Here is a 115,343-nt window from a genome sequence, read left to right on the forward strand (position 1 = left end):
CATGCTCGTTGCCCTCCCCACCGACGCCAGCGTGCGTGCGGGTATGATGGTCATCCTCCCCGGCGTGGCCCTGCGACTCTGGGCGCTGGGGCATATCCGCAAGAACCAGGGCGTCTGCAATACCGGCCCGTACGCGCTGGTGCGCCACCCCCTGTATCTGTCCAGCATCCTGTGTGCCACCGGGGCGGCGGTGATGGCCAACTGGTTCCCCCTCACGGTTGTGGTGGTCGGCTCTGCGCTGGCGATCCACATCTGGCTGATCCGGAAAGAGGAAGCGTGGCTGACCAAGCAGTTCGGCCCGGCCTACACCGAATACGCGCGCACAGTGCCGGCCTTGCTGCCCAACCCTCTGCGCATCTCCGACGGGATACTGACGGGGGAGTTCAACTGGAAGCTTGCGGCGGCGAACCGCGCGGCCAGCGTGGTCCCGCTCGCCCTCTTGACCTACCTTATCATGCAGGGGAAGCAGGAGTTGTTCGAGGGCCTCGCGCAGACCACGATCCTCACGACGTACGGACTGCCGTGGTGGTAAGCCCCGGCCCGGATAGACCAGTCGTCCCTGTCTTCCAGGCGCGGGTTGTGCCGGCTGACCGCTGGCGGTCTCTGTCTTGCGGCCTCCTCCCCTCGCCGTCTAGCGCCGCGAGGACAACGACCGGCAGCAGGCGGACGGTACGCTCGCTTCACGCCACCGCAGGGCCTCTTTGTCTCACATCGCCTTGTCCAGCAGCGCCACCACGTCCTCCTCGCGCACGATCCGCGGGTTCGCCTTGCTGGAGCCGGAAGCCATTGTTGCCTCGACAATCGCCGGGTAGTCCTCGTGCTTCAGGCCAAACTCCGCGAAGTGGCGTCGGCACCCCAGTTCCGCGCAGAGCTGCTCCGTCCACTGGATCAGATCCACGGTGGCGTCGTCGTCGTTGAGTTTCGCGCTGATTCCCATAGCTCGCGCGGCCCTGGCCATCTTCGGCGCTCGAACCGGCGCATTGAACTCCAACACGTATGGCAGCAGAAGCGCGCAGGCCTCGCCATGAGCCAGCCCGTAGAGCGCCCCCAGCGGGTGGGCGATCCCGTGCACCAGCCCGAGCCGTGCGCTCGCCAGTGCAAGACCTGCGAACATGCTGCCAAGAGCCATGTTCTCTCGCGCCTCGCGGTTGTCACCCTCCGCATACGCCACCGGGAGCCACGCACTGATGCGCACGGCGGCCTCCAGCGCGAGATGATCGCTGAAGGGGTTGTCTCCCCGCGACAGGTAGGACTCCAGCGCCTGGGTCAGCGCGTCCAGCCCCGTGAAGGCGGTCTGCTCCGGCGGGACGGAGAGCGTGAGCGCCGGGTCCACGATGGCCACCGAAGGCATCATCCCCTCGGTCCGGATGCTGGCCTTGAGCCGGCGCTCGGGGTCCGTGAGCACCGATACATGGGTGACTTCCGACCCGGTGCCCGACGTGGTAGTGCAGCAGATGTTGGGAACGCAATCAGGACTGATCTCGCGACCCGCCACGAATTCTGCTGTGGGCGCGTCCTCATTTGCCAGACCTGCGATGGCCTTGGCGGCGTCCATCACGCTCCCGCCACCCAGCCCGATTACAAGATCGCAGGCATCGCGCGCAAATGCCTCCCGGCCGCGATCGATGATTTCCACCGATGGATCGTGCCCGACTCCCTCAAACAGAGCGGGCTTGAGGCCGGCATCGCGGAGGCCCTCCAGGATTCCGTCCAGCAGTCCTCCACGGCGAATGGATCCACCGCCGATGACCACCAGCGGCTTGTTGCCCAGCTTCTTCGCGGCTCCGGGCAATTCGCGGACTGCGTTCCAGCCGAAGAGAACTTCCCGGGGTGAGCGGATCACGAAGGAAGGCACGAGGGGCATCGCAGACGCCTCCTGACTGACGAGTCGGCCGATGCGTTATGGGCTATGAAAAGGGGCCCGCGAAATGCGAGCCCCTGATGCGCTTGGCGTGTTGTGACGGTCTCTACTGCGGCCCCATACCCATTGAGCCACCGCCGGGACCGCCGGGCATTGCCGGTCCCATCCCCGGCATCTCCCCGGCCATTCCGGGCATTCCGGCGCCACCGGGGCCCATGTCTGCCCCGCCCGCGCCACCTGCAGCGCCACCAGGAACCGGACCGATGAACTTCATCTGTTCGGGCGGGCCACCGTCTACCACAAGCCGGGCCGCCGCGTTGTCCAGGGCTTTGAGCTGGTCCTTGGTGAGAGTGAACTCGAACTCGAAATACCAGCCCTCCTTGCCGTCCAGGTTCAGGCGGCCGCCGTTGAACTTCTGGTCATCAGGCGGGAGAAGCAACCGATAGCGCGGGGTGTAGTAGATTGTGGGTGGATGGAGCATCTGGGTGAACAGGCCCGGCGTCAGACCAGACGGCTGTGCCGCCCGGACAATCTCCTTGCCCTCTGGATCAAACAGGCGAAGCTGCACCTGCACCCGGCCCCACAGATCGTTCCAGACCTGAATCGCCTCGTCCGCCAGATGGAAAGTAACCTTGCGGTACGCGCCGCTGTCCCAGGTGACGAACTCGAAGGGTGACCGGCCGTGACCGGGGTTGTCGAACTTCTTCAGCGCATTGTAGAACTTGCGCCCATAGTTCTTCTGGCAGCCATCCTTCACGTGCATGACCACGGGTACCGTAATGGTGAAGGAATCCGGCAGGGTGGCTTCCCAGCGTCCCCAGCGCACGGTGCCGTCGGGATTGTGCATGGCCTTGCGCTCCCAGTCGTAGCGGAGCAGTTGCGGGCCGATGCGCGGGTGGCCGACCTCGAACCAGAAATTGGTGAGCGCGTCCTTCCAACGCTCCCAGATGGCATTGACTTCGTTGTGTTTGACTGCGGCCTCAAGATACACCTGGCTCCACAACTTGCCGCCGGGTTGCCCACGCAGAGGCTGGGCAACATCCACCGGTTCGTCGGCATAGACACGCGCCAGGGAATACCACATATTCCGCGTATAGCGCTTGGGCGTGCCGTCCTCCTCCATGAGGTAGACTTCCGGCAACGGCACGGGAGCCTGCCCCTCCTGCGCGAGGAACTCACCGTAGGTCATGAGCAGTTCCTCGGGCATTGCGTTCTCGGTCCACTGGTAGCTGTGGCCACCGGCGCCGCCGCCACCGCCGCCAGGGCCACCCGCCATACCCATATCCATCCCGGGACCCATCATTTCCTGGGCGAATGGCTGGGTGACGAAAACGCCGACGCATGCGGCAAGCGCCAGTGTAATCGCCCCGAGGATCATAAGCACGCGTCTTGCACGCATAGAATCACACCTCGAGAGCGGCCGGCTGTCGAGGAATAACGGCTTTCTCGCACGGCTGGAGTATATCCGTTTCGTCCGCAAACCGTCAAGCGGCCCTCATAGGTAGCCACGAGCATCGGTTTTCCGGGATGCGTGCCGGCCAATGCCGAATCCGCGTCCAGCGTGCCCTTCGCCCTGAGCCCTTGCCTCACAGCCCGCCAGCGTGATTCCAGCACGTTTCAGGGCAGCCGAACTCACACCACACAGAAAGGGAGCATGACCTCGGCAGGTCGGCAAGCCCTCGGGCCAGGGGAGCTCGCACCAGACAGGAAGAGTGGATGATTTCGGCTCGTCCAGAAGCACCGGGGGCCAGCGATCGGATGACGCCCGGATAACTGAGAGACCGAAACGGCCCCTGGCAGCCCGCGGTGTGCCGTCTGCGAATGCCGGCTGCATACAATCGTCCGCCCTCGCCTACCGCTCGCGCTGCGGCCTCTTGCGAGACCGTGGCGGGGGGGTCGTGCTCTGCAGGTAGTGCAACAGGCAGCGGGTGAACACCGTGCCGCCGACGAACACGAAACCCGACCAGAGTATGGCGTGGTAGTAGAACCCGTCCTGCAGCATCTCCCGGGCCAGATACCAGATGGTCAGCACGATGATGACCATCATCGCCAGCGTCGCACTGCAGGAGCCGGCTGCGGGCGCATCCACCGGATGACCGCCGTAGTCGCCGGTGGGAGGGTGTCCCAACACCATCACCGGGCTGTCACTCTCCGGGGGACGCAGTGCCCAGTGCCGCATGCCGCGGAACAGGCTAATCGTTCGGTCGTGGATTTCCCGTAGTGACGAGGCCTCACGGGACTCCAGGGTGAAGCTGCGGTTTGGCTCGCGCGGAGCATGCCAGTGAACCACAATGCGCGGCGGCCCCAAAGGCGCCGGAGTCAGTTCGATGCGGTCGATGCGCGACTTGCTCAGCGACCAGGTAAATCGGTCGCCCACGAACACCAGGGCTCCATCATGGATGCACAGGAAGCCCACGTCCAGGTCAGTCTCGCCGTCCCACGTCCGCACCTGATCTCCCGGCGCGAAACCGATGAAGCGCACATCGCTGGCACAGTCGCGCACCAGCTCGCAGCTGTTGAGATGGTCCTCCAAACGCTTGCGCAGCCAGCCATTACCCAGCAGCGCGAAGCGATTCTGCACCACCCACGTCAGCCCGCTGGAGGCCAGGAACGCGAAACCTGTGATCAGCCCGGCAACCCATCCTGTGGGGTCGGGGAGGAGGTAGGTGATGGTGATCAGAGCCAGCGCAAAAGGTGCCGCCGAGGCGAGCACGATCGCCACGCTGGCGATGATGCGGTTGCGGGCCTTGAAGGCACCGGTAAAGAAGCGTGGACCGTCCCCGCCGGGCACGGCCACGACTTTCTGTCCTGGCATACTGTTCATATTGGCTACTCGGCCCAAAGGTCCTGCAAGAGTGTGTTAGTCACTGCAGCCATCCGCGGCCCGGTATCCTCAACGAACCGAGCGCTCTGGCCCTCATAGGCTCCCTGTCGGAAGCCCTCTACGGTAGGAACATAACCCACGCAGTCGTTTGCAAGTTCCACGAGAAACGTCCAGCGCGCGGGAGACTGGGCCTTGATCTGCAGCCCGTACTCCACGAAATACTCCGCGGGGATGCCCACGATCGCCAGGTCTCCGACGCGGAAGGCCTGCAGTTCGGTGGACTGGCTCGTGACGCCCTGCTCCACCCGGCCCAATCGCCCCCGAGCGTTGATCTTGCGAAAGTCGGTTTCCGCAATCTCCGGGTCCGCGACAATCCGACGCAGCCCGGCGATCTCCTTTTCCGTGAAGGGGCGGTATTCCAGCTCGAGGATTTCACGCCGGGCACCGACGACAGGTTCCCCGCTGGTGATGGAGTCCGGCGCGACCATGCACTTGAGCACCTCTCCCGCCAGGATCTGCCCCATCTTCCGGCAATGCTCGAACCCGCCCTGCCGGGTTTGCGCGAAAACGTTGATATGGTTGATGTTCCCGCAGCAACCATTGGCGAAAAGGACGGTCGCGCCCGGAAATCCCGCCTTCGCCAGAGTCTCCCGCATGAAGTACGGGTAGTCGGCGGAGATCAGGTGGTTACCGTTGCCCAGCACATCCAGGTGACAGGCGAAGTTGACCAGGATCGCCGACGGGGCGGTGGCCGGGCCTGCGAACAAACAGCCGACATCCGGGTCGGTGGGGCCATCACTGCGCACCACGTCAGGGTTGCCCACGCCGGGGTTCGTGCGGGTCGTGCCGTCGCGCATGAGATACCGGCGGTTGAAGGCGATGGTCGTTTCGCGCCCCACCGCCACACGCAGGTCGCCCTCAGCCAGCCGCGAATGGGCCTCGGCCACCGCTCCCGCGAGGCGCTCGGGGAGCGTGCAGATCCAGCCCTCGTCCCGCCTGTCCTTGCCGCCGGGCATCATGATCGGGCCGGCGTGGGTGTGGGTGGCCCAAACCATCACGTTGTCCGCGGGAATCCCCGTGTTCGCTGTGACAAGCTCCCGAGTGCGCGCGCAGACCACCGGGTCCATGGCAATGAGGTCGCAGCCAATCATGGCCACCTTCTCTCTGCCGTTGGAGATCACCATCGCGGCTGCGAGAAGCGGGTCGTGGATACCCACCGACGCGCGGCTCACGAAATGCCCCGCCAGATACCCGCCCAGAGGCGGGGTGATGTCGACGATCGCGGCTCCCGTTGAGTACATATTGGGGGCTCCTCTCAGAAAACGCACCCAGGCAAAGGCCCCGCAGGTGCCCGCTCTGGTGGACAGTCAGGATTGCCAGTCCCACTGACGGCGAACGGCCGGCGGGACACAGGTCCCCGCCATGTATACGGCGTTGGCGTCGATGGACGGTCGGCAAGAGCCGGCTCCGCCTCCAGGCCGCGGAGAAGTCGTTCGCCTCTAGCCGCGGGTGCAAGCCCCTGGAACCCTGGCGCAGTGGCGCCTTTGCGGCTCTCTAACGCAGGAACGCGACCTCGCCCGGTTCGAGGCTGAGCGTCCGTCGGGCGCCGTGCCAGGTGAGCACACCTTCCACCCGCTCATGCTTGATATTCACCGCCACCAGCGCTTCGGTTCCGTCCGCTGCGCGAAAAGCATTGTGCAGGATCGCGGGAAGCTGCCGACCACTCACCTCCACCGTGCCCACTTCCAGCGGCGGCTTGTGCAGCATCCGCCCGTGGAGCAGATATGCGCTTGCCTCGTCGCAGTACAGGTCCACCCAGCGGCGCATGAACCCATGGTCCAGCGGCACCTCGGGGCGCATGACCTGCGCCCACGTTCCGTCCGGTAGTGCGCGCTCGAGCACCATGTCATCTACCCAGACCTTCCCCGGCCCGTCGATGTGAATCATGATCCGCAGCATCTCAGACTGGGCCGGGACAGTAAACTCCGCACTGCCCTCGACCCATTCCCCGCCTGTGTCCTGGGGAATCTGGATGCGCGCGCCACCGGTGCTGCGCAGTCCCGGGGCGAAAGTGCCCAGCCCGATACCATTCGGCTTCTGCATGGCTTCCGACCGCAGCCACGCGCGGAGCCGGTACTGACCGCCGATAGCGAACTGGCCGCCGACGCTTACATTCTGCGACACCTGCACCACATCCGTGGGCTCAGTGTTCTCCAGTCGCAGGCTGTGGTTGCCACCATGGGCGACCTCGGCATCGTGGAAACACTTGCCTGACCACGTCCGCCCCTGGTAGCCGCCGACCTTGTCCCAGCCCGCCGGCGCGCCGCCCACCCATTCCTCGAAGTCCCCGCCAAGGAGCGACGGCCCGGGCCCGGTGAGCATGGAGGGCACGAAATGGGGCATCTGCCCGGTGACAAGGCAGTACCCCGCGCCGGGCAGGTCATTGGCGCGCGGGTTGCTCTGGAAGGTGGGCAGGTACTCGTGGTACACATAGTTGAAGACCGATTCTGGAATCGTGTCATCCTCGGCGCGCCGCGTCGGCTCCCAGTCGCGGTAGTCCTGGATCGCCACCTGCTGGATGAAATGCTCGTTGGGCTCCTCGAAGCAAACCAGGGCGTCGGGGTCGATCTTCCGACATTCCGCCAGCATGGTCTCCAGTTGCCGGCGAAACACTTCGGTCATCCACACCCCCGGCCCCGGCGGGTGGTTGTGGTCGGTCTTGTAGCAGAACGGGTACGCGCCGCCCACTACCTGGTCCACCTGTACCAAATCAGAGCCACGCTCCACCAGTTTCACGGCCAGGTCGTTGAACCAGTCGATGGTCCACGGGTCCCCGGGGCACATGGTCGCCGTTGCTCCGCCGCGCAGCCAGCTGGGCTCGCGCACATACAGGCTGCCGTCCCGATTGTGTATGGCGTGGGGGCGGGCGCTCTCGTCGAATCGCTCCCGGTCGTCCCACCGGAATGTGCCGTCAGCCAGCTTCTCGAAGGTCAGCGTATAATGGTACCCGCTGGGCCAGGGGAAAGTATGTACCCCGTGCGCTCTTGCGAAAGCGGCAAGGCTGGTGAACTCCTCATCGTTGGGGAACACCGGGAAGTAGTCCGGCGTGACCCAGCTCTCCACTTTCTCCCAGCCCCAGTAGGCCGCGATCAGATGGTTTCCCGCCGGGAAGTGCTTGCCCCAGTAGCCAGTGAGCCAACTACGGATGCGTTCGGGCTTCGCAAGCCATGCGCGGTTGAAGCGCACCATGGCCGGACCGTCCTTGAACCACTGAGGGACATCGTCGCGGTCGGCGAACTTCCGCGCGCACCAGTGCTGCTTCTCGGCCCATGCCTTGTAGATGTCGGCCCCGTCGCGCCAGGTCGTCGCGGCCCCGTTTTCACCCCGGAAGGTGCCGATCGCGGCTTCGAAACCCAGGCTGAAGTCCCCCGTATCAAAGCAGTGGCGGTCCCAGTCGGTCTCCAGGCCCTCTTCAATGCGCCGGCATTCCACGGTCTTCGGGTACCCCGCCGAATCCAGGGCGGCGAAGACTACGCCCACGCCGTCGTCATGGTAGCAGCCGAACTGTGCCGCCAGGCTCCCCGGCTGCCGGGCGTATATTCGCCGATTCACGGCCCAGTTCGAGGGCCGAGGCGACATGCCCCCCTTCGTGCGGCCAAGCACCAGCGCGTCTTCGCCCTGCCCGCTCAACGGCGCACGGAGCGCGATGAAAGGATACTGCACTTCCTCGCAGACGAGATCCTCGGGGATACGCGCCTGCAGCCCGAACCGCGCCAGCTGATCGGGCTGGTCCACGGTGACGTTGCAGACGACCTCGACGCTCTGCCCCGGAAAACCACTGTATGTGACCTGCACGCCGCCGGGCAGCGTCTCGAAGGTCACCGATTCCGCCTGCGCGCTGGACAAGTACTGCGGCGTGCCGGATTTGTCTCCGCGCTTGGTGAGGGTCAGCTGGAACAGGCGCGGTGACTTCTGAAGCGCTGCAAGTTCCCGGTCCAGGGACCTGTCGCGCAGGGAAATGATGGCGCCTTTCTCAGCCTTCCCCAGGGCCAGCGACAACCGGTCATTCTGTAGGATGAGCCGCCCGGGAGTGTCGCTTACCTGCACCCCGTGAGCTGGGCCACAGGTGGCACACAGGACGATCGCTCCCAGGGTCATGAGCATTGGGGATGTCATCGCGCGTACTCCTCCTGGGCCACCGTGCCCATGCGGTCCGGCGGCCAGTATCGGTACACCAGTCTGCCCCGCAGGGCGCTCATGGGCAGGAAGGGCATCTCTTCAACGTCCCGGCCGTCCGCGGTGATACGCCGCCAAAGGTGGGCGTCGAAGGAATCATTGCGGTTGTCTCCCAGCACCACAACTTGCCCCTTCGGAACCTCTACCTGTTCCCCGGCCTCCGGCCACTCATACGCCGGAGGTTCGGAGATGTACGGCTCATCCACAGGCTGGTCATTGCGGACCAGCCTCCCCTGGCGCACTTCCAGACGGTCGCCGGGCAGGCCCACCACACGCTTGACGAAGATCTTGCCTTCTTCATCCACCCAGTCGGGGGCGCGGAACATCACGATCTCCCCATGCCTCGGGGCGCGCAGGCGCAGGACCAGCTTGTTCGCGAGAATCCGGTCGCCGATCTGGATCGTGGGCTCCATGGAACCGCTGGGCACCACGTAGGCTTCCACCAGGAAGGGGCGCACGACGATGAAAGGCACTGCCAGCCACAGGACCGTTGCCCCAGCGGCCAGACGGGTCAGACGATCCACAGGCACCGGGTCCTCGCGCAGCACGAACGTCCTTGCCGCGAGGTCGTGGATCGCCTGCCTGCGGCGGGTGGTGAGGATGTAGAAGGGGTCCACCAGGCCAATGATCGACCCAAGACCTGCCCCCGACAGGGCGCAGGCGACCTTGTCCGCGCCGGAAATCGAAGCGAAGAGCCAGCCCACGGCCATGAACGCGACACCGGTCATGTCGAAGGCTGCCTCAACCAGGACCCGCCTCAGGACCACAGACTTCGGAGGAACCTGCCCGTCCGCGTCGACCACGCGGATTTGAGCGGCCATCTTGCCGATAGTCTGACCACGCAGCGCAGTGAGGCGGTAGACGTAGAGATACCACAGGATTCCCGAGGCCACGAAACCCAGCGCGATCGTCAGCGGCGGCAGGCCCAATGCATTGAGCAGTGCGCCAAGCGCCACCAGCAGCGTCTCCACCACCACCCACAGGCCGTGGTCTATGAGCTTGGCTCCCACGCGCAACCACAGCCCGGCGTCAGGGAACTGCGCGGTCAGATTCGATGAGACAGAATCAGTCGGCGGCATTTGAACGCCGCGGCGCTCAGACGGGCCCCAGGCGGCGTACTCTCCCTTCTGAATCAGGTCCTTCTAGTTCAGCGGTAAGCGTACCACATTCCACGACGCGAACTTACGCCGGCGCGACGGGCATACCTGCTGCCGCCGACCGGTATGCGGCGTCGATAATGCGCTGAATGTTGTAGGCCTCGGTGGCCCCCTCGGAGGGTTCGGCGCCGGAATCGATCAGCCCCAGGAACCGCTCGAACTGGGGCGCGAGACCTCCGCCGTCCCCTGCGAAAGTGATCACTTCAGCGTTCTCGGTCTCCCCTGCGTGGATCGCCACGCGGGTCGCGGTCACATCCAGCGTGGCCTTCGTGCCATGCAGGACCACCTGGCGGTTGGACGGCTGGCAGATGAAGCAGCAGACCACGTTCCCAATCCCGCCGTCGGGGTAGTCGAGCACCAGACAGGCGCGGTCGTCCACATCATAGTCACCCGGCAGGGCATTGCCTCGACCAAGCGAGCAGTAGACCCGCTCGGGCATCCCGCGCAACCAGTGCAGGATGTCCAGGATATGCCAGCCCGAATCGATCACTGCCACACCACCGGACTTCTCGCGCACCGCGCGCCAGCGCCAGTTGTTCGCGAAAGCCCCGCCCCAGCGGTATGTGATGATCCCCCGGGACAGGAAGACGTCTCCCAGCATCCCGCTGCCCACCAGTTCCCCGGCCCTCTGGAACCCAGGCGAGTACTTGCCCTGCCCGGCCACCATGAGGGTCCGGCCAGCGCTTTTCGCGCACTCCATCATAGTCCGCGCATCCGCAAGATCTTTCGCGAAAGGCTTCTCCTTGAGCACGTGTATCCCGTTCTCCAGGGCCATGCACACGGCTGCGGGGTACAGGTCGTGTGGCAGGACGATGATCGCTGCGTCGATATCATCCCGGGACAGCGCCTCCCGGAAATCCGCCGTCGTCGCGATGCCCTGACCTGCGAGGGGCGCCAGGACTTCGGGCGCCGCGTCGCAGACCACCTTCAGCTCGACCCGCGGGTGATTGCGCAGCACAGCGAGATGCCCGCCGCCGAAACCTCCAGCACCGACGAGAGCGAAGCGCAGGCGATCCATGGGAGAGCCTCCAACAGAGCAGATAAAGCCGCTGGTCGCAGCCCGCCCTCATTTCGGCGCGCGGAGAACGGGACCTTCCGAAAGAGCCGTGGGGGCGAGGCCGTTGCCCTCGTCGTTTGTGGGGCGCGGGCTTGTACCGCGCCGGACGGATACATGAGCGCGTGGGGCGGGCGTCTCGCCCGCCGCCGTTCGCCGTCCGGAGGGCGGCATTCACGCAGGCCATTCCTGCTCCGGTGTGGAAACATCTCTCACGCGACTTGATCCGCCGCGCCAGGAGTGTTCCCATGGAAGTCCCCGCCTCACACCGTGGCGTCTGGTATGCCTGCGGAATCCCCAATGCTCTGCCGGGCCACGGCCACGTGTACTCCGGCCCCATGGCGACGTACTGTGCCTGGCACAGGCCGATGGCGATCTATTGCCCGGAGCCGGACAGGACCTTCTGGGTCTACGGGAATGCCGACAATGCCCCCACCATCACCTTCTTCGACCACGCGACGGCGAGGTTCGCCCAGCCGGTAGTGCTGGGGTCAAACCCCGACGGCGATGCCCATCGCAACCCGACTCTGCTCATCGATGAGGCCGGCTTCCTCAATGTTTTCTACGGGGCTCACAGCGACCCGTCTCACGTGGTCCGCAGCGTGAAACCGTACGACATCACCGCGTGGCGCCAGATGCCCGACCTGGCCGACCCGCTTGGCAGTTACCCGCAGGCCTGGCAGGCGATGCCTGGCGAGATGAACGTCTTGTTCCGGCACAGTCCGGGCTGGCGTTGTAGGATATCCCGGGACGGCGGAGAGTCCTGGGAGGAACCCATCGACGTGGTCTCCCTCGCAGAGGATGAGGGCTGGAGCATCAGCGTCTATGGCCTGAGCGTCGCGGCCGAGGGCCCCCATCCGCGGCGCCTGCATTTCGCCTGGTCGAAACTGGGCGGCGGCACCCCGGAGGAGGTGGCCGCCAAGCATCTGTGGGCCCGGCGCTACAATGTCTACTACGCCTGCAGCGACGACGGCGGGCGTACCTGGCAGCGCTCGGACGGCGCCCCCTGCGCCCTGCCCATCACCGAAGACAATGCGGAGATGCTCTACGACTGCGGAACCCGCGGTGTCTGGCTCAAGGACATCCAGGTGGATTCCCGGGGATACCCGTACATATTGTTTCTGGATGCCGAAGTCGAGACATTCCGCGCGCGCTGGATGGTCCTGCGCTTCGACGGCGCAGATTGGAAGCTGTCACAGGTTACCGAGAGTGACCACATGTACGATGACGGGGCACTGGTGATCATCGCCGATGATGACATCCGTATCTGGGGGCCGACTGCGCCCGTGCAGCCCTCGGAAGACGGCGGCGAAATCGAGGAGTGGCAGTCAACCGATGGCGGGGACAACTGGACCCGGACCAGGGCGCTGACATCGGGGTCCCGCTACTCGCACAACAATGTCAAGCAGGTGTGGAACCACCGCGCGGGAAAGGGCGACTTGCGGGTCTTCTGGAGTTACGGCGACTCCAATTCCCCGCCCGAGGATCGCGAGGTGCGCCTGTTCTGCTACGGTGAGAACATGCCCGCGCCCCGGGAAGTGCAATTCCCGGTGGAGTGATAGACCTGCGACCTCAACACACGGAGATGATCCCTATGCCAGAAGCAATCCAGACCGCCCTGCCCCGCTGGCGAGGTTTCAACCTGCTGGAAATGTTTACCACGAAGAGCGACTGCAACTTCCGGGAGGACGATCTGCGCTGGATGTCCGACTGGGGCTTCGACTTCGTGCGCCTGCCCATGTGCTACACCCTCTGGACCCAGGGCGATGACCCGTACGCCATCCACGAACCGGCCCTGGAGAGCATTGACCGCGTGGTCTCGTGGGGCGAGAAGTATGGCATCCACATCTGCATGGACTTCCACAGGGCGCCGGGGTATTCCGTGAACCGCGAGCGCGAGGAGCCTTTCAACCTGTGGAAGGACCAGGATGCGCTGGACGCCTTCTGCTTCCACTGGCAGCTCTTCGCAAAACGCTACAAGGGCATTTCCAACGAGCGCGTGAGTTTCGACCTGGTGAACGAGCCGTGCGCGCCCAATAATCCTGACTTCATGACCCGCGAGGACCACGAGCGCGTGGTGCGTGCCACGGTCAAGGCGATTCGTGACGTGGACCCCGGACGGCTCATCATCGCCGACGGGCTGTCGTGGGGCAATGACCCGCTGCCCGAACTGGCGGACCTCGGCATCGGTCAGAGCTGCCGGGCGTACGTGCCCATGGGGATCAGCCACTACAAGGCGTCCTGGGTCAGCTCCGAGGGCTGGATGGAGCCTGCCTGGCCGGGGACTATCCAGCATGGCGAGTACTGGGACCGAGCGAAGCTCGAGGCCCACTACCAGAAATGGATCGATCTCGCAGCACAGGGCGTCGGGGTGCATTGCGGCGAAGGCGGAGCCTTCAACCAGACGCCCCATGACGTGTTCCTGGCATGGTTCCGGGACGTGCTGGAGATTCTCACCGCAGGCAACATCGGCTGGGCACTGTGGAACTTCCGGGGAAGTTTCGGGATCCTGGACTCGGGTCGCTCCGACGTAGCCTATGAAGACTGGCGCGGCCACGCGTTGGATCGAAAGCTGCTGGACCTGCTGCAGGAGTTCTGATGCAGCGGGCCGGGAATTGGGACGGCGGATTGGGTGCAGACACCGAGCTCGTAAGGGTGTGAACTCGGATGCCGGCGACCCGCCGTCAGTGGCGCCAAGCCGGGAGAAGCCGAAGCATGGCCCTTCCGGCCAGCTTCCACGATACACCGCCACAAGTAGGGAGAATAGTAATATGAAACGCGGCCCTCTCGGCATCGCGCTCCTTGCTGCGCTCGCACTCCCGGCCCTGGCCCAACAGCCCGGGGAGTTCGAGTGGGACCACATCTACACCCCCACCGACCTGCCCACGAAGTTCGGGTGGAGCGGGGGCGGCAACCCCAACTCGCAGACTTCGGCGGAGATCACCGACGACGGCGCTCTGCGTATCATCGACGCCAGCAGCGCACCAACCCACCTGCATGCCTACAGCTATTCGTGGCGGGCGCGACCGGACTGTGGCGGGATTGCCCAGGCTACCGTGAAGGTCATCAGCAACACGGACCGCGCCGGAGTTGCGCTCATGGTGGCCGACGGGGTTCGTGAGATCGGCCTTACGCTCTACCCCGACCGCGCGGTTCTCGGCGATAACCAGTTCGTCCACCCCATGGATACCACCGACGACTACCACACCTACCAGCTTCGCATCAGCGGCATGAACTTTGAACTATGGGTGGACGGGGAGCTGTCCATCGACGGCTGGGGCAAGCTCGATAACCGCGCACACAATGGACGGCGCGTGGTGACCTTCGGGTCCATCTCCAGCGCCGCGAAGAGCGAAGCTCTTTGGAAGGACGTGCGCATCTTGTCTTTCACCCAGCCAGTGGAACGCTTGGCCGGGGCCCGCGACGTGGTCATCTATCGCAAGCCGGACGTCTACGCCTGTTTCCCATCCCTGACCCGACTGGAAGACGGCAGGCTGTACACCAGTTTCGGGACCCGGGTCCGGCGTTCTCACATTGACAGCACCGGGGGCAGCGCGGCCATGGTCTCCTCGGACTTTGGCGAGACCTGGGAGCCCGCCGACCGGTCCTATTACGACCCGCGTTACCGCCGGGAGGATGGAACCACTTTCGTGCCCCGCGCTGAAGGCTGGGTGTATGTGGATGAGTCGGAACTGCCGAAGATCAAGGAGCGCGGGCGGACCTGGATGAACGTGCGCCCCGGCACTGTGGCGTATCTCGGTGATTGCCTCGTGGACATCACTCGGCCGGACGGAAAGAAAGAGCAGATCCGCATGGACAGCCCGGTGGCCGGCGGTGTGATGAGCTTCCACCCGAACTCCGCGTTCCTGCGCAAAGGGAACCTGTGGATCGTCGCGATCTACGGCGGCGCCAGCAATGAGGCCGAAACGGGAGTCTGGGCGATCCGGTCCGAGGACAACGGGGAGAACTGGGAAGTAGTGCATATCGCCGGGCCCATCGGCGACAAGATCGGCCTGGGCGAATCAGCCCTGTGCGACAATGGCATGGGCGAACTGATCTGCGTCATGCGTTCCGGTGACGGCGGCACCTACAATACCTACCAGTGCTTCTCCAGCGACGGCGGAAAGACCTGGGGGCCGCCCCAGGACACGGGTATCTGGGGCTATCCGTGCAATGTCATCCGCCTGCGGGATGGTCGCCTGCTGTGCACGTACGGCTACCGCCGGGACCCCATGGGCGTACGCGCGGTCCTCAGCAACACCGGCGGGCACACCTGGGACCTGGACAACGAGATCATCCTGAGGGCCGACGGTTACGGCAATGGCGGGGACAACGGCTACCCGATCTCGCTGGAGCATGACACTGAGGATGGCCGGATTTTCACAATCTATTACCTGAACGACAAGGAGAATGTGACTCACGTGGCCGGAACCCACTGGCAGGTCCCGCCAGCCCGGTAGGGACAGACGCCGTGGGAGGGCGACCGCATCAGCCCCCAAGCAATTGGATTGCCTTCTCCAGCATCTCCTGGGCTCCAGAATGGCCTTCCTGCGGCGATACGAACCCGCCGCGGCCCAGCACCAGCGCCCGGACATCCGGGTGGCAGTTGCCCGGCGCCAGCGGTATCCCTACGGTGCGCAGCATGGGGATGTCATTGCTGTTGTCGCCCATGCCCAGAGTGACATCCACCGGGACCCCGAGGTCCTCGCACAGCCGCACGACCGCTTTGTCCTTCCCCGCAAGGGCCGGGAAGACCTCGATATACCGACCCGAGGTATTGCGGCTGAAATCAAGCTGCAAACCCTCGGGGAGATTGCACCGCACCCACTCCACGTCCCGGTCGGTCTTGCCGCTCTTTTCGATACACGAGCTAAAGGAGTGCAGCTTGCGGTGGATGCGCCAACCCATGCGTTCGAGCATGTCCCGGAACTCATACACGGCGGGCTGGAAGGCGCTCATCTCTCGGTGCCAGTCCTCGTCGAGATGATCCTCCCCATTGCGGCGGAACCAGATATCCGCACCATTTTCCGCGATCAACCCGTCATTGGGTATCGGCGGCAGCGGTTCGCATTCCCGGCGGCTCCGGGCGGTCACCAGGATGAATCGGGCGCGTCGGCGGACCTCCTCGATGAGCACTGCCGTGCCCGCGTCCAGTTTGCTGTCGAAGACGATGGTGAAGTCAATGTCGGAAAAGACAATGGGCTGGTGGGCCATTCTTGAGGCCTCGTGAGACGCCCCTTCGGGGCGAAGAAGGTTCCAGGGCATGGCGCTGCGAACATTGCAGACGGTCGCTTCCCCGGTGCAATCATAGGGGCGCCTGGTTGAGCGCCGGCGGGCATCATAGCACATGTGGGCGGCCGAAGGCATCCCGCAGGACCGTGTCCGAAACCGGACCCGTATCGTGTCCCGAGGTGAGAGTCAGTTGATCGATCAATACCGCGTGAAGCCGGACAAGCTGCGCTGGGTGTGCGATCCGGCCAAGCTGGGTTTCGAAACCACCGACCAGCTCAAGGAACTCACAGGCCCCATCGGTCAGAGCCGGGCCGTGGCGGCCCTTGAATTCGGGGTGAATATCCGTAGCGATGGCTATAACGTGTTCGTCATGGGCCCGGTGGGCACTGGCCGCACGACCACGGTTCGGGAGACCCTCGCCCGCGTGGCCGAGAAGCTCCCGCCCGCACCGGACCTGTGTTTCGTCCACAACTTCCAGAACCCTGACGCGCCCATCGCAATCACCCTCCCCGCGGGAGAGGCCTGCCGGCTGCGCGAAGACATGGAAGAGCTGGTGGAGGATGTTCGTCGAAACCTCGCCAGCGCTTTCGAGAGCCAGGAGTATCTGGACCGGCGCGAGGACGCAGTGCGCGAATTCCGGGAGAGCCGCCAGGAGGAGCTGGCGGAGTTCGAAAAGGAAGCACAGGCGGCTGGGATGGTTGTGGGGCGCGGACCGGCGGGGATTATCGTCGCTCCCGCGAAAGACGGCGAAGTGATGAGCCCCCAGGAGTACGCCGACCTACCCAATGATGAGCGCAAGGCACTGGACGAGAAGCGGGTCGAGCTTCAGGAGAAGCTCAACGACATCCTGCGCAGGCACCGCCGCGAGGAGAAGAAAACCCGGGCCGAAGTGAAGAAGCTGGACCAGGAACAGGCCCAGTTCGCCATCGGCCACGTCTTCGAGGAACTCCGCCAGTCCTACGCCGACTATCCCAAAGTGCTCGAATATCTGCAGCACGTTCAACACGACATTGTGCAGCACGTGGACGCCTTGCGCGAACATGAGGACGAGCAAGCACCAGAAATGCCCCTGGGATTCCAGGCGCCCTCGGGCGCCTCTCGCTTTGACCTCTACCAAGTCAATGTACTTCTCAGCTGCGACCCGGGGCAGGGCGCGCCGGTCATCTATGAGCCGAACCCCACCATCGACAATCTCACGGGCAAGGTCGAGCACCGCAGCCAGATGGGAACCTTGATCACGGACTTCACCATGATACGGCCCGGCGCATTGCACCGCGCCAATGGCGGATACCTTATCCTGGACGCTGACACACTTCTGCGCAAGCCGTATGCCTGGGAAGCCCTGAAACGCGCGCTCAAGAACCATGAAATCCGCATTGAAAGCCTGGCGGATCAGTTGCGGTTCATGGCCACCGTCACCCTGGAGCCCGAGCCCGTGCCTGTGGATCTCAAGGTGGTGCTCGTAGGCACACCATACCTTTACTATCTCTTGTATGCGTACGATGACGACTTCCCGAAATTATTCAAGGTGAAAGCAGATTTCGACACCAGCACGCCCCGCTCAAACCGCGTTGTGAAGCAGTACGCGCGTTTCATCGCGACCCTGTGCAATAAGGAGAACCTGCGACATTTTACCGCTCCTGCGGCGGCGCTGGTCATCGAACACGCGGCGCGCCTGACCGCCGACCAGATGCGATTGTCCACCCGGTTCATGGAAGTCGCTGACCTCGTGCGTCAGGCCGCATACTGGTGCAGTCACAACGGACATGACTACGTGCGCGCCGAAGACGTGCGCCGGGCGCTGCGCGAGCAGATCCACCGCTCCAACCGCATCGAGGAACGCCTGCAGGAAATGGTGGACCGGGGCTTCATCTTCCTGGACACCACCGGCGAGAAGGTCGGTCACGTCAACGGCCTGTCCGTCATCCCCTTGGGCGACTACTGGTTCGGCCGTCCGGGCCGTATCACGGCGCGCACCTATCCGGGCAAGAGCGGGGTCATTCAGATCGACCGTGAAGCCAAGCTTACCGGGCACATCCATGACAAAGGCGTCCTGATCCTCAGCGGGTTCCTCAATGCCCGCTATGGAGACCAGGAGCCCCTGGCGCTGTCAGCGAGCATCACTTTCGAGCAAACCTACGACACCGTGGAGGGTGACAGCGCGTCCTCAACCGAGCTCTACGCGGTCCTCTCGAGCCTGGCGAATGTGCCCATCAAGCAATCCATCGCGGTGACCGGATCGGTGAATCAACTTGGCGAAATCCAGCCCATCGGCGGCGTCAACGAGAAGATCGAGGGGTTCTTCCGGGCCTGCAAGTCGAGGGGACTTACTGGTGAGCAGGGAGTTCTCATCCCCAAGGCCAACCTGCCCCATCTCGCGCTGGACTATGAAGTTGTTGAGGCCGTGGAAGCCGGCCAGTTCCACCTCTACGCGGTCTCCAACGTGGACGAGGGCATGGAGGTCCTCACCGGCCTGAAGATGGGGCGCAAGGACAAGAGGGGCAAGTACCCCAACGGGACCATCAACCGTAAGGTCGCCGATACCCTCGCCAGGTACTCGTCTGCGGTGGACGGGGGCAATGGCGGTGACAGTAATGAGGATGAAGACGAAGAGTAGACTCTTCTTTGTGGCGGCCGTCGCGCTCTACCTGTGCTGCGCGCCGGGCTGCGGCTGCGGCAGGAGAACAGAGAAGTCGGATGTCTCCGACCTGCGCATAAGCCGTTACCGCTTGAACGTGGATGATGCCCACCGGGTGGCGCGGGTCATGGCCGAGGTCGAGAACACCGGCAAACGCGAGGTTCCCGAAGCCGTCATTCTCGCCACTCTCCGCGGACCTGGCGAAGACCCGTACAAGGCCGGGCGCGCCGTAGTCAAGGACATCCCGGCGGGGCAGTGCCGATCATTCAGCCTATCCATTGAGGCCCGCGGAGCCGAACGCGATGTGGACTTCGCGATCCTTGCCCCCGATGATCCCCGCGCTGCCGAGCCAGTGGCGCCGGAAGCTGGAAAGCTCAGCGGAGAGCGCAAGCCCGCGACCAACCCGAAGCGATGAAAGCATTGCTCGAGAAAGGAGCATCCCCATGCCTGACAAGCTGCGCGCCGCTGTGATTGGAGCGTCCGGGATCGGAAAGCACCACGCCAAGTGGTTGCAGGTGCTGGGGTGCGACGTGAGCTTCGCCGGCACCTCGCAAGAGAAGGTTGACGCCACCACAAAGGTCCTCCAGGACCTCTTCGGCTTCACGGGTAGGGGATACGTGGGGGTGGAAGCTCTTCTCGACGGCGCCCATCCTGATCTGGTCGTAGTCGCATCCCCCGCGCCCGTGCATTTCCCCCACTTCATGGCCGCGCTTGATCGAGGCTGCCACATTCTCTGCGAAAAGCCCCTGGTCTGGGATGAGACGCGAGCGATTCCCGACCTGCTGGCGGAGGCCTCCCGGATGGTTCAGGCCGCGGATGAACGCGGGATAACTGCCGCCGTGAACACCCAGTACGTCACCGCGGTGGACCCGTACTTCGACCTTTGCGAGCAAGCCGGGCACTCCGTGGATCGCGCCCGGTTCTCCCGCTTTTATATGCGGATGGACTCCCGAGGCGGGAAGTCCGGCGCCAGCGGGGAGAAGATCTGGATCGACCTCGCACCCCACCCACTTAGCGTGCTGGTCGCCTTCGCCGGGCCGGGTCGCGTGAAGCCCGGCACCGAACGCTGCCGGGTACAGGAGAGTCGGGTGGATGCCGGCTTTACCTACGTACGGGATTCGGGCGGCGAAGTCGAAGCGTCTATCGAGACGGTCAATGTCCCGGATGGACCACTTTCCCGTTGCTTCGGAATCGACGACATTGTCGCACACTACGAAGGTCGCAACGATGAGTCCGGGGTCTATGCGGCATACCTCAAGCTGGGCGATGCTGAGCTGAAAGCGACCGATTTCATGCAGGCCTCCATCAGCCGCTTCGTGGAGGCAGTGCGCGGGAACGCGGGTCCCGCCGCCGACCTCAGATCCGGACTGACCAACCTCGAGCTTCAGCTGGGCCTGCTGGAAGTATCCAGGAAGTAAGCCGCAGGCCGCATTGTCCGGTGCGGGTCGGACAACCGCCGTTCATATCAGGCGCCGGCGCATGACCAGTCTGCAAACCACACGGGGGGTCCGGTGTGGCCAAACGCGGGGGGCTCACACTCGTCGAGATGCTGATCGTGGTCGCGATCATCGTCCTGCTCGCAGCCATTATGCTGCCGGTTCTCGAGCAGGCCACGAAGCACGCCGAAGGCGCGGTCTGCATCTCCAACATCCGTAATATCTGCACGGCGGCGGCCGTCTATGCAGACGACTGGGATGGCCGGTGCGTGCCCGCCAGAGTGAGTGGTCCTGCGGGCACCTTCGGCACCTGCTGGGAAGTCCTCCTCATGCCGTACACGAAATCCAGTCTGCTCCTCCTGTGCCCCACTGACCCCATGCCCTCGGCGACGCGAAGCTCGGTGAGCCTCAAGCACAGCTACGGCATCAATCTCGACGTGGCCATGGTCGGCGGCTACAACGGAAACTCTCTCTGCTACAACATGGTCGAGCGCCCGGCAGAGACCATCCTCTTCTTCGACCTGCGCGGCGGTTCGGGTTCCATGGGCGCTAGCCGCCGGCTCGACGGCCTCTCGAGGGTCGATGCCCGGCACAACGATGGCGCCAACTTCGCCTTCGTGGCGGGCAATGCGCGGTGGTGCAGGGTGGAACAGACAGAGCGCATTGTTTCGGGCGACTGCACCATGTGGGAGCCGTGGTGATCAAGACTTCCAGCGTTCCGGGAGGCAGACTGACTTCTGGTTCCCCAGGCTACCCTCGCGAAGGTCCCCGATCGCCCCGCGACGAATAGAACCTCGTCGTTGCGGCCAGTCTCGCCCCAGGAGGGCTTTCCTGTGAAGAAGATCATCAACGACCCCGAAGCCTTTGTGGATGAAGTGATCGAGGGCATCCTGCTCGCGCACCCGAACCATCTCAAGCGCTGCGACAACACCGAGCGTGGCCTCATGCGCGCCGACGGCCCCATCGAGGGCAAGGTGGCTATCGCCACCGGCGGCGGTTCCGGGCACATCCCCGTCTTCCTGGGCTATGTTGGCCCCGGCCTCCTGGATGGCGTCTCCATCGGCAACGTCTTCTCTTCTCCCTCGGTGGACGCCATGGTGGAGGTAACCAGATCCATCAACGCGGGCAAGGGCGTGCTCTACCTGTACGGCAACTACTCGGGCGACACCATGAACTTCGACATGGCCGCCGAGATGTGCGAGATGGAGGACATCGAGGTCCGCAGCGTCCGGGTGCGCGATGACGTGGTCTCCGCCCCGAAAGAGGCTGCAGAGACCCGGCGCGCCGTAGCGGGGATATTCTTTAGCTACAAGATCGCGGGAGCCAAAGCGGACACCGGAGCCAGCCTGGATGAAGTCACCGCAGTTGCCCAGAAAGTAGTGGAGAACACCTGCAGCATGGGCGTCGCCCTGTCGCCCTGCACCATCCCCGCAGTGGGCAAGCCCACCTTCGAACTGGGCGAGAATGAAATGGAACTGGGCATGGGCATCCACGGCGAGCGAGGTATCGAACGCGAGCCCATCAAGACCGCCGACGAGATCGCAGACATCATGACCAACCGTGTCCTGGATGATCTGCCCTTCGTCTCCGGCGATCGCGTCGCGGTTCTCGTCAACGGCTTGGGCGCGACCCCGCCCGAGGAGCTCTACCTGCTCTTCCGCAAGGCCAGCCAGGTCATCGCCTCACGGGGCGTGTCCATCGAACGCGTGTTCATCGGCGAGTACGCCACCAGCATGGAAATGGCCGGGGCGTCCATCTCGCTGCTCAAGCTGGACGACGAACTGCTGACGCTTCTCGACGCTCCCGCCTATTCGCCCTTCCTGATGCAGTGGAGGCAGTCCCGATGAAGACCGTCCTTACTCGCGCCGATGCCGGGCCGCTCGCGGAGAAGATCGCCGCCGACCTGAACGCCGCTGCGGACGAGATCACCGCCCTGGACCAGCAGATGGGCGACGGTGACCTGGGAGTCACCTGCCGCCTGGGCATGAAAGCGGTGCTCGACGGCCTGCCCGCTCTGGAGGACGCGTCTCTCGACCAGATCCTCCTGAAGTCCGGCATGAGCTTCAACTCCGCCGGAGCGTCGACTTACGGCGCTCTCGTCGCCACTGCCGCCATGCGCGGGGCGAAAGTCGCGAAAGACCGTGGCCTGGACGAGTGGGACCTTCAATCCATCGCCGCCGCCGCTCGCGCTGCCGCCGAGGGCATCGAGCAGCGCGGCAAGGCCCAGCGCGGCGAGAAGACAATGCTGGACGCCTTGTGGCCGGGGGTTGAGGCCCTCGAATCGGCTTCAGCAGCCGGGAAGAACCTCGCCGAAGCTTTCGCCGACGCAGTATTGGCAGTGGAGGCCGGCGTGGAATCCACGAAGCCACTCAAGGCCAAGTACGGTCGCGCCGCCTGGCTTCAGGATCAGACCGTGGGAGTGCAGGATCCGGGCTCAACCGTGGTCCTCGTGGTCTTCCGGGCGATCGCGGAATACGTGGCGGGGTGAGGGGCTGGAGCCGCCGTTCGGGTGGCGCAAAGTGAAAGCCCTTCGCTCTGGCCTTCCGGATGGGCCCCGCAGAGGTGACCAAGGCCGCGTAACGGACACGGTGGACCCTGTTCAGCCCAGCTCTTCAGCCTTCGCAGTTTCGGATGAGGGGGCGGTTCCATGCGCGCGATGGCTCTTCGGATAGTCCGGATGCTGGCGCTTCTCACCCTTGTCGTCACGCCCTGCGCCGCGCTCAGCATCTCCCAGGTCGTCGATGAGATCAGCCTGACCAGCTATACAGCCTACCTCGCTGGCGACGACTTCCTCTACACTCACCTGGGCGACAGCCGCGGCCTGGGCAAACCACAGCACGATCTCGCCCGCGACAACATCTACAACGAGTTCGCGAGCTTCGGCCTGACCACCGAACTGGACAGCTTCCACTGGTACAATTCGGGCAATACATACTACGACGGCGTGAACGTCGTCGGCGTCCTGCCCGGACTGAAGCGCCCCAATGACCTGTATATCATCGGGGCGCACTATGATTCCGTGAGCGTCGCGCCCGGTGCGGATGACAACGGCAGCGGGGTCGCGGCCGTTCTCGAGTGCGCCCGAGTCCTGTCGCAGTACAGTTTTGACGCAACCCTGGTCTTCATCGCCTTCGACTGCGAGGAGGTCGGGCTGGTGGGCAGCCGCTGGTGGGTCCATGACAACCCCGGCGCCAATGTGCTGGGCATGCTTTCGCTGGACATGATCGCCTTCAACTACACGGACGATCCGAATACGAAGGACCGGGTGTTCGTGCTGGGTCCGAGCACTGGCGGCTATGCCGCGCTGAAGCAAGCCTTCGCCGACGCGGTCAACCAGTACGGGAACGGAGTCATTCCCGTGCAGTACACGGCCGTCTCGAACAGCGACCACTACCCCTTCCAGCAGGCGGGCTACGCTTCGGCGCTGGTCATCGAACGCGGCTACTCATACAACACGAACTACCACAAGTCCACGGACGCGGTCGAGTCGGAACTCTACGGGCGGCCCTATATCGACACGTGGTTCGCCCACGGGATCACCCGCGCCACGGCAGGCTGGCTGGCGACGGAGGCGAACCTGAATGTGCCGGAGCCGGGAACGGTGGCGTTGGTCCTGCTGGGTTTGGGTCTACTCGGGGTGAAAGTGCTACGCCGGCGGGGGTGATTCAGTGAAGGGAGACCGGTGCTCTTCGCCTTTGCATGTCCCTTTCAACCGCAGGGAAGCGGCCGTCTGCGGTCGCCGAGAGGGACAGGACCAACCGCCTCGGTCAGGACCCGCCGGACTCAAGGCAACCATTCAGCCGTCGTCGCCCGCTCAATGCACCGACCGTTCATATTCCACGATCAGGTCCACGAAGCCGGGGTAGTCCACTGTCTCGAGGTTAGTCCTGACCGCTCGCGCGTCCAGGTCCGGCTGCAGCGCGCAGATGCGAACACCTCGCGCAGCGGCCGCCTCTATGGCCTTCGAGGCTTCTGTGGTTACTGGCGCTGCGGCGTAGACACCGTCCTCGATCAGCAGCACGCAGTCGCCTTGCACCGCGAAGGCGACTTTCTTCGCCTCAGTCGGGTCCTGGTGTGGGGCGTGGCTGAGGATGAACAAAGTGGGCATGTTCTTGGCCCCCGTGTCAGGTTCGCAGGGCCCCCCCTCGAAAATGAGGGAGGGCCGTGTCTTTTGCTCAATAGGTCATGACCATATCGGCCTGGGCGATAAGCTCTGCGATTTCCTCATGGGACACGGGCCTGATTGCCGGATCGAGCCCATCCACCGATAGCCCGCGCTCATTCAGGGCGTGCTCCTCAACCAACAGTTCAACGTCAAGGTCGGCCAGGCTCTGGATCAGTTGCAGGGCGTCATTCCCGTGGATCCCTTCCGGCCGCTGCCCGGGAAGCACGGCCCACGCACCATCGTCCATGAGAAGATAGCTGATCTGGAAAGGCATGGTGCCGAAGCCCATACAGGAACGCACACTTTCGGGGATTGCGGCGGACCCGTAGGGTGCAGTTCGGACCAGGAAAAGCACTCGCTTCATGATAGTGAGGCTCTACCCCTTCTCGCTGAGGCGCAGGGCAGGGACGCCCCAGCATCTGTTTTCTCACGTAATCAGACCGCGCGGTCAGTACCCAAAGCAGAGCACTCTGTCGGCGCTCGCAACCATCTTCCCGAGGGTCGCGATACCCGCCATTTTCAGTCCCTCCGCAAGGTCGGACCGCTTCTGACCGCGGAACTGGCAGCATGCGCCACACCCCTGGATGTTCACGCCGCGCTCCAGCAGGGCGATAAGCTCCTCCGTCAAATTGCGCTCACCGCCCGTCCTGCAATCAGCATTCATCGCAACCACAGCGTCTTCGGCCAGGAATATTCCCACCGTGTGCCCCTTGTCCAGGGCGCTGTTTGCAACGTCGATCACAGTCTGCAAATGCTGGAAAGCATAGGGCCCGGTGCGCACCACGAGAACAATGTCCATGATCCCCTCCATCAGGAGATAAAGAGGTTGATCTGAGCGTCACTTGCCTCGCCTACATAGGTCGCGGCGCCGGCCACTTCCACACTGTCCAGCAGTTCCTCGCGGCAGATGCCCATGGCGTCCATGGACATCTGGCAGGCGATCATCCGCACGTCCAGGTCCTGTGCTGTCTGTATCAGTTCAGGCAGGCTCGCAATCTTCTTTTGGGCCATGATCTGCTTCATCATCCCCGCGCCCAGCCCGCCCATGTTCAGCTGGGACAGGGGCAGACTTGCCGCGCTCTTGGGCAGCATCCACGCCAGCATCTTCTGCATCCAGTTGCGCTTGCAGGCTACGGCCGGACCGCCCTTCTTGAGCGCTGACAGGCCCCAGAAGGTGAAGAACATGGTGGTCTTCATCCCCATGGCCGCGGCGGTGGTGGCGATGATGAAGGCACCCATCACCTTGTCCATGGAGCCGGAAAACACCACAATAGTCGCTTTCTTCTCTGCTGACGCGTCAGGCATCCGCGCGCTCCTTCCCTAGGCAATCTGGATGACGGCGGTGTAGACGCCGCCCTCTTCATTGAGCGAGACAAGGGTGTGACCCTGTGCCTCCGCCCAGGCCTGAACGTCGGGCTCGAACCCGGGATCGTCGGCCAGTACGGTGATGGTGTCGCCCGCGGAAAGCTCCTTGACTGCCTTGGTCATCTTCACGATGGGCATGGGGCAGGCAAGTCCCTTCGCGTCCAAGGTAATGTCAGCCATGATCCCACTTCCCTTTCAGGTAATATGCGAATACTCTAATAATATTCCGCGGTTATGTCAATGCACTTCTCTACAAATCTTGGCGTGGACAGTGACAGCCGCTCTTGTCAACAGGAGCACCTGTTTTCCGGGATGCGCGCCGGCTAACGCCGAATAGGCATTCATCGTGCCCCCGGCCCGAAGCCCTTGCCTCACAGCCCGCGAAGCGGGCGACGGCCTGCCGCTGGGGGCGGAAGCCCCCGGATTGCCGCCCCGCAATGCGCCTTGGGCCCACGAGGGGGGCGACAGGCCGTTCTTCACGCACCGGACGCCGGCCACACACGATCCGGTACGCATCTCGCAGAACCGATGGTATTGCTATTGTCAACTGTTTTGTTGCGCAGCGGCGCCTGGTGTGATAGCTTTCTTGCCTGATAGCCCGATGCGTCTACTCCCTGGAGGGTGCACTATGAAGATCCTTGTCACCGGCGGCGCAGGTTTCATCGGCTCCAATGTGGTTGATCGGTATATCGCCGAGGGGCATGAGGTCGTGATCGTGGACAATCTGTCCACCGGAAGGAGGGAGAACATCAACCCGGCCGCGACCTTCTACCCGGTGGACATCACCGACCGCCAGAGCCTGGTCGGCGTCTTCGAGCGTGAACGCCCACAGATTGTCAACCACCACGCCGCCCAGATGGATGTGCGCAAGTCTGTGGAGGATCCGGGGTTCGATGCGGGCATCAACATCATCGGCAGCCTGAACCTCATCGAAGCCGCGGTACATAGTGGCGTGGAGAAGATGATCTACATCTCCAGCGGTGGCGCGATCTATGGCGACCCCGAGGAGATCCCCGCTACCGAGGAGTGCGCAGTCCACCCCATCTCACATTACGGCGTCTCCAAGTATACCGTCGAGAAATACCTGTGGCTGTACAACCACAATGAAGGCCTGCGGTACACCACCCTGCGCTACGCCAATGTCTACGGCCCGCGCCAGCGACCCGACGGCGAGGCCGGCGTAACCGCCATTTTTTCGGGTCTCATGCTCAGCGGGCGCCGGCCCACGATTTTCGGCACAGGCGACAAGACTCGGGACTACGTGTTCGTCGAGGACGTTGTGGAAGCGAATGTGCTGGCCCTGGACCGGGGCGACCAGGAAGCCTTCAACATCGGCACCGGAGTGCGGACATCGGACCAGCAGGTATACGACACCATCGCCCAGGCAACAGGCTACCAGGAACCGCCGATCTACGGTGATGAGCGCAAAGGCGACGTGAAGCACTCGGCGCTGGACTGGTCCAAAGCAAAGCGCGTCCTGGGTTGGGAACCGAAGTACACTTTCGCCCAGGGCGTAGCCAAGACCGTGGAGTATAACCGCCGGCAGTTGGGGCTCTAGCCGGTCGTTTGCCCCTGCCTTTGTTCGTCCATTCCTGTCCCGCGCGGCGGTGGCAGGACAGCGGGCATTGCGGGTGATGCAGCGGTCAGCCCTTCGGTGACGCCGTGGCTCCCCAATCCACTTCATGGAATGCCGCAAGCAACTTCGCGCCCTGGTCCGGATTTGCCATCTTGACCAGGGCGATCTTTCCCCTGAGCCGTTCCTTGAACAACTCGTCTCCCTCACGGTTCTGACTCTCAACCCCGTGCACCTTGCAGTTGTGCAGGATGGCTCGGAGCCGCCGCACCTCGTCCCTGCCGATGCCCGTGCGTTCGTTGACCACAAGCCCGGTCACGCTCTGCCTGCGGTTGTGGCGCATGATGCGGGTCTTGTGGCGAGCCACTTCGAACCCCTCTTCGGAGATAATCGCCCGGGCGATGCCGATGAGCCGGCCGGGCCGATCCGGTCGCTGGAAATGCCCCGAGAACGTGAGGTCGTCGCCATATCGCGTGTAGGTTGCGCCGAACTTCCGCGCGAGCCCCGCCAGCCTTCGGTCCATCTTCCAGCAGATGAGATTGGATATCGCCGGGCTTGTCGGTGACCCCTGGGGCAGCGCGCGTCGTCTGCCGTATGCGCAAGTGCACAGCATCGACAGATGCCAGGCCACCTCCTTGGAGTAACCCAGCCACTCGAACAGCCCCACCACCGTAGCCATGGAGACCGAGGGGAAAAAGTCCTCCAGGTCCATGCTCACAACGACGCGCTTCCCCACGTGAGCGGAGGCATTGGACACAATTGAGCGTCCGCGGATAAACCCGTGCGCGGCGGAACTCACCGGAACGCGGGCCAGAATCTCGTGGAATATCCAGTCCTGCGCCCTTCGGGTTTCGGCTTTCGGGGCACACAGGAGACGCTCCCCGCCGCTCTTCTTCGGCACGCGCCGGCGCACGTAGTGGTCGCAGGTCCTGTCCCGGCACGGCCAGGTTAGCCACCTCAGTTTCCCGGTAGTGACGCCCAGCGCGGCAGCGAGGTCTTCTACCGTCGCGAGAGCCGGCAGGTCAAATCGCGCCAGTTCCGCGGGCCGGAAGGTGGCTTCCGGCCGACCGTACCGGTGACGGCGTGGCCGGCGGCGCCGGGGCCTGGGCAGGAAGTCCGGCTGGCGTCGCCTGCGGGCCTCGGCGCGGGTCATGCCCGGGGGAAGCGGCGTTGCGGGGGGGAACAACATGCCTCGGAGCCACGAGAAGAAGCCCATGAATGTGATCTCCGCAGCCTGTGCACATTCGAACCGATCATGACGTCCGCGAGCAGGGCGGTCCTGCGAGACCATTGCAATGGTCCGCTTGCCATGCACATCCCGGCTGCCCGCGAAGCGGAGCTGCCGGGATTGCCGGTGGATACGGCGCGAAACCCGCACCGCGGCGTAACGCCGCGGCGATCCACTTCTTCCAGTGGATTGTCGAACGCCAGGACCGCCCCTGCTCGCGATGTAAAGCAGCCGACACCAACATTGTTCGCGGTGCGTGGAACCGACACCTTCTTCTCCGAAGGAAAAAGTGCTCCGTGGGTCCTGCTTCCCGTCAGCTGCCGTTCTGTCGGGGCAGTCGCGGGCGAGACGCCCGCGCCACGCGGGGGAAGCAGGACGCGTGGGCTCGGCGGTTGACGCGCATCCCCCGACGGCCTATCCTTGGCGCAATCACCCTGCGCGGAGTCACTTGAGACGATGATCAGCCCGTGTACGAGCGCGTTTTCCTGGTCACTGCTGGCCTCCCTGGTGCTGACGGTCATGTCCGTGCTCCTTGGTCGCCGCGTACTGGACCGCATCGCTCCCGAGTCTCGGTATGACCTCACCGGCCTCGTGATCATTGGCTCCGTCGCCCTTGCCGCCAAGAGCGCAGGAGTGGTAGACCTTCCCGCCATCGACTGGGTACTCATTTTCTCCGCGGCAGTCCTGGCGCTGGGCATCTTCTTCGATGAGCAGCCCTCCCCGTGGTACTGGCGCGCGGTTGCATTGCTGGTAATCGGGGTTGCCCAGGCCTTCGCCGGGGTGCGCATCGAAGCCCTCAAGATGCCCTTCTCGATCCACACCGCGCCGGTGGGCATCGCCGGAATCGTCATTACCGCCTTGTGGCTGGCGCTACTCGCGGGTCTCTTTGGACGGTCAGGAACTATCGGCGCGGTACCCTCGGGAGTTGGCCTGCTGGCAGGGCTCACCTTCTGCGCGGTCGGGGCCATCCGCCCCGACCTCGCCAACCCGTCGGGTACCTTGCTCGGGGCGGTCATTGCCGGGGCCTGTCTGCCGGTTCTGCTCTTCTCGCGTTTCCTGCAGCGCAACGGAGCCACTTCGGGCGGCTATGTAATAGGCTATCTGTTGGCGATTGCCAGCATCCTGGGGGCACTGAAGAACACGGCCTTCCTGGTGGCCGCAGTTCCTCTCCTCGTGGTTGGGGCGCCCCTGTTCGCCGCCTTCTGCCTGGACATCGGCCAGCTGCGCCCAGGCCGTGGTGCGATCACCCTCGAGCGCCGCCTGCGACACCTGCACGAAGTCCTCCTCGCCCAGGGGTACACGCCCAACCAGGTGCTGGAGATCATTCTTGCAGGAACCGCCTATCTGTGCGCGGTAGCGCTGCTTCTGGTCTACCTCGTGGAACTGCATTTCCTGCTGAAAATCCTGCTCCTGCTGATTCTCGCGCCCGGCGGGCTGGTGGTTTTCTACGTAGTGCTACGGATGATGGGGCGACCAGGCATCTTCCAGGCGGCGGATGAGCCCGCGCCCGTACATATTCTCGGCGTCAAGCTTCACCCGGTCACCATGGACAAAGCGCTGGCCACAGCCGAGCGCTTCATCCGCGAAGACCGGCCGCACATGGTGGTCACTGCGGATGCTTCCGGCGTCATCCGCGCCGTGGACGACCCTCAATTCCGCGAGATCGTGAACGCCGCCGACCTCGTCACCCCCGACGGCGCGGGTGTGGTCCTCTCCGCGCGCCTGCTCAATATCCCGCTCATCGCCCGCTGCGCCGGTTGCGACATGGTCCAGGGCCTTTGCCAGGTTGCCGCGAAACTTGGCCGCCCCGTATTTCTGCTCGGCGCCGCGCCCGGGGTCGCCGAACTCGCCGCGCAGAAGCTCCAGGAGCATGTTCCGGGGCTGGAGATCGCGGGAGTGCAGGACGGGTACTTCAAGCCTGAGGACGAACCGGACATCATTGCACGCATACAATCGACGCGTCCGGCGGTGCTCTTCGTGGCCCTGGGCATCCCGCGCCAGGAGATATGGATCCGCACCCACCTCGAAGAGCTTGGGGTACCGGTCTGCGTGGGCGTCGGCGGCAGCTTCGACGTGATCTCCGGCCTGAAACAGCGTGCCCCCGTGTGGATGCAGCGGGCCGGCATCGAATGGCTTTATCGCGTGGCGAAGGAACCGTGGCGCCTGCCACGCCTCGCCGCATTGCCGCGAATCGTCTGGCTCACGTTCCTGGAACTCCTGCGCGCACCCGGGCCCACCGAAGAGACGTGAGCGCGCACTGACCCCTGCGCCGACTGTTTCCGGCGCGTACACCAGAACCGCAGAGGACATCGCACCATGGACAACTCGATCCTCGTCGTCGGCTCCATTGCACTTGATTCCGTGGAGACGCCTTTCGGCAAGCAGGACCGGGCAATCGGCGGTGCAGGCACTTATAGCGCCTTTGCCGCGAGCCTCCTGTCGCCGGTGCGTCTCGTGGGCGTGATCGGCGACGACTTCCCCCAGGACGCCCTGGACAAACTGGCCGCCCGCGGGGTAGATCTAGAAGGTGTGGAACGCATCCCAGGCGGCCGATCCTTCCACTGGGCCGGGCGCTACGAGTATGATATGAGTTCCGCCACTACTCTCGACACTCAGCTCAACGTCTTCGCGGACTTTGACCCCGTGGTGCCCGAGAGCTACCGTGATTCCGCTTACGTGTTCCTCGCCAACATCCAGCCCAGCCTGCAGCTTTCGGTGCTGGACCAGATCGACAAGCCGAAAATGGTCATGTGCGACACCATGAACTTCTGGATCGAGAACGCCCGGGATGACCTTCTCCAGGTGCTCAACCGCGTGGACGTCGCATTGATGAACGACGCGGAAATCCGTCAACTCACAGGCACGCCGAACCTCGCCGCAGCGGCCGCGCAGGTGCTGGAACTGGGCCCGCGCCATGTGGTTATCAAGAAGGGCGAGTATGGGGCTTCGCTGGTCTCCGCGGACGGTCACTTCGCTTTGCCGTCGATCCCGCTGCACACGGTGAAAGACCCCACCGGCGCCGGGGATTCCTTCGCGGGCGGAATGATCGGTTTCATGGCCTGGCTGGGTGCGCATGACGGAGACGCCTTGCGCCAGGCACTGGCTTGCGGCACAGTTTGCGCCTCGGCGTGCGTGGAGGATTTCTCGCTGGACGGCCTGAGCGCGCTGACCGTCGAGGACCTCTATCGCCGTTATGAGGCCCTCCGCGGGATGGTGTATTTCGAGGAACTCCCGGCGAGGTAGAGGGGCGGCCCCCCGGGACTCCGCCGTCGGCCCTCAGGCCCCGGAGTGGCCGTCCGCCGATAGCCTCAGGGGCTCCTGGAAGATCGAAGGGGAATGCCTGATTCCACCAGCTTGCGCTGGTGGCAAAAGGCCTGCGACCCTGCGGGGCTGGACGGCCAACGGCAAACGGCGCCGACCGGGACGGTCGGCCTACGCGATCGACGGGACGCCCGCCCCCAGCGGCTGAAGGCAAAGGGCGGATACCTGGGCCGCGTCTCCGCCGTCCCCGGTTCCCCGTACCGCTCACGCTCAATCGTGCCGCCACATGCGGAAAGCCGCGCGCACCCATCGCTGTCACAGGCACGCGCGGCTTTGTCATCTCCCGATGCCTCTCGACGCCCTACGGCATCACGGACTTCAGCGCCTTGCAAGCATACGCCGCGGTCTCCGCAAGCGGCTTGGCCCACCAGGCTTCGCTGAACACTTCCACAGACACCGCCCCCGCGAACCCGTTCTCCGCCAGCCGTCGCAGGCTCTCGGTCAGCGGCAAGACCCCGTCACCGGGCATCACGCGGTGCGAATCGTTCATCTGCATGATGTCCCCCGCGGGCACGTCATTGATGTGCACGAGCCCGACCTCATCGCCCCTGGGCAGGCTGAAATCCTCCACACAGGTGCCTCCCCGGTAGCTGTGGAAGGTGTCGATCAGCAGCTTGCCGTTGGGGTGTCCCGCACGGCGCACGATGTCCAGGCCCGTCGCCAGGTCCTTCACCTGCTCGAACATCCCGATGTACTCCAGCGCGAAACTGATGCCTGCCGCGGCCCCGATGTCGCAAAGGTTCCGGAAATCTTCAGCCGCCGCATCCAGGTCGCCCACTCCTCCGGAGGCGCAGGCGATCACGATCGGGCAGGTGGCCGCCGCCGCAATCTCGGCCCGGCGCTTGCATTGGTCCAGCACATCCCGCAGGCCGTCCCCCGAGTTCCACATCCACCCGCCGACGAAGCACATCTCGGACACCGATATGCCCTCCTGCACACACGCGGAAGCCACATCCGCAGCGGCCTTCATCGGGTCCGGCTCGCTCTCCAGCACGTCGGCCCAGATACCCACGCTCTCGAACCCCGCGGCAGCCGCGAGCTTGATGCCCTCAACAGTGTTCAGGCCTTTCTGCAGCGTGATCAGGTTGAGGCAGGTCTTCATGAATGATCCCTCTCGTCCGCCGCAGTGGGCGGTGTGATTGCCTGACGCGCGTCAGGGGGTAAGGCAGATGATCTTGGGCTCGAGGCCGCCGAACCGGACATGCAGGCGGTTCCCGTCGACGTCGACCGTATCCAGACCCAGCGGCACGGTGATTTCCTCGAAGGCCCGCGGGAACACGAAGTCCGCTTCCAGCGCCTCGTCGCTGCTGTTCACCGTGCACAGGTAAGTCTTGCCATCCTTCGCGTACAGCCGCCAGGCGACCTCCTCCGGCGCGTCGACCTCCACCGGCCGAACCGGCTCATCCACGGACAGGAGCACCGGAATGAACTCGGCAATCTCCCCAGCGAGCCGTTGAACCACAGGCCACTTGCTGTCGAAGGGTTCGCCGAGTCGCTCCATGCGCCAAAGGTCCATCCATGAGTAGAAGATCAGCCCGTTGGCCCCGGCGCAGATGCACTGCCAGGCCATGCTGCGCATCTCCGTGAGAGACGGCCCGCGCACCACCTTTGACGTGTCCTCCTTCGCCCGGTAGGTGCTCCAATTGAAGATCTGCGGTACCATCCAGACCGGTTTGAAGCCCAGCGTGCCTTCCACGGTCTTGCGCGCAAAGACCAGGGCTCTTCCGGCATGGCTGCCGGGGATCGGGTACGGATCGGTGCCGATGACGTCGAAGGTTCCCAGATACCTGCCCACGTCGTCCACCTGATACAACACAATCCAGGTGGGTCGGCCCGGGTCAAGCTCCTCCATCCACTCCTGGTGCTTGCGCAGGCTGGGGTACATGCTGGCGGGCAATTCGTCGTTGGTGTACCAGGCGATGATCGCCGGGTGATCCTTGAGGCGGTTCACGTACTCCGCGATCTTCCGCCGCTCGTCCTCCTCGGTCTTCAGGCCGTGCTTGCCCACGAAAAAGTCCTTCACGCTGTAGATGACCTTCAGCCCGCGCTCCTGCGCAAGGTCCAGCTGCTCCCTGCCCACATTGGGCGAGTCGTAGGGCATCAGGCAGTTGAAAGCAGACTTCGCGTAGATGTCCAGCTTCTCAGGGGTCATGCTGGTCTTGTCGCCGGAGATCACATTCCAGTAAGTGCCCAGGGGGAAGAAAGGCTCGCCGTCCACGATCAGCCGGTGGTGCTCGTCGATGTATGCCTTGGCCGGCGGCGTCTGTGCGGTGCGGGTGATCTGCACCGACGCCTCACCCGACAGGCCGCGGTCGGGCACACTCGCCCGGCCCACCAGTTCATAGGTGCCCTCCGGGAGCGTCTCGGCCGCGAATTCGAAAGTGGCCGAAGTACGGTCGCAGGACACGGGAGCGATCTCCGCCAGTGTATCGCCCTGCGCATCGAGGATCGCAAGGTCAACATTCGCCGCGCCGGCCGGCAGGTTATAATCCTCGAAGTTCAGCCCCATGCGCACCTTGACCGTGCCCTTCACCGCCCGGCCCCGGTACAGGTTGGTGGCGATGCCTTCCACCAGCGGGCCCTGATACAGGCGCACGGAGACATCATCAAACCACGCCGTGCCCACCCCGCCCTGGCGCACATAGCATAGAAGATTGGTGGATGTCGCTTTCTCCGGAATACGCCCGGTGATGCCGTGAACGCGGGTCCATTCCCGCGTGTCCCCCCGGATTCCGCCGGGGTACGTGCCTCCCAGGAAAGTGTTGCCCTCCCCCCACGACTCCAGGCAGATCGTGGCCCCGCCGCCGGACCCGCCCAGACCTTTGGTGCGCACCCAGGCCTCGATCTCATAGCGCTTGCCGGGCTCGGGCTTCACGCGGATCGAGCACAGGTCGTAGCGACCCGGGTCGTCGTTCTGCCATTTGAGGCAATACTTGCCGCTGCGAGGGTTCTCGGTGGACAGGGAGACGGACTTCAGGCCCTTCTTCCAGCCCTCGGGCCAGCCGTCGGCGTCGAGCGTTTCGAAGCCGGGGTTGGCCACGAGATTCGGCGCATCCTGCGCCGGCGCGGGGAGAGGGGTAAGAAGCAGCATCGCGGCCGCAAGTGCCGTGAAAGCGCGCATCGGATCACCTCATCGGCGACAAGTCGGGTCTGCACTTCGAGTCCGCCAGCTCAGGCTGGTGGCAAAGGGCTCTCGCTGCTGCGGAGCCGAAAGGCGAAAACCGCCGTGTGTCACCCCGGGCCCCGCCTGGTCTGCCTGGCCGATTGAACACTGCTTCGGCGTCGCCGAACGCGCTGGCGCACGCACTCACTCGTTTCGGCGGAAGGATTCCCGTTCGTGCGGGGTGAATCCTGCTTCCGTGAGGGCGCGGGGGACGCGCACTATTCCGGGCTCCATCTTCGGAGTCCACGAGCCGGGAGATTACGCCCATGCCTGACATCATCTGCCTGGGGGAAGCCCTCATCGACATGGTCTCCACCCAACCGGGTCTCGGGCTGGTGCCGTCCACTTCCTTCGAGAAGGCCGCCGGAGGCGCCACCACCAACGTCGCCGCCGGGGTCGCCATTCTCGGCGCCGATGCAGGCATCATCTCCAAGGTCGGGCAGGACCATTTCGGCGAGTTCCTCCGCCAGACTCTCTGGGATGCCGGCGTGAACATGGACCACTTCCTGCTCACCCCGGAATACGCTACCCAGCTTGCCTTCGTGGCCATCGACGAGCGCGGCGTGCCCGATTTCAGCTTTCATGTGAAGCAGAGCGCCGACCAGATGCTCATGTTCGAGGAGTTGAACGAGGACTATATCCGCTCCGCTCAGATCTTCCATTTCGGCTCCATCACTCTTATCAATGAGCCGGTACGCAGCGCAACTCTTGCGGCCATCGACATCGCTGCGGACGAGGGCGCGCTCATCAGCTTCGACCCCAACCTGCGCCCACCACTCTGGCCGGACCTGGATGTTGCCCACGAGTGGATCTGCAAGGGCATGGAACTCTGCGACGTGGTGAAGGTGAGCGAGCAGGAGATGACATTCATCACCGGCCTCGAGGGCCCGCTGCAGGGGATGCAGGCATTGTGGGAGATGGGCCCGGAACTGGTGGCGGTCACCCGCGGCGGCGACGGCTGCTTCTACTACAATGGCGAGATCGACGGCGAGAGCCCGGGCTTCACCGTTCCCGTGGACGAGACCACCGGCTGCGGCGACGCTTTCCTGGCGGCGATGCTGGTGAAGCTGCTGGAGAGCGAAAACGACGTATCCGACATGAGTGCGGAGGAACTTGAGGAGCTGTTCCGGTTTGCGAACGCCGCAGGTGCCCTCACCGCCACGGGCAAGGGCGCGATCCCATCACTCCCCACGCGCGAGGAAGTCCACGAGCTGCTGGGGATTGCGTCCGAGGAGGAGTGAGAGAAGCGGCCCATAGCGTCCGCGCCGTTGTGCTGCCGTTCGCCGTCAGCATGGGCCACCCTCCAAACACGGGTGCCACTGTTTCTGGCGAAGCCAAAGCAGTGCTGGACCAGCAGAGCACAACAGGCGGGGCCTGGTGTGGCACGCGGTACTGCCGTGCGCCGGGCGCCTTCAGCCCCGGAGGGGCCGTCCGCCCGTAGCCAGGGGCGGGAGCTCCTGGTACCGGACCTTCCCTTGATCCCACAGGAGCTCCGAAGGGGCGGCCGAATTCTTGGCCTGCGGGCGCATGGCGCGCCAGACTCCCCTCACCCCCTCCACCAATACTCCTCCAGCGCCTCCGCGCCCGGGTCAATCGGGTCTGCCTGCAGGCCCGGAATGTACCGGCACGCCTCCTGCAGGATCGCCGAAACCTTGCCATGCACCACCGCCACATGGTGGATGTATGGCCCGCGAATGAACGCCCGCTCCCATTGCAGCCAGTCGTTCATCTCCACCCACAGGTAGGTCCCCACCGTTGACGGACCGCTCGTCCCTCTCGCCTGGCCGAACCCCAGCAGGAACCTGTCGCCGTCCGATGCAAACCGCGCGATGGTCACATCGCCGCCGCGCACCCGCCAGTGGCCCACACCCGCTTCGGCGCCGGGCATGATGAAATGCTCGCCCACTTTCGGCTTCACTCCCTCATCCGCCAGGGAGATCGGGAAGGACCCGCAGTGCCAGAGCAGTTCCGCGTTATCATTCTCCGGGTGGCGGTTGGTGAGATCGGCGAAGAACGGCGGGTTCTCATGGAGTGTGGCCGCCTGCAACAGGGTCGCGGCGATGGCCCCGTACACGTCGCTCTCGCAGATGACCGGCACACCTTCCACCGTGAGCAGGCTGTGGGCGTAACACGGGTAGATGCCGAACTCCTTCTGCATTACCGGGAAACACTGCAGCGCGATAGCCGACAGTCCATGGCGCTCGGCCACTTCGCCCAAAGCGATTTTCAGCGCGGCGATGGCGTTGATCTGATCCGCGCCCAGGGACTCGAAGGCCACCTGCTGGTGCATGAACTGGACCACGAAAAGCAGCTCGTCGGTGGGGTCCGCCAGCAACTGTCGCATGCGCTCCACGACATCGCTGATGTACACCTGATACACCTCGATGCCCAGCTTCTCCAGCAGCCCGGTCTCGTTCACCATGACCGTCCAGAAGAAATCATTGCGCTGGCCCACCTGACCGATCCGCAGCTTCCGGGCGGCCTTCACCACGGAAGCGACCTGCAGGAAGGAGAGAATGCCGCGATCCAGCACAGGGTCATCCATGCGGCAGTTGGGGATGTACGTGAAAGGCACGTTCATCTGCCGCAGGATCTTGCTCGTCGCAAACAGCCCGCACTGGGTATCGCGCAGGCGTGTTCCGTCAGACAGGGGCATCTCATCTCGCGGCCCCCACAGGAGATAAGGCAGGCCCATCTCGCGACCGAGTTTCGCCGCCACGTCTTCCGTTCCGAAATTGCAGTGGGGACAGAAGATGGCGTCCACGTCGTGGGCCCGGAGATGGGCGACTACCCCGGGCAGGTCCTTCTCCAGGTACAGCATCCCGTCACTCGTGAGCCCATCGATGGATACGAAATCCACGCCAAGGGCACCCAGGCGCTCCTGCACCAGCGCCTTGTACCGCGCGGCGTCCTCCTGGCTGAAAACGAACTTGCTTATAGGCACATACCCCAGGCGTACGGATGCGAGTCCCCGGACCATGGCGAGCTCCTTTGTGCTGAGGGTGGCAGATGAATTGGCCAAGATAACGCCGGAGACCTTCCCCCTCCGGCAGGTGGCGGGCAGCCCGGCAAGGAATTGGGCACTGCCGTCCCGGGCGAGTATCATCCCACTGTGCGCCCTCATGCGCGATGGGAGACCGTACCCGGTTCGTGGAGCAGGGACGGCCAAGTCGTATTGGGCGCGGGCACTGCCTCGGGCCTGAGGCCCGGAGCCGGATGCCAATCCCCAATGCGGTGGCAAAGGCGCAAGCCGTGCCTCCTGTCAGGAACACACGCGAAAGGTGATCACCATGCCCGGCAATGAAATCATGTCTATCGGTGAACTGATCGTGGAGGTCATGCGCAAGGAGGTGGATGTGCCCCTCAGCATCGCCGGTGACTTCGTGGGACCCTTCCCCAGCGGCGCCCCGGCCATTTTCGCCGACCAGGCCGCGCGCCTGGGCCATTCCGTGGGCTTTATCGGCTCATGCGGCGCGGATGACTTCGGCGACTGTCTGGTCTCCCGCTTCGAAGCCGACGGTCTCGATGCCTCCACCGTGCGACGCGTGGAGGGCGTCGCAACCGGCGTCGCCTTCGTCACCTACTTCTCCAATGGCGACCGCCGGTTCCTTTTCCACATCGCCAATAGCGCGGCCGGGCATCTGCCCGAACCCACTGCCGAAATGTTCGAGGGCACGAAGTGGCTGCATATCTGCGGCTCAACGCTCTCTGCAGGGGAGGATATGCGCCAGAAGTGCTATCACGCCTGCGAGCTTGCGGTGGCCGCAGGCGCGAAGGTGTCCTTCGACCCTAACCTGCGCCCCGAACTGCTGGGTGGCGAGGAGCCCCTGCGCCGGGTCTGCAAGCCGGTCATGGATGTGGCCGCCCTGGTCCTGCCCAGCTCAAGCGAGGCCGAAATCCTCTCGGGCGTGGCGGGTGCGGATGAAGCCTGCCGGGCACTGCTGGCGGGGGCTGCGGAAGTCGTCGCGCTCAAGCAGGGATCGGCGGGGTGCAAGGTCTACTGCGCGGATGGGGAGTACCAGGTGCCCGCGTTCCCGGTGGAAGCAGTCGACCCCACGGGCGCCGGGGACTGCTTCGACGCCGGGTTCGTTGTCGGCCTGCTGGAGGGCAAGCACCCCGCGGAAGCGGGAAAGCTCGCCAATGCCTGCGGTGCTCTTGGCGCAACACGCAAGGGCCCGATGGAGGGTGCATTCCCATTGGCTGACGTGCTCGAGTTCATCCAGAAGCACAGCTGAACCGCAGACACCGAAATCCTGAAAATTCCAGAAGAAAAAACCAAGAGAGATGGAACCCTTCTCTGGATGAAGCGTTTGTAGTGGGACATATAGCTCGATCAGGGTTATGCTTCGTCCAGGGGGGTCTTCTCAGAGTTCGCAACCTTGGACACGAGGCGCCCGCCAGGATCCACAGGTGGTCGGGAACAGCATCTGTGTGGTTCGGGCGGGTATTTTTTTGCCCGGAGATCTGCGTGCCGGCAGCGTCAGTCCCCGCGACGCCTCACCTTCGGGGCCTGGAAGGCCACCACCTGGCCGTCCTGGGTCCCCGCTATCACATACTCTCCAACGGCGACGATACTGCCTCGTACAGGCGTCGGGCACTTCCAGCGGTGTACAATGCGCCCGGTCTTTGCATCCAGGGCCAGCAGCATCCGACTTCCGTTTCCACAGTAAATGAGCCCCCCACTGAGGATAGGGCCCGCAGAAAGCTCACGCCCGATGTCCCGCATCCACCGTGGTTCGAAGGGGCCGTCAGCCGGGTCGTCGGACAGGTCACTGGCTACCAGCCAGCCGTCAGTGCTCGCCACGTACAGCAAGTCACCGTCTGTCAAAGGATCTACCCGGATAACCCCAAGTCCCGGCATCTCCACATGGCGCGTGACCATCCCCGAAGCGGTGTCCAGGAAATAGGCGCGTCCGCCGTCGGTTCCGAATACAAGTTCATTCCCCACGGGCACCGGGCCGGCGTTGATCGGCAGTCCCAGCCGCCTGCTGCGCCATCGGGCAGGCTTGCCGGTCTTCGCGTTCACACACACGATCCGTCCGTCCGAGGTGCCGAACACCAGGGCGCCGCGCAGGTAGGCAAACCCGCTGTTTACGGGCGCTCTTGCGTGTGAGCGCCAAATCTCGACCCCTGTTTTCGCATCAACGGCATAGACATTGCCGTCATCACATCCCAGGTACAGGAGGCCATCGTGCAAGAGCGGCTTGCAGCGTATCGGGTCGCCGGTGCCCATCTGCCACCCCGGCTCTCCGGTTCGGCGGTCCAAAGAGGTGAGCCGGCCTTCGTCGCTGAAAACCAGGATGCGATCGCGCAGGACCACGGGCGGTCCCCCAGCCCCCATGTAGGGCCGGAAAGGATCGGGCCAGACGACCGACCCATCCTCGAGCCGCAACGCCTGGGCAAGGCGCCCGGGGGAAGAGCAGTACAGTACGCCGCGATCGTAAGTCAGGAAAACAGGGGCGCGAACGAACAGATCTGTCACCCAGATGTGGCTGTCGGCGCCCAGCCGGTTGACAAAGATGACGCCCAGCACAGTGCACACCAGCACTGCCAGGCCGATGACCAGGCGTTTCTGGGCCTCCTTGCGTCTGCGTTCCTGCCATCTGCTGCGGTAGTTCATAGTGTAGGCGCCGCGGCGCGCCACCGATTATAGCACCTGCGGCGCGAGGCGAGAAACCTTTGGGCAGAGCCCCCCAAACGGGCCCTAACTTGACAGGGGCAGACCGCCCGCACAAAATTGTCACACGACAAGGCAGCAGCAACTCACACGCGGCCGTCTGTTCCATCCGCGCTGACCCTCTGCTCCGGGCGCCCGTTCCCGGGCCTTGCCAACCTACAGTCGCACAGGGAGACTCACCGTGAGAGCCTACCAGACATACAAGATCGTCCCCCGAATCCCCGAACGTCTTCGCATGATCCGTCCCATCGCCCATAACCTGTGGTGGTCATGGACCCCAGACGCTATCGAGCTTCTGCGCCGCGTGGACCTGGACCTGTGGGAGCAGTACGGCCACAATCCCGTGGCGATGTTCGGCGCGGTCAGCCAGGACCGGTGGCAAGAACTGGCCGATTCCGACAGTTTCTGCCAGCATCTCGATCGCGTCTGGGATGCTTTTACTGACTATCTGCAAGCCGAGACCTGGTTCGACCGCACCTACCCGGAATCCAAGGGCCGCCACATCGCCTATTTCAGCCTGGAATACGGCATCCATGAATCCTTGCCCATGTACGCCGGCGGGCTGGGGGTGCTTGCGGGGGACCATCTGAAGAGCGCCAGCGATATGGGCCTGCCCCTGTTTGGAATCGGGCTCCTGTACCAGGTTGGATACTTCCACCAGTACCTGAACCCCGATGGCTGGCAGCAGGAAGCCTATACCGAGAACGATTTCCACTCATTGCCGGTGGAGCCCGTGATCGGTGCCGATGACCGGCAGGTCCGCGTCCGCATCCCCACCGACGACCACGAAGTCGTGGCTCTCGTGTGGCGGGCCAATGTGGGCAGAATCGCCCTGTATCTCCTGGACACCAACACCGAGGAGAACCGACCCGAGGACCGGCGCATCACCCACCAGCTTTACGAGGCCAATAGCGAGGTGCGCATCCGGCAGGAGATCGTCCTGGGAGTAGGGGGCATCGAAGCTCTGAGGGTATTGGGCATCCACGCCGACGCATTCCACATGAACGAGGGGCACGCGGCCTTCCTGGCGCTGGAGCGAGTGCGTCGCGTCATGCTCGAAAACGGCCTGAACTTCGACGAGGCGGTGGAAGCTACCCGGGTGAGTAATGTTTTCACCACCCATACCCCGGTTCCTGCAGGGCATGACCGTTTCCCACCCGCGCTCATCGACAAGTACTTCCGTCACTATTACGCGCAGCTTGGGCTGACCCTGGACCAGTTCCTCGCTCTCGGCCGCGAGGACCCGCTGAACCCTCAAGAGGAGTTCTGCATGACCGTCCTGGCCCTCAAGCTCTCCACCTGGCGAAATGGCGTGAGCAAGCTCCACGGTCGCGTCTCGCGGGGCATGTTCCAGCGCCTGTGGCCTCAGCTGTCCATCGACGAAAGACCCATCGGCTCTGTCACCAACGGCATCCACACAGGCTCGTTCATCTCCAACGACATGGCAGCGCTGTTCGACAGGTATCTGGGCGCGGGCTGGCGTTCCGAGCCGGGCGACCAGTCAATCTGGGCTCGGGTGAAGAACATCCCCGAAGCCGAACTGTGGCGAACCCACGAGCGGCGACGCGAGCGCCTCGTGGCAGTCGCCCGGAAGCTCCACCGCGACCAGGTCCAGCGCCGAGGCGCCGGAGCTAGTGACATCGCGCGAGCCGAAGAGGTGTTGGATCCCGAGGCCCTCACCATCGGTTTCGGACGCAGGTTCGCCACCTACAAGCGCGCAACCCTCATTTTCCGTAACCCGGAACGCCTCAAGGCCATCCTCACGAGCCGAGACCGGCCAGTGCAGATCATCTTCGCGGGCAAGGCCCACCCCAATGACGGGCCGGGCAAGGAATTCATCCGCAGCGTGGTCCACTTCGAGCGCGACCCCGAACTGCGCCAACGTGTCCTATTCCTGGAGAACTACGACGTCGGCCTGGCGCGGTACATTGTGCAGGGCGTGGACGTGTGGCTCAATAACCCGCGCCGGCCCCTCGAGGCGAGCGGGACCAGCGGAATGAAGGTCGCGGCCAACGGGGGCATCAACCTGAGCATCCTCGACGGCTGGTGGGATGAGGCCTACACGCCCGAGGTCGGCTGGGCTATCGGCAGTGGAGAGGAATACCAGGACGAGAACTACCAGGACGATGTGGAATCCGAGGCCATCTATACCCTCCTGGAGCAGGAGATCGTGCCGCTTTTCTACGCGCGCGGCGCAGATGGCATCCCTCACGGCTGGGTGGCGAAGATGAAGCAGTCCATGGCGGCCATCTGCCCGGTGTTCAACTCCAACCGCATGGTTAGCGAGTATGTGGACCGGTTCTACCTGCCCGGCGTGCGCCGGGGCCGGGAGCTATCGGACACGAAATACGCCCGGGCGCGGGAACTCACCACATGGCTGCAGCGGGTGAAAGCCGGTTGGTCCCAGTTGCGGTTCGTGAAGATCTCCGACGACGCGGGAGAGGTCACGCGGTACGCCGACAGGATCGTGGTGAGCGCCGAGATCGCCCTGGGCAACCTCTCACCCGACGACATTCTCGTGCAACTGCAGTACGGGAACGTGGATTCATCGCAGGAGATCATAGAGCCGCGCAGTGGGCGCATGGAGTACGTGGGGCCCGGAGCAGGCGGGACTCACCGATTCATGGGCACCGTGGAGTGCGACGGGACAGGCCGCTGGGGTTACACTCTGAGGATCCTGCCCTCCCACCGGGACCTGGCGAATCCTTTCGACACGGGCTGCATTCTGTGGGCATAGGGCTGCATACGGCGCGGCCAACCGTTTTGCTGCTTGCGGTCACGGGCGAATCACACTGCGGGCTGGAGAGCCTGCTTGAGTGCATCCGCCGGACCATCATTTCACGATCCACCCCATCCACCGGTCTGTGCAAACCTGGGCGCCCGCGGGATTGATCCCGCGGGCGCCCGCTGTGTTCCGGCCGGTCACGGCCTGGGTTACTGGATATCCAGCCCCGCGAGATAGTCCTGCAGGGCCTTCTGCTTGGCGTCGATGTTCTCGCGCAAAGCCCGGGCTTCCTCGCGCAGCTTGTCGAACTCCGCCTCCTGGTTGGTGAACTTCTCCACGTACTGCCTGTACAGGGCGCTATTGCGATCGAGCTGCGCCATGTTCTGGCGGATGCGGTTCTGTTCCTGCTCGATCTCCTTGATGCGCGTGTTCTTCTCCTCGAGCTGGTTCTTGAGCCCGGCGATCTCGCTTTGCATCTCCATGACCTTGGCCAGCGTCGCCTTCATCTCATCGGACAGGTTCTCGGTGCGCAGGATGTATTCAATGCGATCCGGGCCCTGGTCGGCGATGACGATGATGTCAGGCCGCGGGCGCTCCTGCACGACAACGAGCTTCTCCGTTTTCCCGGGTTCGACCTCAACGCGGAACCGGTACGTCGCGCGGGTGGTCTCCTCGGGCTTCTCGGGCTGGACCAGCTTCCACTCGTCATCCTGCGGGTGCTCCACGAGCACGGTTCGGGCTTCTTTCGCCCGGTTGCGGATCGTGTAGGTCATTTCGCTGCGGCTCTTGCGGGTGATGGTCAGGACGCCACGCACCAGCTTGGCTGCGAGGAACTCCTCGGGCAGCGCCTTGGCCTCGGTGTCCACTTCCACCGACAGGTCCATGGCGTAGGTGAGCAGGCGCTTGTCGCCGGGGGCTATATCGTCGATCAGCGCGTCGCCGCCGTAGACGTTATCGGCGAACACCGTAATCGGCCCTGCCATGAGGTGCAGGTCCGAGGTGTTCTTTAGCTGGATTCCGTTCATCGGGTGCTTCTCATCATCGGCGCGGTTGAACACGGAGACCTTCTCGCCTTCAACCTTTGTGTTGATGATCGGGATCATCGCCGACCGCTGCCGGGGAATGGTCACCGGCTGCTGGATGGCGTACTGGAAGAGGGTGCCCACCTTCTCCCCCGCCGCCATGGAGGTTCCGCCGAACTGCCCCAGCGCCATGGACCTGTCGGCCATCATCCCGCCGGCCATACCCCCGCCGCCCATTCCCATCGCCATCGAGGGGGCAGCCATTGGGGCCGCGCCGGCTCTGCGGGCGAGCGGTGGCACTTCGGCCGGCGCCGCCGGGGCCATCTCGGCCATCATCTTTGCTTCCTCCTCCATCGCGCCCTCATACGTGCGCGGGCGGGCGGCGCGCTGGATGGACGGCTGCACTTCCGGCCGCTCGACATAGAGCGGTTCGTACAGGTCCTGGACGAAACTCACAGGCCGGCCGGAGACCATGGCGAGCCGCACATTGTTCCAGTCGTCGTCCGTGGTGTTCTCCACGATCGCCCAGCCCTGCAGGAACATGCCCTCAGCGTCGGACACAAGGCGGTAGCTGGTCTTCCAGACCGGTGTCTCCAGCAGGTAGCCGATGCGCACGTCGCGTCGGCCCTCGCCCTTGAAGTTGATGACCACTGGCCGCTTGTTCACATCGCGAGCCTGATCCATGGCCTCGAGAGCCCGGCGCAGGTCGCTGTCGATGTCCTTATCCAGAATCTCGATGCTGTCCACATGCCACAGCGGGATCTGCACCAGCCCGGTGGTGGTCATGAGGTTGAGCACATCGAACTCCAGGATCTTGTCGTCCACCGACTTCTGCTGCTTCTCGGACCCAAACACAATGCCTTCCTGGGTCCGGTCGGTGACGACCCTCGCCTTCGCGCCCCGCAGGCGGTCCCACAGTTCGGGCACGTTCGGATTGTCGGAGATGTCCACAGCGAAAGAGCTCAGGATCCGGTCCAGCGGGTCCTGGGGAGCGTAAGTGACGGGAGCGATGCTCCCTCCCCCGAAGTCCAGCAGGACCATGGACTTGAGGATGTCGTTGATCTGCGCGGTGCGGAACTGCAACTCGACAGTCTGGTCTCCTTCGATGGTCGCCTCACGTTCAAAGTAGCCCACGCCGCTTGAGAAGAGCACAACGCGGCTGATGGGCAAGTCCGCCGCAAACGTGACTGTGGCCAAAGCAAGGAGCAATACGACGGTCCATCTCGGCGCCATCATGGTAGTCAATCGCCTCCTGAATATGGTGCGGGTCCGAAAGACCGGCAAGACGCGTTGCGGAACGAACCGTGGCTTGAGTCAGACCGACTCTATTCTGTTCGCCCCGGACAGAGACCCTTCCTGCCAGGCACGTCAGTAGGACGGGCGCAGACACATAAGGGTTCCACCGGCGGCAACTCACCGCGCACCGCCTTTGCACTCTGATCCATCGCGGGCCGGAACCGCGGGGCCCATCAGTCTGTAGAAAGGCTTGGGTCTCCGTCTTTCGGCGGATTCAGTTACGTCAATAATCACCCGCGCGGTGTCCGCTATCCGTCCCTCGGGAGCCCCGACCAGGGCATGGGTCGGGGCTCCTCGCGCGACTCAATCGCTGGAGTCTGTCGAGGGTGGCCGGGCCTCTGAAGGGGCGTTATCGTCTGAATTGCCCCACTCCAGCACCATGACCTCCCATGGCCCCCTGGTATCGCGGACGACGCCCACCGTGCGGAATCCTACGCTCTCATACAAGGTCCGGGCGGGGACATTGTCCGGGCGCACCTCAAGGCGGACGCAGCAGACTCCGCACGCCCGCAAGTGGCCGAGACCTGCCTCCAGCAGCCGGCGGCCGATCCCCAGACCCTGGAACCTGGGGTGGACGGCGATGGAGAGAATGCGAGCTTCACAAGTTGCGCCCTTGACGCGGGTCGATGACAGGAAGTGCAGCTTGTCCAGGAGGACTTGCAGGCCCGTGCCTATGCCCAAGCCGTACCGACCACTCAGGCTGCCCCATACCAGTCTCGGGAGGTGTCCGCGGAGTAGGGCTGTGCGGATGATGCGGGTCGGGTGGCAGGGGGCGATCACGTATCCTGCCACGTCTTCCCCGCGGACCCCAATCAACAGGCTCTCTGGTTCGGCTTCAAGGCAGATACGCAGCAGGTCGCATACGGCTTCCGGCCTCATCCCGGGGGCCCGGAGCTGCTGGAGGGTGTCGGGGAATGCGGCGAGGTACGTCCGTGCCGCGGCCATGAGGTCTTCGGGGGCGGCCCGGCGGATCACCATCGGACTGGTAGACGCTTCCGAGACCTTCATCTTGCAGGATGCCCTGTGGCCGGAGCCGTGCTCCAGCGGAGAGTGACGACGGCAGTCTGGTCAATGAGACGCCCCATTCGAGTGGTCCAGGCGCGGCACAGCAGACTACCGCCGCGGTCCGACGGAGCGGGCCAGGGGGCCAGCAGGTACGACCTAGTGCCCGTGGCGAGTCTCGTCAGCTCGGCGGGGGCAACGGGCCGCAATGCGCCCGCCTCCAACGTAGTCCCCTCGGCCTTCGCGCCGCTCCAAGTGTAGAGAGCGAGTCTGCGGTCCGCGGGTTCGCACCCGGCGACGTGGACGCTGAGGTGATAGAGCGTTCTCGGGTCCGCCTTCTCGCGCGTTGACACCTCTACCAGCATGCGTTTGCCGACGCGCGTGATAGCAACTGTGACGATGTCGGCGCGGGGATGAGAGGCGGACGAAGCGAATTCGCGCGCCGGGTCCTGAATGACCGTTCTGGCAGCAAGTTCGGCGCTGGTCGGCCAACTGACCGCAGACAAGACCCCGAATAACTCGTTCACCCGGGCGAAGGAGGCAAGCAGCTGATCGTAGTTGCCTCCCTGGCTCTTGTACGAAGCCGTGGCCGCGTGCTTGTTCAGGGTCTCGGACATGGTCAGGGGGAGCGCTCTCCATTCCGTGGCGCCGGTAGCGAGAACAGCAGGGGGCGCAAGGCGCAGCCACGGCCGGTAGCGACGGGGGGCCGGCCAGCCGGGCCAGTGGATCAGGTAGGTGTAGACCCGGCAGCCATCCACGAACTTCCGGTCGCGCAGCCCCAACTCCTCGAGGGCCAGTCGCACGAAGCAGTATGTGGGCCAATGATCCACATGCATGTCATCGGGGTGGATCGTTATGACCACATCCGGCCTCTCGCGCGTCAAGATGGCTTTGATGTCCTCGAGAAGCGACTGCCCGCAGTAGATGGCTTTCGGGGTGAAGGAGTTCGCGTAGGGGGAACGACTGGTTGCCGTGCGTTGGGAGCGCACCGGGTTCCACGGAACCCAATGGGATGGGAGCCACATTCGATCCAAGTAGTTGTTCGGGTATCCCAGGAAAGTCACGGCGTCCTTCGGCAGGCCCAGAGACCCCAGCGCCGCCAGGGTCTCGCGTTGCCGGGAATACCCGAGGCGCACAAACTCCGCGGGGCGCAGGGGCAAGGTCTTCTCCGCCAGGAGGACGGAAAGCTCCGGGTATTCGCCGTTGGTTATCAGGACGACCCTCACGTGCGCCCCCGCCTTCACGGCTTTCTGAATGTACCCGGCGCACCCGAGCACTTCGTCGTCCTCGTGGGGGGCGAAGATAACCACGCGCTCCCCCATGCGCGGCGGGTCCAGGTCCCGCATTTCCAGGACCTCGCTGAGGTTGAGCCGGTAGAGAGAGTGTGAAAGCGCGAGCCGTCTGCCTGTCTCCCCAACAAGGAAGAGCACCAGCAGAATCACCAGGGCCCGACGCCAACGGCGACGGTGCATGTGAGCCTCCGCATGGATAGTGGTGAATGATGTGCAGAACCCGACCGGCTTTTCTATGGTTCCCGCGAGGGTCCGCGAATGCATCCGGGCAGGTCCTTCGAACTCCTGGGGCGAAAGGCTCATGAGTCCTGAAGCTCTTGGCCCTCGATGGCACTCTGGGAGGCCGAACATGCAATTCGCAGGCCGAGCGCTCACACTAACCGGGGTTATCATCTTGCTTACCGTCAGCTGCAATGCGCAGAAGCCGGTTCGGCCGGGCGTGAACAAGTTCATGATCCCCATGCGCGACGGCGTGAAACTCGCGACCCTCGCGGAATTGCCCGAGGGTGAGGGCCCCTGGCCGGTGCTCTTGAGCCGGACGCCCTACAACAAGGAGACCTCCCTCGAACGCGGCGCCTTCACCCGCTTCGGTGTGGTGCGGGTGGTCCAAGACATGCGAGGACGCTTCGAATCCGAAGGCACGGACAGCGTTTTTCTCACCGACGGCTGGGGCGATCTGCAGGACGGCTACGATACCATCCAGTGGATCGCGGCCCAGCCCTGGTGCAATGGAAAGATCGGGATGACCGGGGGTTCGGCGCTGGGGATCACCCAGTACCTCGCGGCAGGGGCCGGTCCGCAAGCTCTGGTCTGCTGCCATGTGGCCGTGGGCACACCCAGCCTGTACCACCACGCCGCTTTCCCGGGAGGAGCTTTCGGCAAGGCGCTGGTGGAGGACTGGACTCGCGACAACAACTTCTCCGAGCACGCAATCAGGACCGCTCTCGAGAACCCTGTGTACAATGACGTCTGGCGCTGCGTGGATCTGCTGGCCCGTGCCGGTCAGGTGACGGTGCCGATGATGCACATGGGGGGCTGGTATGACGTATTCGCCCAGGGGACGCTGGACGCATTCGAAGCCCTCCAGCACAAAGGCGGCGTGGGCGCGCGGGGGCAGCAGCGCCTGATCATCGGCCCCTGGACCCACGGGATGCAGCCCACCGGGGAACTCAACTTCCCGGCCAGTGCCTACGAGAACCCCGCGAGCCAACTCAGCGCGCCCTGGCTGGCCTATCACCTCTTGGGCCTGGAATCGCCCATCCTCACCGAGCAGTTGCCCGTCCACTACTATGTCATGGGAGCCTGTGGCGAACCCGGTGCTCCCGGGAACGAATGGCGCAATGTGGCCGACTGGCCCGAACCTGCCACGCCGGTGCCGGTGTACTTCCACGAGTCCGGTCGCCTGGCACTGGAGGCACCCGAAGCTGATTCGGCCGGCCGAGTGTTCCGCTACGACCCGGCCAATCCTGTGCCCACCTGTGGCGGATGCAATCTCACCATCCCCGCGGGACCCATGGACCAGCGCCCTGTGGAGACCCGTCCCGATGTCCTGCTGTTCACCAGCGACCCGCTGCCCGAGCCGGTGGAAGTTACCGGCCGTCTGAAAGCGAAGCTCTTCGTGTCCTCGGACTGCCCCGACACCGACTTCACGGTGAAGCTCACCGACGTCTACCCGGATGGACGCTCGATGCTCGTGGCCGACGGCATCCTGCGCATGCGCTTCCGGGAGGGCTTCGACAGGGAGGTCTTCATGAAGCCGGGGCAGGTGTACGAGGCCGAGGTGGACCTTTGGAGCACCAGCCTGATCTTCAATAAAGGCCACCGCGTGCGGGTCGCGGTAAGCAGCAGCAACGCGCCGCGATTCGACCCCAATCCCAACACAGGCGCGGGTTTCCGGGCTAACGATGACACCCGCATCGCAAAGAACACGCTGCACGTGAGCAAGACCCATCCCTCGCACATCATCCTGCCGGTGAGGTGAGGGGCATGAATCAGAAGAGGCCACCCATATGGGCAGCCTCTTCTCTGCTTGTCTGGTTCTCAGCCTCTATTCGTCGAGGTCTTCGCCATCTTCTTCAGCCGCCTGTGCTGCGAGTATCTCGGCGAAGTTCAGCGCGGGGATGATGAAGGGACCCTCCACGCATCCCCCGGTGGCTGAGGCGACGATGCCCCGTGCAAGGCCGTGAAGGATCGCTGGACCGTTGAGTCCGAAGTAGCGTGCCTTCTCATCCTCATCAAGCGTGCTGTCCGCGATGAAGATCCCCCAGAGGACGATCTTGACCTGCCTGAAGCGGCACCGGCCCGTCTGCGGAGTGCAGTTGACAAGCAGACGGATGGCGGCCTCTTCCCCGGCGTCCTCCTTCGAATAGAAGGCAACCTTGGCTTCCACGTTGTAGGTCTCGCTGTGCTCCTCGGCTTCGCCGGCCTCGGCTGCCTCCAGCCAGTCTTCATCGAACTCGACTACCAAAGTCTCCAGGCGGTACTTGAGCAACTGCAGCCTGGCGAGGCTCATACTCACATTCTCCCTTGGGCTTCGTGATACGCTATCCCTCTGTCAGGCCGCGCAACCGATGGATTCGCGCGACACTCCTTCTCTCCCGCTGAGTTCACGCACTGACCAGCGGAGGCTTGCCTGCTCAGCGGCCCGCCCGACATCCTGCCAGGTCATCCCGCGCGAAGAAGCTTTGTCCACCAGTTCCACCTTCACGTCCAGACCCACGGCCTGTGCGAAGCGCACGATGGTCTCGACGCGAGTGTTCAGTGGCGTGTTCAGGAAACGCGTCACGTACGCCCGGGAGACGCCCATCTTCCGCGCCAACTCCGCCCGGCTGATCCCTCGTGCCTCCATCTCCCCGCAGAGCACATCTGTCACGTCGTCGAGGATGCCATAGGTGATGAATTCCGGATCGTTCTGGTACTTGGCAATCTGTTCGGCCAACCATTCCGCGTTCTTGGTCATGTTCGTCCCGCGCCCTTTCAGTGTTTACTCCCTGTGTCTCGACTGTATACTACCTGCTATCGAAGTACTCGCCCCGTAACCGCTTGGCCTTCTCAATCTCTCCCGGCGGCGTCTTCTGCTGTCGCTTGTAGAACCCGTGCGTCATCACGATGGTCCAGCGTTCCTCGCCGTAGAAGTAGGCGATGCGGTGCTTGTCTATCTTGACTTCGAACAGACCCGGCCCCAGATCCCCGTTTTTCTGGGGGTTCTTCGACGGCCCGCGGGCGGCGAGTCCTACGAGGGCCTTGATGCACTTCTTCCTGTCGGGCTCGGAGATGCTGTCCAAGTACTCCTCGACCAGAGACAGCACAACACCCGGCCTCGCGAGCAGCCGTATCTCCCATTTCGCTCCTGGACCAGCCGGGAAGACGCGGTACTCGATCAAAGCCGTGCGGGCACCCCCCTGCTTCGTGGGCATAGCGATGATGTGTTAACTGATAGATTAACAAACTCGGAGCGGGATGTCAACCACTGTGTTAACAATCCCCTGTAACATCGTGGCTACGGCCTGTCACTCCCCGCTCATCATTGACCCAGGCCCCCCGCTTGTGTTATTGTATCCGCGCGGTCCTGTATGGGCCGCGCTTTGCTGTGACGCGCAGTTATACGACGAAATCATCCCCGGCAGCCGCATCCGGCGAGGGCAACATCTGGGAGCGGGGTCGAGGATGGTTTTTGCTGTGCGTCTGTCCTGAGCGTTCTCCAAAACTCGCTGAGGAAACGTTGCCAGGCGCTTTGCAGCCGATTTCTCGGCCTCGCGCGGCAATGTGCGGTCCGATGTAGTCCACGCCCTCGCCCATGCGGACCGTGTATGGAGGTGGCCGTCTTGGCTCTCGTCACAATGAAGGAACTGCTGGAGGCAGGGGTGCACTTCGGGCACCAGACCAGGCGCTGGAACCCGAAGATGAAGCGGTATATCTACCATGAGCGCAATGGGATCTACATCATCGACCTGCACCAGACCCTCCGGCTGCTCGAGGATGCTTACCATTTCGTCCGGCAGACCGCCGCAGAAGGCAAGCAGATTCTGTTCGTGGGCACCAAACGCCAGGCGCAGGAATCCATCAAGACCCAGGCTGAGCGCTGCGGGATGCCCTACGTCAACCGGCGCTGGCTGGGCGGCATGCTCACCAATATCCGCACCATGCGCGACCGCATCAAGTACCTGGAGAACCTCGAAGCCGCGCAGGCAAGCGGCGAGTGGACTCGTCTCACGAAGAAAGAGGGGCTCACTCTTGAGCGCGAACTCGAGAAACTCCAGGCCAACCTTGGCGGGTACCGTAATGCCAAGGAAGTTCCGGGCGCGGTTTTCATCGTGGACCTGAAGCGCGAGCATCTCGCGGCTGCCGAAGCAAACAAGCTCGGCGTGCCCGTTGTCTCTATTCTCGACACCAACTGCGATCCGGACCTGGTGGACTGGGTCATCCCGGGCAATGACGACGCGATCCGGGCGATCCGCCTGATCACCGGCAAGATGGCGGACGCAGTGCTGGAGGGCAAGGCGGAGCGCGAATCAAGGATGGCCGAAGAGGCGGCGCGTCTCGAGACCGTGGCCGCCGACGCTGAACTGCCCGAGGACGAAAGCCTCGAGGGACCGGTCTGGAGCGGCGCTGTTGAGGACCAGTTCATCGAGAACGCCTTCGACGACATCTACGTGGACGATAGCGAAGACTAACCTGTACGCAATCCGCTGACCAGGCAGGGCCGGCAGGCGTATTGCACCAGCCGGCCCTGGTTCTCACTTCCCCAGGAGGTCTGGAAGATGGCCGTATCCGCACAGGACGTCAAGAAACTCCGCGAGATCACAGGCGCGGGGATGCTCGACTGCAAGAAGGCCCTGGAAGAGGCCAACGGTGACTTTGAAGAGGCCATCGCCACGCTGCGCAAGAAGGGGATCGCCGTCGCTGCCAAGCGCGAGGGCAAGACCGCTTCCGAGGGCACCATCGCTTCCTACATCCACGCCGGCGACCAGATCGGCGTGCTGGTTGAGGTCAACTGCGAGACCGATTTTGTGGCCCGCACCGACGACTTGAAGAACTTCGCCAAGGAACTATGTATGCAGGTTGCCGCGCAGCAGCCGCGGTGGATCGCACCCGAGGACGTGCCGGAAAGCGCCCTGGAGAAGGAGCGGGAGATTCTCAGGGAGCAGGCCTTGTCCGAGGGCAAGCCTGAAAGCATCGTGGACAAGATGGTCGAAGGCCGCATGCGCAAGTTCTACGAGACCTACTGCCTGCTCAAACAGCCCTATATCCGCGATGACAGCAAGACCATTGAGGACCTCCTCAATGACGTGGTCGCGAAGACCGGCGAGAAGATCGTGATCCGCCGCTTCACTCGATACCAGGTTGGGGCGGAGGGCTAAATGCACGACCCACAGCGCGGGCCGTGGACCAGAGTCATCCTCAAGCTCAGCGGAGAGTCCCTCAAAGGGCCCGAGGAGCACGGGATTCACCAACCCACGCTGCAGGGCATCGCTGCCGCCGTCGCTGAAGCGGCCCGCACCGGCGTTGAGATCGGTCTTATCATTGGCGGCGGGAACCTTTGGCGAGGCGCCGAGATGGCCGAAGTCGGCATGGATCGCGCAACCGCCGACTACGCCGGAATGCTCGCAACGGCCATCAATTCCATCGCGCTCCAGGATGCCCTGGAGCGCGATGGTGTCGACACCCGAATGCAGTCGGCCATCGAGATGCGCGAAGTGGCCGAGCCTTTCATCCGCCGCCGTGCTATTCGGCACCTGGAGAAAGGCCGGGTGGTCATCTTCGCCTGCGGCACCGGAAACCCGTTCTTCACCACCGACACCGCCGCCGTCTTGCGCGCCACCGAGATTGGCGCACAGGTGATCCTCAAGGCCACCAATGTGGACGGCGTCTTCGACAAGGACCCCCGCAAGAACCCCGACGCCGTGATGTTCGACACCATCACTCACCATGAAGCCCTCACCCGCGGGTTGCGTGTGATGGACACCACGGCATTTGCGCTGGCCATGGAAAACGGCCTGCCTATTGTGGTGTTCAATATTACCGACCCGACCAATATCGCCCGGGCATGTATGGGCAGACCCGTGGGCACCCTTGTTCACACCCCCCCGAAGGAATAAACCTGACGGCGTCGAATAGGTCTTACGCGTCATAGCGCCCTGCCCCGGTCCGAACGCGCTGCCATCGCTGCGCACATCCGGGCCGGCAGGGACGCTCCCTTGAGGACGCGCGAATTGGGTTGACCGCGCATGTCTGCATGCCACCGCACGAAGGAGGCCCCGCAATGGACAAAGTCATCGACGATGCGGAAAAGAGGATGCACAAGGTCAAGGAGAAGCTGGAGCACGACTACTCTACCGTGCGCACCGGACGGGCATCTCCTGCGCTTCTGGAACGCGTCAAGGTGAGCTACTACGGCAGCGAAATGCCAATCAACCAACTGGCCACCATCGGAATCCCTGAGGCCCGGATGATTGTCATCACCCCGTGGGATAAGGGCGCCCTCAAGGCTATCGAGAAAGCAATCATTGCCTCTGACCTGAGCCTGACGCCCAGCAGCGACGGTGTGGTCATTCGCCTGGAAATCCCGCCTCTCACCGAAGAGCGCCGCAAGGAGCTCAAGAAGCTTGTGGGGCAGATGGCCGAGGACGCGCGCATTTCCGTTCGCAATATCCGGCGAGACGCCAATTCCAGTATCGACAAGATGGAAAAGAACCACACGATCTCTGAAGACGACGCCGAGCGCGGCAAGAAGGAAGTCCAGGAACTCACCGACAAGGCCATCGCGGAGATAGACAAGATTGCGGAGGCCAAGGCCGCGGAGGTCATGGAGACTTGAGTGATCGGCCGCCGGATGTGACCGCCTGTGAGCTTCCCCTGGCCCTGGAACGGCTAACCCGCGGCGGTTGGACGGTAGCTCAGGTTATCGAGACCGGGCCACCTTCAGCGGGTCCCGGTCAAGGAGTGGCCCGGGTGGTCCGCCAGCGACTGACGGACGGCGGGTCGCTGCAACTTGTGGTGGCCTACCCGCAATATGGCCAGCCAAAAGACCGCTGAACTTCCCGGCCGGGGCGTCTACGTGGTGCAGGTGATGCTCGATACGCCACGGAACATCGCGGTGGGCAGCCTTGGCTGCTTGGCCTTCTCGCGCGGCTCGTATCTCTATGTCGGCAGCGCGCAAGGCAATCTCCCGGCGCGGGTCGCAAGGCATGCACGGTCCGACAAGGCCCTGCGATGGCACATCGACTATCTGACCGCATCCGGACGTGTGCCGCTTGCGTGGGCTTGGGACAAGCCGGCGGAGTATGAGTGCCTGATCGCGGGGTGCCTCGGGCAGCGTTTCCCGGTGGTGACCGGCTTCGGCGCCTCGGACTGTGCCTGCGCCGGACACCTGTTCCGCGCTGCGGCAGGCCCGGCGCTTCGTTGGATCATAGAATGTCTTGAGCCCCCGTGCGCACGGGTGCGCATTTTGGAACCATGAAGTTGGTGACCCTGGGGTCATACGCGTGGGCCGAGCCTCCCGGTCGGCAAGCCCAAGTCGACCGGGACGGTCGACCTCCGCACCTATGACCCCGATTCAGGTGAGACCCTTGACCGACACAACCAGGTGGTATGCAGAACTGGAAGGTCTGCAGATCCCCGAGCATGTAGCCATTGTAATGGATGGCAATGGCCGCTGGGCTCAGCAGCGCGGTCTGCCCAGAATCCAGGGGCACGTCGAGGGCAGCAAGGCCACCAAGCGCGTGGTTCTGGCATGCGACGAGATCGGCATCCGGTTCGTCTCTGTATATGCCTTCAGTGTGGAGAACTGGCGGCGGCCCTCCCAGGAAGTCGAGGGCCTGATGAAGCTCATCGAGCATGCCCTGCGCTCGGAGATTGACGAACTGCATGAGCGTAATTGCCGCTTCATGGCCTCCGGACGCCTCCACGAACTTCCCGAAAGCCTCCAGCGAGCGGTGCGCGAGGGCACGGAAATGACCGCCGGCAACACGGGGTTGACCCTGAACATGCTGGTCAATTACGGGGGCCGGGCCGAGATCGTGGATGCTGCCCGCAGTCTCGCGCGCAGGGCGATAGAGGGGTCGCTGACCCCGGAGGACATCGACGAGGCCTGCATCTCGCAGGCGATGTACGCACCCCACGTGCCCGACCCGGACCTGGTTCTGCGCCCGGGCGGAGAGTTCCGGCTGAGCAACTTCTTGCTCTGGCAAGTGGCCTACAGTGAGGTCGTTGTCCTGCCTACGCTGTGGCCCGATGTTCAGCGCGAGCATCTCGTGGAGGCGATCAAGGAGTTCAATCGCCGCGAGCGCAGGTTCGGCGGGCTGGTATTCAACGGCGGGGTGGATTGAGGCGCCGGGCGCCGGCCGCACACGGGGCAGGCACGCACCGCGCAAGGCCGATGGTATGGTGCCGATTTCCGCATCATTGACGCTCCGGGGGCGCGGGCATATAATAGCAACCTAGGTGTATCGGCCATTTAGTCCGACTTCCTGCTGAGACTGGCTTTGGGACACAGTACGAGCCTACGCTTGTCGCGGCTTGAGACGGTCGGGTTTGAGCGGAAGGCAGAATCGCAGCCTTGAGGGCGGAAACTATCTCGGTTGGCACCGAGATCCTGCTGGGCGAGATCACGGATACGAACGCGACGTATATCTCGCAACATCTCGCGGGAATCGGTGTAGATCTCTACTTCAGGCATACCGTTGGCGATAACATGGAGCGGCTCGTCGGGGTCTTGCGGACCGCGATGAGGCGCAGCGATGTGCTGATTCTTTGCGGGGGACTCGGCCCCACAGCCGACGACATCACCCGCGAAGCCATCGCCGAAGTCACCGGACGGCCGCTGCAGCGCGACGCAGCGGCTGTCGAGCATCTCAAGGAGTTCTTCCTGGCCCGAGGCAGAGTGGCCACGGAGAGCAATTTCAAGCAGTGCGAAGCCCCTGCAGGGGGCGAGTTGCTTGAAAACACCTGCGGCACCGCGCCTGGCATCTTCCTCGACCATGAAGGCTGCTGGTTTTTCGCCGTCCCCGGTCCGCCTCCCGAAATGCGTGAGATGATGCGGCTTTCAGTGCTGCCCCGCCTGGCCGAACGTGTCCGGGCCGAGGGTGGCGGCCTGCTGTACCGCCGGGTTCTGCGGCTTGCGGACATCGGTGAGTCCAATGTGGCCACGGAAATCGCGGACATCATCGAGACCCAGACCGACCCGACCATCGCGCTCTACGCGTCTCCGGGCGAAGTCAAGGTGCGTCTGGCAACCAAATCCCTGGACCAAGCTGAGGCCGTTGCGAGACTGGATGCCCTTGAAGCGCGGATAAGGGAGCGCCTGGGCAAGTACGTTTTCGCCATCGACGACCAGGGGATGGAGGCCGGCGTGGGGGAGCTTCTGCGACAGCGCGGCCTCACACTGGCAACCGCGGAAAGCTGCACCGGCGGGCTCATCGCAAACCGCATCACTGACGTACCGGGGGCATCAGACTACTTCCTGGCCGGCATCGTTGCGTACGCAAACCAGGCGAAGATGGACATCCTCGGGGTGCCGGAGGCGATCCTCGCCCAACACGGCGCGGTGAGCCAGGAGTGCGCGGAAGCCATGGCCCGGGGAGTGCGGCGCGTTGCGGGAAGTGACTACGGCATCGCAACGACCGGCGTCGCGGGTCCCGGTGGGGGCACCGAGGAAAAACCCGTGGGGCTGGTGTACATTGCGCTGGACGGGCCCAAGGGGACTGTATGCGACCGGCAACTGTGGCCCGGAACACGGGACCAGTTCAAGCAGCGGGTGTCCCAGCTGGCCCTGAACATGTTGCGCAAGCAGATTATCGCCGACGGGGAAGGCACATGAGCGAGGGCAGCGAGGACCTGCGCCTCTTCTTCGCGGTCCCGTTAGCCGAGGACCTGCGCGAGGCGGTCTGCCGGGTGCAGGAGACCCTGCGGCGCTGCGGCACGTCGGTCAAGTGGGTCGAGCCCGAGAACCTGCATTTCACCTTGAAGTTCCTGGGCAATCTGCCGGATAGTGCCCTCGCCGAGCTGGAACGGGTTGCAGAGGAAGTCGCCGCGCGGCATGCACCCTTTGAGATCAGGATTCGCGGCTGCGGCGCCTTTCCCAGGCCTGCCGAGGCACGAGCGGTCTGGCTCGCCGCCGCTGAGGGAGCCCAGGAATTGACGGCGCTGGCCGAGGACCTGGAGAAGTCCCTCGCCCAGGCCGGGCTGGCGGCACCCGAGCGCAGGCCCTTCAAGGCTCACGCCACCATTGGCCGCAACAGGACGCCGCAGCACAGCAAAGGCCTCGCGGCGGGGATCAAGCAGGCGGCGGCCACGGACCTCGGGACCATGGCGGTAGGCGAGTTCGCGCTGTTCAGCAGTGTGCTCACCCCGGCGGGGCCGATTTACACAGTGCAAAAGTCGTTCCGGCTGGGGTAGGGGCCGGGCAGGCGGCCACGGCCAGGACTGCCTGTCCCAGGAAGGGCAGACGTCCGCAGACCGGCATATCCTGCCGGGAAATGGCATCACAAATCATCGGGGGGCCGAAAGAAATCATGGCTGCAGGCAAGAAGACGCCGGAAGACAAGGCAAAGGCGCTGGACCAGGCGTTGTCCCAGATCCAGAAGCAGTATGGCGAGGGCGCGGTCATGCGTCTTGGCCAGGAGCCCACCAATCTCGCAGTCGAGGTCATCCCCACGGGGTCGCTGGCCCTGGACATCGCCCTGGGCGTAGGTGGGCTTCCGCGGGGCCGCATTGTGGAGATCTACGGCCAGGAGGGTTCGGGGAAGACCACCCTGACCATGCACCTGCTGGCGGCCTGTCAACAGATCGGTGGCACGGCGGCCTTCATCGACGCCGAGCATGCTTTCAGCCGAGACTACGCCGCACAACTGGGCATGGATCTGGACAACCTGCTGGTCTCTCAGCCCGATACCGGCGAGCAGGCGCTCGAGATCTGCGATGCGCTCATCCACAGCGGAGCGGTGGACGCCATCGTCGTGGATTCCGTGGCGGCTCTCGTGCCGGCGGCCGAACTCGAGGGTGACATGGGCGACTCCCATGTGGGTCTGCAAGCCCGGCTCATGAGCCAGGCTTTGCGCAAGCTCGCGGGGTCCGCTTCGAATGCCGGCACGGTGGTTGTGTTCATCAACCAGATCCGTGAGAAGATCGGCGTGATGTTCGGCAACCCGGAGACGACTCCCGGCGGCAGGGCGCTGAAGTTCTGGGCCTCTGTGCGGCTGGAGTTGCGCCGCTCGGAATCCCTGAAGCGCGGCACCGACATCATCGGTAACCGCGTGTCTGCGAAGGTCGTAAAGAACAAGGTTGCCCCGCCTTTCCGCAAGTGCGAGTTCGACATCATCTACGGGCAGGGCATCTCCCGTTTCGGCAGCATCCTCGACGAGGCCGTGAACCTCGATCTCGTCGAGAAGTCGGGAAGCTGGTTCAACTACGGCGAGGAGCGGCTGGGACAGGGCAGGGAAAACGCGGTGGAATTCCTGGCTGCCACGCCGGACATCGCCAATGAACTTGAGATGAAAATACGCCAGGCGCACAACCTGCCGATTCCCGCCTACCTCTCCTCCGGGGAAACTCACGAAACCGCGGGAGGAACCCTGGACATCGAGGCCGACTAGAGGCTGCGGGCATCAATCCGTTGCGAGGCAAGTTGCGGGATCTGCCCGTTGCCTGGCATACAGGCCCCGCACAGGCAGTCGGCAGGCACCAGCGCCATCAAGGAGGGAGTGATCCGTGAGCGCGCCGGGAACGGTGACGTCTATCCGGCCGCATCCCAAGCGCCCCAATCACTACACGGTAACCATCGAGGGCCAGGATGAACTGGTCTTGCATGAGGACGTGATCGTCGCTGTCGGGCTGACCGCGGGCAAGCAGTTGATGCAGGACACCTTGGACCGCATTGCACACGAGAACGAGCTGTTGCGGGCACGCAATGCGGCGCTGAGACTGCTCAAGGTCCGGGGCAGGAGCCAGCGGGAGCTTGAGCGCTCCCTGGCCCGCAGAGGGTTCAGCCCCGAAGTCGTGTCCGCGACATTGGCGAAGCTTGAAAACCTGGGTTTCGTGGATGACGCGTCTTTCGCCCGTGATCGCACGCGGAGTCTCCTGCGGCGTCACATTGGACGGCAGGGTTTGCTTTACAGGCTCCGTGAGAGCGGAGTGAGCGAAGAGGTGGCGAGGGGTGCGGTGGCGGAGGCACTGGAAGGTGTGGACGACGTGCAACGCGCAACGGAAGCACTCACAAAGCGCTTGAGACGGTGGGAGGACTTGCCCGTGGAAAAGCGCCGGGCCCGTGCCTACCAGCACCTGTATCGGCTCGGTTTCGACCCGGACACCATCTCGAGCGCCCTCAAACGGGCCCTGGCCGATGACTCGGAAAGGGAGGACCTCTGAGCCCCCCTGACAGTCAGCGGGCTAACATGAACTGTCAGACATGGCACTCGCCGAGCCTCCGGGGCCTGCCACTGAATGGAGGTGATCCACGATGGACCCCATTGCCATCGTGATAACCGTAATATCTATCCTTGTTGCAATCGCCGGAATCATTTTCGGCATCACTCGATCGAAGAGCGCCGCAAAACAGTCAGACCAGACACGGGACGAGGTCCAGTTACAGCTTGATGAACAGCGCAGGCAGATCGAGGCGGAGCGCCGGGAGTTGAAGCTCCAGGCGAAAGAGCAGGAGATCAAGCTCAGGGAACGCATCGAAGCCGAAGCCCAGAGAAACAGGAGCGAGCTTGAAGAGGCCAAGAAGCGCCTCGAAGAAGCCAAGAAGCGTCTCGACGACCGCGAGGACAACCTGGACAAGCGCAAGGCGGAGATCGACAAGCGCGCCAGCGAGATGGATAAGCGCCAGCAGAAACTCAAGGAGCTCGAGGAGGAAGCCCAGAGGCTGTTGGAGTCCAGGCAGCAGGAACTGGAGCGGGTCGCACAGATGACCCGCGAGGAAGCTCGCGAACTAATCCTGTCCGATGTAGAGAAGGAAACTCGCCAGGACTGCGCGCAGCTCATACGCCGCATGGAGGAAGAGGCCCGCAGGGAAGGCGAGCGGCGAGCCGCTGAAGTCGTGGCAGCAGCCATCCAGCGTTGCGCCGTAGACCAGACTACAGAGACAACCGTGTCTGTGGTGCCCCTTCCCAACGACGAGATGAAGGGCCGCATTATCGGCCGCGAGGGACGCAACATCCGGTGCTTTGAGCAGTTCACCGGAATCGACCTGATTGTGGATGACACCCCGGAGGCGGTGGTCCTCTCCGGATTCGACCCGGTACGCCGCGAAATCGCAAAGGTCGCATTGGAATCTCTCACCTCCGACGGTCGCATTCATCCGGGCCGCATCGAGGAAGCCGTCGAACGAGCCCGCAAGCAGACCGAAGAGCGGATGCAGGAGGCCGCCGAGGCGGCCATCATGGAAGTAGGCATTACCGGCCTGCATCCCGAGATCATGCGGATGTTGGGTAAGCTGCGTTACCGCACCAGCTTCGGGCAGAATGTGCTGAAGCATTCCATTGAGGTCGCCCATCTCGCGGGCATGATGGCATCGCAGATTGGCGCGCGGGTGAATATCGCCCGACGCGGGGGCCTGCTGCATGACATCGGCAAGGCTGTGGACTACGAGCGCGACGGGACCCACACTCAAATCGGTGCGGAGATCGCCAAGGCACGGGGCGAGTCGCCCGAAGTCGTGCACTGCATTGCCGCACACCATGACGACGTGGAGATGGATTCGGTGGAGGCTGCACTCGTGCAAGCTGCTGACGCAATCTCCGCCGCCCGGCCCGGCGCGCGCCGCGAGACCCTGGACGCCTACATCAAGCGTCTCGAGGGCCTCGAGACTATCGCACGAAGTTTCGAGGGCGTAGACCAGGCTTTCGCAATCCAGGCCGGACGCGAAATCCGAGTCATCGTGAAGCCGGAGCGCATCGACGACCTGGCGGCGCTGAACCTCGCGAAGGGCATGGCCTCGCGCATCGAGGGCGAACTGGACTACCCCGGACAGATCCGGGTCACGGTGATCCGAGAAACCCGGGCCGTGGAGTACGCCAAATAGTGCGAGTTACCTGAAAGCGTGGCGGGTGGATCATTCCTTGCCCAATGCGACCGAAGGCCCAGGCCGGGGCCGGGATTATCCCGGTCCCGGCCTTCCGGTTCTGTGACGACGGTTGGATTCCAAGCCGCCCAAGAATGGCGTGCTCGCTCGTCGAACACCGCTTCGGTTTTGCTGAGCACAGTGGACGGCAGCTGTTCATGCCTCTTCCCGAATACCGATGGAGCGCTGCTGGACAAGCAGAGGCGAGATCACGCCGGCCCGAGGTGCAGCGGTGAGGCCGCCGTTGGTCGTTACATACTCATTGAGGAGCCTTTCTCGTGAAAATCCTCCATGTCGGGGATGTTGTGGGAAGGCCTGGGCGCCACGCGCTGCAGGCGATCCTGCCTCAATTGCGGGAGAATCTTGCCTGCGATTTCGTCATCGTCAACGGCGAGAACTCCGCAGCCGGGTACGGGATCACTGAACGCACCGCCCTGGAGATCTTCGACGCGGGTGCCGACTGCATCACCACGGGCAATCACGTGTGGGCGCAGAAGGAAGCGGAGCATCTGCTGGAGGTCGACCGCCGCATCCTGCGCCCGGCCAATTACCCTCCTGGCGCGCCGGGGATCGGCCACGCTGTTTTCGAGACCGGCGGCGAGCAGCGCGTGGGCGTTATCAATCTGCTGGGCCGCATTTTCATGGAGACAGTGGACTGCCCCTTCCGGGTGGGCTCGAAGCTCGTGGACGAACTGGCTCCAAGGTGCGACGCGGTGATCGTGGACTTCCACGCTGAGGCGACTTCGGAGAAGAGTTGCCTGGGCTACTATCTGGACGGTCGGGCGACAGCGGTCATCGGCACCCATACTCACGTCCAGACCGCCGATGCTCAAGTGCTCCCAGGGGGAACCGCATTCATCTCCGACGTCGGGATGACCGGACCCGTCGGCACCTGCATCGGCGTCAAGCAGGAGATCGTCCTGCGCAGGTTTCTGTCAGGCATGCCCGCGCGGTTCGACGTGCCCAAGGGAGGCCCGGCGTTTCTAAGCGCGGTGCTTATCACTACCGGGCCCGCAAGGGGTCTTCCCGCTGCCATCGAGGCCATGCGCATCTTGACGAATGGCGCGGAGCAGTTATGATAGATGGCTGGGGCAAGCTGCAGTCGTCTCAAAGAGATGCTTTTCTGCCGATCCGCAATCATCGAACGTAGCAACAGACGCTGCTGCCGTAACAGGCCGAGGGCTGGACGGGGCGCAGCCGGACCCGCGAGGGGCCGGTGTCCAGGCTTGTTGCGGGCAAGGGGGATGCACCGTTGAGTTGTCTGAAAGTCGGCTCCCAGTCGGACCCGAACAAGGTTGCCGGAGCACTGGCGGGGACCATCCGCGAGCAGGGCAAGGCGGAAATGCAGACCATAGGGGCAGGGGCGCTCAACCAGGCGATCAAATCGATCGCCATCGCCCGGGGCTTCCTTGCGCCGGCAGGGATCGACCTGGTGTGTTTCCCGGCCTTCGTGGATGTGGACATCGACGGCAGTGAGCGGACGGCCATCCGTCTGTTCATCATGCCCAGATAGCCACGACCTCTGCGCCGGCAGAGCAGGCCAAGACGCAACCGGGACGGCGCGGCCGCAAGCGGTCGCGAGACGACTCATGCCTCTCCACGGCATGGGCGCGTCTCCATCCGGCCCGGTTTTCGTTGTTCTGGGCCTGGGCGGCGTCATAACAATGGCGAATGAGCCGCCAGAACCGTCACAACTCCACCTTGTCGTCCGGCGCGTACGGGGCCTTGATGAAGATTATCCGGATATCCCCGTCGGTGTCATTGATGATGTCGTGCCCTTCGCCCGGCTCCAGCTTGAACACATCGCCCTCGGTTACGCGGATAGATTCGTCGTTGATCACGATCTGCGGCGCGCCGCACTCGAAGTAGAAGGTCTCCTCTACCGTCTGATGCTTGTGGGCGCGCAGGGCCTGCCCGGGCTTCAGGACGATGATCCCCCACTCGTAATGCGGTCCACGGAACAGGTACTTCGGGCCGTGGTCACCGTGACGGAATTGCAGGTCACGCTCGTTTACGCGGTCCATCGGATGCCTCCAGTGTGTGGGATTGACGGCTTAGCCGCGCTGACCGTTTGCGTCGGGCGTCACGAAGGGTACAATAGGCGCACTACCGTTGGAAAGGGGTTGCTCGAAGATGACCCGCATCGCAGTTATGTTCGCGCTGCTGTCTCTGGTTCTGGTCGGAGGCGCCATTGCCCAGGATGAAGAGGCGCCCAAGGTCCAGAAGATCACCGGGCCGCACAATCCCTTCACTCTCCTCCTGCCGATGGACTGGAAGTTCCGGGCCTTCGAGAGCCTCGTGGAAGAGGAGAACGTGAAGACGGAACGGGCAGTGTATGTGTTCGGCGAGAAATTGCTGCCCACCGATAACTTTGACCTGTGGTGGTCTGCGGTCATCGAGCCGACCATCGCCACCGGGGCGGCTTCCGTCCACCGCGTGGTCCTCGCGGAGCCGCTCACTCCTGACGCCCTTCCCGCGCTGCTTGAGAAGGACCCTCGCAAGCCGCCTGACACGAAGGGCGAACTGAAGCAGCTTGGCAAGTACAAGGCGCTCGTCGCGAAGGCCAACATCCAGGGCTTCATCATGAGCAGCGTGTACATTGTGAACGGCAAGGCGATGTACCTGGGATTCATCAACGGGCCCGAAGCGTTGGTGAACCCGAAGATGGAGGAGTTCATCAAGATCATGTCCAGCCTCGAGGCGCCGGACGTGGCCCCCGTGAAGCCTGCGGAGCCACCGGCCGCGCCCGCCGAATGATTGGAGAGAGCCGGTGACAAATGCGTCGCAAGGCCGAGAGCCCCAGGGCCTGGCCCATATCTACCTGTATGACGAACCGGATGCCGCGGGTCTTGATGTCTCTGAGATCGGCGGCTATCTGGCGTCCCTGTTCCCGAGAGCCGAAGTCGAGACACGCCGGGACTTCTTCACCCACCAGTTCGCGCGTTTCAGCCCCGAGGAGCAGAGGCAACTGGAGCCGGAAGTGGTGCGGCAGCTTGAGATCGCCCGGGTGGAGGATCTCGCCGGGGAGACCGGGGCGCTCATTGGCGCTCCCATGCCGCCCGAGGAACTTGGCCTGGAGTTCGTGTTCGATGCCGCGCGTTTCCGAGCAATCCTGCGGCTGCTCATCGACCCTATGGAAGCCGGCGCGGGTCATGTGCATATCGCGCTGACCAATCACGCACTGGGGCTGTGGCCTGGGGAAGGCAGCCCGTTCCGCCTGGGAATCCTGTTTGCCGGAACGCCGGCAGTCATCTCGCTGGTGGGTCTCGTGGAAGCCCTGCCGCGGCCGCGGGAGTATGACTTCCGCCGGGCGCAGATGGCGATTCTCGGGATCCCGGAAGAGGCAATCGAGGAGCTTGCAGACCAGTTCGCGGACCGCACCTTCGGGTATGCCGACCCGCGCATCAACGAAGTCTGCAAGGGGTACGCGCTCATGGCCTGCGTCCACGAGATCACGGGGGAGGAGTCCTGCCCGGACCCGAACTGCCGCCTGCACGCGGCGCAGAGTCAGGAGGAACTGATCCGCCTGCAATGCGAGACCGCTACTCTCTGCGACCGGCACCGGGAGCTACTTGCGGGGCTGGGGTGAGGCGCCGGGTAGCGTCGGTAGATTCCCGGACGTGCCAGTTGAGATCAAACGAAACGCCGGCCCCCCGTGGGTCCGGCGTTTTCGTTTCGCCGTGGCCGCTTTACCCCTCGCCCTGAGCACAGCGACTGCCTGCGGTCGCCGCACAGGCAAGCGCGTCCTCAGGACGCGGCGAGGTAATGCCGCCGTATCTTCCAAGGTCCCTTCCTTCCAGTGGCGAAACTCTCCGCGACATCCAGCTCCGAGGAGGCACTCCCATGTCCGAATACCAGTCTCGCAGCGCCGGGCGACCTGTCCCCTATTCCGATGACGAGCTGTTCCAGTACGGGCCGCCCGGGCCGTTGTCCGGGGAGTTCCTCAACGAGGTCGCTTTCCCGCTGGGCGGCATCGGTACCGGCTGCATCGCCCTGTCCGGCCGGGGGCAACTGGTAGACTGGGAGATTTTCAACCGCCCCAATAAAGGCTACCGGCCCGACAACACTTACTTCATGCTCTACGCGAAGCAGGTCGGCGGTGAGCCCACTTTCCGGGTGGTGGAAGGCCGTCTGCAGCCACCGTATCAGGGCTGGAGCCACGGCGCCCAGCAGTTCAAGGGCTTTGGTTTTGGCCCGCCGCGGGAGTTCGGGTCGGGTTTCCTGCGCTTCCCAGGGTGCCGGTTCACGGGGCAGTTCCCCTTCGCGTGCCTGGAGCTCTGGGACGAGGCGGGCACCCCGCAAAAGCCCGGTCCCACCGTGCCCTGTCCCGTGACCGTGCGCATGGATGCCTGGAGCCCCTTCATCCCCCTGGATGTAGCCAACTCGTCATTCCCGGCAGCGATCTTCGACATCACTCTCACCAACCCCACGCACGCCCCGGTGGAGGCATGCGTTGCGCTTGGGCTGCAGAACATTGTGGGCTGGCCGGAAGTCGGGTCGAGTCTGAACGAGTGGGTGGAGGGCGGCGGCTGGCGCGGGATCAGCATGACCACAAGAAGGCACGGAGCGGACTCGCCGCGGTTCGGGAGTCTCGCTCTGCTCACGCCCAATGAGGATGTGACCTGGCAGTTGCGGTTCCCGGAGTCCTCCTGGTTCGCACAGACCGAGGGCCTTATGGACGGCTTCGGCATGACCGGTGTGTTCGACGGACCGCGCGATGGGGTAGTGAGCGGTGAGGGCGAAGCACACACAGCGCATCTCGGCCTGCAGGCGGAGATTGGCCCGGGCGACAGCGTGACTCGGACCTTCGTGCTGGCGTGGCTCATGCCCAACTTCGAGAAGTACTGGGGGGAGGATCAAGGAGCAACCTGGAAGACCTGGCAGGGGACCCAGTGGGAAAACGCAACCGAAGTCGCGGCGCGGGTGATCGACGATCTGCCCGAACTCGAGTCGCGCACCCGGGCTTTCCAGAAGGCCTTCTTTTCCTCCACGCTGCCCACGTACGTGCTGGACGCGATCTCAAGCCAGCTCTCGATCCTGCGCACGCCTACGGTGACGCGACTGACTGACGGCACGCTGTACGGCTGGGAGGGTTGCCACGCGTCGGCAGGCTGCTGCGAGGGGAGCTGCACCCACGTGTGGAGTTACGCCCAGGCCATCGCCCACGTGTTCCCGTCTCTGGAGCGGGGCATGCGGGAAGTGGACTTCGCCTACGATCTGCGCGAGGAAGACGGGCATATGCAGTTCCGGATGCCTCTGCCCCCGGGAACGAAGGCGAGCAATACCTGGCACGCCGCGGCGGACGGGCAGATGGGCAATGTCCTGCGCACCTTCCGCGAGTGGCAACTGTGCGGAGACAATGACTGGCTGCGGGCGCTGTGGCCCTCGGTGAAGAAGGCGCTGGAGTATGCGTGGGTGGACTGGGACGCCGACCGCGACGGGCTGCTGGAAGGCGTCCACCACAACACTCTGGACATCGAGTACCATGGGCCGGAGACGGTCTGCGGGAGCATGTACCTTGCGGCGTTGCGCGCGGGTGAAGAGATGGCGCGGGCCGTGGGTGATGGGGAAGCCGCCGCGGAATACCGGCGGGTGTTCGAGTCCGGCAGCCGCCTGAGCGACGCCATGCTGTATGACGGTGAGTACTACTTCCAGCAGATCCCCAAGGGGTCGCAGGCGTGGTACCAGTACGGGCCGGGGTGCATCTGCGACCAGGTTCTGGGGCAGTGGCACGCCCGACAGTATGGCCTCGGCGACTTGTATGATCCGGAGCATGTGCGCAGCGCCATCGCCAGTGTGTTCCGGTACAACTTCCGGGATCATTTCCACGATCACCACAACCCTCACCGGGTGTACGCGCTTGGAGACGACAAGGGCCTGCTGATCTGCACCTGGCCCAAGGGAGGACGGCCCGAACACAGCGTCACCTACGCCTTCGAGTGCATGATCGGGTTCGAATACCAGGTGGGCGCGCATCTCATCTACGAGGGCTTCCTGCGCGAGGGGCTATCGGTGTGCAAGGCCGTCCGAGACCGACACAATGGCCGCTTGCGCAATCCCTTCAACGAGTTTGAGTGCGGCAGTCACTATGCGCGCTCGATGTCCAACTACTCCTACCTGCTGGCGCTTGCGGGGTTGCGATACTCGGCGGTGAGCAAGACCCTTTGGCTGGACCCGGTGATCCGGCGCGAGGATTTCCGTGTCTTCATCGCGGCAGACAGCGGCTGGGGGACGGTCTCTCTGCGCAAGGCACCTTACGGCGATGTGGTGACGGTAGATGTGATCGAGGGCGAACTGGAGATCGAGCGCTTGGTATTGGGCGGGAAGGCGATTGATCTCCCGGGCGAGCAGCCGCAGGCCGGAGGCAGTCTTGAGGTGAGGATATAAGGGCAAGGGCGGAAACAGAAGGCCGTCCGGAGGGGCCGCAGAGGGAATGCGCTTCGGGACGACGCGCCGAACCTATCCGGCCGGGTCGTATGTCGTTTGCCCCTTGAGGAACGGCCGGCCGGCGGGACCCCCGCCCCACGCGGATTGATGGGATGCCCGACCTACGCGGATGAAAGGGATTTTCGCGTCGTCCGACCGTCCCGGTCGGCAATCTTCTCGGCCTTTGCGTCCCTCAGGACGCCCAGCCGCAGGCCCCTAGCCCCGGGTTTCAACCCGGGGCACTGCCGCCCCCTTCGGGGGCTCTCATAATCTCGAAGGAGGGGCCTGATTCCACCAGCTTACGCTGGTGGCAAGACACTGCCGCCCCTTCGGGGCTGAACGGCAACGGCGAACGGCCTTGGACGGCAAACGGCAACGGCGAACGGCCTTGGATGACAAACGGCGTCGACCGTCCCCACCAATCGCGTCGTCCGACCGTCCCGGTCGGTGGTCCTTTCGACGGTCCTTATTGGAGACGAGGCAATCTTCTCGGCTTTTGCGTCCCTCAGGACGCCCGGCCGAAGGCCCAAAGCCCCGGGTTTCAACCCGGGGCGTCAACCCGGGGCGTCAACCCGGGGCGTCAACCCGGGGCGTCAACCCCGCGCGTCAACCCGGGGCACCGACGACGGCCGGCGGGATGGGGCGGACGGCGGGACGCGCCTTCTTTTACAGGGGCTTGTAGAACGCCAGGTAGCCTGGCTGAATGGGAACTGTACCCAGCGTTCCGGAAAGATTTGACAGCAGCATGAGCCTGCCGTTCTGCTGAACCGCTATTCCGATGTGCTGAGTCCCGCGAGGCGGGTACGTAAAAGGCCAGACGAGAATGTCACCGGGACGCGCGAGACCGTCGGCACGGGGGATATAGCCCTTACCAGGCAGCAGGCGCGCCCAGACGTGTGCATCCCCGAGGCCCCAGCCGAGGGCTTCCCGCATGGTGCGCGCGCAGCGGTTCGGTACACTGCTCACGCGACCCGTGGCCATGCGCTCAATGGCCCGGCGAATCTCCCCGGACTTGGGGTAAGTGAGCACTACACCCTGATCGAACTGGGTGCGCACCATGCCCTCCACAAAGCCCTCGCGCCAGCGCTTCAGCGTTTCCAGGCGCTTGCGGGCCTCAGGGTCCTGCACCGGACTGCTGCCGGATGCCTCAAGCTCGGTGATCTGCAACTGCCCCTCGTAGGTGCTTTCCGAGCGCTCCAGGGCCTCATCCGGCACGCCCAACGCCCAGATACCTCGGGGCACGAGGCTCAGACCGGCCAGGGGGTCGCGGTCATACTGCCTGTCGGGGGAACCAATGATCACCGGCTCCAGGGGGTGCGGGTCGCCATTCTGATCCAGCGGTGTTGCCAGCGCGAGCCACTGCAGAGTGGCGACAGCATCAGTGCCGTAGTAGCCGGTCTTGCAGAAAACCACGATCTCCGCGCGCAGGTGATCGGAGCCCGGTTCCGCGCGCACATCGTTGATCCAACCCTCAAACTGAACGCCCGGGTAGTCGTCGAAAGACACCGTGGCGATGGTGCCGGGGTCGAAGCGGTCCACGTCTTCGGGCCGGATATTCATGTAGACCACGGCCCACTGGGTGTTGACGACCCGCATGATCTCCTGCCCGGCCTGGACCAGCTGGCCGCCGGAAGCGCTGCGTGCGAGTACGAAACCGTCCGCCGGCGCCTGGTACTCAGTCCAGCGCTGCTCGGAGAGCCGATCGAGTTCCTTCGGCAGGGGCAACGGCCTGAATCGGCTGGTGACGTACTCTCCCTCGGCTGACGCGGAATGGCGTGATCCGGCACGGGGAAGGGACTCGCTGCGGCCGCTCTCTTCTGTGGGTATCCAGGGGACCGCTGCGATTGTCGTGGTTGCTGCCGGGCGAGCCTGGGTGGGCGCCGGGGGGGCCGACTGCTTGCGATTCACGGGCGGGTCCGGGTAAGAGACTGGCCGGGCCCTGCGGGGACCCTCGGACTGGGGAATCCCGCGGATAACCTCGACGCCGGACTCCATCTGAACCCGGGGAGCCGGCTTCTCGGCACGGGCGACGCGATTGGCGCCGGGAGTCTGGGGCTCCTGGCCCGAACCGAGCATCACTTGGACATCGGAAACCTGTGCAGCGGTCTTGGCGGCGGACGCGGCCTGGGCCGCCCGCTTCTCCTGGGCGCTCAGCAAGTCCTGGGCGGTGGCCAGACGGGCCTCGGCATCGGCCCGCGCGATGGTTGCGTCTGCGAGGCGTGCCGCGGACTCATCCAGGCAGTCCTGGGCCAGCGCGCCGAGGTCCACAAGCTTCTTCTTCGCGTCGAAGTCTTCCTGGGCCTGTGCGAGCTTCTGCTGTGCGCGACTGACCGAGGCGCGCGCGTCAGCAACGGCGTCGCGGTAGGGGCCGAGGTCGACCTTCGGCAACGGCGGCGGCGCAGGCGCGGGTTTGAGGCTGGTGCGGGGTTTCGGTGCAGGCGCGGACGAGGGCTCATCCGCAAGGGACGCAGGCGCGGCAGTCTCCACGGGTGGCTGGACGACTTGACTGGCGACCCCTGCCTGGGGCGACAGACGCGCGATGCGCAGTGCCCTGGGCCTGGTGGTGGGCGAGGGGAATTCGCCGCGGACTGCAGCCTCGCCGGCCCGGGACGTCCGGGCGATCACCAGCGGGCGAACCTCATAGCCGCGCATCGCCTGCTCGGCGGCGGTCAGGTCGGCCAGGACACCCGGGTCATAGATGCGGAAAAGAGGGGCTCCGCGGCGGAAGAAGTCGGTGCCGGGGAACAGGAACTCCACGATCCCGGCGACCATGGATCGCAGGCTGAACACGCAGCGGCGCCGGCCCGAGCGGTCCACGACCTCCCGGGGATCCGACACGCGCGCACCCAGGACCACCCGGGCGCGAGGCGTGGTCAGGAGTTTCCCCCCGGCGGCAACGTCCGCTGGGGTGTCCTGTAGAGGCACCACTTTCGGCGCCACCGAATTGCCTTGGGTGGCGCTGAAAGCAGAATTTGCCGAGTCCGGAGAAGCTCCGGGCAAAGCCGCAAGGGCGGGCCCGGCCGCAAGAGAGAGCAGCCAGCCCGCCACGAGGGCGACCAGGAATAGGAATTGCCAGCGTGTCACGATGGAACTCACCGATGCTTTGGACAGTACCAAGGCCCGATTGGTTCAAACACAGGTTCAGGTCGGCGGGTTCCGGGCGCCTCGGGAGCACCCTGACAGGCGCCGAGTCCCCCATTGCCAGGTGGCCCCGGCGCCTGTGATTCACAGACCGCAAGGCTACTTGATGACGCAGACCGCCGACGGGTTGGCGATGCGAAGCGCCAGGCTTTCCATGATGAAGAAAGCGAGCTGCCCGGCCTCCGGACCGATGAACCCGGTCATCAGGTCTTGCCCGAGCACAATAGACACATACTGCTTGCCTACGGCCACCAGCACCCCGCCTGCACTGATCGCGGGCGCCTTGACGATGCCGCCCGTGACAAGTTGCGCCACGTGCATCATCTCGGTCATCGAGCCCTGGGGATAGCGTCTGTGGAGGCCGTTGAAAAGTGCGGGCGTCAGGGCCAGAGAGTACGGGCCATGGAGGCCTGCCTGGTCCAGTGCATTGACGGCCTGCAGGATGTTGTCGAAAGCGTCGCCCGGCTCCTTCCACTCCGTGAGGCTCACGCTGGCGACGTTGTCAGCGCTGAGCAGGCCGGGGATGCCCATTTCCTTACTGCCGTTGAAAATCAGGTCATCTTCCTGCCGCGCGCAATCCAGCGCGGCCCGGGCGACCGCGGAGGTGTCAAAGGGAATCCCGGTACTCTCGAAGTTCGCGATATCCCGCACGGGAATGGTGAACTCCGCCTGGATGGTGGAAACGGGCATTGTGGGACTGAACCCCAGGACGGCGCCTTCGCTGGAACCGGTGGGCCGGTCGGTTCCGGGTATGCTCTTCAGGCCAAGGCCGTAGGGGCCGTCGATCTCCAGCAGCTTGCGTGCCGACAACTGAGACGTGGCCGCGCCCACCACCGTATCGTCGATCCTCTGCCAGACCTCGGGGCCGAATGGCGCGTCACCACGAGCGAGAAAATCTCCGTTCATTCTGGTCTGCCTCCGTTCGGATGGCCTTGTCTGAGTGTCCGACTGTGTCAGCGCAGCGAGCCGATGGTCGGCGGCGTCTGCGGGTTCTGGGGCTCCTGTCCTGCGGGTTCCTCACTGACGGCCGGCGCGGTTTCTGCGGCAGATGCGCCGGCTCCACCGAGGAGCCCGGCCATCTCGTCCACCTCGGCCGCGCCGTTATCCAGATACATTTGCTCATCCGCCAGAAGGATGGTGAGAAGCCGCTGGAACTCACCCGCGTGTTCGCGCTCTTCGTTGGCGATGTCCTGCAGTACGCGTTTCGCCAGGGGATGATCGGTGGCGTCGGCGTGGGCTTCGTAGAGGCTGACTGCTTCCTCTTCGGCAGCGAGGTTCAGTCTTATCGCGCGCGTGAGTTCACGCAGAGTGAGCAGACGGTCGGGGGTCTTGCCACTGAAGGGGTTGGGAAAATCGGGCATGTTGGCACTCCTAGGTCAGGAGGCGCCCCGTTTCGGCGAGCATGGGACCCAGGCCACCGCTATCGGCCGGCGAGTGATCAACTGCCCGATCGAACCGGCGCGCATCCCCGGTCTGGTGCGAAAACCACGCCATGAATTATACACACAGGTCACTGGTGCCGCAACAAGATCGGCCTTCCCACAGGTTAAGGGATGGTGTAGTATATGCCGGCTGCTGCGACTGGGCCGAATAAACAGGTTGCACAGTCCCGCGGGTTTGTGCTATGTTGGCAAATCCAAGCTTGCGGAGAGGTGGCCGAGCGGCTTAAGGTGATCGCCTGCTAAGCGATTGCGGGCCGAAAGGTCCGCCGAGGGTTCGAATCCCTCCCTCTCCGCCAGTGTTGACAAGGGATTGCGCCCGTAGCTCAGCTGGATAGAGCGTCGGCCTCCGGAGCCGAAGGTCCCGCGTTCAAATCGCGGCGGGCGTACCATCAGACAAGAACAGTGGAACCGAGTGCGCCGGTAGCTCAGTGGATAGAGCGTCGGCCTGCGGAGCCGAAGGTCCCGCGTTCGAATCGCGGCCGGCGCGCCAGCTTCACTTACTCTGATGGTCTGTTGAGCTATGCGCTATGGGCACAAGCCGGCCATGGCCCATGGCTCTTTTTTGTTATCCGCGCCGGCCCCGTAGCTCAGAAGGATAGAGCAGCAACCTCCTAAGTTGAAGGTCGGCCGTTCGAATCGGCCCGGGGCCGCCAACTGTAGGAAACGCAGCGACAGACAAGAGATGGCGGATGGCGCGGAGAGGTGGCAGAGTCCGGTTGATCGCGCACGACTCGAAATCGTGTAGGGGGTGTGAAAGCTCCCTCGTGGGTTCGAATCCCACCCTCTCCGCCATGATCTACCCCGTCTGCGAAGGTTGCTGCGTTGTGCCGCGAAGGCCCGCCCTTGTCTCTCCCGACCGGCGGGCGCAAAGTCTGACGTTGCGTTCCCTGGCGACCGAACTCGCGGAGAGGTGACCGAGTGGTCGAAGGTGCACGCCTGGAGAGCGTGTTGTCCCGCAAGGGGCACGTGGGTTCGAATCCCACCCTCTCCGCCATATCACAGATCGGCCAGGGATTTGCAGTTGCGGGATGGTCCTGTTCGGCGAAATGCGGCGCGCCGGGAATTCGCTGCTCACCGACCGCTTTCTGTCGTGCTAGCCGGGGAACTAGCGGTGCCCTGTACCCACAATCCGCTTTAGTGGGGGTGAATTCCCGCCCGAGGTTTCGTCATTTGGGGTCTGACCCCCGTAAGCGGTGTTGAAGGTTGGGTCCCACGCAAGGGGACATTGCTGAACCCCGTCAGGTCCGGAAGGAAGCAGCGGTAGGCAACCCGTCCCTTGTGCCGTGGATCACCTGGCCGGAGCTGGCTGCGAGGGTAACGCCTGGGTGGCGCTATCGACGGCGGGTGCACGACAGTTATTTCAGGGGCGCAGCACCTATGCTGCGCCCCTTTCACACGTGCTGCCCTATGCAGTTCCGCTGCCCTGCCTGTGAACACGAGTTCGTCGCCACCGTGCTCCCCGCCGGTGACTTCCGCTACGCCTTGTGCGACCGGTGTGCTTCCTATTATCTCAATCCAATGCCGGGCGCGGGAAAGCTCGAAAGCGAGCCCGAACGTCTCGCCCAGTTCCTGCAGAGCCTGCGGGGCGCAGGACCGGGCATTGAACGCCAGATCCTGCGGGCTTTGTCGAAGATCAGTCCCGGCGGCATTATCGCCAGCGATCTTGGTCTGTCCAACGACCCCAAAGGTCGGAGCGTGCGGCAGGTCCGCTCCCTCGCCGAGCCCGGTTCAGTCCCCCGGGTGGATGCCCTGGTGCTCACGAGTTTCATCGAGCGGGTGCCGATCCCGGACATGGCTGCGCAGTGGTGCCGCGAGAAGCTGAAGCCCGGCGGGGTGCTGGTGATCTCCACACCCAATGCCAACTTCGCGCGGCGGGTCATTGCCGCCAAGAGCAGCGGCGGCACGATGAAAAACGTGGGCCTGCTGCTCAAGCCCGAGACCCGGCGCGTGGTCTACTCGGCAACCGGTCTGCGGGCATTGCTGGAGCGTAACGGATTCACGAAGGTCCGGGTGAGGTCGGCCGCGCCCGCGTTCACTACCCCGGATGTGGCCATGACCGCGAGCCTGTTGTACCTCGCGAGCCGGGCGGTTGAGACGGTGCTGCCCCGGGTGATCCTCAGCGGGCTGCTGTTGTGTACCGCAGTGTGGGAGGAGTAAGCGGCGGGTAAAGGGAAGGAATAACTGTCGGCGATCACTCGGCCGGCTCTCACACAATCAGACCCCCCGGGGGTTTGGAGACCCATGTCGTATGTATCCTTCAGCCTGAAGTACCGCCCACAGCGGTTCGAGCATGTGGTAGGGCAGGAACACGTGAGCCGCACGTTGATGAACGCGGTGCGGACCGGGCGCATCCACCATGCCTACTTGTTCTCGGGCCCGCGTGGCACCGGTAAGACCTCCACCGCCCGGGTCCTGGCGAAAGCCCTGAACTGCGTCAACGGTCCGACTCCGGAGCCCTGCGGTGTCTGCGAATTCTGCCAGGCTGTTCAGAACGGCCGGGCCATGGACGTCATCGAAATCGACGCTGCCAGCAATCGGGGCATTGATGAGATTCGCGAGCTGCGGGAGAAGGTGAAGTACAGCCCGGCCGAGGCGCGCTGCAAGGTGTACATTCTCGACGAAGTGCACATGCTCACCACCGAGGCCTTCAACGCGCTGCTCAAGACGCTGGAAGAGCCGCCGGCCCACAGCTTCTTCGTCCTGGCCACCACGGAGTCCCACCGGGTCCCGGCGACGATCCTGTCCCGCTGTCAGCGCTTCGATTTCCGTCCGATCCCCGTTGCCAAGGCGGCCGAGGCCCTGGCGATGATTGCCCGGGAGGAGGGTATCGAGGCAGAGCCCGCCGCGCTGGAGGCAATCGCCCGAGCAGGCGAGGGTGCCATGCGCGACGCCGAGAGTATCTTCGACCAGGTGGTGGCGTACACCGAAGGCGCAGTGACCCTCGAGGTCGTCAATACCGTGCTGGGGGTCACGGAGGCCGAGACGCTGGCGGAAGTTGCCGATCTCATGGTCGGGGAAAATGTGCCCGGCGGGTTCGCGCTGGTGGATCGCGTGGTCTCCGCGGGCAAGGACGTCGCCCAGTTGATGGCCGACCTGACCCTCTACCTGCGAGATTTGCTGCGGATCAGCCTGAACAGCGAGCCCTCGGCCTGGCGGCTTTCGGGCGACGAGGGCCGGGAGCGCATGGTCGCGCAGGCTCGGGCGCTGGGTCCGGATCGGCTGCTGGAGGCCGTGCGGGTCCTTGCAACCGCCCAGAACGAGCTGCGCTCCAGTAATCAGCCGGCGCTTCTCTTGGAACTAACGGTGACGCGGCTCTGTCAGGCTCCCGAAGCGGCACCTGCACCCCGCAGGCCGGCGCAGGTGTCCCAGGCAAGGCCCCAGGCTGCCACTCCCGGACCTGCAGGGCAGCCGCTTCATGCCGCCCCGCCGAGACACCAGCCGCGACCGATGCCGCCCATTCAGCCCATTTCGCAGGGCGAGGTATCCCTGCAGGCACTCCAGGAACACTGGGGAGACGTGCAGGGCGAACTCAAGCGCATGGGTAAGATGCCGGTGACGGCGATCATCAAGGAAGCCATACCGATCAGCTATGCCGACGGCGTGGTGGTCCTGGGTTTCAGCGACCGTCATGCATTTCACTGCAACCAGGTGCGCGACAAGTACAAGGCAGATGTGGAGATGGCTCTGCAGCGCCTCTTCGGGCAGGCCATAACCATAGACTGCCGGCTGGGCGAAGTACTGCCCCAGGCCCCGGCGCCCGACCAACCGGTTCAGGCGCCGCCTGTTGCAACGGAACCCGCGCCGGTTGAGACCGCTGAGGCCCCGCCGGACGTCTATGAGCAGGAGTATGCTCCTGACCCGACAGAACCGCAAGTGAACCAGGTTGCCGAGCAGATTTGTTCGCCGGAGCCTGCCGAAGCGCCACCCCCGCCCACGCTGGATCAGGCGGTGGCCAACACCCTGATGCTGTTCGAAGGCAGCCAGGAAATCGATGGGGATGAATGAATGAGGAACCCATTGCAGTCCGTGTTCAATAACCAGTTCGCGCAAATCCAGGAGAACATCACCCGCGCCATCGAGGAGCTTGACCGCACGACCCTCGAAGGCTCCGCGGGCGGTGGCGCTGTGAAGGTGCAGATTACCGGCTCCGGCGAGGTCCTGTCCGTTGAGATCGCCCCGGCGGCCATGGCCGAAGGGGACATTGAGCTGCTCCAGGACCTCGTCTGCGCCGCGGTGCGGGACGCGATCCAGAAGGCGCTCGCCCTGAAGAAGGAAAAGCTCGTGGGAGCCACCCCTTTCGGCGCCCTGGGCCTGGACCTGCCTAACATTTTCTGATCAAACGCGAAAGAGTACCCACCATGCTTCGCTACGCCGCGCCTCTTGAGCGGGTGGTGCAGGAGCTCGAGCGTCTGCCGGGCATTGGGCCGAAATCCGCCCAGCGGCTGGCGATGCATCTCATGCGCATGAACCCCCACGATGTGCAGTCCCTCGGCGAGTCGATCCTTGAGCTCCGCCGGGCGCTGCGCGAGTGCCGCGAGTGCTTCAATTACTCGGTGGACGAACTGTGCCCAATCTGCCAGGACCCGAGGCGTGATCAATCGGTGTTGAGTGTCGTGGAGCAACCCGGCGATCTCATGGCCCTGGAACGCTCCGGGGAATACCGCGGCCTGTATCACATTCTCGGCGGGGCACTGTCGCCACTGGACGGCACAGGGCACGAGGACCTGCATATCGACGCCCTGCTGCAGCGGATTATGCGGCTGCAGCCTGTCGAGGTGATCCTCGCCACGAGTCCCACCGTGGACGGGGACGCCACGGCCGAGTATCTGCGCAAGCTGATCGAGGGGCTTCCACTTCAGGTGACGGTGACGCGCATCGCCCAGGGCCTGCCCATGGGCGGAGATCTGGATTACGCCGATCAGGTGACAATTGCCCGGGCTCTGCGGGGCAGACGTCCCATGGGAGACTGACTATGGCTGGATACGCGCCCGCGGGCCTCAAGGAAAAGGCTCATATCGCAATCGACCGTATCAATGCCGCACGGGAGGCCGGCTCTGGGCGGTTTCCCGTGCACGAGCTGATCCACCTGTTCGAATTGAAACTACCGCCTGATCTTGAGCGCGACCTGTTGAAACGCGGCGACCTGGAGTTCCTCTTCCCCGAGGGCTCGAAGGGCAGCTTCAGCAATTCGGGAACGCCGCTTTCACTGCCATACGGGCCGGGCAAGCTCCTGTTTCCGCGCGAGGTCGGCGGGCAGGCGCATTGCGATCCCGACGCGCTGCACATGATCTTCGATCAGTCCCGGACGATGTTGGCGAAGGCGCTGTTCCTGGAGGTCAAACTCTTGCGGATCGAGATTTCGCGGCGGCACGTTGCGGTGCGCCTGACTGGCGGCCTGTTCGACATGGAGTTCGAGTTCTGAGGCTAGAGGGAAGCGAGGCTCTTGGGGGCTGGCATCCGACTCCAAGCCTGGCCCGAAGGCAGTTCCTGTGCCCAATGCGCTCTCAAGATTGCCTGGGAAGCGTGGACAGGCGCCCGGTTCGCGAAGGACACAGGAACGCGACGTCGGGTCCTGCCTCGTGAAGCGCGCAGCCGCTCTTTGTTTAGCAGCGTCTTCCAACGCCCGCTTCCTGCAAATACCCCTTCAAAAGTCGCTGCCCAGAGTGTATGATAGTATGGTAAGCTGTAGGGCCGCCCGCTGCCCCTGTCTTCGGCTTGCCCAGGGGCGAGCGGGCCTTTTCGCGTGGGCGCCCGGCGGCAGGTCCGGCGGCTCACGGATTGCATCATCAGGCTATCGGTTCAACGCGAGACCGGCGAGCCTCGCCGGTCAGCACAGGAGGAAGAGCATGGCAAAACTGAATGAGGTACGCTGGCACGGAAGGGGTGGACAGGGCGCGAAGACGGCCAGCTACATCCTCGCGATCGCCGCGGCTGAGGACGGCTGGAACGTACAGGCCTTCCCGGAATACGGGGCCGAGCGTCGCGGTGCGCCCATGAAGTCGTATGTGCGGATTTCGGATGAACCCATCAGGCTGCGCTGCGCCGTGCTGCACCCGCAGGTCGTGGTGGTGCTCGACTCAACGCTCCTCGGAAGCGAGAACGTGACGGACGGCGTTCCCGACGGCGGCATCGTCATCGTGAACACGGGCGACTCCCCTGAGGAAGTGCGCGCGAAGATCGCAAAGCAGAACATCCAGGTCTGCACCGTGAACGCCACGCAGATATCCCTGGACACCGTGGGGCGCGACATTCCCAACACGCCCATGCTGGGCGCGCTTGCGAAGGTCAGCGACCTGGTGACCGTCGAGGGCGCGAAGGCTGCGGTGCGCAAGCAGCTGGGCACGAAGCTCTCTGAAGCCGTCCTCGAGGGCAACATGCAGGCGATCACCCGGGCCAACGAGGAGGTTCAGGTAGGATGAGCGACCGCGTCTATTCCAAGACCGCAGGCTGGCAGGACATGGCGGCCGGCGGCGTGATCCCCCAGGCGGGGAACGCCGAGGAGTACGCGACAGGCGGCTGGCGCACTTTCCGCCCCGTCCGCGACGACGAAAAATGCATCGACTGTCTCCAGTGCTGGATCTACTGCCCCGACAACGCGATCAAGGTCATCGATCAGAAGGTCAGTGGAATCCCGTACGACCTGGTTCACTGCAAAGGCTGCGGCGTGTGTGCAGCCATCTGCCCCGTGAAGTGCATCGAGATGAAGCCTGAGACCGACTTCGAGGACGAAAACTAGGCCGCCGCGCCGGGCGAGAGACTCGAACCGAGCCGAGCGCCCGGGCTGCCGGTTTCAAGACAGGAGGAAACGCAATGGGTAAGGTCATGCCGCTCGAAGGCAATAACGCGATTGCCGAAGCGATGCGGCAAATCAACCCCGACGTCGTGGCGGCCTATCCGATCACGCCGTCGACCGAGATCGTACAGACTTTCGCGAAGTTCGTCGCCGACGGCAAGGTGACGACGAACTTCGTCGCCGTGGAGAGCGAGCATTCGGCCATGAGCGCCTGCACCGCCGCAGCGGCTGCAGGTGGCCGGGTCATGAACGCCACCAGCGCCAACGGTCTTGCGCTCATGTGGGAGATTCTCTACATCACTGCCTCCCTGCGCCAGCCCGTAGTGCTCAATCTGGTCAACCGCGCCCTGTCCGGGAACATCAATATTCACTGCGACCATTCCGACGGCATGGGCGCTCGTGACAGCGGCTGGATCCAGATCTACGGCGAGAACGCCCAGGAGGGCTACGACAACTGCATTCAGTGCGTTGCCATCTCCGAGCGTGAGGATGTCCGCCTGCCCTCGATGAACTGCATCGACGGCTTCTTCGTTAGCCACGCCTACGAAATGGTGGAGGTCGAAGAGGACGCGGCGGTGCAGGAATGGATCGGCCCGTACAAGCCCGTCCGGCCGCTGCTGGACATCAAGAACCCCTATACTGTGGGTCCGTTGGACCTGTGGGACTACTACTTCGAGCACAAGCGCAATCAGCTCAGCGCCTACCCGAATGCCAAGGAAGCGATCATCGAAGAGGGCAAACGCTTCGGCCAGGCCTTCGGACGCGAGTACGGACTGATGGAGTGCGTTGATCTTGAGGACGCCGAGGTCGCCGTCGTGGCTCTTGGCTCCACCGCCGGCATGTGCAAGGACGTCGTGGCGGACCTCCGCTCCAAGGGTGTCAAGGCCGGGCTGCTGAAGCTCCGGGTCTTCCGCCCCTTCCCGGATGCGGAGATCGTCGCGGCGCTGCGCAACTGCAAGGCTGTCGCGGTCTTTGACCGTGCGGCTTCCTACGGCGCAAGCTACGGCCCGCTGTACTCGGAAGTCGCCGCTGCGATGTACACTCGCGGCGCCAACGTTCCGTGCGTCAATATCATCTACGGTCTTGGCGGGCGCGAGATTCGCCCCGATCAGATCGCCGATGTGTACGGCAAGCTCAATGACATCAAAACCACCGGCCAGCCGGCAGACCCCGTGTCCTACGTGGGCGTCCGCGGGTAAGGAGGGCGAGAAACAGATGCCTAAGAACCTCAAGCAGTTGTCGGAAAGCCCCGTGCGCCTGACTGGTGGCCACCGGCTGTGCCCCGGCTGCGGCGAGCCCATCGCCGTCCGCCAGATCCTCATGGCCACCGAGGACCCGGTCCTGGTTGCAAATGCCACGGGCTGCCTTGAAGTGTCTACGACCATCTTCCCGTATACCGCGTGGAATGTGCCGTGGATCCACATCGCCTTCGAGAATGCGGCGGCCGCTGCCTCCGGGCTCGAAGCGATGTACGTGTCCCTAAAGAACCAGGGCAAGATCGACCCCGATCAGAACTACAAGTTCGTCGCCTTTGCCGGCGACGGCGGCACCTATGACATCGGCTTCCAGGCCCTTTCCGGAGCCGTTGAGCGCCGCCACAGCTTCGTGTACGTCTGTCTGAACAACCAGGCGTACATGAACACCGGCGTGCAGCGGTCCAGCGCGTCGCCTCTTGGCGCACACACAACCACCAGTCCCGCCGGACGCGTCATCCCCGGCAAGACCATGGTGCAGAAGGACCTGACCGAGTGCATGGTTGCCCACGACATGCCGTATGTGGCCCAGAGCATCCCCGGCCGCTGGCGCGATCTCGTGGGCAAGGCCGAGAAAGCCTTCGCCACCGAAGGCCCAAGCTTCATCAACGTGCTCACACCCTGCCCGCTGGGCTGGCTTTGCGATCCGTCCGAGACCGTCGATATCTCCATGCTCGCGGCTGACACCTGCATCTGGCCGCTGTATGAGGTGGAGAACGGCGAGTACAAGATCACATACAAACCCAAGGAGAAGAAGCCGGTTGAGGAGTTCCTCAAGCGGCAGGGGCGCTTCAAGCACCTGTTCAAGGGCGAGGATGGCGCCGAGATCATCAAGGGCATCCAGGAGTACACCGACCGCAAGTGGGAGGCGCTCTTGAAGAAAGCCGGCGAGGCCTAACCCTCCGCCGCGGCCTGTAGTTGCAGGCCCCGATGGACTGCGAGTCAAGCTCCGCGGGCCGTGCGGTCCGCGGAGCTTTTCGCATGCCCCACAGATACGACCGAGGAAGGAGCCGCGAGATGGCTCAGCATGTGACCCTTCCCGCCGTTGATGTGCCCGTGGTCGAAGAAGTGGATGTCCTCGTGTGCGGTGGTGGACCGGCGGGGACTGCCGCCGCATACGCCGCCGCGAAACTCGGGGCGCGGACCCTGCTCGTAGAGCGTTACAACTGCCTGGGCGGCCTCGCGACCGGCGGCCTCGTTCTCGTCATCCCGCGATTCCGTGATTCCGGACGACAGATCATCGGCGGCATCGGCCTCGAGTTCCGCGATCGCCTGCTCCACGAGGGCGAGGCGGTGATGCGCAGCTCTGAGGAGAGCTCCTGGTACTTCGACCCCGAGGGCATGAAGTCTGTCTCCGTGGACCTCTTGCGTGAAGCCAGGGCTGAGATCCTCCTGCACAGCTGGTGCTCCGACGTGGTCATGCAGGATGGGAAGATCGACGCGGTGGTTGCCGTCTCCAAGGCGGGCAAGCAGGCTTTCCGAGCCAAGATGCTCGTAGACACCACGGGCGATCTCGATCTCGGCCATGCCGCCGGCGCGGAGTTCGAGAAGTCGGACTTCGGCATCGGCGTCTGCTTCCGTCTCGGCGGAGTCGATGTCCCGAAATGGCAGCAGGCCCGTCGTGAGGACGCCCAGCGGATCTCCGAACTGCACGAGCGTATCCGTGTCGCCGGCGGCTGGGAGGGCTTCCTGGGGTTGAGTCCCATGGCCTGCGAGAAGACCCAGGCGGGGGTTGTCTGGGGCAATAACCAGGTGGTCACTACCGGCGACGCGCTGGACCCGTGGGAACTCACGCGCATCGAGATGAAAGGACGCGACGCTACGCGCACTGCGGTGAAGATGCTGCGCGAGGAGATGCCGGGCTTTGAGCACTGCTGGCTCATTGACATCGCACCACAGATCGGGGTGCGCTACAGCCGCCGGCTTATGGGCAGTTACGTGATCACCGGCAAGGACGCTGCGGAGTACGACTTCCGGCATCCTGACTCGGTGGCGCGGGGCAATGACTTCCGCAAGGAGGGTATCGCCTTCGACATCCCGCGGCAATCGCTGGTGAGCCGCAATGTGCCGAACCTTCTCTCTGCGGGGCGCAGCCTGTCCTGCGATCACGAGGCGCAGGAGCCGATGCGCGAGATCCATGTCTGCTGGACTTCCGGGCAGGGCGCGGGGGTTGTGGCGGCGCTCGCGGCCGACCGGAACATGAACCCGGCGGAAGTGCCGATAGAAGACATTCGCAAGGAGCTTATCAGACAGGGCGCAGTCGTCGGCGGGCCCGAACAATAGGGGAAGACACTGTGAGCCGCACGGGAACAGGTTTCACATTGACGGAGCTCCTGGTGGTGCTGGCGATCATCAGCCTTCTGGTGTCGCTGCTGATTCCCGTGGTCTCGAGGGCGCGCAACTTGGCGCAGAGGACCACCTGCATGTCCAATCTGCGGCAGATCGGCACCGCTTTCGCGATGTATATGACGGACTATGACGACTGTTTTCCTAACGCCGACGACCCGGCCCTGTGGATGGGCAGGCGCTGGCGCTGGCCGCTGGCTACCTACCTGTACCAGGGACTGCGCCGCGATCCGGCAGCGCCCAACGACCCGAACCGCTCGGTGAAAGTCAGCGCCAACATTCTCGTCTGTCCCAGCGATCCGCTGGCGCCGGAGCGATGGGATCATACATCGTACGCATACAGTGCAGCGTTCTATCACACACCCGCCCAGGTGAATGTGATGACGACCACCGACCTGTACGGCCCGGGCAGTCCTCCATGCGTGACCCAGTCTCTTGCGGGCGTGGTGTTTCCGGCTCAGAAGGTGCTGGTGGCCGAATGGCTGGCTCCCCATTCGCAGGTGATGGACGGGTGGTGGCAGTGGGACGGGGCGCGCAATTATCTCTTCGTCGATGGACACGCGAAATACCTGGCTGCGTCTTCCCTGCGACCCGCTGTGACGGGTCTTCCCGACCCGAATCTGACAAGAGACGGGATTGCCGGTTTCGATGTATACGCCGGGCCCACTCCGTGACAAGGAGATGCTGAAACGGATGAAGTTCCGCGTGGGAGTACTATCCCTCCAGGGGGATTTCCGCGAGCACGTGGCCGCCATGTCCGAACTTGACTGCGACGCGGCCGCGGTGAAGACGGTGCAAGACGTGCTGGCCTGCGACGGCCTGATCATACCGGGCGGCGAGAGCACCACCATTGGCAAGCTGTGCGACCGCTTCGGCGTGGGCGACGCGATCCGCGAACTCCACGCCCAGGGCAAGCCGATCTGGGGCACCTGCGCCGGCGCAATCCTTCTGGCAAAGGAGATCGTCGGGAGCGACCAGTGGCGCCTGGGCCTGATGGACATCGAGGTCGCCCGGAACGCCTTCGGGCGGCAAGTGGACAGTTTCGAGACGGACCTGGAATGCGCGGAGATCCACGGCGGGCCGGTGCGCGCCGTCTTCATCCGCGCCCCGTATATCACCCGCGTGTTCGGGGATACGCGGGTCATGTCCACCTTCCGCGACCGCATCGTGATGGCGCGGCAGGGAACCCTGCTGGCCTCTGCCTTTCACCCGGAGTTGACTTCAGACCGACGGGTGCAGCAGTATTTTCTGGACATGGTGTCCCAGGCCCGCGGGTGAGGTTCTCGCCGGCCGGTGGGGGACCGGCATCCGAGTTCGCGCCGTTACGGACGCTTGGTGCCTGTACCCACTGACCGAGCTGGGCACAGGCACCCGTGTCGACCGCAAGCGGTCGCTGCGGGATGCCGGTCCCCGGCTCGAGCGTCCGTCGTCTCCCGAGGGAGGTCGTGACCCATGAAGGGCATCATCATCGTCGGAGGGCTGGGCAGCCGTCTGCGACCCATGACGCGGGTGACCAACAAGCACCTGCTCCCCGTCTGGCGATTCCCCATGGTCTACTACCCGCTGCACTCGCTCGTGGATGCGGGCGTGCGCGATATTCTCATCGTCACCGGAGGCAACAGTCCCGGCGATTTCCTTGAGCTTCTGCACGACGGCAGCGACTTCGGCCTGCGACAGTTGTATTTCGCCTACCAGGCCCAGCCGCGCGGCATCGCCGACGCGCTGCGCTGCGCCGAGCATTTCGTGGGCGGTGATTCCTGCATTCTCATGCTGGGCGACAACATTCTCAACGGCAGTATTCGCCCCCACGTGGAGCGCTTCCAGGAGCAGGGCGCGGGCATGCGCATTCTGCTCAAGCAGGTACCCGACCCACAACGTTTCGGGGTCCCGGAACTGGACGCGCAGGGCAATATCGTGCGGGTGATCGAGAAACCCCAGAGCCCGCCCTCCCCGTATGCCGTCATCGGCGTCTACATGATGGACGCGCAGGTGTGGGAGATTCTCCCAACCCTCGAGCTGTCGGAACGCAACCAGTACGAGATCACCGACGTGCAGAATGAGTACCTGCGGCGGGGGCAGTTGCGGTACGATGTGATCGAATGCGACTGGTCAGACGCAGGAACCCCCGAGAGCCTCTACCGGGCGACGCAGCTGGCCCACGATAGCGACTTTCAACCCCCTGCGGAGCTGGCGGAGTAGAAGGCCGATTGTGAGACGGGCCTCGTGACGCGCTTTTTCTTGAGCACGGCCTGTCGAAACGCTGCAGCCCACCGGCACACCTGGTATGAAAAGGGCCGCCTCCAATTCCACCTGGAGGCGGCCCTTTGCTTTGGCAGTATCTTCGCGCCGCGTCAATCACATTGCGAATATCCGCAGTCGTGGCACAGGATGCAGCCGGATTCGTGGTACAGCGGCCCGCCGCATTCCGGACATGCGCCGAGATGCCCGAAGCTGTCGCCATTGAAGTCGATGGAAAGCTGGCCGCCGTCTGGGCGGATGCACCGCTCGAGAGCCTTCCCGAAAGCATCCGCACACGACAGGATCTTCCCTCCTCCAGGCAGCCAGGCGGGCATGTGGCAACTGATCCCCTTCAGCTGCTGGACCACGTGCTCGGGCTTGATCCCCGAGCGCAATGCCAGTGAGATGAGGCGAGCGACGGCCTCGGTCTGGCTCGCCGCGCAGCCGCCGGCCTTGCCCATGTTGCCGAAGACCTCGAAGGGCCCAGCCTCGTCTTCGTTGATGGTGATATACAGTTTCCCGCAGCCGGTAACCATTGCGCGGGTTGTACCGGTGATCAGGTCTGGACGAGCGCGGGGTTCGGTGATGGGCGATGCAGCTGGTGCATGAGCCTTCTCGGTTGCCCCGGTGCTGAGCACCTGGTTCTCCCGGCACCCGTCGCGGTAGATGGTGACCCCCTTGCAGCCCAGGTCGTAAGCCAGATTGTAGACCTCGGCCACCTGTTCGCGGGTGGCGTCGTGCGGGAAGTTCACGGTCTTGCTGACCGCATTATCCGTGTACAGCTGGAAGGCCGCCTGGATGCGCACGTGCCACTCCGGCGTCACATCGTGGGCGGTGACGAACACCTTGCGCACGTCTGGCGGCACTGCAGCGATGTCCGCCAGCGAACCGCGCGCCGCAATCTCCCGCACCAGTTCCGGCGTGTAGAAGCCCCGATCCTTGGCCACTTGCTCGAACAGTGGACTCACTTCCACCAGTTCGTCACCGTCGAGGACGCGCCGGGTGAAGGCCACGGCGAACAGAGGCTCGCAACCGCTGGAGCAACCGGCAATCATGCTGATGGTGCCGGTGGGCGCAATGGTTGTTGTGGTGGCGTTGCGCTGCTTGCGGGGACTGCCGCTGTTGAAAACGCTCTGGTCCCAGTTGGGGAAGACCCCGCGCTCTTCGGCCAATTGCTCGGATGCCGCCCGGGCTTCGTCGCGTACGAACTTCATCACCGACTGGGCCACATCCACAGCTTTCTCGGTGTTGTACGGCACACCCATCTGGATGAGCAAGTCGGCGAAGCCCATGATGCCCAGGCCGATCTTGCGGTTCGCCCGGGTCCGCTCCGCGATGAGTTCCAGCGGGAAGCTGTTCATGTCGATGACATTGTCCAGGAACCGCACGGCGGTGTGCACCGCAGAACGGAGCCGTTCCCAGTCAATCTCCGCGGACAGCACCGGCCCCTTCGTCATCAGGCCAAGATTGATGGAACCGAGATTGCAGGACTCATACGGCAGGAGGGGCTGCTCGCCGCAGGGGTTGGTGCTCTCAATCTCGCCCACGGCAGGGGTGGGGTTCGCTGCGTTCATCCGGTCCAGGAAGATGATCCCCGGCTCGCCGGTTTCCCAGGCGCAGTCCACGATGAGATCGAAGATCTCCCGGGCACGCACACTCTCCACTGCCTCGCCGTTGCGAGGGTTGATGAGTTCGTACGTTCCGTCGATTCGGACCTTGCGCATGAACTCTTCGGTCAGGCCCACGGAGATGTTGAAATTCGTGAGCTTGGTCAGGTCGTTCTTGACCTGGATGAACTCGCGGATGTCCGGGTGATCCACGCGGAGCACGGCCATGTTCGCACCGCGCCGGGTGCCGCCCTGTTTGATGGCCTCCGTGGCGGCATCGAAGACCTGCATGAAGGACAGCGGACCACTGGAGACGCCCTTGGTAGAACTGACGATGTCATCCTTCGGCCGCAGGCGGGAGAAGGAGAAGCCGGTGCCGCCGCCGCTCTTGTGGATGAGCGCGGTGTTCTTCACGGTCTCGAAGATGCTCTCCATGGAATCTTCCACGGGGAGCACGAAGCAGGCGGAGAGCTGCTGGAACTCGCGCCCGGCATTCATGAGTGTGGGGCTGTTGGGCATGAACTCCCGGCGCAGCATGATCCCGAGGAACTCTGCGGCGCGTTCATCCACTTCCGCCGGGCTGGCGCCATAGTGGGCGTCGGCCTGCGCGATGTTCCCGGCGACGCGGCGGAACATGTCCATCGGAGTCTCCACGGCCTTCCCGTGCTCATCGCGCTTGAGATAGCGGCGCTCGAGAACCGTGATGGCGTTCTCCGACAATTCGATACGTGTTCCGTCGGTGTCCGAGACCATCGCCAACCTCCCTGAGTGGACCAGCCGATGAGCCGAGGAAAGAGGGATGAGTCCGCTCGCCGGGGTGATTCCTGGGTCCCTGCGGGGTGTGCCGGGACTGCAGAGCGCCAGCCTGTCAGGGCTGACGCTCTGTGTAGCTTTGGCGGGCCCATCCTGTACAGGGCTTTACTATAAACCCCGGCAAAGGCACCGTCAACCGACTTCTGGCGGCTTTTGTGTGAGATTATTGAGCTCCAAAGACGCAATTGAATGGTTTTCGCCTAAGTCTATGCAGAGCTCTAACTGTTCTCAGGCAATCCTCATTTGCACATTTGGCGCCCGAATCCCGGAATGGGTTTCGCGGCTCAGCTTCCCGCAATGTCTGCCGGGCTTTCGGCCGCGTAGCGCACCACCTTGGCGACCGCGCTGACCACGGCGCCTTCGGTGGGAGAGACCACTTTCACGCCCTGGGCATTGCGCCCCGTCTGGCGGATTTCCTCTACCGGCACCCGGATCAGCACCCCTGCCGAAGTGATGCACATGACCTCGTCGTCCGGCTCCACCACCTGCACTCCAACGACCGGGCCCGTCTTCTCCGTGACGTTCAGAGTGATAACCCCCTGAGTTGCGCGGCCCTTGGCGGGGTACTCAGACAGGGGGGTGCGCTTGCCAAGGCCTTTTTCGCTGACCACGAGAAGGTCGCGCGGGTCGTCCTTGTCCACAACGGCGGTGGCCACGATGGCATCCCCTGGACGCAGCGTGATGGCATTGACCCCGGCTGCATTGCGGCCCATGGGGCGCACGTGGCGCTCGTCGAACCGCACGCACTTGCCGTCGCGGGTGGAGATCATAATGTCCTTGTTGCCGTCAGACCACATGACCCAGTTGAGCCGATCTTCATCGCGCAAGTTGATGGCGATGAGACCCCGCGCGCGCAGATTCGTGTCATATTCCGCGAGCGCGGTCTTCTTCACGAGCCCGCCGGCGGTGACCATCACGAGGTACCCACCGATGTCGAAACTCTCGATGGGGATCATCGCGGTGATGACTTCGCTCTGCTCGATGGGCACGAGATTGATGATCGGCGTGCCCCGCGAGGTGCGGCTCGCCATGGGCACCTGGTAAGCCTTGAGCTGGTGCACCGTGCCCCGATCCGTGAAACAGAGCATGGTGTGGTGGGTGGTGGCCACGAACAGGTCGCGGACCGTGTCCTCCTCCTTCTTGTTGAGCGCCACGATCCCCTTGCCACCGCGCTTCTGCAGGCGATATGTGTCTACCGGAAGCCTCTTGATATACCCGTCGCGCGTGATGGTGATCGTCATGTCCTCCTGCGCGATCAGGTCCTCCATGCTGATGTCTTCGGCCTCGCCGGGGATAATTCGCGTGCGGCGGTCGTCGCCGAACTCGCGCTTCACCCGCCGCAGCTCGTCCTTGATGACCTCCGACTTCTTCTCCTCAGAGCCCAGGATCTCGTTGTACCGGGTGATGGCCTCCTGAAGCTCCGACATCTCCTTCTCGAGTTCAATGCGGCTCAGCCGCGTGAGCTGGCCCAGCTGCATGGCGAGAATGCTCTCTGCCTGGCGTTCGGAGAACCCGAACTCCTGCATGAGATTGTGCCGGGCGGCGGTGCGGTTGTCGCTGGCGCGGACAATGGCGATGATCTGATCAAGGACATCCAGAGCTTTCAGAAGGCCCTCGACAATGTGCGCCCTGTCCTCGGCCTCCTTGAGCAGGAACCGGGTGCGTCGCGTGACCACTTCGCGCCGGTGCGCCAGGAAGAGCTTGATGCAGTCCTTGATGCTCAGCAGACGCGGCACGACGGCCTGGCTGCCTGCAACCGGCACCAGCGCCATCATGTTCACGGCGAAGTTCGTCCGCAACTGTGAGCGCTTATACAGGTTGTTCAGCACCACATTGGGGTTGGCGTCGCGCTTGAGTTCGATCACGATCCGCATACCCTTGCGGTCGCTCTCGTCGCGCAAGTCTGAGATCCCCTGGACCTTATTCTCTTCCGCGAGCGCCGCGATCTGCATGAGCAGTGCGGCCTTCGACACCTGGTAGGGCAGTTCGGTGACGATGATCGCCGTGCGGTTGCGGTCCAGCGGCTCGATGACCGCGCGGGCCTGCATGACTACCGAGCCCCGCCCGGTCTCATAGTAGCTGCGGATGCCCTTGGTGCCGAGGATGAAACCCCTCGACGGGAAATCCGGCCCCGGCATGAGCTTCATCAGATCATGGGTGCTAAGGTCCGGATTGTCCAGCACGGCGATGCACGCATCCACGGCTTCCGACACATTATGGGGCGCCATATTCGTGGCATACGCCGGGACAATCCCCTGCGAACCATTGCACAACAGGTTCGGGAACATCGACGGCAGAACCACGGGTTCCTGGTTCCGCTCGTCATAGGTGGGCTGGAAGTCCACGGTGTCCTTGTCGAGGTCTTCCAGCATGTTCATGGCGACGCCGGAAAGGCGCGCTTCAGTATAACGCGGCGCTCCGGCGGGGTCGCCATCCACCGACCCGAAATTGCCCATGGGGTCAATCTGAGGATAGCGTTGACTGAAGTCCTGGGCCATGCGCACGAGGGTGTCGTAGATCGACGCGTCGCCATGCGGGTGGTAGGTCTTCATCGTTTCCCCGACGATAGCGGCGCACTTGGAGTGTGGCCTGTCGGGGGTGAGGTTCTCGTCGCGCATGGCGACGAGAATTCTGCGCTGTGAGGGCTTGAGACCATCGCGCACGTCCGGCAGCCCACGGGCCATGATGGTGCTCATGGCGAACTGCATGTAGGACTGGGACATTTCCTGTTGCAGCGAAATGGGCTCAATCTGACCGATCTGATCGTTCTCGTTGTCAGGCATCTATGTTCTCCTGCGAATGACGGCGGTTACGGGGTGTCTCTGTCGCGCCGTTGGCGCTCTTGGCTCTCTTGGCGATCCTCTCTGTAGAGGGGTTTACGCCCTTGGAACCGACGCGCCTTTCTCGCCCCCGATCCCCGAAGAGGCGTCCGACTGGACGACGCTGAGCGCCGGAATACGCGGCCGGTGCCAAGCCTCCGAAGGGGCGGCAGAACTCCTCTCCCGCCGATCAGAAACCAAGACCCGTAGCACCCCTCACGCCCACAGGTCTAGATTCTCGACTTCCTTTGCGTGCTCTACGATGTAGTTCCGCCGGCTGATTACATTGTCGCCCATGAGGATCGAGACGATCTTGTCCGCCTCCTCCGCCTCGTCCAGAGACACCCGACGCATGATCCGTTTGTCCGGCGCCATTGTGGTCTCCGCAAGGTCCTCCGGAGCCATCTCTGACAGACCTTTGAAGCGGTTCACAATCGCCCTCCGGCGGCCCAGGCGGTCCAGCAGCGCCTCCAGTTCCTTGTCGTGCAGGGCGTAATACGTGTCACGACCGGCCTTCACCCGGAACAACGGCGGCTGGGCCACATACACATGCCCATGGCGGATGAGCGGCTCCATGTAGCGGAAGAAGAAGGTCAGGATCAGGGTGCGGATGTGCGAGCCGTCCACGTCCGCGTCGGCCATGACGATAATGCGGTGATAGCGCAGCTTGCTCAGGTCGAACTTGCTGGAGGCCTCCTCGTCGCCATTACCGTTGCCGTCGCCGTTGGTTGAGACGTTGATCCCCGTCCCCAGCGCCGTAATCATCGCCCGGATTTCGGCATTGTCCAGAATCTTGTCCAGCCGGTAGCGCTCCACGTTGAGGATCACGCCGCGCAAGGGCAGGATCGCCTGGAACTTGCTGTCCCGGGCCTGCTTCGCATTGCCGCCGGCGGAGTCTCCCTCAACCAGGAACAGCTCGCACTCCTCCGGGTTGCGGCTGGAACAGTCCGCGAGCTTCCCGGGGAGGCCGCCGGAAGACAGCGCCGTCTTACGCGTAGCCTCGGCGGCGCGCCGGGCGGCGTCATTGGCACGGGCGGCGGTGAGCGCCTTCATCACGATGCGCTTGGCGACGGCGGGGTTTTCCTCCAGCGCCTCTGTCAGCTTCTCATAGGTGATGGAGTTGGCGATGCCCTCCACTTCGCTATTGCCCAGCTTCGCCTTGGTCTGCCCCTCGAACTGCGGGTGCAGGATCTTCACACTGATGACGCAGGCAAGGCCCTCGCGCACCTCATCGCCCGTGAGATTGCGCTCCTTCTCCTTGCGCAGGCCGGACGCGAAGGCGTAGTTGTTCACCACGCGAGTGAGAGCGGTCTTGAAGCCGGAGAGGTGAGTGCCACCCTCGACGGTGTGGATGGCGTTTGCGTAGGAGATGATGTTCTCGTGGATTCCGTCATTGTACTGCAGGGCAACGCCGACCTCCACATTGTCCCGTTCCTGGCAGAAGCAGATGGGCTTGTGGAGCGTCTCCTTGCCCTCGTTCAGGTACTCGACGTATGCCGCGAGGCCGCCCTTGTGATGGAATACTTCCTCGCGCTCCCTGCCGGGGCGCAAGTCCGTGAGGATGATGCGCACCCCGGCGTTCAGGAAGGACAATTCGCGCAGCCGCTTGGCGACGGTATCGAAGTCGAACTCCACCGTCTCGAAGATTTCATGGTCGGGCATGAAGCGCGTGCGGGTGCCGTGGGAGCCCTTGCGGGCCTTGCCGTTCTCACGCATATCGCCCTGGGGCACTCCGCGGTGATAGCGCTGGTAGTAGAGATTGCCGTCGCGGGTAACCTCCACCTCGCACCATTCGGACAGAGCGTTTGTGCAGGACACACCCACGCCATGCAAGCCGCCGGAGACTTTGTACGCGCTGCCGTCGAACTTCCCTCCGGCGTGGAGGGTGGTCATGATGACTTCGAGGGCGGGACGCTTCTCGGTGGGGTGCATGTCCACGGGGATGCCGCGGCCATTGTCCTCGACCTCGGCCGAACCGTCCTCCAGGAGACGCACGTGGATCGTGTCGCAGACGCCGACGAACACCTCGTCGATGCTGTTGTCCACGACCTCATACAGGATGTGGTGCAGGCCGCGGGGTCCCGTGGAGCCGATGTACATTGCCGGGCGTCGACGCACGGCTTCGAGACCTTTCAAAACGCGGATTTGTGCGGCATCGTAAGCCTGTTGTTCGGCCATCAGGCAGCTCTCCTTAGGCGGACTCGCGGGGCGCACAAAGCGACAGACAGCGCCACCGGCCGGGGTTGGGTCGGTGGAACCGGCAATCCGCGGAGCACACGGTGGCTCCGGGTGATGTGTGTATGGTGGGAAGATCTCAAGGGAGAATGGTGGCAAGGCCAAGGAACAACCGGGGGTCCGAAAGGGCTTTGGGAACCGCCGGCGCCAGCCATCTCTGCTATGTGTGGAGGGGCCGCGCTGGAGCCCTCACGACGGCTCCCTTCACGCCTCTCCAAGCGATGATTATTGCTGTATTCAGGCGGGTTTTCCGCCGACCAACAGGATACCAGAATCGGCCTGAATCGTCAAGGAGTCCGGGCCCTCTGGACGGGATTTCCCGAGAAAGCTAAAATGCCCGAAATGCCCCGGAAAACGGCTTCTACGCGAAAATTGGCCGCACCCGCCCCTGCCCTGCCGGCGACCTGTGAAGCCCGTACGGACTCCCTTCGTGAAGCGCTGCTAGAATGGTTCAAAACACACCGTCGAGAGATGCCGTGGCGGGGCTCTCACGACCCCTACGCGATCTGGGTTTCGGAGATCATGCTGCAGCAGACCCAGGTGGCGACGGTCACCCCTTATTACCTGCGATTCATGGAGCGCTTCCCAACGGTCGAGGCGCTCGCACAGGCGCCGGAGCAGGACGTGCTCGCGCATTGGGCAGGCTTGGGTTACTACTCCCGGGCGCGGAACCTCCAGGCTGCCGCGCGCAGAATTGTCGCTGAGCATGGAAGCCAGTTCCCGCGGGACTTCGCAGTGGTGAGGTCATTGCCCGGCATCGGCGATTACACCGCCGGGGCGATCTTGAGCATCGCCTTCGGCGAACCCGTCCCCGCAGTCGACGGCAATGTGGAGCGTGTCTTGTGCCGGGCGCTGGTGATTGAGGGCGACCCGAAGAAGAGGCCGGCGCGAGACCAGATACGCGCAGCGGCGGCAGCCATGGCTCGATGCGCATGCCCGGGTGACCTCAACCAGGCGCTCATGGAACTCGGCGCCACGGTCTGTAGCCCGAGAAACCCCGGCTGCGACGGCTGTCCCTGGGAGACGCTTTGCGCTGCAAGGGCATCCGGCCGGCAGGAAGAGCTGCCCCAGATGCCCCCACGCGCAGCGATGGTGAAATGCGCCAACGCGGCCGCCATCATCCAGCAGAATGGCCGAGTGCTCATGGCACAGCGGCCCGTGGGCGTTGTCTGGGCGGGCCTGTGGGAGTTTCCACAGGTCGAGGACGTCGGGCAGGACGGCGCCGAGGCGCTGGCCCGGCATGTGCACGAGAGGCTGGGGCTTGAGGTGACGGTCCGCGAACCCGTATTCAGGGTTCGGCACGGCGTGATGAACAGGGCGATTGTGCTGTCCGTGTATGAGTGCGGGATCGTGTCGGGTGAATTACGCCCGGTCGGTTATTCCGACGCGCGCTGGGTGAAGTTGGACGACATTGGGGAGTACCCGGCGAGTTCGCCCCATAAGAAGATCGCGGTGAGGCTCATGGATCGGAAGGGGAGGCTGGACTTCTCGCCTTGAGGCGCAGCGCTGACCGGGACGGTCGGCCGACGCGGTCTGTGCCTTGGTCGCGTGGACGCCCCGGGTTGAAACCCGTGGCTAGAGGCCTGCGGCCGGGCGTCCTGCCGGACGCGTAGGTCGAGCGTCCCGCTCGACTCCAATAAATCCACCGACCAGGACGGTCGGCCGACGCGGGACAGCTCCCCGGTCTCCCCTTACTCCAAAGGATCCATCACCCGCGCCTTCATGAACTTCTGCACCGCTACATCGGCGTATGGCGACCGCCGCAGGATCACCGCCCGGTTGATCTTGTCCCCGACCCTGATGGCGTCCACCACTTCCATGCCCTCGATGCAATGCCCGAAGACCGTGTGTATTCCGTCCAGGTGTCGGCAGGGCACATGACAGATGAAGAACTGGCTGCCGCCCGTATTCGGTTCCGATGTCTTGGCCATGGACAGACTTCCCCGGAAGTGGCGCAGGCCCCGGTCAGCCTCATCCGGGATGGTATATCCGGGGCCGCCGCAGCCATTGCCCAGCGGGTCGCCGCCCTGGATCATGAAATCCGCAATGACCCGGTGGAAGGTGAGGCCGTCGTAATACCCGTGGCTCACGAGGTCCAGGAAATTGCCCACCGCAACCGGGGTCTTCTGGTCGAACAGGTCCAGGTAGATCTTTCCGCGGTCGGTGTCGAGCCGCACCACGGAACCGGTTGCCCGGTCGATGATGCGCTGCTCCGCCTCGGCGAGAAGCCGGATGACTACCCGCCGCGTTCCAATCTGCCACGTGACCGATTCGGCGCTGTCCTCGACTGCCTGCACCTCACGGCCCGCGAGCGCCAGCAGTTCTCGCGCCGGCGCCTGGAGCCTGTCTCCGATGTACGCAGGCGCGACAGGCAGCTCGGTCTTCCGGCTCTGGCCGTCAGGCGCGCGGAACTCCACCGCGGTCTCGCCGATGGTGAGCGTCATTGCTCCCGCCGCGTCGGTGAGGGTGATAGCGTCACTGGCCACATCCCACGTGACCGCGAAGCCCAATGGCTTGAACAGGTCGCCCACGGGCGCCAGCACACAGCTTTCGGCCCGGAAGCCCGTGAGTTCCAGGGGGGCATCCTGCGCGGCGGCCATGACCGGCGCCAGCGCGATGAGAATAATCGCCAGAATACCGCGTTTCACTGCCCGCTTCCCTCTCAACTCAGAATCACTGCCCCGCGCTCTCGGGGATTAGCAGAATATAGCCCAGATTGGCCCGGCGTTCCAGCGTGGACAGCCGCAAGCGATGAACCCCCGCGGATAGCCTCAGCGAGATGGGCTGCCCGGTTTCATCCAGGAAGGATAACACTTTCCACTCCGCGGGAGTTGCCCCGCGCTGAAGCATGGGGCTGTGGGCCTTCGGCCGTCCGTCCCCCGGACGAGGAGGCAGGTCGGGTGTCGTCGGAGGCCCCGCGCTGAAGCACGGGGCTGGGGGCCTTCGGCCGTCCGTCCTCCGGACGAGGAGGCAGGTCGGGTGTCGCGAGATGCCCCGCGTTGAAGCACGGGGCTGTGGGTCATGGGCCGTCCGTTCTCCGGACGAGAAGGCAGGTCGGGTGTCGTCGGAGGCCCCGCGCTGAAGCACGGGGCTGGGGGCCTTCGGCCGTCCGTCCCCCGGACGAGGAGGCAGGTCGGGTGTCGCGAGATGCCCCGCGCTGAAGCACGGAGCTGTGGGTCTTCGGCCGTCCGTCCCCCGGACGAGGAGGCAGGTCGGGTGTCGCGAGATGCCCCGCGTTGAAGCACGGGGCTGTGGGCCTTCGGCCGTCCGTCCCCCGGACGAGGAGGCAGGTCGGGTGTCGCGAGATGCCCCGCGCTGAAGCACGGGGCTGGGGGTCAGGGGCCGTCCGTTCTCCGGACGAGGAGGCAGGTCGGGTGTCGCGAGATGCCCCGCGTTGAAGCACGGGGCTGTGGGTCAGGGGCCGTCCTCCGCCAGGGGCACCGGGTTCGGGGGATGCGTGCCGGTTGAGGCCGAATTCGCGTTCCGCGCGCCCTTCGCCCTGAGTCATCACCCCACAGCCCGCGGAGCGGGCGGCAGCCTATAGCCACGGGTGGAGTGGAGCGAAGCGGAACGGAACCCGTGGACTCGGCCTACCCCGGATCGCGTGAGCCCCCGAAGGGAGCGGCAGAGATGATGAGCGTGGCGAGTGGCTGTGCGTTCGCCGTTCAGAGGCTGCGGGCCGCGTCGCAGGCTGTGAGGTGAAGGCAGCCCACTTTCCGCAGCCCGGCGGGCCTGAAAAAGGAGACCGTACCCCGACGCGACCGAGCCCACCTGGTTCCGGGGAAGGCACCCGTCCTCCCCCCGGAACGTTTGAGGGCCCCACGGCGTTTTGGTATACTGGAGCATATCGACCCGGCTTCACATTCCGTGGGCCGGGGTTTTTCGGTTGCCTACCATTCTACGAACCGGAGCAGCAAGGGGAATGAGACTGACTTCAGCATTGCTCTGGGCGGGCTTCCTCCTGCTTGTCCAATCGGGCGCCATGGTTGCCGATGCGGCGGACACGAAGAAGAAATCCAATCCGGCGGAGGAGGAGCCAATCACTCTCACGCTGGATGGCGACCGTGTCACCTACAGCGCGGACAGGAAGCGCGCTACCGTGTCCGGCAATGCCCGCATCTGGGTGCGCATGCCCAACTTCGGCGAAGGCGCCACTCTCGTTGAGGCAGACGAGATCATCGCCGACCTCGAGAAGGGAACCATACAGGTTCCGGGGCAGGCGCGTCTGCTTGTGGGGCCCGCGCTCATGGTCGGGCGTGACCTGGCCATTAATGCCCCGGCAAGGGAGTTTTCGCTCAAGGACACCGAGGGTTACGGCGCCATCCCGCCGATTGAGGGTTCACGCTACACGGAGCCCGGCAGGGTGTACTTCAAGGGCAAGGGCGTGGTGAAGCAGGGCGACATCACTAATATCCTTCACGCCCGGATGACCACCTGCCCCAAGGATAATCCAGACTTCGCAATCCTCGCAAAACGCATCAAATACGATCCGGCGAACGGAAGGGTCATCATCTACGGGGCGAAGCTGAGGCTGTACGGCGTCACCATCCCGCTTGTGCCCTGGATCCGCACGGGCATCGGCGGCGGTGGAACAGGCGAGCCGTACACGCTGGGCATGCCCGGCTACAACAGTCTGGACGGGATCAACGTGCCCTTCGCCGTGCGCATGACTCCCGTGGGCGAGGCCTACAACGCGGCGATCGTGGGGAGCCTGACCGCAAAATCCGGCATCATCGGCCGCGCCTTCGTAGAACACGAGCGCGGACCGTGGGACTTCGACTTCGGTGTCGCAAGGCGTCTGAGAATGGTGGACGACGTGACCGATGCCATCGCCGTGGACCAGTTTCCCGAAGTCGGGGCGACGTACTGGTTCACGCCCCGCAAGGGCTGCGACAATGAGCTGAAACTCGATCTCGAGGCCGGCTACTACCGGGAGCGCCTCGAGCGCCGGGACGACATTCGGGTCAACCGCCCGCGCGTGGATGCCTGGCGCAGCCATGCGACGCTGACCTACACCGCGAACGCCTGCAATTACCAGAACCGCGAGGGCGACTGGTACGGAGCGGCGGCGCGCATCAGCAATTACTCTACCGACGAGACCTACACGGATCTCGAAGCATTCGCGGGACTGGGTGGGCCGATCACCGACAATCTGCGGGGCGATGTGACACTCCGGCACCATTTCATTGGCGGCACCACGCCTTTCCTGTTCGACGACGTAGATATTCAGACCGAGCTTGCTACGGGCCTTGAGTGGGATGTGGATGACCGCTGGAAACTGGACGGGTGGACGCGCTACGACCTGGACGAGGGCGACATGAAGGACTATCAGGTGGGCGTCTCCTATCGCGCCGGGTGTCTCACGTGGGGGCTGTACTACCGGGACGTGAACAACGGCATCGGCCTGCGGGTCGACCTGACCGGGATCACCGGGGGCACCGCACCCCTGGGCCGGCGCTCCCGGCTGGAGAAGCAGATGGAGGCCAGGGGCCTGAGCGTGACGCCGATGGCCTCGAGGCCTGGCGGCAAGCTCAAGATCGACGGTGACAAATACGCGCCCGCAACTGCTGCACCGCCGCAGCCCCAGGCCCCCGCGGAACCAAAGGAGACACAGTAAGGATGGGCTCGCTCTGGGCAGCAATCCTTGGGGCCTTTGACCCCAATACGAAGATCATCAAGCGCATGCGGCGGCGGGTTGAGGACATCAACGCCCTGGAGCCCCAGATGCAGGCGCTTGCGGACGAGGACTTTCCGCGCAAGATCCAGGAACTCCGGGACCGCATCCAGAATGGGGAATCCCTGGACGACATCCTGCCGGAGAGTTTCGCGCTGACTCGCGAGGCCGCACGACGCGTTCTGGGTGAGCGGCCTTTCGATGTGCAGCTTATCGGCGGAATGGTCCTGCATGAGGGCAAGATCGCCGAAATGAAGACCGGCGAGGGGAAGACCCTCACCGCCACCCTCCCCCTTGTTCTCAACGCGCTGTCAGGCAAGGGAGCGCACCTGGTCACCACCAATGACTTCCTGGTCAAGTGGCAAGCGCAGTGGATGGGACAGGTGTACGGGTTCCTGGGCTTGACCGTGGGGTACATACAGCATGACATGTCCCCGGAGCAGCGCATCGAAATGTATTCCCGGGACATCACTTACGTCGAGAACAGTGAGCTGGGGTTCGACTATCTGCGGGACAACATGGCCGGGCACCCCAGCCAGCTGTGTCTGCCCGAACTGAACTACGCCATCGTGGACGAAGTGGACAGCATCCTCATTGACGAAGCCCGCACCCCGCTCATCATCTCGGGCCGACCCCAGCAGACGGTGCAGTTCTATGAAGCGGTGGACCGGGTGGTGCGCAGGCTGCGGCCGTCCACAAACCAGGACAACAAGGACGAGACGCCTGACGGCGATTACATCGTGGATGAGAAGTTCCACCAGGCTGCTCTCACCGAGAAGGGGCAGGAGAAGGTCGAGCAGATGCTGGGCATCAGCAATCTGTCCGACCCCGAATACCTCGACATCGCTCACCATGTGAACGCCTCCCTCAAAGCGCACACGCTCTACAAGAGGGACGTGCATTACGTGGTGCGTGATGGCGAGGTGGTGATCGTCGACGAGTTCACCGGTCACTTGCAGCCCGGACGGCGCTATTCCGACGGTCTGCACCAGGCCATCGAGGCCAAGGAGCACGTGCGTGTCGAAGAAGCCCGACAGACCGTAGCGACCATCACGTACCAGAACTTCTTCCGACTGTACAAGAAACTGGCGGGCATGACGGGCACCGCAAAGACAGAAGAAGCAGAGTTCGTTCGCATCTATAACATGCCCGTGGTTGTGGTCCCAACCAATCGTCCCGTTGCCCGCAAGGACTTCCCTGACATCGTCTTCAAGACCGCCGAGGCCAAGCAGCGCGCCATCGTCAGCGACATTCTCCAGGCATATATCCGCGAGCAGCCGACCCTTGTGGGCACCCGGTCGGTTGAGTTCAGCGAGTACGTGAGCAGTCGCCTGGCCGCCGAGCCTCTGCAGATGCATGTCCTTGTGGACCTGTGCATCCACCGCATCTACGAAGGCGCCGATGTCAAGCTGACCAAAGAAACCCGGCAGCAGTACCTCAACGCCCTGCGGGTTCCCGTGGAGCGCCAGGACCGCTACGCTCTGCGGCCCATCGCAAGGGAACTGGGCGTGGACATGAAGCCCGACGCCGAATCCAACATTGCCGAGTATCTGCGCATCCTGCGAGTGGTGGATGACTCCACCCCGGCTGATCTGCGCGAGAAGTACGCCGAACGGCTGAAGCTGGCTCTCGTGGAAGGCGTGCCTCACAATGTGCTGAACGCCAAGTACCACGAGAAGGAGGGCGAGATCATCGCCCAGGCCGGCCGGCCGGGTGCGGTTACCGTCGCCACCAACATGGCGGGGCGCGGTGTGGACATTGTTCTTGGCGGCAAGCCGGACGACGGCCGGAAGTTCGACCCCGAACTGCAGGAGAAAGTCAAGGCTCTCGGCGGTCTGCACATTATCGGCACCGAACGCCACGAGAGCCGGCGCATTGATAACCAGCTGCGCGGACGCTCGGGCCGCCAGGGAGACCCGGGAAGCTCGCGATTCTACGTGTCTCTCGAAGACGAACTGATGCGGCTGTTCGGCCCGGAGCGCTTCGGTTTCTTCCTCAATTCCTGGCCCGAGGAAGAGGCTATCGAGCACAAGATCGTCACCCGCAGCATCGAGCGCGCCCAGGAAAAGGTGGAGATGCGGAACTTCGACATCCGCAAGCACACCCTCAAGTACGACGACGTCATGAACAAGCAGCGCGAGGTGATCTACGGAGACCGCCGTCGGGTGCTCATGGGCGAGGACATCAGCGAGAGTGTCCTGAACATGGTCCGGCGCACGGTGAACGGCGTCGTGGACACGTATGCAAGCATGCAGATCCACGCCGAGGACCGGGACATCGATAGCCTGTACGCAGCCCTGATCGAAGCCGTGCCGGGCCTGGAAGAACGCCTCACCGTCGACGACGTGTGGGACATGAATGGCCCGCATCTTGCCGAAGACCTAGCGGAGGCAGCGGTCAGCTTCTACAAGGAGCGCGAGGCGCTCATCGGCCCGGAGCTCATGCGCCAGATCGAGCGCGGCTGGCTCCTGCGCATCATCGACACACGCTGGATGCAGCACCTGCAGGAGATGGACTACCTGCGAGACAGCGTGGGACTTCGGGCTTACGGGCAACTGGATCCGCTCCTGCAGTACCAGAAGGAAGCCTTCGAGTATTTCGAGGCCCTCCTGGATCACGTGGCCCGGGATATGACCCGCGCGGTGTTGACGACGGAGGTTGTGGTGGAACAGCGCGCGATGGAAGTCAAGGACATGGAAGAAAGTACGCCCATGACGGAAGCGGCGGAAGATCACCGCGGCCGATCACGCACCGTCGTCAAGGAGAAGGAGCCGGGCCGCAACGACCCGTGTCCCTGCGGCAGCGGATTGAAGTACAAGAAATGTTGTATGAACAAGGTGAAGGCCTGAGGCCGTGAGCCGCCGGTGGGATAGGAAATCCTGTCCGCCGTCGCCTTTCACCGCGAGGGGCGGGCGTCTCGCCCGTCAGATGTTCGCCTTTAGCCGTCTGCAGGGGCGACCGCTGCAATCACACCAAAATCTCACCGGGTGGAGGGAACACCCATGCTGATGGAAATCCGCGACGAGCTATCACAACTGCGCGACTCCCTTGATGAAATGGGGAATCGTCTTTGACCTGGCCCAGCGCCGGGCTGATCTCGAACAACTCGAGAAGGTGACTGAAGAGCCGGGATTCTGGGACGACCCCGAGTCCGCACAGAAGCACATGCAGAAGATCAACCAGCTCAAGCAGTTCGTGGAGCCCTGGGGCGTGTTGCGCCAGGAGATCGAGGATCTAGAAACTCTCGCGCAGCTGGCTGTCGAAGAAGGAGACGAAGGCCTGGAGGCGGAGCTCAGCGAGGGCCTGGAGAAGGCCCGGCGCGACCTGAGGGACCTGGAACTCGCCACGGTCCTCAGCGGTCCGTATGATCAGAACAATGCGATCATCACTATCACCGCCGGAGCCGGTGGGACGGAAGCTTGCGACTGGGCCGAGATGCTTCTGCGCATGTACGGCTTCTGGGCCGAAAACTTCCGCAAGTACAAGTTCGATGTCATCAACTATGTGGAAGGCGACTCGGCGGGCATAAGAAATGCAACGGCGAAGGTGGAGGGGCCCATGGCCTTCGGCTACCTGAAAGCCGAGGCCGGGGTTCACCGGCTCGTGCGCATCTCGCCGTATGACAGCTCAAAGCGTCGGCACACCAGCTTCGCATCGGTGGACGTCATCCCGGAAATCGCCGAGGGCGAAGGGGTGCCGATTAAAGAAGAGGACCTTCACATTGATACATACCGGTCCAGCGGCGCGGGCGGACAGCATGTGAACAAGACGGACTCGGCGGTGCGCATCAAACATATTCCCACCGGGATCGTGGTACAATGTCAGAATGAAAGATCGCAACATGCGAACCGCCGGGCAGCCATGCAGGTACTCCAGGCGCGGCTCAATGAACTTGAGCGGCGTAAGCAGAGTCAAGAACTTGAGGGACTGCGCGGCGAGAAAGGTGAAATCTCCTTCGCCAACCAGATCCGCAGTTACGTATTGCAGCCGTACACGATGGTGAAAGATCATCGCACGAACGTGGAGAAGTCGGATGTCGAAGGGGTGCTCAACGGCGACATCGACGACTTCATCAAGGCCTATCTGCAGTGGCTTGCGGGCCAAGGGGGTGAGGGGCAATGAAGACCCTTCACTGGCTGACCGCGGCGATCATCACGATGGCGGTCGTGCTCACTCTGCCGGGGGCGCTGGCGGATGGCACCACCAGCACGACGCTCACAACCGTGGGGATCGACGCGGAAGAGACGACATTCGGCGACCTGACCACTGACGCGATTTCCGACGCCGCGGGCACGACGCTGGCGATGGCGCCTGCCGTGGTTTTCAAGCCCGGCGAGATCGCGCCCGGCAAGGTGACGCAGACGGCGATCGCCCAGTTGCTCCACGATCCGGAGGAGAAGTGGGCGGTCCTTGTCCTCACGGGAAGCCAGATCCGCGCGGCAATGGAGCGCTCCGTGTCCTTCGCGCCCACACCCCGGGTCTTCTTTCTCCAGGTCTCCGGCCTGACCGTGGTGTATGACCCGAACGCGCCCCGGGGCCGGAAGGTGAAGTCCATCAACGCGGGCTTCGCGCCTTTGGATGACGCGGCAAGCTACGAAGTAGCGATGCCCGAAAGCCTGGCTGAAGGCGGGTCCGGATACTTCACAATCTTCGGCGATGCTAATCGTGTCCGCACCGGCACGCGGGGTCTCGCCGATGAGATCGCCAACTACGTGACGAAGCGCGGCTCGGTAAGCTACACCGGCCAGGGCAGGATCGTGGTCGGGGGCTGAGTCTCTGCCCCGGGTTGAAACCCTGGGCTGTGGGCCTTCGGCCAATCGTCCTAACGGACGAGAAGGGCTTGCTGTCTGTAGGGCGCGGGCTCGTACCGCGCCGGCTGTTGATCGTCAGTGGCACAGGCAATCCTGCCTGTCCGCCGTCCCCGCATTGGGCCGAACCGGGTACAGGCACCCGCTTCGCAAATGGCAGCGAAGCGCGATGCCAGTCCGCTGGTGCCGTTCGCCTTTGCCGCCTCTACGCCTTCCGCGCCACGTACAGAAGCTGTCGGTGGTGTCCCGCGAAGGGCTCCCCCTGGTAGGTTCCGTAGACGCCCGTTTCCTCAAATCCCGCTGCCTGCATCAGTTCTCGCAGTTCGTCCAGCCCGTACAGCCGTATCGACGCCTCATGAACAATTTGGCCGGGGTCGTCGGGCAATGACCAGCGGCTGTTCATGCGGCTGCGGGCCTGGTCATACCGGCAGCGCAGGATGAGCTCCTTGCCGGTGGAGGTGACGTGGGACTGGCAATAGGGAGCGTACAGGATCTGGAACTGCCGGTTGCGGGTGTCTAGCAGGAAGCGGCCGCCGGGCTTGAGGACTCTCGCGGTTTCGCGCAGCACCGTCTCATTCTGCCCATCTTCGAGGAAGTACCCGAAGCTGTTGAACAGGTTGACCACCACGTCCAGGCTCTCGTCGGCGAAGGGCAGATTCAGGGCGTCGCCGCGGATCAGCGGTGCGGATACTTTCAGGTCGGCGAAGACCGCCATGGCGCAATCCAGCATCATCTCCGACGCATCCAGGCCCACCACATTCATCCCCCGCCGGGCCAGACGCGCGAGATGCCGTCCGTAGCCGCAGCAGATGTCGGCGATACGGTCCTGCGGCGTGAGCTTGAGCATGCGCACCAGCCCCCGCACCTGGCTGTCGGTCTCGCGGTCCGAGGGGAAAAAGGACAGTTCAAGGGAGTCGGGGCTCTCAAAGAACCGCCGCCACCAGTCCACCGAAACCTGGTCACTCATTGGCTTACCATCCGGTGTGGCGCACTTCGAAGGTTACCAGCGAAGGGTCCGGCTCTTTCCAGTTCGTGACAACATCGCGGACCCACGCGAAAGGCGGGCCCTCGCGCAGTTTCTTGAGCATCTCTTCTACGGCATCCGGCGGCCCCTGCACCATGACCTCCACGTTCCCATCCCCCAGGTTCCGCACCCAGCCAGTGAGCTTCAGCCGCGCGGCCTCGCGCTGCACATAGTAGCGGAACCCCACTCCCTGCACCCGTCCTGATACCACCGCATGCAGCCGCTTCTCATCCTTCTCGCTCTTGCGACCGGCCATCGTCCACCTCTCTTCTTGCCCCTGTCCGCCGGAATATCAGCCATGCGCGCAGGCCCCAGACTGCGGCGCCGGCGCCGATTGCTGACATCACCGCGAGGATCACCAGGCGCAGCACCAGTGCTCTCAACAGGGGCAATGCTGCAGGCTCCCCGGAGGGTGCGGCCACGATGGTGCGGTCCGCATAGGCCGGATCGGGCGCTTCGGCAACGGTCGCAGCGCGCACCCGGGGTTTTGGGAACGCTGCGCCCCGGACAGTGACCAGACCCAGCACCACCGACAGCGCCAGCAGGCCCAGCCCCAGCCAAAATGCCATCAGTCCGGGGGTTGCGCGGCTCCGGTCCCGTAGCAGACGGGAGACTTCTGCGGTCCGTGTACTCAAGCCACTACGCCACCTGATGACCGCGCGCGGCGGCAGGCATTGAACGTGGCGAGAGTATATCACAGGGCGCGAAGGGGGGCAAAGCGCAGGGGCTGTAGTTGCCGTGTGCAGGACGCGTGTTCGTCCTGCGCCGATCGTTCCGAGGGGCCAACGTCAATTTCCGCCGACCGGGACGGCCTCTTCCGCCGACCGGGACGGTCGGCCTACGCGAAGACTTCACGTCGCGTAGGTCGTCGGTGCCCCGGGTTGAAACCCCGGGGCTAGGGGCCTTCGGCCGGGCGTCCTGAGGGACGCGAAAGCCGAGAAGATTGCCGACCGGGATGGTCGACAGGCCGTGGGCCGTGCCGTCCGTTGTTGCCGTCCGTCGTCGGTGCCCCGGGTTGAAACCCCGGGGCTAGGGGCCTTCGGCCGGGCGTCCTGCCGGACGCGAAAGCCGAGAAGATTGCCCACCGGGACGGTCGGGATACGCGAAGCCCGTCGCATGCCTTTGCCCCACAGGCCGCGAGGCGGGCGGCAAATACCAACCACGGCCTCCCTGGAAGGACCCTCCCGCACCTGTGTGGAAGTTGCCGGCCACGCAAACCGGACAGTTACCACCGTTCATCTGGAGGGAACTCCAATGCCACTGGGCATCTGCGTCATCGGCGCCGGGGATCTTGGAACAAATCACGCAAAGAACTGGCTCACCGTGCCGGACGTGCAACTCATCAGCGTTGCCGACCCCAATCTCGAACGGGCCAATGCGTCCGGCGAGAAGTACGGCTTCCGGTCGGTCCACGGCGACTACCGGGAAGCCCTGGATCAGCCCGGCATCGATGCCGTCTCCGTGGCCGTGCCCGAGTATCTGCACCGAGAGTGTTCCGAGGCCGCGATGGAACGCGGGTACCATGTAATGTGCGAGAAGCCCATCTCCCTTACCGTTGAGGACGCCGAGTCGATGATCGCCACCCGCGACCGCACGGGCGTTAAGCTCGCCTTCGGCTTCTGCAAGCGTTTCCTGGGGCAGATCCACGCCCTGCGCGACCTGGTGCAGGGCGGACGCATCGGCCGGCCCTGCGTGTACCGGTTCGTCACCGGGGTGGAGCGACGCCCGAAGATGTGGATCATGGACCGGCGCTACGGCGGCGGCCCGGTCATCGATTTCTGCTGCCACTACTTCGACCAATGGGGCATCATTTTCGGCGGCAAGCCGGTGCAGGTGATGGCCGCCGGGATGACCTTCTCCGAGGGCGCCGAGGAACTGCCCAACATCGAGCCGGAACTGGACACTGCCAACTTCACGGTGGAATATGACACCGGCGACATCGGCATGATCAGCATCACGTGGGGCCTGCCGCGGGGAGTGAGCACCGGCGGCTTCGAAGACCTCATCGGCCCGGACGGGGTCATCGATATCCAGGGCCTGAAGAAGCTCACCCTCAAGACCCGCGAGGGTGAGGAGGTCTTCGATGACCTGGACACCGACATGTACGCGAAGCAGTTGCAGGCCTTTGCGCGGTCGATCCGGGAAGACCTCCCGGTTCCGGCCAGCGCCGAGGACGCCCTCGCAGCGCTCAAGGTGTCCCTCGCGGTGATCCAGTCCGCGCGCACGCATGAGGTTGTAAGGTTGTAGCGTGGTGAGACCTTACGGGCAGCATGATTGCACCCTCATCGCGCAGGTCGAGCGTCTCGCTCGACATTGCCGCCCGAGGCTCGAGGTCGACCGGGATGGGCGACCTACGCGAGACGGTCGACATACGCGGATCGCTCACACACCACCGAGGAGACAGACATGACGCACGACGCGCTGTTCGATGTCATCGGCCTGGGCGGGGTCTGCTGGGATATTCTCGCCACCGTCCCCCGGTATCCGGCACTTGACGAGAAGATGGAGATGCAGGACTTCACCCAGCAGGGCGGCGGCCAGGCAGCCACGGCAATCGTTGCCGTCGCCCGTCTCGGAGGGAAAGCGGCTATCTGCGGGCGCATCTCCGACGACGAATTCGGCGCGAAGAACCTGGCGGAGTTTCGGCGCGAGGGCGTATGCACCGACATGCTCCAGATCATCCCCGGCCACACCTCGCATTTCGCCTTCTGCGTGGCCGAACTGGGCGCCGGACATCGCACTATCTTCTGGAAGCACGGAACGGTCGCGAAGCTCACCGCCGAGGACATCGACCGCGAGGCTGTCCTGCGCTGCAAATGCCTTCTGCTGGATGCCCACCATTCCGCTGCCTCCATCGGCGCTGCGCGCTGGGCACGGGACGCCGGCGTGCCCACGGTGCTGGACATGGAACGCACGCATCCCGACAGCCGGGCGCTCCTCGAGACCTGCGACTACCCGATCTTGCCCGCTTGCTATGCCACACTCCTCACCGGGCTTGCCGACCCGGTGGATGCCGGCTGGAAACTCCATCGCGATCTGGGCCGGCTGCTGATCGTGACTATCGGCGTGAAAGGCGCCTGCGCCTTCGTGGACGGAGAACTCCTCGCGGTGCCGGCTTTCGAGGTGAGTCCGGTGGTGGATACCACCGGCGCGGGCGACGTGTATCACGGGGCCTTCGCGTACGGGCTCACGCTGGGGTACGGCCTGGAGGAGAACATGCGTTTTGCGGCGGCGGTGGCAGCACTCAAATGCCGGGCCCTGGGGGGCAGGACCGGGATACCGTCTTTCGCCGAGGCACGGGAGCTTATGGACCGCAACTGAGCAAGGGTGAGGCGAGTGGGGCTGCTTCTGCGGCAGCGCCACTCGCACCCACCCCCGGCAAGCGCGTCATCAACAGTCTCCCCTACTTGTGAATCGCCCGGCCCAGCACGTCCAGGGCTGCCTCGCCGGTGACCTCAGACAAGGTCGGGTGATTGTGGATCGTGTTGGCAACATCCTCAGCCGTCAAGCCGTTGGCCACAGCAAGGGTCAGCTCGGCCATAAGCTCCGTCACTTCCGGACCCACGCCGCATGCGCCAATGACCTTGCCCGTAGCCGCATCGGCAACGATCTTCACCAAGCCCTCCCTCTCCCCTATCGCCGATGCCTTGCCGATCGCCGAGAAGGGGAAGGACCCGACCTTGACCTCGATGCCCTGCTCTTTGGCCTGGTGCTCCCGCAGGCCCACGGAGGCCACCTGTGGGTAAGTGTAGATCGCCGCGGGCACGGCACCGTAGTCCATGTGACCGCCGTCGCCGAACATGGTCTCCACCGCGGCCACCGCTTCGTGAGACGCCTGGTGGGCAAGGCCGATTCCGCGCAGGCAGTCGCCCGCCGCAAAGATGGAGTCCACTGCGGTGCGCAGGTGCTCGTCCACGGTGATCCGGCCGCGATCCACCTCGACCCCCACCTCCTCCAGGCCGATGTCCTTCGTCTGCGCCCGGCGCCCCGCGGCCATGAGCACCGCGTCTGCCGGGATCGACTTCTCTTCTCCGTCTTGCTCATACACCAGGCGCTTGCGGCCGTCGGCGTCCTCAATGGCCGTGCATTTTGCGCCAAGGACGATGTTGATGCCCGACTTCCTGAAGGACTTGGCCAGCACATCAGTGACCTCGGGGTCCTCCGTTGGCACGATGCGGTCCAGCATCTCGACGATTGTGACCTTCGCCCCGAACTGGTTGTACACATACGCGAACTCGCAGCCGATGGCCCCTGCGCCGATGATCGCCAACTCCTGGAAGGGCCCCGGGAGAGTGACTGCGTCGTCGCTGGTGAACACGCCGTCGCTGTCCGAGCCGGGGATGGGCAGCACGAAGGGCACGGAACCGGTGGCCACGAGGATGAAGCGCGCACTCACGGTTTTCTCCTGCCCCTTGGGAGAAGTAACCGTCACCTCGTTGGGCCCGGTGATGCGTCCGCGACCGTTGGCCGAGACGATCTTGTTCGCCTTGAACAGCCCCTGCACCCCGCTCACAAGGCCCGTCACACAGCGTCCGGCATGCTTGCGCACCGCGTCCAGATCCACCTCTGGCTCGCCGAAGCTGATACCGAAACGCTTGCCGCTCCTGGACTGTTCCAGCAGGTGCGCGCAGTGAATCAGCGCCTTGCTGGGGATGCAGCCGCGGTTGAGACAGGTGCCGCCGACTTCGCGCTCCTCAATGACAGCCACTTTCGCGCCTAGTTGTGCGGCGCGTATTGCCCCGACGTAGCCTGCCGGGCCTGCGCCGATCACGATCAGGTCAAAGTCAGACATCAGTGAACCTCCGGGGGTTTCTTCGCCGGGCAAACGCCGGCAGGTTGGGTCTCAGTCTGGAACAAGGACAGCCTTTACCGCCTGGCGCGACCTGACCGCCTCCAGCGCCTCATTTGCCGCCGAGAGCGGAAAACGGTGGGTCACCAGTCGGTCCAGCGGGAACCGCCCGGACTGCACCAGCGCCACGGCCTGGTACAAGTGCCGGGCGTCGGATACCCATACGCCCTGCAGCCCCACGTTCTTGCGCGCCAGTTTCCCGTAAACATCGATGCTGACCTCCCCCACCGGCGAGGCAACCCCCGGCAGCGCCACGATCCCTCCCGGCGCCACCATCTCCAGGGACTGCTCAACGCTGCGCGCATTGCCGGCGCAGTCCAGGACCACCGGGAACGGCTCCATCTGGCCCGGGGTCAGGTCGGCGGTCAATGCGGTCACGCAGCCCATCTCTGCGGCCAGTTCGAGACGCGAGCGGCTGCGCTCAGTGCCCGCCACCACCACTTCGGATGCCCCCAGGCTCAGGGCGAAGGCAGCGCTGAACAGCCCCAGTGGGCCCGGACCGATGACCAGCACGCGGTCGCCCAGCTGGATTCCCGCCAGCTCAATCCCGTGGGCTGCGGTTGCCCCGCTGCACGTTGCGGGCACGATGGTGATCGGGTCTATCCCCGGCGGAAGCACCAGCACCTCGCTGCGCGGCCTCACATACAGGGCTTCACTGTAGCAGCCATTCAGCCAGTACGGCTCTCGCGCGGACAGGGAGATCCCGTACACCTGCCGGCTGGGGCAGAGAGACGCTTCCCGGCGCACGACGCAGTAGTTGCACTGCCCGCAGGTGATGCCCCGATTCCAGACCACCAGATCGCCCGGCCGCACCGGCCTGCCCAAGAGATCAACGCGTCCCGGATCACAGTCGATGACGGTCCCGACACCCTCGTGGCCGGGGATCAGGGGCAGGAGGTCATCCCCGACGCGGGGATCGTGACGGTCGATGATCTCCAGATCAGACCCGCAGATGCCCGCGGCCTCCATGCGCACCAGCACCCCCCCAGCCTCCATTGCGGGCACGGGTAGCTCAACGGGCTCCAGCGGCTTTCCGAACTGGCGGAGCATCATAGCCCGTGCGGTCGAAGCCCTCACTGGACCTCCACCGCCGGAAGCGGACACATCTTTGGTTCAAGCGAGTGCAGGTTACTGTGGAAAACCTTGTGCATACTGGTGATAACTCCGAACCGGACACAATTTCGTTCAAGATGCGCAGAACATCTGCGTATAAACATCGGATTTTTGCTGAACAATTGCCCTCTTCGGCTGCCCTTGTAGAGGGATAGGCGCAAAACTTATATATCTCTATCCAGTATCGTTTTGTGAACTTCTCGCCTTCGCGCAGGCGACCACCGCACTGATGAGCCCCCCCACCTCCTGGGGGAAGATGGTCCGCGCATCCAGCACAAGCGCCCCTTCGGAGACCCGGGTGTACACCGACGGGGTCCCGACTCGCAGGCGCCGGGCCAGTTCATCCGTGGGCGTTCCCGCCGGCGGGGTGACATGGACCGCTGCGGTGTCCAGCTCCTCCTCGGGCAGGGAGCCGCCGCCGACGCGCGCCGACCGGTCCACAACCACGCGAGCCCGGAAGCCTTCGGGCAACTGATCCACAAGCTTCGCCGCAATGCTCTCGGCCCGCTCGCGCACGGATTCCAGGGGCTCGGTGGCCGCCCGAAGTGTGGGGATGCGCTCGCAAGCGAGGTCCGGGTCTGCCAGCAGGTCCAGGGTGGCCGTCAGCGCCGCGATGGTCATTTTGTCCACACGGACCGCGCGGGCGAAGGGGTGCTTCTTCATCTGCTGGATGATGTCCGGCTTGCCCACGGCAATGCCGCACTGGGGCCCGCCCAGGAGCTTGTCGCCACTGAAGGTCACCAGGTCGGCCCCGGCGGCCAGACTGGACTGGGGCGTTGGCTCGTCCCCCACGCCCCGGGCCGCCAGGTCAATCAAGGCCCCGCTGCCCAGGTCCTCGATGAGCAGCAGGCCGCGGGCATGGGCCAGATCCGCCAACTGAGAGATGGAAGGGGTGCTGGTGAAGCCGATGATCCGGTAATTGCTGGGGTGGGCCACGAGAATGGCGGCGGTATTCTCGTTGATCGCGCGCTCATAGTCGGCCAGATGGGTGCGGTTTGTTGCCCCAACTTCCCGCAGAATACAGCCGCTCTGTTCAATGACCTCGGGGATGCGGAAGGACCCGCCGATCTCGATGAGCTGGCCGCGGGAGATGATAACCTCTCTCCCCCGGGCCAGGGCCGCCAGAGCCAGCATGACCGTGGCGGCGTTATTGTTGAACACCGCGCCGGCAGGCGCTCCGATGATGGTCTTCAGCCGGTCCTCCACATGGACATGGCGGCTGCTGCGTGTCCCGGTCTCCAGGTCTGCTTCAAGGTTGTTGTATGACCTGCAGATACGGTACACGGCTTGCGCGGCCTCTTCGGCAAGCACTGAACGGCCCAGATTGGTGTGGATGATGACCCCGGTGGCGTTGATTACCGGGCGCAGTCCGACGCGCGCCTCAGCCTCCAGCGACTCACGGGCGCGGTGGATGGTCTCGCCCGGCACGTCTGCGGGGGGCTCCTTGCCGGCGCGGATGGCTGCGCGCAGATCATCCAGTGCCGCGCGCAGGGCCTGGGTCACGCGCAGGTGACCGAACTCCTGCACCAGCTCCGCGCCCTGCGCTGTCTCAAGCAGTGCTCCGACGGCAGGGAGGCTGCGCAGCGCCTCGTTGATATCCATGGTCACTCGCTCCCGCATGAGAAATCGCTCTCGAGCCCTCACGGGCGGCCAAATGCCCCTGGTGGCCCTGCAGACCGCCTGTCCATTGTACTCAACACAGGTGTCTGGGGGGAAGGTCCGCTCACGGTTTCCACAACCCTGTTGGCAGTGCGGGAGGCCTGTGCTATACTCGTGGCCTTCATGCCCGCAGTCTTCTCTGGAGTGCGGGCCGCAGGACGCCTCAATCCGACACAATAATTTCGCTGAAAATGCCTCTAATGTTCACAAATAGTGGGGAGGAACCGGGCTCTTCCCCGCGAAAGTTGGCATGAGCGGAGTGGCCTGGATGGGGGCTTCCAGCAGTTTCACCGTCGACAGACTGCTTTATTCGTGCTAAGCAGCGATTCCGGGGCCGTTCCGGGAGGGTATCTCGGACCGTAAGTCAGCCGCTCCGACCTGGGCATCGGGGCGACGTGTCCGCTACCGCATTGATTGCGTGGGCGCGCGATCATCTTCATCTTCACAGCCATGATCCTCGTTGATCCAGCAGCAGCTGATTGCAGACGCTGACATGCGGAAACCTCCTGTTCGCGCCCCCAAGAGAGGTCAAAGGGGATGGCGACCAGCAACGTGTCTGAGAGCACGCACCTTTGGACGGCGGCTCTCCCGAAGCTGACCGAGCGCGTGGGCAGCGCGACCTTCGACAGCTTCTTGCGCAACACCATCGCCCTGGATTTCGACGGGCAGACCTTCACCCTGGGTGTTCCCACCAAGTTCGCCAAGGACTGGCTGGAGCAGCGCCATGCCGACGCCATCGTGGAATGCCTGTCCCAGGTGGCCAACAGTCCGGTAGTGGTGCGCATGGAGCTCATCGGAAGCGACACGGCCGTGGCCCCCCCGCCTCCGCCGCCTGTTGTCCAGCGCGCGCCGCATCAGGAGACGGGAAGGCCCGACATGTTCGGCGGCACCCCGCTGAACCCCCGCTACACCTTCGAAAACTTCGTGGTGGCGGATTGCAACCGTTTCGCCCATGCCGCCGCATACCAGGTGGCGCGGTCGCCCGGGCGCTCGTATTCCCCGCTGTTCATTCACAGCAAGGTCGGTCTTGGCAAGACCCATCTCATGCAGGCGATCGGCCACTATGTGCGGCGGGAGAACCCTGCGGCTCAGGTGGTGTACATTTCCGCTGAGAACTTCGTGAACCAGGTTATCACCGCTATCCGCGAGGGTCGGGGCGAGGAGTTCCGGCGCAAGCACCGCTACGGGGATGTGTGGCTCGTGGATGACCTGCAGTTCATCGCGTCCATCGAGGGGCCGGCATCGGAAGAGGAGTTCTTCCACACCTTCAACTTCCTGGCCGAGACCAACAAGCAGATTGTACTGGCCAGCGATGCCCCACCGCGGCAGTTGAAGATCATGAACGACCGCCTGCGTAGCCGCCTGGAAATGGGCATTGTCGCGGACTTGCGGGCACCTGACGTGGAGACCCGGGTGGCGATCCTGGAGAAGAAGGCGGAAGCCGAGGGCGTCATGGTGCCCCGGGAGATACTGGAGTACGTTGCGACGAAGATTGAGTCAAACATTCGCGTGCTTGAGGGCGCTCTGGTCAAGATCTGCGCCTACCAGTCCCTTTATCAAGTTACGCTCACTCTTCCGGTGGTTGAGGACATCATCGCAGACTACTCCACCGCCGCCACTGACCGCAGGGTCACCCTCGACGACATCGTCGCCCATGTGAGCGCCGTCCATTCGGTGAACCCGGAGGATGTCAAGGGGCCAAAGCGAAACAAGGAGATCGTCTGGCCGCGGCAGGTGGCGATCTACCTTGCGCGGGAACTCACGGATAATTCGCTGGCGGCCATCGGGAAGTATTTCGGGGGCCGGGATCACTCCACAGTGTTGCACGCTTACAACAAGGTGAGCGAGCAGATCCTTGAAGACGAGCAGGTCCTGTGGGCGATCAACGACATGCGGGCGGCATTGAGGGGAGAGTAAAGCACAAGCGGCAGCTCAAGCCGATAGCAGTCCGCTGCCTCGTGTTCGAAGCCTGCGGCAACGACTGCTGATCACCCAGCTACACCCGCGGGCGACTGCAGCTGACACCGATTCAGAGCGCAGGGCGCCTCACCGCAGCACATGCATGACCGAGCTTTTCCACAACGTGCCTTGATAGCCTGTTGACGTGATTGGGGACTGTGTGAGAAACTGCCGCAATCGTGGATGATGTGGATAACTCCCTGGCGTTACCCACTGATTTATCCCGAGCCGGAAGGCCCATCCAACCACAGTTCCGGGCCTGTTTCCACACTATCCACGGCACTACTATTACTACTGCTGTCTAGATATACTCCAACGGCCTTTAGCCGTTCTCGGGGAAAACTGAGACCAGGTCCGAAGCAGACGTCAAAAAACACCGTGCGTGAACCAAGGGAGGACCGGACTGATGCTGAGAGTTAGCTGCCCTCGGGAGGCTCTTCATCAGGCGGTGCAGACCGTCGCGAGAGGGGTTACCGGGCGGAGCATGCAACCAGTGCAGAATAACATCTACCTAGAGGCAGTCGGGAGCCAGCTCAAGCTGGTTGCCACGGACCTCGAGGTTATCAGCCTGGAGGCCCTGGTGGATGTGAACGTGGTCGACGAGGGCGCTGTCACTGCCCCCGCGCGTCTGCTGCAGGAACTGGTCAACTCCCTGCCTGATTCCGATGTGATCCTGGAAGCCGATGAGCACCAGGCTCTCGCCGTTCACTGTGCCTCGGTGAACTACACCATACGCGGACTGTCTGCCGCTGATTTTCAGATGTTCCCGCCGATGGGCGAGGGCATCAATGTTGTGATGCCCCAGTCTCAGCTTCACG

The 115,343-nt window shown here is 64.1% G+C and carries 96 protein-coding genes, 6 tRNA genes and 1 other RNA gene (2 of these 103 only partly in view); 64 read left to right on the forward strand and 39 right to left on the reverse strand.

Going from position 1 to position 115,343, the window contains the following annotated elements:
* On the forward strand, window positions 1-532 hold the 3' end of the coding sequence (locus HPY44_06440; GenBank protein ID NSW55634.1) for a phosphatase PAP2 family protein. 689 nt of this gene lie to the left of the window's left edge; the window shows 532 of its 1,221 coding nt (coding positions 690-1,221); its start codon lies off the left edge, out of view; it ends in the stop codon at window positions 530-532.
* A gap of 174 nt (window positions 533-706) precedes the next feature.
* On the opposite strand, the gene HPY44_06445 is transcribed toward HPY44_06440, so the two are convergent.
* The 7 genes from HPY44_06445 to HPY44_06475 all read right to left on the reverse strand — a co-directional run bounded on the left by HPY44_06445 (window position 707) and on the right by HPY44_06475 (window position 11,096).
* Window positions 707-1,864: an iron-containing alcohol dehydrogenase gene (locus HPY44_06445; GenBank protein NSW55635.1), complete on the reverse strand. Its 1,158-nt coding sequence runs from the start codon at window positions 1,862-1,864 to the stop codon at window positions 707-709.
* A gap of 103 nt (window positions 1,865-1,967) precedes the next feature.
* Entirely contained in the window at window positions 1,968-3,260 is a 1,293-nt protein-coding gene (locus tag HPY44_06450) for a hypothetical protein (protein NSW55636.1), read from the reverse strand.
* Window positions 3,261-3,713: 453 nt separating this feature from the next.
* Entirely contained in the window at window positions 3,714-4,685 is a 972-nt protein-coding gene (locus tag HPY44_06455) for a hypothetical protein (GenBank protein ID NSW55637.1), read from the reverse strand.
* Window positions 4,686-4,690: 5 nt separating this feature from the next.
* On the reverse strand, window positions 4,691-5,986 hold the full coding sequence (locus HPY44_06460) for a hypothetical protein (protein NSW55638.1): 1,296 nt from the start codon (window positions 5,984-5,986) through the stop codon (window positions 4,691-4,693).
* A gap of 253 nt (window positions 5,987-6,239) precedes the next feature.
* Entirely contained in the window at window positions 6,240-8,861 is a 2,622-nt protein-coding gene (locus tag HPY44_06465; protein ID NSW55639.1) for a hypothetical protein, read from the reverse strand.
* Window positions 8,858-10,000 carry a signal peptidase I gene (gene lepB, locus HPY44_06470; protein ID NSW55640.1) on the reverse strand — a complete coding sequence of 381 codons (1,143 nt, stop codon included), beginning with the start codon at window positions 9,998-10,000 and terminating at the stop codon, window positions 8,858-8,860. Before lepB ends, HPY44_06465 begins: the two co-directional genes overlap by 4 nt.
* A gap of 103 nt (window positions 10,001-10,103) precedes the next feature.
* A complete protein-coding gene (locus HPY44_06475) occupies window positions 10,104-11,096 on the reverse strand; it encodes a Gfo/Idh/MocA family oxidoreductase (GenBank protein ID NSW55641.1) in 993 nt (330 codons plus the stop codon).
* Window positions 11,097-11,380: 284 nt separating this feature from the next.
* Here HPY44_06475 and HPY44_06480 point away from each other — a divergent pair, with 284 nt between their 5' ends.
* The 3 genes from HPY44_06480 (at window position 11,381) to HPY44_06490 (ending at window position 15,592) form a co-directional block, all read left to right on the forward strand.
* Window positions 11,381-12,691 (forward strand): BNR-4 repeat-containing protein, encoded by a 1,311-nt coding sequence (locus HPY44_06480; protein NSW55642.1) that lies wholly within the window; start codon window positions 11,381-11,383, stop codon window positions 12,689-12,691.
* Window positions 12,692-12,726: 35 nt separating this feature from the next.
* Complete coding sequence (locus tag HPY44_06485) at window positions 12,727-13,731, forward strand: glycoside hydrolase family 5 protein (GenBank protein NSW55643.1); 1,005 nt, start codon at window positions 12,727-12,729, stop codon at window positions 13,729-13,731.
* Between the two features lie 172 nt (window positions 13,732-13,903).
* A complete protein-coding gene (locus HPY44_06490; GenBank protein ID NSW55644.1) occupies window positions 13,904-15,592 on the forward strand; it encodes an exo-alpha-sialidase in 1,689 nt (562 codons plus the stop codon).
* A 28-nt stretch (window positions 15,593-15,620) separates the two neighbouring features.
* On the opposite strand, the gene HPY44_06495 is transcribed toward HPY44_06490, so the two are convergent.
* Entirely contained in the window at window positions 15,621-16,346 is a 726-nt protein-coding gene (locus HPY44_06495; GenBank protein ID NSW55645.1) for an HAD hydrolase family protein, read from the reverse strand.
* A gap of 208 nt (window positions 16,347-16,554) precedes the next feature.
* On the opposite strand from HPY44_06495, the gene HPY44_06500 reads away from it, so the two are divergent.
* The 7 genes from HPY44_06500 (at window position 16,555) to HPY44_06530 (ending at window position 24,102) form a co-directional block, all read left to right on the forward strand.
* The gene (locus HPY44_06500; GenBank protein NSW55646.1) at window positions 16,555-18,981 is read left to right on the forward strand and encodes an AAA family ATPase; all 2,427 of its coding nucleotides are present in this window, start codon (window positions 16,555-16,557) and stop codon (window positions 18,979-18,981) included.
* Complete coding sequence (locus HPY44_06505; GenBank protein NSW55647.1) at window positions 18,965-19,417, forward strand: hypothetical protein; 453 nt, start codon at window positions 18,965-18,967, stop codon at window positions 19,415-19,417. The genes HPY44_06500 and HPY44_06505 overlap by 17 nt, the downstream gene beginning before the upstream one ends.
* A gap of 28 nt (window positions 19,418-19,445) precedes the next feature.
* Window positions 19,446-20,420 (forward strand): Gfo/Idh/MocA family oxidoreductase, encoded by a 975-nt coding sequence (locus HPY44_06510; protein ID NSW55648.1) that lies wholly within the window; start codon window positions 19,446-19,448, stop codon window positions 20,418-20,420.
* 95 nt (window positions 20,421-20,515) lie between these two features.
* Entirely contained in the window at window positions 20,516-21,139 is a 624-nt protein-coding gene (locus HPY44_06515) for a prepilin-type N-terminal cleavage/methylation domain-containing protein (GenBank protein ID NSW55649.1), read from the forward strand.
* A 132-nt stretch (window positions 21,140-21,271) separates the two neighbouring features.
* On the forward strand, window positions 21,272-22,285 hold the full coding sequence (dhaK, locus tag HPY44_06520; protein ID NSW55650.1) for a dihydroxyacetone kinase subunit DhaK: 1,014 nt from the start codon (window positions 21,272-21,274) through the stop codon (window positions 22,283-22,285).
* On the forward strand, window positions 22,282-22,926 hold the full coding sequence (locus HPY44_06525) for a DAK2 domain-containing protein (protein ID NSW55651.1): 645 nt from the start codon (window positions 22,282-22,284) through the stop codon (window positions 22,924-22,926). The genes dhaK and HPY44_06525 overlap by 4 nt, the downstream gene beginning before the upstream one ends.
* A gap of 159 nt (window positions 22,927-23,085) precedes the next feature.
* Window positions 23,086-24,102 (forward strand): M28 family peptidase, encoded by a 1,017-nt coding sequence (locus HPY44_06530; protein NSW55652.1) that lies wholly within the window; start codon window positions 23,086-23,088, stop codon window positions 24,100-24,102.
* 150 nt (window positions 24,103-24,252) lie between these two features.
* Here HPY44_06530 and dsrH read toward each other — a convergent pair whose 3' ends face one another.
* The 5 genes from dsrH to HPY44_06555 form a co-directional block, all read right to left on the reverse strand.
* Window positions 24,253-24,546 carry a sulfurtransferase complex subunit TusB gene (gene dsrH, locus HPY44_06535; protein NSW55653.1) on the reverse strand — a complete coding sequence of 98 codons (294 nt, stop codon included), beginning with the start codon at window positions 24,544-24,546 and terminating at the stop codon, window positions 24,253-24,255.
* A 67-nt stretch (window positions 24,547-24,613) separates the two neighbouring features.
* On the reverse strand, window positions 24,614-24,967 hold the full coding sequence (locus HPY44_06540; GenBank protein ID NSW55654.1) for a DsrE family protein: 354 nt from the start codon (window positions 24,965-24,967) through the stop codon (window positions 24,614-24,616).
* An 84-nt stretch (window positions 24,968-25,051) separates the two neighbouring features.
* Window positions 25,052-25,402: a DsrE family protein gene (locus HPY44_06545; protein ID NSW55655.1), complete on the reverse strand. Its 351-nt coding sequence runs from the start codon at window positions 25,400-25,402 to the stop codon at window positions 25,052-25,054.
* A gap of 11 nt (window positions 25,403-25,413) precedes the next feature.
* Entirely contained in the window at window positions 25,414-25,908 is a 495-nt protein-coding gene (locus HPY44_06550) for a DsrE/DsrF/DrsH-like family protein (protein NSW55656.1), read from the reverse strand.
* A gap of 15 nt (window positions 25,909-25,923) precedes the next feature.
* Window positions 25,924-26,148, reverse strand: coding sequence for a sulfurtransferase TusA family protein (locus HPY44_06555; protein ID NSW55657.1), 225 nt, complete (start codon window positions 26,146-26,148; stop codon window positions 25,924-25,926).
* 448 nt (window positions 26,149-26,596) lie between these two features.
* Between HPY44_06555 and HPY44_06560 the strand changes: the two genes are divergently transcribed.
* Complete coding sequence (locus tag HPY44_06560) at window positions 26,597-27,526, forward strand: NAD-dependent epimerase/dehydratase family protein (protein ID NSW55658.1); 930 nt, start codon at window positions 26,597-26,599, stop codon at window positions 27,524-27,526.
* A gap of 85 nt (window positions 27,527-27,611) precedes the next feature.
* On the opposite strand, the gene HPY44_06565 is transcribed toward HPY44_06560, so the two are convergent.
* Window positions 27,612-28,757: an RNA-directed DNA polymerase gene (locus tag HPY44_06565; GenBank protein NSW55659.1), complete on the reverse strand. Its 1,146-nt coding sequence runs from the start codon at window positions 28,755-28,757 to the stop codon at window positions 27,612-27,614.
* A 468-nt stretch (window positions 28,758-29,225) separates the two neighbouring features.
* Between HPY44_06565 and HPY44_06570 the strand changes: the two genes are divergently transcribed.
* Both HPY44_06570 and HPY44_06575 read left to right on the forward strand, forming a co-directional pair.
* Window positions 29,226-31,019 carry a WecB/TagA/CpsF family glycosyltransferase gene (locus HPY44_06570; protein ID NSW55660.1) on the forward strand — a complete coding sequence of 598 codons (1,794 nt, stop codon included), beginning with the start codon at window positions 29,226-29,228 and terminating at the stop codon, window positions 31,017-31,019.
* A 66-nt stretch (window positions 31,020-31,085) separates the two neighbouring features.
* Window positions 31,086-32,012 (forward strand): sugar kinase, encoded by a 927-nt coding sequence (locus HPY44_06575; GenBank protein ID NSW55661.1) that lies wholly within the window; start codon window positions 31,086-31,088, stop codon window positions 32,010-32,012.
* A 379-nt stretch (window positions 32,013-32,391) separates the two neighbouring features.
* Here HPY44_06575 and HPY44_06580 read toward each other — a convergent pair whose 3' ends face one another.
* Both HPY44_06580 and HPY44_06585 read right to left on the reverse strand, forming a co-directional pair.
* Entirely contained in the window at window positions 32,392-33,192 is an 801-nt protein-coding gene (locus HPY44_06580) for a sugar phosphate isomerase/epimerase (protein NSW55662.1), read from the reverse strand.
* Between the two features lie 51 nt (window positions 33,193-33,243).
* Window positions 33,244-35,211, reverse strand: a complete 1,968-nt coding sequence (locus HPY44_06585; protein ID NSW55663.1) for a hypothetical protein — start codon at window positions 35,209-35,211, stop codon at window positions 33,244-33,246.
* A gap of 308 nt (window positions 35,212-35,519) precedes the next feature.
* Between HPY44_06585 and HPY44_06590 the strand changes: the two genes are divergently transcribed.
* On the forward strand, window positions 35,520-36,494 hold the full coding sequence (locus HPY44_06590) for a carbohydrate kinase (GenBank protein ID NSW55664.1): 975 nt from the start codon (window positions 35,520-35,522) through the stop codon (window positions 36,492-36,494).
* A gap of 305 nt (window positions 36,495-36,799) precedes the next feature.
* Here HPY44_06590 and HPY44_06595 read toward each other — a convergent pair whose 3' ends face one another.
* Window positions 36,800-38,233, reverse strand: coding sequence for a fucose isomerase (locus HPY44_06595; protein ID NSW55665.1), 1,434 nt, complete (start codon window positions 38,231-38,233; stop codon window positions 36,800-36,802).
* Window positions 38,234-38,543: 310 nt separating this feature from the next.
* On the opposite strand from HPY44_06595, the gene HPY44_06600 reads away from it, so the two are divergent.
* Entirely contained in the window at window positions 38,544-39,488 is a 945-nt protein-coding gene (locus HPY44_06600; protein NSW55666.1) for a sugar kinase, read from the forward strand.
* Window positions 39,489-39,733: 245 nt separating this feature from the next.
* On the opposite strand, the gene HPY44_06605 is transcribed toward HPY44_06600, so the two are convergent.
* A complete protein-coding gene (locus tag HPY44_06605; protein ID NSW55667.1) occupies window positions 39,734-40,897 on the reverse strand; it encodes a PQQ-binding-like beta-propeller repeat protein in 1,164 nt (387 codons plus the stop codon).
* Between the two features lie 268 nt (window positions 40,898-41,165).
* Here HPY44_06605 and glgP point away from each other — a divergent pair, with 268 nt between their 5' ends.
* Entirely contained in the window at window positions 41,166-43,667 is a 2,502-nt protein-coding gene (glgP, locus tag HPY44_06610; protein NSW55668.1) for an alpha-glucan family phosphorylase, read from the forward strand.
* Window positions 43,668-43,864: 197 nt separating this feature from the next.
* On the opposite strand, the gene HPY44_06615 is transcribed toward glgP, so the two are convergent.
* From HPY44_06615 to HPY44_06625, 3 genes are all read right to left on the reverse strand, one after another.
* The gene (locus tag HPY44_06615) at window positions 43,865-45,913 is read right to left on the reverse strand and encodes a DUF4139 domain-containing protein (protein NSW55669.1); all 2,049 of its coding nucleotides are present in this window, start codon (window positions 45,911-45,913) and stop codon (window positions 43,865-43,867) included.
* A gap of 363 nt (window positions 45,914-46,276) precedes the next feature.
* On the reverse strand, window positions 46,277-46,981 hold the full coding sequence (locus tag HPY44_06620) for a GNAT family N-acetyltransferase (protein NSW55670.1): 705 nt from the start codon (window positions 46,979-46,981) through the stop codon (window positions 46,277-46,279).
* Complete coding sequence (locus HPY44_06625) at window positions 46,978-48,447, reverse strand: PIG-L family deacetylase (GenBank protein ID NSW55671.1); 1,470 nt, start codon at window positions 48,445-48,447, stop codon at window positions 46,978-46,980. The genes HPY44_06620 and HPY44_06625 overlap by 4 nt, the downstream gene beginning before the upstream one ends.
* A gap of 169 nt (window positions 48,448-48,616) precedes the next feature.
* Between HPY44_06625 and HPY44_06630 the strand changes: the two genes are divergently transcribed.
* A complete protein-coding gene (locus tag HPY44_06630; protein ID NSW55672.1) occupies window positions 48,617-50,248 on the forward strand; it encodes a CocE/NonD family hydrolase in 1,632 nt (543 codons plus the stop codon).
* A 66-nt stretch (window positions 50,249-50,314) separates the two neighbouring features.
* Here HPY44_06630 and HPY44_06635 read toward each other — a convergent pair whose 3' ends face one another.
* From HPY44_06635 to HPY44_06645, 3 genes are read right to left on the reverse strand one after another with little or no spacing between them, the layout of a single operon-like run.
* Window positions 50,315-50,779 carry a hypothetical protein gene (locus HPY44_06635; GenBank protein NSW55673.1) on the reverse strand — a complete coding sequence of 155 codons (465 nt, stop codon included), beginning with the start codon at window positions 50,777-50,779 and terminating at the stop codon, window positions 50,315-50,317.
* Window positions 50,780-50,821: 42 nt separating this feature from the next.
* Window positions 50,822-51,226, reverse strand: coding sequence for a helix-turn-helix domain-containing protein (locus tag HPY44_06640; GenBank protein NSW55674.1), 405 nt, complete (start codon window positions 51,224-51,226; stop codon window positions 50,822-50,824).
* Between the two features lie 49 nt (window positions 51,227-51,275).
* Window positions 51,276-51,650, reverse strand: coding sequence for a type II toxin-antitoxin system RelE/ParE family toxin (locus HPY44_06645; GenBank protein NSW55675.1), 375 nt, complete (start codon window positions 51,648-51,650; stop codon window positions 51,276-51,278).
* 441 nt (window positions 51,651-52,091) lie between these two features.
* Here HPY44_06645 and rpsB point away from each other — a divergent pair, with 441 nt between their 5' ends.
* The 14 genes from rpsB (at window position 52,092) to HPY44_06715 (ending at window position 63,839) form a co-directional block, all read left to right on the forward strand.
* Window positions 52,092-52,940 carry a 30S ribosomal protein S2 gene (rpsB, locus tag HPY44_06650; protein ID NSW55676.1) on the forward strand — a complete coding sequence of 283 codons (849 nt, stop codon included), beginning with the start codon at window positions 52,092-52,094 and terminating at the stop codon, window positions 52,938-52,940.
* A gap of 87 nt (window positions 52,941-53,027) precedes the next feature.
* On the forward strand, window positions 53,028-53,627 hold the full coding sequence (tsf, locus tag HPY44_06655) for a translation elongation factor Ts (protein ID NSW55677.1): 600 nt from the start codon (window positions 53,028-53,030) through the stop codon (window positions 53,625-53,627).
* Window positions 53,628-54,365, forward strand: a complete 738-nt coding sequence (locus HPY44_06660) for a UMP kinase (GenBank protein ID NSW55678.1) — start codon at window positions 53,628-53,630, stop codon at window positions 54,363-54,365.
* Window positions 54,366-54,529: 164 nt separating this feature from the next.
* A complete protein-coding gene (gene frr, locus HPY44_06665; GenBank protein NSW55679.1) occupies window positions 54,530-55,084 on the forward strand; it encodes a ribosome recycling factor in 555 nt (184 codons plus the stop codon).
* A complete protein-coding gene (locus tag HPY44_06670; GenBank protein NSW55680.1) occupies window positions 55,081-55,302 on the forward strand; it encodes a hypothetical protein in 222 nt (73 codons plus the stop codon). The genes frr and HPY44_06670 overlap by 4 nt, the downstream gene beginning before the upstream one ends.
* Window positions 55,280-55,726, forward strand: coding sequence for a GIY-YIG nuclease family protein (locus HPY44_06675; protein NSW55681.1), 447 nt, complete (start codon window positions 55,280-55,282; stop codon window positions 55,724-55,726). The genes HPY44_06670 and HPY44_06675 overlap by 23 nt, the downstream gene beginning before the upstream one ends.
* Before the next feature lie 85 nt (window positions 55,727-55,811).
* Window positions 55,812-56,594, forward strand: coding sequence for a di-trans,poly-cis-decaprenylcistransferase (uppS, locus tag HPY44_06680; GenBank protein ID NSW55682.1), 783 nt, complete (start codon window positions 55,812-55,814; stop codon window positions 56,592-56,594).
* 230 nt (window positions 56,595-56,824) lie between these two features.
* Window positions 56,825-58,084 (forward strand): competence/damage-inducible protein A, encoded by a 1,260-nt coding sequence (locus HPY44_06685; protein NSW55683.1) that lies wholly within the window; start codon window positions 56,825-56,827, stop codon window positions 58,082-58,084.
* A complete protein-coding gene (thpR, locus tag HPY44_06690; protein NSW55684.1) occupies window positions 58,081-58,662 on the forward strand; it encodes an RNA 2',3'-cyclic phosphodiesterase in 582 nt (193 codons plus the stop codon). The genes HPY44_06685 and thpR overlap by 4 nt, the downstream gene beginning before the upstream one ends.
* 80 nt (window positions 58,663-58,742) lie before the next feature.
* On the forward strand, window positions 58,743-59,858 hold the full coding sequence (recA, locus tag HPY44_06695; protein ID NSW55685.1) for a recombinase RecA: 1,116 nt from the start codon (window positions 58,743-58,745) through the stop codon (window positions 59,856-59,858).
* A 115-nt stretch (window positions 59,859-59,973) separates the two neighbouring features.
* Entirely contained in the window at window positions 59,974-60,630 is a 657-nt protein-coding gene (locus HPY44_06700) for a regulatory protein RecX (GenBank protein NSW55686.1), read from the forward strand.
* A gap of 91 nt (window positions 60,631-60,721) precedes the next feature.
* Complete coding sequence (gene rny / locus HPY44_06705; protein ID NSW55687.1) at window positions 60,722-62,287, forward strand: ribonuclease Y; 1,566 nt, start codon at window positions 60,722-60,724, stop codon at window positions 62,285-62,287.
* Window positions 62,288-62,604: 317 nt separating this feature from the next.
* Window positions 62,605-63,405 (forward strand): TIGR00282 family metallophosphoesterase, encoded by an 801-nt coding sequence (locus HPY44_06710; GenBank protein ID NSW55688.1) that lies wholly within the window; start codon window positions 62,605-62,607, stop codon window positions 63,403-63,405.
* A gap of 173 nt (window positions 63,406-63,578) precedes the next feature.
* On the forward strand, window positions 63,579-63,839 hold the full coding sequence (locus HPY44_06715; GenBank protein ID NSW55689.1) for a stage V sporulation protein S: 261 nt from the start codon (window positions 63,579-63,581) through the stop codon (window positions 63,837-63,839).
* Between the two features lie 175 nt (window positions 63,840-64,014).
* On the opposite strand, the gene HPY44_06720 is transcribed toward HPY44_06715, so the two are convergent.
* Window positions 64,015-64,350: a cupin domain-containing protein gene (locus HPY44_06720; protein NSW55690.1), complete on the reverse strand. Its 336-nt coding sequence runs from the start codon at window positions 64,348-64,350 to the stop codon at window positions 64,015-64,017.
* Between the two features lie 109 nt (window positions 64,351-64,459).
* Between HPY44_06720 and HPY44_06725 the strand changes: the two genes are divergently transcribed.
* From HPY44_06725 to HPY44_06735, 3 genes are all read left to right on the forward strand, one after another.
* Window positions 64,460-65,083 carry a hypothetical protein gene (locus tag HPY44_06725; protein ID NSW55691.1) on the forward strand — a complete coding sequence of 208 codons (624 nt, stop codon included), beginning with the start codon at window positions 64,460-64,462 and terminating at the stop codon, window positions 65,081-65,083.
* A gap of 13 nt (window positions 65,084-65,096) precedes the next feature.
* Window positions 65,097-65,915: a hypothetical protein gene (locus HPY44_06730; GenBank protein ID NSW55692.1), complete on the forward strand. Its 819-nt coding sequence runs from the start codon at window positions 65,097-65,099 to the stop codon at window positions 65,913-65,915.
* Between the two features lie 254 nt (window positions 65,916-66,169).
* The gene (locus tag HPY44_06735) at window positions 66,170-68,713 is read left to right on the forward strand and encodes a hypothetical protein (protein NSW55693.1); all 2,544 of its coding nucleotides are present in this window, start codon (window positions 66,170-66,172) and stop codon (window positions 68,711-68,713) included.
* A gap of 705 nt (window positions 68,714-69,418) precedes the next feature.
* Here HPY44_06735 and HPY44_06740 read toward each other — a convergent pair.
* The 3 genes from HPY44_06740 to HPY44_06750 form a co-directional block, all read right to left on the reverse strand.
* Window positions 69,419-71,836, reverse strand: coding sequence for an HlyD family efflux transporter periplasmic adaptor subunit (locus HPY44_06740; GenBank protein ID NSW55694.1), 2,418 nt, complete (start codon window positions 71,834-71,836; stop codon window positions 69,419-69,421).
* Window positions 71,837-71,992: 156 nt separating this feature from the next.
* Window positions 71,993-72,799: a bacteriocin family protein gene (locus tag HPY44_06745; GenBank protein NSW55695.1), complete on the reverse strand. Its 807-nt coding sequence runs from the start codon at window positions 72,797-72,799 to the stop codon at window positions 71,993-71,995.
* A 47-nt stretch (window positions 72,800-72,846) separates the two neighbouring features.
* Window positions 72,847-73,254, reverse strand: coding sequence for a demethoxyubiquinone hydroxylase family protein (locus HPY44_06750; protein ID NSW55696.1), 408 nt, complete (start codon window positions 73,252-73,254; stop codon window positions 72,847-72,849).
* Window positions 73,255-73,539: 285 nt separating this feature from the next.
* Here HPY44_06750 and HPY44_06755 point away from each other — a divergent pair.
* From HPY44_06755 to HPY44_06850, 20 genes are all read left to right on the forward strand, one after another.
* Window positions 73,540-73,631, forward strand: a tRNA-Ser gene (locus tag HPY44_06755).
* Between the two features lie 16 nt (window positions 73,632-73,647).
* Window positions 73,648-73,724, forward strand: a tRNA-Arg gene (locus HPY44_06760).
* A gap of 25 nt (window positions 73,725-73,749) precedes the next feature.
* A tRNA-Arg gene (locus tag HPY44_06765) sits at window positions 73,750-73,825 on the forward strand.
* A gap of 86 nt (window positions 73,826-73,911) precedes the next feature.
* A tRNA-Arg gene (locus tag HPY44_06770) sits at window positions 73,912-73,988 on the forward strand.
* Between the two features lie 43 nt (window positions 73,989-74,031).
* Window positions 74,032-74,127, forward strand: a tRNA-Ser gene (locus HPY44_06775).
* Window positions 74,128-74,239: 112 nt separating this feature from the next.
* Window positions 74,240-74,329, forward strand: a tRNA-Ser gene (locus tag HPY44_06780).
* Window positions 74,330-74,423: 94 nt separating this feature from the next.
* An RNA gene (gene ffs, locus HPY44_06785) (signal recognition particle sRNA large type) lies at window positions 74,424-74,687 on the forward strand.
* A 55-nt stretch (window positions 74,688-74,742) separates the two neighbouring features.
* Window positions 74,743-75,492, forward strand: a complete 750-nt coding sequence (locus HPY44_06790) for a methyltransferase domain-containing protein (protein ID NSW55697.1) — start codon at window positions 74,743-74,745, stop codon at window positions 75,490-75,492.
* A gap of 84 nt (window positions 75,493-75,576) precedes the next feature.
* Window positions 75,577-77,340 (forward strand): DNA polymerase III subunit gamma/tau, encoded by a 1,764-nt coding sequence (gene dnaX, locus HPY44_06795; GenBank protein NSW55698.1) that lies wholly within the window; start codon window positions 75,577-75,579, stop codon window positions 77,338-77,340.
* Complete coding sequence (locus tag HPY44_06800) at window positions 77,341-77,670, forward strand: YbaB/EbfC family nucleoid-associated protein (GenBank protein ID NSW55699.1); 330 nt, start codon at window positions 77,341-77,343, stop codon at window positions 77,668-77,670.
* Between the two features lie 23 nt (window positions 77,671-77,693).
* Window positions 77,694-78,305: a recombination protein RecR gene (recR, locus tag HPY44_06805; GenBank protein ID NSW55700.1), complete on the forward strand. Its 612-nt coding sequence runs from the start codon at window positions 77,694-77,696 to the stop codon at window positions 78,303-78,305.
* A gap of 2 nt (window positions 78,306-78,307) precedes the next feature.
* Entirely contained in the window at window positions 78,308-78,757 is a 450-nt protein-coding gene (locus HPY44_06810; protein ID NSW55701.1) for a hypothetical protein, read from the forward strand.
* Between the two features lie 424 nt (window positions 78,758-79,181).
* Entirely contained in the window at window positions 79,182-79,754 is a 573-nt protein-coding gene (locus HPY44_06815; GenBank protein NSW55702.1) for a 2-oxoacid:acceptor oxidoreductase family protein, read from the forward strand.
* The gene (locus tag HPY44_06820; protein ID NSW55703.1) at window positions 79,751-80,071 is read left to right on the forward strand and encodes a 4Fe-4S binding protein; all 321 of its coding nucleotides are present in this window, start codon (window positions 79,751-79,753) and stop codon (window positions 80,069-80,071) included. The genes HPY44_06815 and HPY44_06820 overlap by 4 nt, the downstream gene beginning before the upstream one ends.
* A gap of 74 nt (window positions 80,072-80,145) precedes the next feature.
* A complete protein-coding gene (porA, locus tag HPY44_06825; GenBank protein ID NSW55704.1) occupies window positions 80,146-81,327 on the forward strand; it encodes a pyruvate ferredoxin oxidoreductase in 1,182 nt (393 codons plus the stop codon).
* Window positions 81,328-81,343: 16 nt separating this feature from the next.
* Window positions 81,344-82,279, forward strand: coding sequence for a pyruvate ferredoxin oxidoreductase (locus HPY44_06830; GenBank protein ID NSW55705.1), 936 nt, complete (start codon window positions 81,344-81,346; stop codon window positions 82,277-82,279).
* Between the two features lie 119 nt (window positions 82,280-82,398).
* Window positions 82,399-83,664, forward strand: a complete 1,266-nt coding sequence (locus HPY44_06835) for an FAD-dependent oxidoreductase (GenBank protein NSW55706.1) — start codon at window positions 82,399-82,401, stop codon at window positions 83,662-83,664.
* A gap of 11 nt (window positions 83,665-83,675) precedes the next feature.
* Window positions 83,676-84,401: a type II secretion system protein gene (locus HPY44_06840; GenBank protein ID NSW55707.1), complete on the forward strand. Its 726-nt coding sequence runs from the start codon at window positions 83,676-83,678 to the stop codon at window positions 84,399-84,401.
* A gap of 19 nt (window positions 84,402-84,420) precedes the next feature.
* On the forward strand, window positions 84,421-85,005 hold the full coding sequence (gene pdxT / locus HPY44_06845; GenBank protein ID NSW55708.1) for a pyridoxal 5'-phosphate synthase glutaminase subunit PdxT: 585 nt from the start codon (window positions 84,421-84,423) through the stop codon (window positions 85,003-85,005).
* 174 nt (window positions 85,006-85,179) lie between these two features.
* Window positions 85,180-85,926: an NTP transferase domain-containing protein gene (locus HPY44_06850; protein NSW55709.1), complete on the forward strand. Its 747-nt coding sequence runs from the start codon at window positions 85,180-85,182 to the stop codon at window positions 85,924-85,926.
* Between the two features lie 152 nt (window positions 85,927-86,078).
* Here HPY44_06850 and HPY44_06855 read toward each other — a convergent pair whose 3' ends face one another.
* The 3 genes from HPY44_06855 to gyrB all read right to left on the reverse strand — a co-directional run bounded on the left by HPY44_06855 (window position 86,079) and on the right by gyrB (window position 93,382).
* Complete coding sequence (locus HPY44_06855) at window positions 86,079-88,325, reverse strand: vitamin B12-dependent ribonucleotide reductase (protein NSW55710.1); 2,247 nt, start codon at window positions 88,323-88,325, stop codon at window positions 86,079-86,081.
* Window positions 88,326-88,669: 344 nt separating this feature from the next.
* On the reverse strand, window positions 88,670-91,168 hold the full coding sequence (gene gyrA, locus HPY44_06860; GenBank protein NSW55711.1) for a DNA gyrase subunit A: 2,499 nt from the start codon (window positions 91,166-91,168) through the stop codon (window positions 88,670-88,672).
* Window positions 91,169-91,420: 252 nt separating this feature from the next.
* A complete protein-coding gene (gene gyrB, locus HPY44_06865) occupies window positions 91,421-93,382 on the reverse strand; it encodes a DNA topoisomerase (ATP-hydrolyzing) subunit B (protein NSW55712.1) in 1,962 nt (653 codons plus the stop codon).
* Between the two features lie 429 nt (window positions 93,383-93,811).
* On the opposite strand from gyrB, the gene mutY reads away from it, so the two are divergent.
* Entirely contained in the window at window positions 93,812-94,936 is a 1,125-nt protein-coding gene (gene mutY / locus HPY44_06870) for an A/G-specific adenine glycosylase (GenBank protein NSW55713.1), read from the forward strand.
* Between the two features lie 194 nt (window positions 94,937-95,130).
* On the opposite strand, the gene HPY44_06875 is transcribed toward mutY, so the two are convergent.
* Window positions 95,131-96,087: a peptidylprolyl isomerase gene (locus HPY44_06875; GenBank protein ID NSW55714.1), complete on the reverse strand. Its 957-nt coding sequence runs from the start codon at window positions 96,085-96,087 to the stop codon at window positions 95,131-95,133.
* Window positions 96,088-96,112: 25 nt separating this feature from the next.
* A complete protein-coding gene (locus tag HPY44_06880; protein NSW55715.1) occupies window positions 96,113-96,289 on the reverse strand; it encodes a hypothetical protein in 177 nt (58 codons plus the stop codon).
* A 1,072-nt stretch (window positions 96,290-97,361) separates the two neighbouring features.
* Here HPY44_06880 and HPY44_06885 point away from each other — a divergent pair.
* From HPY44_06885 to HPY44_06900, 4 genes are all read left to right on the forward strand, one after another.
* Window positions 97,362-99,056 carry a hypothetical protein gene (locus tag HPY44_06885; GenBank protein ID NSW55716.1) on the forward strand — a complete coding sequence of 565 codons (1,695 nt, stop codon included), beginning with the start codon at window positions 97,362-97,364 and terminating at the stop codon, window positions 99,054-99,056.
* 2 nt (window positions 99,057-99,058) lie between these two features.
* Entirely contained in the window at window positions 99,059-101,962 is a 2,904-nt protein-coding gene (locus HPY44_06890; protein ID NSW55717.1) for an SEC-C domain-containing protein, read from the forward strand.
* Between the two features lie 153 nt (window positions 101,963-102,115).
* A protein-coding gene (locus HPY44_06895) for a peptide chain release factor 2 (protein ID NSW55718.1) occupies window positions 102,116-103,235 on the forward strand; the annotation gives its coding sequence in 2 pieces (ribosomal slippage) (window positions 102,116-102,172 and window positions 102,174-103,235; 1,119 coding nt in all).
* Window positions 103,232-103,885, forward strand: a complete 654-nt coding sequence (locus tag HPY44_06900) for a 5'-nucleotidase C-terminal domain-containing protein (protein ID NSW55719.1) — start codon at window positions 103,232-103,234, stop codon at window positions 103,883-103,885. Before HPY44_06895 ends, HPY44_06900 begins: the two co-directional genes overlap by 4 nt.
* 241 nt (window positions 103,886-104,126) lie before the next feature.
* On the opposite strand, the gene HPY44_06905 is transcribed toward HPY44_06900, so the two are convergent.
* The 3 genes from HPY44_06905 to HPY44_06915 are packed head-to-tail and all read right to left on the reverse strand — an operon-like array spanning window position 104,127 to window position 105,580.
* Window positions 104,127-104,888, reverse strand: a complete 762-nt coding sequence (locus HPY44_06905; GenBank protein NSW55720.1) for a class I SAM-dependent methyltransferase — start codon at window positions 104,886-104,888, stop codon at window positions 104,127-104,129.
* A gap of 4 nt (window positions 104,889-104,892) precedes the next feature.
* Window positions 104,893-105,201: an acylphosphatase gene (locus tag HPY44_06910; GenBank protein ID NSW55721.1), complete on the reverse strand. Its 309-nt coding sequence runs from the start codon at window positions 105,199-105,201 to the stop codon at window positions 104,893-104,895.
* Complete coding sequence (locus HPY44_06915) at window positions 105,173-105,580, reverse strand: hypothetical protein (GenBank protein ID NSW55722.1); 408 nt, start codon at window positions 105,578-105,580, stop codon at window positions 105,173-105,175. The genes HPY44_06910 and HPY44_06915 overlap by 29 nt, the downstream gene beginning before the upstream one ends.
* A 619-nt stretch (window positions 105,581-106,199) precedes the next feature.
* On the opposite strand from HPY44_06915, the gene HPY44_06920 reads away from it, so the two are divergent.
* Window positions 106,200-107,192: a Gfo/Idh/MocA family oxidoreductase gene (locus HPY44_06920; protein NSW55723.1), complete on the forward strand. Its 993-nt coding sequence runs from the start codon at window positions 106,200-106,202 to the stop codon at window positions 107,190-107,192.
* 159 nt (window positions 107,193-107,351) lie between these two features.
* Complete coding sequence (locus HPY44_06925; protein ID NSW55724.1) at window positions 107,352-108,266, forward strand: hypothetical protein; 915 nt, start codon at window positions 107,352-107,354, stop codon at window positions 108,264-108,266.
* Between the two features lie 82 nt (window positions 108,267-108,348).
* Here the strand turns inward: HPY44_06925 and lpdA are convergent, their stop codons facing one another.
* The 3 genes from lpdA to HPY44_06940 form a co-directional block, all read right to left on the reverse strand.
* Entirely contained in the window at window positions 108,349-109,737 is a 1,389-nt protein-coding gene (gene lpdA / locus HPY44_06930; protein NSW55725.1) for a dihydrolipoyl dehydrogenase, read from the reverse strand.
* Window positions 109,738-109,788: 51 nt separating this feature from the next.
* Window positions 109,789-110,871 (reverse strand): alcohol dehydrogenase catalytic domain-containing protein, encoded by a 1,083-nt coding sequence (locus tag HPY44_06935; GenBank protein NSW55726.1) that lies wholly within the window; start codon window positions 110,869-110,871, stop codon window positions 109,789-109,791.
* Window positions 110,872-111,081: 210 nt separating this feature from the next.
* Window positions 111,082-112,509, reverse strand: a complete 1,428-nt coding sequence (locus tag HPY44_06940) for an L-seryl-tRNA(Sec) selenium transferase (protein NSW55727.1) — start codon at window positions 112,507-112,509, stop codon at window positions 111,082-111,084.
* 594 nt (window positions 112,510-113,103) lie between these two features.
* Here HPY44_06940 and dnaA point away from each other — a divergent pair.
* Window positions 113,104-114,483, forward strand: a complete 1,380-nt coding sequence (dnaA, locus tag HPY44_06945) for a chromosomal replication initiator protein DnaA (protein NSW55728.1) — start codon at window positions 113,104-113,106, stop codon at window positions 114,481-114,483.
* A 448-nt stretch (window positions 114,484-114,931) separates the two neighbouring features.
* Window positions 114,932-115,343: the 5' end (the start) of a DNA polymerase III subunit beta gene (gene dnaN, locus HPY44_06950; protein ID NSW55729.1), read on the forward strand. The gene runs 701 nt beyond the window's last position; only the first 412 of its 1,113 coding nucleotides appear in the window; its start codon is at window positions 114,932-114,934; its stop codon lies off the right edge, out of view.

It is taken from the genome of Armatimonadota bacterium (assembly GCA_013314775.1).
Classification (GTDB): domain Bacteria; phylum Armatimonadota; class Zipacnadia; order Zipacnadales; family JABUFB01; genus JABUFB01.

Excerpts from the sequence above, each read along its gene's own strand:
- HPY44_06445 (NSW55635.1), bottom strand. The coding sequence starts at position 1,864 with ATGCCCCTCGTGCCTTCCTTCGTGATCCGCTCACCCCGGGAAGTTCTC.
- HPY44_06450 (NSW55636.1), bottom strand. The coding sequence starts at position 3,260 with ATGCGTGCAAGACGCGTGCTTATGATCCTCGGGGCGATTACACTGGCG.
- HPY44_06455 (NSW55637.1), bottom strand. The coding sequence starts at position 4,685 with ATGAACAGTATGCCAGGACAGAAAGTCGTGGCCGTGCCCGGCGGGGAC.
- HPY44_06460 (NSW55638.1), bottom strand. The coding sequence starts at position 5,986 with ATGTACTCAACGGGAGCCGCGATCGTCGACATCACCCCGCCTCTGGGC.
- HPY44_06465 (NSW55639.1), bottom strand. The coding sequence starts at position 8,861 with ATGACATCCCCAATGCTCATGACCCTGGGAGCGATCGTCCTGTGTGCC.
- lepB (NSW55640.1), bottom strand. The coding sequence starts at position 10,000 with ATGCCGCCGACTGATTCTGTCTCATCGAATCTGACCGCGCAGTTCCCT.
- HPY44_06475 (NSW55641.1), bottom strand. The coding sequence starts at position 11,096 with ATGGATCGCCTGCGCTTCGCTCTCGTCGGTGCTGGAGGTTTCGGCGGC.
- HPY44_06480 (NSW55642.1), top strand. The coding sequence starts at position 11,381 with ATGGAAGTCCCCGCCTCACACCGTGGCGTCTGGTATGCCTGCGGAATC.
- HPY44_06485 (NSW55643.1), top strand. The coding sequence starts at position 12,727 with ATGCCAGAAGCAATCCAGACCGCCCTGCCCCGCTGGCGAGGTTTCAAC.
- HPY44_06490 (NSW55644.1), top strand. The coding sequence starts at position 13,904 with ATGAAACGCGGCCCTCTCGGCATCGCGCTCCTTGCTGCGCTCGCACTC.
- HPY44_06495 (NSW55645.1), bottom strand. The coding sequence starts at position 16,346 with ATGGCCCACCAGCCCATTGTCTTTTCCGACATTGACTTCACCATCGTC.
- HPY44_06505 (NSW55647.1), top strand. The coding sequence starts at position 18,965 with ATGAAGACGAAGAGTAGACTCTTCTTTGTGGCGGCCGTCGCGCTCTAC.
- HPY44_06510 (NSW55648.1), top strand. The coding sequence starts at position 19,446 with ATGCCTGACAAGCTGCGCGCCGCTGTGATTGGAGCGTCCGGGATCGGA.
- HPY44_06525 (NSW55651.1), top strand. The coding sequence starts at position 22,282 with ATGAAGACCGTCCTTACTCGCGCCGATGCCGGGCCGCTCGCGGAGAAG.
- HPY44_06530 (NSW55652.1), top strand. The coding sequence starts at position 23,086 with ATGCGCGCGATGGCTCTTCGGATAGTCCGGATGCTGGCGCTTCTCACC.
- dsrH (NSW55653.1), bottom strand. The coding sequence starts at position 24,546 with ATGCCCACTTTGTTCATCCTCAGCCACGCCCCACACCAGGACCCGACT.
- HPY44_06540 (NSW55654.1), bottom strand. The coding sequence starts at position 24,967 with ATGAAGCGAGTGCTTTTCCTGGTCCGAACTGCACCCTACGGGTCCGCC.
- HPY44_06545 (NSW55655.1), bottom strand. The coding sequence starts at position 25,402 with ATGGACATTGTTCTCGTGGTGCGCACCGGGCCCTATGCTTTCCAGCAT.
- HPY44_06550 (NSW55656.1), bottom strand. The coding sequence starts at position 25,908 with ATGCCTGACGCGTCAGCAGAGAAGAAAGCGACTATTGTGGTGTTTTCC.
- HPY44_06555 (NSW55657.1), bottom strand. The coding sequence starts at position 26,148 with ATGGCTGACATTACCTTGGACGCGAAGGGACTTGCCTGCCCCATGCCC.
- HPY44_06560 (NSW55658.1), top strand. The coding sequence starts at position 26,597 with ATGAAGATCCTTGTCACCGGCGGCGCAGGTTTCATCGGCTCCAATGTG.
- HPY44_06565 (NSW55659.1), bottom strand. The coding sequence starts at position 28,757 with ATGGGCTTCTTCTCGTGGCTCCGAGGCATGTTGTTCCCCCCCGCAACG.
- HPY44_06570 (NSW55660.1), top strand. The coding sequence starts at position 29,226 with ATGATCAGCCCGTGTACGAGCGCGTTTTCCTGGTCACTGCTGGCCTCC.
- HPY44_06575 (NSW55661.1), top strand. The coding sequence starts at position 31,086 with ATGGACAACTCGATCCTCGTCGTCGGCTCCATTGCACTTGATTCCGTG.
- HPY44_06580 (NSW55662.1), bottom strand. The coding sequence starts at position 33,192 with ATGAAGACCTGCCTCAACCTGATCACGCTGCAGAAAGGCCTGAACACT.
- HPY44_06585 (NSW55663.1), bottom strand. The coding sequence starts at position 35,211 with ATGCGCGCTTTCACGGCACTTGCGGCCGCGATGCTGCTTCTTACCCCT.
- HPY44_06590 (NSW55664.1), top strand. The coding sequence starts at position 35,520 with ATGCCTGACATCATCTGCCTGGGGGAAGCCCTCATCGACATGGTCTCC.
- HPY44_06595 (NSW55665.1), bottom strand. The coding sequence starts at position 38,233 with ATGGTCCGGGGACTCGCATCCGTACGCCTGGGGTATGTGCCTATAAGC.
- HPY44_06600 (NSW55666.1), top strand. The coding sequence starts at position 38,544 with ATGCCCGGCAATGAAATCATGTCTATCGGTGAACTGATCGTGGAGGTC.
- glgP (NSW55668.1), top strand. The coding sequence starts at position 41,166 with ATGATCCGTCCCATCGCCCATAACCTGTGGTGGTCATGGACCCCAGAC.
- HPY44_06615 (NSW55669.1), bottom strand. The coding sequence starts at position 45,913 with ATGATGGCGCCGAGATGGACCGTCGTATTGCTCCTTGCTTTGGCCACA.
- HPY44_06620 (NSW55670.1), bottom strand. The coding sequence starts at position 46,981 with ATGAAGGTCTCGGAAGCGTCTACCAGTCCGATGGTGATCCGCCGGGCC.
- HPY44_06625 (NSW55671.1), bottom strand. The coding sequence starts at position 48,447 with ATGCACCGTCGCCGTTGGCGTCGGGCCCTGGTGATTCTGCTGGTGCTC.
- HPY44_06630 (NSW55672.1), top strand. The coding sequence starts at position 48,617 with ATGCAATTCGCAGGCCGAGCGCTCACACTAACCGGGGTTATCATCTTG.
- HPY44_06635 (NSW55673.1), bottom strand. The coding sequence starts at position 50,779 with ATGAGCCTCGCCAGGCTGCAGTTGCTCAAGTACCGCCTGGAGACTTTG.
- HPY44_06640 (NSW55674.1), bottom strand. The coding sequence starts at position 51,226 with ATGACCAAGAACGCGGAATGGTTGGCCGAACAGATTGCCAAGTACCAG.
- tsf (NSW55677.1), top strand. The coding sequence starts at position 53,028 with ATGGCCGTATCCGCACAGGACGTCAAGAAACTCCGCGAGATCACAGGC.
- HPY44_06660 (NSW55678.1), top strand. The coding sequence starts at position 53,628 with ATGCACGACCCACAGCGCGGGCCGTGGACCAGAGTCATCCTCAAGCTC.
- frr (NSW55679.1), top strand. The coding sequence starts at position 54,530 with ATGGACAAAGTCATCGACGATGCGGAAAAGAGGATGCACAAGGTCAAG.
- HPY44_06675 (NSW55681.1), top strand. The coding sequence starts at position 55,280 with ATGGCCAGCCAAAAGACCGCTGAACTTCCCGGCCGGGGCGTCTACGTG.
- uppS (NSW55682.1), top strand. The coding sequence starts at position 55,812 with ATGACCCCGATTCAGGTGAGACCCTTGACCGACACAACCAGGTGGTAT.
- thpR (NSW55684.1), top strand. The coding sequence starts at position 58,081 with ATGAGCGAGGGCAGCGAGGACCTGCGCCTCTTCTTCGCGGTCCCGTTA.
- recA (NSW55685.1), top strand. The coding sequence starts at position 58,743 with ATGGCATCACAAATCATCGGGGGGCCGAAAGAAATCATGGCTGCAGGC.
- rny (NSW55687.1), top strand. The coding sequence starts at position 60,722 with ATGGACCCCATTGCCATCGTGATAACCGTAATATCTATCCTTGTTGCA.
- HPY44_06720 (NSW55690.1), bottom strand. The coding sequence starts at position 64,350 with ATGGACCGCGTAAACGAGCGTGACCTGCAATTCCGTCACGGTGACCAC.
- HPY44_06725 (NSW55691.1), top strand. The coding sequence starts at position 64,460 with ATGACCCGCATCGCAGTTATGTTCGCGCTGCTGTCTCTGGTTCTGGTC.
- HPY44_06735 (NSW55693.1), top strand. The coding sequence starts at position 66,170 with ATGTCCGAATACCAGTCTCGCAGCGCCGGGCGACCTGTCCCCTATTCC.
- HPY44_06745 (NSW55695.1), bottom strand. The coding sequence starts at position 72,799 with ATGAACGGAGATTTTCTCGCTCGTGGTGACGCGCCATTCGGCCCCGAG.
- HPY44_06750 (NSW55696.1), bottom strand. The coding sequence starts at position 73,254 with ATGCCCGATTTTCCCAACCCCTTCAGTGGCAAGACCCCCGACCGTCTG.
- HPY44_06790 (NSW55697.1), top strand. The coding sequence starts at position 74,743 with ATGCAGTTCCGCTGCCCTGCCTGTGAACACGAGTTCGTCGCCACCGTG.
- dnaX (NSW55698.1), top strand. The coding sequence starts at position 75,577 with ATGTCGTATGTATCCTTCAGCCTGAAGTACCGCCCACAGCGGTTCGAG.
- HPY44_06800 (NSW55699.1), top strand. The coding sequence starts at position 77,341 with ATGAGGAACCCATTGCAGTCCGTGTTCAATAACCAGTTCGCGCAAATC.
- recR (NSW55700.1), top strand. The coding sequence starts at position 77,694 with ATGCTTCGCTACGCCGCGCCTCTTGAGCGGGTGGTGCAGGAGCTCGAG.
- HPY44_06810 (NSW55701.1), top strand. The coding sequence starts at position 78,308 with ATGGCTGGATACGCGCCCGCGGGCCTCAAGGAAAAGGCTCATATCGCA.
- HPY44_06815 (NSW55702.1), top strand. The coding sequence starts at position 79,182 with ATGGCAAAACTGAATGAGGTACGCTGGCACGGAAGGGGTGGACAGGGC.
- HPY44_06820 (NSW55703.1), top strand. The coding sequence starts at position 79,751 with ATGAGCGACCGCGTCTATTCCAAGACCGCAGGCTGGCAGGACATGGCG.
- porA (NSW55704.1), top strand. The coding sequence starts at position 80,146 with ATGGGTAAGGTCATGCCGCTCGAAGGCAATAACGCGATTGCCGAAGCG.
- HPY44_06830 (NSW55705.1), top strand. The coding sequence starts at position 81,344 with ATGCCTAAGAACCTCAAGCAGTTGTCGGAAAGCCCCGTGCGCCTGACT.
- HPY44_06835 (NSW55706.1), top strand. The coding sequence starts at position 82,399 with ATGGCTCAGCATGTGACCCTTCCCGCCGTTGATGTGCCCGTGGTCGAA.
- pdxT (NSW55708.1), top strand. The coding sequence starts at position 84,421 with ATGAAGTTCCGCGTGGGAGTACTATCCCTCCAGGGGGATTTCCGCGAG.
- HPY44_06850 (NSW55709.1), top strand. The coding sequence starts at position 85,180 with ATGAAGGGCATCATCATCGTCGGAGGGCTGGGCAGCCGTCTGCGACCC.
- HPY44_06855 (NSW55710.1), bottom strand. The coding sequence starts at position 88,325 with ATGGTCTCGGACACCGACGGAACACGTATCGAATTGTCGGAGAACGCC.
- gyrA (NSW55711.1), bottom strand. The coding sequence starts at position 91,168 with ATGCCTGACAACGAGAACGATCAGATCGGTCAGATTGAGCCCATTTCG.
- gyrB (NSW55712.1), bottom strand. The coding sequence starts at position 93,382 with ATGGCCGAACAACAGGCTTACGATGCCGCACAAATCCGCGTTTTGAAA.
- HPY44_06880 (NSW55715.1), bottom strand. The coding sequence starts at position 96,289 with ATGCTTCAGCGCGGGGCAACTCCCGCGGAGTGGAAAGTGTTATCCTTC.
- HPY44_06885 (NSW55716.1), top strand. The coding sequence starts at position 97,362 with ATGAGACTGACTTCAGCATTGCTCTGGGCGGGCTTCCTCCTGCTTGTC.
- HPY44_06890 (NSW55717.1), top strand. The coding sequence starts at position 99,059 with ATGGGCTCGCTCTGGGCAGCAATCCTTGGGGCCTTTGACCCCAATACG.
- HPY44_06900 (NSW55719.1), top strand. The coding sequence starts at position 103,232 with ATGAAGACCCTTCACTGGCTGACCGCGGCGATCATCACGATGGCGGTC.
- HPY44_06905 (NSW55720.1), bottom strand. The coding sequence starts at position 104,888 with ATGAGTGACCAGGTTTCGGTGGACTGGTGGCGGCGGTTCTTTGAGAGC.
- HPY44_06910 (NSW55721.1), bottom strand. The coding sequence starts at position 105,201 with ATGGCCGGTCGCAAGAGCGAGAAGGATGAGAAGCGGCTGCATGCGGTG.
- HPY44_06920 (NSW55723.1), top strand. The coding sequence starts at position 106,200 with ATGCCACTGGGCATCTGCGTCATCGGCGCCGGGGATCTTGGAACAAAT.
- HPY44_06925 (NSW55724.1), top strand. The coding sequence starts at position 107,352 with ATGACGCACGACGCGCTGTTCGATGTCATCGGCCTGGGCGGGGTCTGC.
- lpdA (NSW55725.1), bottom strand. The coding sequence starts at position 109,737 with ATGTCTGACTTTGACCTGATCGTGATCGGCGCAGGCCCGGCAGGCTAC.
- HPY44_06940 (NSW55727.1), bottom strand. The coding sequence starts at position 112,509 with ATGGATATCAACGAGGCGCTGCGCAGCCTCCCTGCCGTCGGAGCACTG.
- dnaA (NSW55728.1), top strand. The coding sequence starts at position 113,104 with ATGGCGACCAGCAACGTGTCTGAGAGCACGCACCTTTGGACGGCGGCT.